This is a genomic window from Acidovorax sp. JG5, assembly GCF_017939685.1.
GTDB lineage: Bacteria > Pseudomonadota > Gammaproteobacteria > Burkholderiales > Burkholderiaceae_C > Acidovorax.
Genome location: NZ_JAGKSE010000006.1, coordinates 1 through 109847, shown reverse-complemented (window position 1 = coordinate 109847; position 109847 = coordinate 1). Strand labels below are relative to the sequence as shown.

The window sequence follows — 109847 nt, the reverse complement described above, 5'->3', positions numbered from 1 at the left end:
CCCTTGCCGTCCATGCCATGGCAGGCGGCGCATGAGACGAACTTGGACTTGCCCAGCGATGCCCGCAAAGAATCATGCGGGCTGCCCGACAGGCTCAGCACGTAATGCGACAGATTGCGCACATCTTCCGGCGAACCCACTGCGGCAGCCATGGGAGGCATGTTGCCGATACGCCCCTTTTCCAGGGTCTCGCGGATTTTCTCGGGCGTGCCGCCATGCAGCCAGTCGTTGTCGGCCAGGTTGGGGAAACCCTTGCTGCCGCGCGCATCCGAACCGTGGCACTGGGCGCAGTTGTTCATGAACAGGCGCTCGCCAATGGCATGGGCCTGGGGGTCCACCGCCACATCTTCCGGCTTCATCGAAGCAAAGCGTGCATACAGGGGCTCGATTTCCGTCTTGGCCTTGGCCATTTCAGCCTCGTATTCACCGAGTTGCGTCCAGTTCAGCTTGCCCGTGAAGGTGCCAAGGCCGGGGTAGGCAGCCAGATAACCCAGGCCGAAGACGATGGTGATGACAAACAGCCACACCCACCAGCGTGGCAGAGGGTTGTTCATTTCGACCAGATCCTCGTCCCAGACGTGGCCTGTGGTGTTGTCGGCCGTGGCCTTCACTTTCTTGCGGCCCGCCATCCAAAGCAGGATGCCGCAGGCGATGATGCCGACCAGGGTCAGCGTGGTCACAAAGACCGACCAGAAATTGCTGGTGAAGTCACTCATGGGGTGTTCTCGTTCTGGTGAAGGTCAATCTTGCTCGAAGGGCAGGCGGGCTGCCTCATCAAACCGGGACTTGTTGCGGCCCCTGTAGGCCCAGAGCCAGATGCCAATAAAGCAGGCCATCGATGCCAAGGTGGCGACGATGCGCATGGTCGTGATGTCCATGGCCAATCTCCTTTATTTGAGCGCGCGGCCCATGACTTGAAGGTACGCAACCAGGGCATCCATTTCGGTCTTGCCCTTGACGTCGGCGGCAGACGCTGCGATCTGCTCGTCGGTATAGGGCACGCCCACGGTCCGCAAGGCCTTCATGCGCGGAGCCACATCGGCCGGATCAATGGTGTTCTTCTCCAGCCATGGATACGCGGGCATGTTGGACTCGGGCACCACGTCACGCGGATTGTTCAGGTGGATGCGATGCCATTCATCGCTGTACTTGCCACCCACGCGATGCAGATCAGGGCCCGTGCGCTTGCTGCCCCACTGGAAGGGGTGGTCATAGACAAACTCGCCAGCCACCGAGTAGTGGCCATAGCGCAGGGTTTCGGCGCGGAACGGACGGATCATCTGCGAGTGGCAGTTGTAGCAACCCTCGCGGATATAGATGTCGCGGCCCACCAATTGCATGGAGCTATAGGGCTCCACGCCCTTGACCGCCTCGGTCGTAGATTTCTGGAAGAACAGGGGCACGATTTCCACCAGGCCGCCAATGGCGATCACCAGCAAAATCAGCACGATCATCAGAAAGTTGTTGGTTTCCACCTTCTCGTGGGTGAAGCCGCCAGAAGCATTTTGGTTGTTGTCAGACATGAATAGGCTCCTTGGGGCTCAGGCGTGGGCAGCGTTCACGGCGGGAATCGCCACCTTGACCGAACGCCCCGAAATAGCGGTGGCCCACACATTCCAGGCCATGACGATCATGCCGCCCAGATACAGCAGACCACCGGCCACACGGATCACATAGAACGGATAAGTGGCCTTGACGCTTTCCACGAAGGTATAGGTCAGGGTGCCGTCTGCGTTGATGGCGCGCCACATCAGGCCCTGCATCACGCCGGCGATCCACATGGCAGCGATGTACAGCACGATACCGATGGTGGCCATCCAGAAGTGCAGCTCAATTGCCTTGATGGAATGCATCTTTTCCCGGCCAAACAGGCGAGGAACCAGGTAGTAGAGCGAGCCCATGGTGATCAGACCCACCCAGCCCAAGGCACCAGAGTGCACATGGCCCACGGTCCAGTCGGTGTAGTGACTCAGTGCGTTGACGGTCTTGATGGACATCATCGGGCCTTCGAACGTGGACATGCCGTAAAACGACAGCGACACGATCAGGAAACGCAGGATGGGGTCGTCACGCAGTTTGTGCCATGCGCCCGACAGGGTCATGATCCCGTTGATCATGCCGCCCCAGCTGGGGGCCAGCAGGATGAGCGAGAACACCATACCCACCGATTGCGTCCAGTCGGGCAGCGCGGTGTAGTGCAGGTGGTGTGGGCCCGCCCACATGTAGGTGAAGATCAGTGCCCAGAAGTGGACGATGGAGAGGCGGTAGCTGTACACCGGACGGCCCGCCTGCTTGGGAATAAAGTAATACATCATGCCCAGGAAGCCCGTGGTGAGGAAAAAGCCCACGGCATTGTGGCCGTACCACCATTGCACCATGGCATCCTGAACCCCCGCGTAGGCCGAATAACTCTTCATCAAGCCTGCAGGAATGGACGCGCTGTTGACGATGTGCAGCAAGGCCACCGCCAGGATGAAGGCGCCGAAGAACCAGTTGGCCACATAGATGTGCTTGACCTTGCGGGTGCCCACGGTGCCAAAAAACACGATCGCATAGGAAACCCAGGTCACTGCAATCAGGATGTCAATCGGCCATTCCAGCTCGGCATATTCCTTACCCTGGGTGAAGCCCAGGGGCAGACTGACTGCCGCAGCCACGATGACCAGTTGCCAGGCCCAGAACGTGAACGCGGCCAGCGAGGGCGCGAACAGGCGTGTCTGGCAGGTGCGCTGAACCACGTAATAGCTGGTGGCAAACAGCCCGCAACCACCAAACGCAAAGATCACCGCGTTGGTGTGCAGCGGGCGCAAGCGCCCGTAGCTCAGCCAGGGAATGCCGAAATTGAGCTCTGGCCAAGCCAGCTGGGCGGCGATGATGACGCCCACCAGCATGCCAACCACCCCCCACACCACGGCCATGATAGAAAACTGTCGCACCACCGTATCGCTGTAGTGCACAGCCATTGTTTTTGGAGAATCCATCGGGCACCTCGTTTGATTACTGGAATAGTTTTGTCCAAGCAGGGTTATTCAACATTGATGCATGTCAATCGTCCCGAAAAATGCGTTCGCCTTCTTGCTCCACGCTCTCGAACTGGCCGTGGTAAACCGCCCACCACAGGCCCGCAAGAACCATCAGCACCAAAATGACCGACAAGGGGATCAGCAAATACAGGATGTCCATCAGACCGGGTCCAGGGAAGATTGGGAGGCAGAGGTCATGGGTGCGGGGCCTTTCATCGGCTGCTGCGGGTTCACCCCCACCACCTGCACACCGGGCAGGGATTGGGACAAACGGGCGGCATTCAGCACCACCAGCAGCGAACTGAGCGCCATGCCCAGCCCCGCCAGCCAGGCCGGCATCCAGCCGACCAATGCCAAGGGAACACACACCGCGTTGTAGCCCGCAGCCCACCATAGATTCTGCTTGACCACCCGCAAGGTGCGGCGCGCCAGCAGCACAGATTGCGCAACCAGCAACAGGCTGCCACCCAGCACCACAAAATCAGCGCGCGCCTGGGCCAGCGGCACCGAGCGGCCAAAGGCAAACGACACATTCGCCCCCGCCAGAACCGGGCCATCGTTGAGGCCATCGCCCACCATGGCCACATGGCGCCCCTGTGCCTGCAGCCGCTGCAGGGCGGCCAGCTTGTCCTGGGGCGTGCATTCGCCCTGGGCCTGGGCGATGCCCGCCTGCGCGGCCACCCGCTGCACCGCGCCCAGCCGGTCTCCCGACAGGATCTGCACCGCGACGCCCGACTGCTGCAAGGCACGCACCACGTCAGGGGCCTCGGGCCGCACGTCCTCGATCACATCGAAGCGTGCCAACTCGGTGAACTGGCCGTCGCTCCCCTGCCCCGAAAGCACCACCTGCAGCGCCTCTGCGCCGTCCTGCGCGGCCACGCCGGCATGGCGGGCCGAGCCCAGCCGCAGCAAGCGTGGGGGAAGCGCGCCCTGTGCGTCGTGGATTTCGGCAGTCAGCCCCAGGCCGGCATCCTCGCGCAGGTTCACGGCGCTCCAGCGCGCGCTGGCCACGGGCGCGGCCGCCACGATGGCGCGCGAGGCCGGGTGCATGGATTGCCGCGCCAGCGTGGCCGCCAGCGCCAGGGCATCATCGCGGCCCAGCCCCGGCGCGCAACGCACGGTCTGCACGGCCATGCCGTCCCGGGTGAGCGTGCCCGTCTTGTCGAACACCAGGGTATCCACACTGGCCAGGGCCTCCAGGCCCTGCAGGTTGCGCACCAGCACGCCGTGGCGGGCCAGTGTGCCGGCCGCTGTCAGCATGGCCACCGGCGTGGCCAGCGACAAGGCACAGGGGCAGGTCACGATGAGCACCGCCACACCCACCATCAGGGCGCGCCCCGGATCGGACGGCCACCACCAGGCCACGGCCAGCCCGGCCGCCAGCAGCACCGCCAGCAAAAATGGCCGCGCAATGCGGTCCGCCAGCTGGGCCAGACGGGGCTTTTGCAGCGAAGCGCTTTCCATCAGCGCCAGAATCTGCGCAAAACGGGTTTGACCACCAATGCCCAGCACCCGCACCTCGACCGGTGCCTGCAGGTTGTAGCTGCCCGCCGTCACCTGGCTGCCCAAGGGCCGCGCCACGGGCGTGGATTCGCCCGTGAGCAGGGCTTCGTCGGCCTGGGTGCTGCCCCGCGTGATGCAGCCATCGGCAGGAAAAGCCTCGCCCGGCAGCACGCGAATCACATCACCCACGGCCAACCGGCGCGTGGTCACGCGGGTAAAGACGCCGTCGGCCCCGCGCCGCTCCACGCTGTCGGGCAGGCGGTTCATGACGGCCTCCAGCGCGCCGGCCGTGCGGTCGCGCAGGCGCAGCTCCAGCCAGCGGCCGGTCAGCAGGAAAAAGACGAACATGGTCAGCGAGTCGTAATAGACCTCGCGGCCCAAAACCCCCGCGGGGTCAAACGTGCCTGCCGTGCTCACCACGAAAGTGATGCCCATGCCCAGGGCCACCGGCAGGTCCATGCTGACGCGGCGCAGGCGGATGTCACGCAGCGCACTGCCAAAGAACGGGCCACAGGCAAAGAACACCACCGGCAGCGTCAGCACCCACGAGGCCCAGCGCAGCAACTGCTCCATTTCACCGGTCAGATCGCCCGGCTTTGCCACATAGGCGGGCCATGCGTACATCATGACCTGCATCATGCAAAAGCCCGCCACCAGCCAGCGCCACAGCGCCAGCCGGCTCTCGCGCAGGCGCTGCTCGCGCGCATGGGCATCCATCGCCGGCAAGGCACGGTAACCCGCCTTTTGCACCGCGGCCATCCACTGCGACGGCAGCACCTGGCTGGGCCGCCACACCACGCGGGCGCGGTGCGTGGCGGCGCTCACGTCCACCTGCTCCACGCCCGCAACCGCGCGCAATGCGTCTTCAATGGTCAAGGCGCAGGCGGTGCAGTGCATGCCCTCCAGCACCACGTTCGACTCCCACACCGCATCGGGCGACGCGGAGGCAAGCGCCCCAGGAACATCCTGCGCAGCCCCCGCATCCCGGGCACCGCTGCCCGCCGGCCGGCGCAGGCGCCCGAACGCAGCCCATTCCTGCGGGTCATCCAGCAGCACATGCGCCGCCATATCTGGCAAAGTGGAGGAGTTCGTGGACATGGTTCGAGCCTACCGGCCAAGCATGACACGTACATTGACATGGATCAAGCCGCAAACCATGGTCCTCTCTAAGCTCTGACCACCCCAACTTTGAGGAGTCCGACATGTACAAACGCATTCTGGTGGCCACCGACGGTTCTGAACTTTCCAACAAGGCGGTTCAAACCGGCCTGTCCCTGGCCGCCCTGTCGGGCGCCACGGTGGTCGCACTGAAAGTGGTGCCGCGTTACCCGCGCAGCTATTTTGAAGGCGGCATGCCGGTGGACATGATTGACGTGAAGCGCATCGAGCAGCAATGGGGCGACGCGGCCCAGGCGCTGGTGAACAAAGTGAAGGCCCAGGGCAGCGCCGAGGGCGTGACGGTCAAGCCCGTGGTGGCCAAGTCCGACCTGGTGGCCGAGGCCGTGATCGCAGCCGCCAAGAAGCACAAGTGCGACCTGATCGTGATGGCCTCGCACGGCCGCAAGGGCATCAAGCGCCTGCTGCTGGGCAGCGAAACCCAGCATGTGCTCACGCACTCGCACATTCCGGTGCTGGTGCTGCGTTAAGCACAAAATATGCCGCTAGCGCTTATGCAATCAGCGCTACCAGCTATCAAGATAGAAGCAAAACGGGGCCCTTGAGGCCCCGTTGTCCGTGAACGGCAAATCGGCGCTCAGGCAAACAGCCCTTTGTGCTGCTCGCGCAGCAGGTTTTTTTGCACCTTGCCCATGGTGTTGCGCGGCAGCTCGGTCGCCACAAAACAACGCTTGGGAATCTTGAAGTTGGCCAGCTGCGACTTGAGCTGCGCCACGATGGCCTCGCCGTCGATCTGTGCGCCCGGCTTGGCGATGACCACCGCCACGCCCACCTCGCCAAAATCGGGGTGCGGCACACCCACCACCGCGCTCTCGGCCACGCCCGGCATGTCGTTGATGGCGCTTTCGATTTCTGCCGGATAGACGTTGTAGCCGCCGCTGATGATGAGGTCCTTGCTGCGGCCCACGATGCTGACATAGCCGCGCTCGTCCACCTTGCCCACGTCGCCGGTTTTGAACCAGCCATCCTGGGTGAACTCTTCGGCGGTCTTCTCGGGCATGCGCCAGTAGCCTTTGAACACATTGGGGCCCTGCACCTGGATGTTGCCGATCTCGCCCACCGGCAAGTCCTTGCCCGCATCATCGACCACGCGCAAGCCCACACCGGGCAGCGCAAAACCCACGGTGCTGCCGCGCCGCTCGCTCTGGCCGCCATGGCGCGCGTCGGCGCTGTAGGGGTTGGAGGTGAGCATGATGGTCTCGCTCATGCCGTAGCGCTCCAAAATGGTGTGGCCGGTGCGCTCACGCCAGGCGTTGAAGGTTTCAATCAGCAGCGGCGCCGAGCCGGCGATAAACAGGCGCATGTGCTTCGTGGCGTCCTGGTTCAGCCCCGCCTCGGCCAGCAGCCGCACATAGAGCGTGGGCACGCCCATGAACACGGTGGCGCGCGGCATGGCGGCCAGCACGGCCTTGGGGTCGAACTTGGCCATCCAGATCATCTTGCTGCCGTTGATGAGCGCACCGTGGATGGCCACAAACAGGCCGTGCACATGGAAGATGGGCAGTGCGTGGATGAGCACATCGCCACGGCCATCAGGCCCTCCGGTGGCCGTCCAGCCCCAGTAGTCCTTCAGCGTCACGGCATTGCTCAGCAGGTTGCCATGCGTCAGCATCGCCCCCTTGCTGCGCCCCGTGGTGCCACTGGTGTAGAGGATGGCGGCGAGGTCATCCGCCCCCTTGTCCACCGGCTGGTGATCGTCGCCATGGTGCGCGGCGCGATCGAGCAGGCTGCCCGTGCGGTCGTCGCCCAGCGTGAACACATGCTGCGTGCCGGCCGTGAAGGCAATCTTGCTCACCCAGCCGAAGTTGCCGGGCGTGCACACCACCACGGCGGGCTCGGCATTGCCCACGAAATATTCGATCTCGCCGCTCTGGTAGGCCGTGTTGAGCGGCAAGAACACATAGCCCGCGCGCAGCGTGGCCAGATACAACAGCATGGCCTCGACCGATTTTTCCACCTGCACCGCGATGCGGCTGCCCTCTGGCAGCTTCAGCGACGCCAGCAGATTGGCGATGCGCGCGCTGGCGTGGTCGAGGTCGCGCCAGGTGTAGCGCAGCGGCTCGCCCTGGGGCGAGGTGGCTTCGACGGCGATCTGGTCCAGATCGCTGGGAAAAGCAGCGCGCAGGGCGCAAAACAGATTGGCGTTGTGGTTCGGTTGTTTCATGGCGAATCAAAAAACAGGGGGACGTTTGGCCAGGAAAGCCGCGATGCCTTCGCGGTGCTCGGCACTGTCGGCATAGGCGTAGGGGTCGAGTGTGCCATTTACTATGTTTTCAATAGCTGCTTGCGGTTTACCACCGGGCGCTACAGGCACTTTTAATGCCCGAAATGTCTGCTTGTTCAGGCGTGCGGCTTGCGGCGCCAGGGCCGCCACGCGGCAGGCCGTGCCCAGCGCATCGGCGGCCAGCAGGCCGGGCTCGGTGACGCGGCTCAGAAACCCGCGCGCCAGCATGTCGGCCGCAGAAAAAGTGGCCGCCTCCAGCAGCATCTGGCGTGCGGTGACATCGCCCACCGCGCCCGCCACCAATTGCGCTTCACGCGGCGCCATGGGGAACCCCAGCCGGGCGATGGGGGCGCCAAAGCGTGCGCTGCTGCCGGCAATGCGGATGTCGCAGCAGCTGGCAATCTCCACGCCCGCGCCCATGCAGGCGCCGTCGATGCGCGCCACGATGGGCACGTCGCACTGGAGCATGGCCTGCAGACCGCCCCAGACATCGTTTTCGTGGAAGTCGCGCAGCGCGGCGGCATCGAAGCGGAACGCCGGGTATTCCGAAATGTCGCCGCCGGCACAGAAGGCACCGTCCGCCCCCTCTATCAGCACGCAGCGCGCATCCGGATTGCGCTGAATGCTCTCAAAAACAGAGCGCAGCTGGCGCCACATGGCGCGCGACATCGCGTTGAGCCGGCCGGTGTGGCGCAGCGTGACCTGCACCACGCCCGCTTCGCCGGCCGCTCCTGCGGCCCGCGCCGCGACAACTTCCCCTGGCATGTAATTCCTTTCTTCAATCCAGCCTGGCGCCGGCGGCCTTGACCACCTGCGCCCAGCGCCGAACCTCGGCACTGACGAATTTTGCAAACTGCGCCTGCGCCATGCCGCCGTAGTCCGCCCCGTTGCTGGCCCAGATGGCCTTGATTTCATCGGCGGTGCCGATGCGGCGGATGTCTTCGATGATGCGCGCCTGCACATCGGCCGGCGTGCCCTTGGGCGCCCACAGGCCGTACCAGGTGGTGACGGTGTAGTCGGGCAGGCCCACCTCGGCGGCGCAAGGCACGTCGGGAAAGGCCGGGTTGCGCTGGCTGCCCGACACCATCAGCGCCTTGATGCGGCCGCTCTTGATGTGGGTGGCCGACGAACCCAGGCCGTCGAACATCATGTCCACATTGCCCGCAATCAGGTCCTGCAGCGCCGGACCGGCACCGCGGTAGGGAATGTGCGTGATGAAGGTGCCCGTCTGCTGCTTGAACAGCTCGCCGGCCAGGTGGTGCGAGGTGCCCGCGCCCGCCGAGCCGTAGTTGAGCCTGGCCGGGTTGCGCTTGAGGTGTTCCAGAAACTGCTTGAAGTTGCTGGCCTGCACGGCCTTGGGATTGACCACCAGCACCTGCGGCACATTGGCCAGCAGCGCCAGGGGGATGAAGTCTTTCTCGATGTCGTAGTCAAGCCGGGGGTACATCGACGGCGCGATGGCATGGTGCACGGCGCCCATGAACAGGGTGTAGCCATCGGGCGCGCCCTTGGCCGCATAGCTGGCGCCCACGGTGCCGCCCGCCCCGCCCCGGTTGTCAATCACCAGCGTCTTGCCCGTCACCTTGGCAAACTGCGCGGCCAGTGGGCGCGCAAAGGCGTCGGTGCCGCCCCCTGCCGGAAACGGCACCACCAGGCTCACCGGCTTGATGGGCCAGGCGGCCTGCGCCCAGCTGCCGCCCGAAGCCATCGCCAGACCTGCGGATGCGGCACTGGCCAGCAGCGTGCGGCGCTGCATGCGGTGTTCTTTCATTTTGTCTCCTGTCGTCGTTGTAAAAATGGAAAGAGAAGCGAGGGAAGAATTCCGGCGCGTTGCCCGTCAACCACGGCACAGGCTGTCGATGTCCCCCGACACCGGCACCTTGCCCTGGGCCAGCATGCCGCGGTGCTTGTCGATGCGCTTGAGGTCGTACAGGTAGTTCACCATCAGTCCATACGATTGCTTCATGCCCTTGGCCGAGGGATCACCGGCCCAGTTGAGCCGTTCCACACGGGCGCCGTTGCCCAGGTGAAACCGCGCCACCGCATCCACGGGCTTGCCATCGTGCAGCTCGCGGCCCAGATAGTACGCGGCGCATTCCAGCAACATCTGGCGCACGGGCGAGCGCGCATCCAGCTCCAGCGCCTTGTCCGCGGCAGCAAGCAGATGGGTGGCCTGCGGCAGCTCGGCCCCCACCGCCCGGCCCAGTTCGGCGCGGCGCTTGTGGTCCAGGCGCTGCAGCATGGCCCCGGCGTTCTTGCCCAGCCAGGCCCGAAAGCCCGGAATCGGCGACAGCGTGGCAAAGGTGCGCAGGCGCGGAAAATCGGCCGTGAGCGTTTCCACCACATGCTTGATGAGCGAATCGCCAAAGCTCACGCCGCGCAGCCCCGGCTGCGTGTTGCTGATCGAATAGAAGATGGCGGTGGTGGCCTTTTTCAGGTCGGCCGGTGCCGCCGCTTCGTCCAGCAGCGGCGTGATGCTGCTGGAAATGTGGTCCACCAGCGCCACTTCGACAAAGATCAGCGGCTCGTTGGGCAGGCGCGGGTGAAAGAAGCCGTAGCAGCGGCGGTCGCTGTCGAGCCGGTTTTTCAGGTCGGCCCAGCTGCGGATGTCGTGCACGGCCTCGTATTTGATGAGCTTTTCGATCAACGAGGCCGGCGAATCCCACGACAGGCGCTTGAGCTCCAGAAAAGCCACGTCGAACCAGGTGGAGAACAGGTGCTCCAGATCTGCGTCCAGGGCCACCAGGCGCTTGTCGGACTTGAGCTGGGGCAGCAGCTCGGCGCGCAGGTCCACCAGAAAGCGCATGCCCTCGGGAAACACCGCAAAGCGCTGCAGCAGCCGCGTGCGCGGCGACACCAGCGAGCGGCGCAGGCTGATTTCGGCCTGCATTTCGTCCGCCGTGCCGGCGGCGGCTTCGTAGCGCTGGCGTGCCGACTGAAAACGCGTGGCATCGGGCGCGAACTGCTCGCACAGCAGCAGCCACATGTCGCGCCGCTCTTCGGGTGCGGCCTGGCCGTACCACGCGGCCACGGCCTGGGCGCGGCGGCCGCCTTCCAGTTCACTGACCTGCGGGGCCACCACTTCCTGCAGATCGGCCAGCAGGCGGCGCAGCGCGCGCGGCGACAGCGACTCATTGCCGCGCCGCAACGTGGCCTGCAGGCGCTCGTGGGTAGAGCGCGGCGCCGGGGCCTTGGCGGCGCCATCGGCGGCCTGCTTGTCCGTTGCCGCTTTGGGCGCCTTCACGGAACGCAGTCGCGAAACGCTGCGGGTGATCCATTCGGTGGTATTGGTCATGGGTTCAATCGGGATTGCTGGTTGCGGGCTACATCACGCAGCGCCTCGCGCTGGTGCAGCAGATGGGTGCGCATGGCCGATTCGGCGGCTTCGCTGTCGCGGCGTTTGAGGGCGTCAAACACCGCCAGGTGCTCGGCCAGGCTTTGCTGCAGGCGCCCCGGCGCATGCAATTGCTGCAAGCGGGCCAGGCGCAAAATCTTGCGCAAATCACCAATCACCTGGGCCAGCCAGCGGTTGTCGGCCAGCGTGATGAAGGCCTCATGGATAGCGTGATTGACCGCGTAGTAGTCGGTGATGCGCCCCTCGGCAGCGCACTGCTGCAGGCGCTGGTGCAGCACCTCCAGCGCGGCCACATCGGCATCGCCTGCGCGGCGGGTGGCTTCAAGCGCCGCGCGGCCCTCCAGCAGCGCGATCACGGGGAAGATTTCGTCCAGATCGCGCTCGGTGACCTCGGCCACAAAGCAGCCCCGGCGCGGCTCGTGGCGCAGCAGGCCTTCGGCCACCAGCACCTTGAGTGCCTCGCGCAGCGGGGTGCGCGATATGGCCAGCCGCTCGCACAAGGCGGCTTCATCCAGGAAACTGCCGGGCGGCAACGAACCCGCAAAAATCTGCTCGCGCAGCCGCGATGCGGCTTCGTCGTGCAGGGAATTGGCAACGGTGCGCATGGCGGGCAAAGGCTCCTGGGTGGGCCGGGGAACCTGCGGGTGGCGCACACCTCAGCAAGGGCCCAGTGTCTTATCGTCTCGCAACCCCATCAAACAGGGCCTCAACGCGGCATATTTGACGTAATTTCTGGTAATTATTGGAAATGACGCGCCAAAAATCCATCAGGGCTTACCAGCAGGCTCCACCAAGGACGCCAGCCGACGCGCCAAAAGAACACAGTTGCCAGCACCCCGAGGCGGGGCCCCTTGCCGTGTTGCCGCCTTGCCGTGTTGTCTGCCCGCCTGGCCGGCTCGCAGGTAGCCGCCGACAGCGCGGTGCACGGTGCACGGGCGCACGGTGCACCTACAATGCCGCCCCTGCCCTGCTCCCCCTATTGCGCGCCCATGAACATCGTCATCAACCAAGACCTTCAAGCCTATATCGATCCGCTGACCCCGGAGGAACACGAGTCGCTGGAGCGCAGCCTGCTGGCCGAGGGATGCCGCGACGCCCTGGTGCTGTGGGGCGATGTGCTGGTGGACGGACACAACCGCTATGGCATCTGCCAAAAGCATGGCCTGCCGTTCCAGACAGTGCAGAACACGCGCTTTCAGTCGATGGAAGACGTGCACCTGTGGATGATCGACCAGCACCTGGGCCGGCGCAGCGTTTCAGACTTTCAGCGCGGCGTGCTGGCGCTGCGCAAACGCGAGATCGTGGCCGAGCGGCGCGCCGCCTTGGCAGCCGCCGGCCCTGCGCCAACGCCCACCGTGCACGACACGGCAGGCAACGCCGAGCCCCCGGCCCCAGCCACCCCGGAGTTGGCGCCCGAACCCCTGAACAGCCGCGAAGCCATTGCCCGGGCCGCGCGCTTGAGCAGCAGCCAGGTGGTGATGATCGAAAAAATCCGCAAGCAGGCGGCGCCCGAAGTGGTGGCGGCCGTCAAATCCGGCACGATCTCGCTCAATGCCGCAGCCGCAGTGGCCAGCCTGCCTGCCGAAGAACAGGTGGCGGCAGCCATCGCCGGCAAGGACGAGCTCAAGCAGGCGGCCAAGCGCGTGCGTGATGCCAAGCGCAAGCCGCGCGAGGAAGCGGTTGCACCAGCAGGTGACGCCGAGCCCGACACGGTGGCCGCCCTGCAGCAACGGGTGGCCGAGCTGACGGCCGAGAACGCCGCCCTGCGCCAGCAGGTGGCCGAACTCAGCGCGCGGCAGTAACTATACTTTTAATAGCTGCCAGCGCTTGATGCAAAAGCGCTAGCGGCATATTTCATGGGGATTTTCGTGGCACATTTCGTGGCGTAACAGGCTGGCGCTGCGCCCACACCCACAGGCCCACGCCGGCCACGATCATCGGCAGGCACAGCCACTGGCCCATGCTCATGCCCAGTGACAAGAGCCCCAGAAACGCATCGGGTTCACGGAAATACTCGGCAATGAAGCGGAACACGCCGTAACCCACCAAAAACGCCGCTGCCACCTGGCCCTGGCGGCGCTCGCGGCGCGCATACAGCCACAACAGCACAAACAGCAGCAAGCCTTCCAGCAGAAACTGGTACACCTGCGACGGGTGGCGCGGCTGCATCGAGCCGCTGTGCGCAAAGACCATGCCCCAGGGCAGGTCGGGGCTGGCAAAACGGCCCCACAGCTCGCCATTGATGAAATTGCCCACGCGCCCGGCCGCCAGCCCCGTGGGCACGCAGGGCGCCACGAAATCGGCCACCTGCAGCCAGGGGCGCTTGCGCGAATGGGCAAACCACAGCATCGCCGCAATCACGCCCAGCAACCCACCATGAAAGCTCATCCCGCCCTGCCACACGGCAAAAATCTCCAGGGGATGGGTAAGGTAGTAACCCGGCTTGTAGAACAGGCAGTAGCCCAGCCGCCCTCCGGCCACCACGCCGACCACGCCGAGAAAAAGAATGTCCTCGACATCCCTGCGTGACCAGGCACCCGGCCCGGTGATGGACGCAAAGGGTTCATGGCGCAGGCGGCGCATGCCCAGCAGCATGAACAGGCCAAAGGCGGCGAGATAAGTCAGGCCATACCAGTGCACGGCCAAGGGGCCGATCTGCAGGGCAACGGGGTCGATGTGGGGGTAGGTCAGCATGGTGGGCGGTATTGTGCCCGGCGCGACGCGGCGGAGCGGAAACCTGGACGGTAATGCCTGGCAATTGCAAGGAAAATTGCCCCTCAGCGCATATGCACCAAGCGCTTCAAGCTATCAATAAAAGAGCACCAAAAAAGAAAACCCACCAGCGGGTGGGCCGGCGGGTTTTGGCAGGCGGCGCCTGGGCGCCGGGGCAGTGTCAGTCCAGCAGCGACAGGTCGCGCACGGCGCCCTTGTCGGCCGACATCACCAGTTTGGCATAGGCCTTGAGGGCGGCGGACACCTTGCGCGGCCGTGGCTGCGCGGGCTTCCAGCCCAGCTTGTCCTGCTCGGCTCGGCGCTTGGCCAGCTCTTCGTCCGACACCAGCACATTGATGGAGCGATTGGGAATGTCGATGCGGATGCGGTCGCCATTGCGTACCAGGCCAATCGCGCCACCGGCAGCGGCCTCGGGCGAGGCATGGCCGATAGACAGGCCCGAGGTGCCGCCGGAGAAGCGGCCATCGGTCAGCAACGCGCAGGCCTTGCCCAGGCCCTTGGACTTGATGTAGCTGGTGGGGTACAGCATCTCCTGCATGCCGGGACCGCCCTTGGGGCCTTCGTAGCGCACGATCACCACGTCACCGGCCTTCACCTTGTCGTTCAGAATATTGGCCACGGCCTCGTCCTGCGACTCGGTCACATGGGCTGTGCCTTCAAACACCAGCAGCGCGTCGTCCACGCCAGCGGTCTTGACCACGCAGCCGTCCAGCGCGATGTTGCCACGCAGCACGGCCAAGCCGCCCTCTTGCGAGAAGGCGTGGTCGCCCGAGCGGATGCAGCCCTTGGCGCGGTCCAGGTCGAGGCTGGGCCAGCGTGCGTTCTGGCTGAACGCCACCTGCGTGGGGATGCCGCCGGGGCCAGCCATGTAGAAGGTCTTGACCGCGTCCGATGGGTTGCGGGCAATGTCCCATTCGTCCAGCGCGTCCTTCATGGTTTTGGCGTGCACGGTAGGCGTGTCGGTGTGCAGCTTGCCGGCCCGGTCCAGCTCGCCCAGGATGGCCATGATGCCGCCCGCGCGGTGCACGTCTTCGATGTGGTACTTGTCGGTGTTGGGCGCCACCTTGCACAGCTGCGGCACCAGGCGCGAAAGGCGGTCGATGTCGGCCATCGTGAAGTCGATTTCGGCCTCTTGCGCGATCGCCAGGATGTGCAGGATGGTGTTGGTCGAGCCGCCCATGGCGATGTCCAGCGTCATGGCGTTTTCGAACGCCTTGAAGCCCATCGAGCGTGGCAACACGCTGTGGTCATCTTGTTCGTAGTGGCGCTTGCACAGTTCCACCACCAGACGGCCGGCGCGTTTGAAGAGCTGCTCACGGTCGGCGTGCGTCGCCACCACCGTGCCATTGCCAGGCAGCGAAAGGCCCAGCGCTTCGGTCAGGCAGTTCATCGAATTGGCGGTGAACATGCCCGAACACGAGCCGCAGGTCGGGCAGGCAGAGCGCTCGATTTCGGCCACGTCGGCGTCAGACACCTTGTCATCCGCCGCCATCACCATGGCGTCGATCAGGTCGAGCTTCTTGAAGGTGACGGCATGGGTGGTGGGGTCGGTCTTGTTGACCTTGCCAGCCTCCATGGGGCCGCCCGAAACAAACACCACGGGAATGTTCAGCCGCATGGCCGCCATCAGCATGCCGGGCGTGATTTTGTCGCAGTTGGAGATGCACACCATGGCATCGGCGCAGTGCGCGTTGACCATGTATTCGACCGAGTCCGCAATGATGTCGCGGCTGGGCAGCGAATACAGCATGCCGTCGTGGCCCATGGCGATGCCGTCATCCACGGCGATGGTGTTGAACTCCTTGGCCACACCGCCTGCCGCTTCGATCTCGCGGGCGACGAGCTGGCCCAGATCTTTCAGGTGCACATGGCCGGGCACGAACTGGGTGAACGAATTGACCACCGCAATGATGGGCTTTTGAAAATCGTCGTCCTTCATGCCGGTGGCACGCCAGAGCGAACGCGCACCTGCCATGTTGCGACCGGCAGTGGAGGTTTTTGAGCGGTAAACAGGCATCGTGATGTGTGGTAAAGGGTTACTCGGGAATCAGGGGCAATGTATGGGCAATTATCTCTGCGGGGGTTACCCCGCGATACCACAAGGCCTAACGCGGCTTGCGCGGCTGAATGCCCAGCGCTTCCTTGTGCTTGTTGATGCGGTCCTGCTTGCGCTGGTCCATCTTTTCCATGGCCTTGCGCTTGGTGTAACCCGTGGCGTCGGCCCATGCCCACCACAGGGCCGTGATGGCAAACGGCGACAGCACCCACCACCATGACCACGCGGCAACCGGTTCGATTTCAAGGTATTTCAGCAACGCCAGAACAAGACCGAGGCCCAACAGGTACATCTTCAACTCCAAAAAACGCATATTCGATGAATGAATTGACAAAAGACATGGAAACGTCAACCCAAATCACTACAATTTCGTTATAAGCACTGTAACCTAACCTCAGGAAACTCCACCATGAAACGCACCCTGATCGCTCTTGCCATGACACTGTCGGTCGCAGCCCCCGCAATGGCCGATCTGGCATTGGCCACGTCGAAGAATTGCATGGCATGCCATGCAGTGGACAAGAAAATGGTCGGCCCCTCGTACAAGGATGTGGCTGCCAAGTACGCCGGCCAAAAGGACGCGGTGGACAAGCTGGCCGCCAAGATTGTCAAGGGTGGTTCTGGCGTGTGGGGCCCCGTTCCCATGCCCGCGAATGCACAGGTCAATGAAGCAGACGCCAAGAAACTGGCTGCCTGGGTTCTGACGCAAAAGTAATTCGGCAATGTGCCGCTGCAGAGCGCACGCTCTGCATCCTCTGGCCGCGCTTTCCCTCTGGGAGCGCGGCCTTTGTTTTGGAAGCGCTCCTTCTCACACGATGCTGCTTCCCGGACGCGCCCGCAGCTGTTGCTCCAGTTGCCCCACATAGGCAGCCGTGGAGTTGTCCGATTCTTCAGCCCTTGCGGTCAGGCGGGACTCCAGGTTGTTCAGCCGCTCCAGCAACGCTGCCTGGGCCTGCACATGCTGGGCTTCGAGAAAGCTGCGCAGCTCGGTAAAACGCGACGCTTCGGCCTTGTCGGCCAGTTCGCGCTGCGCCTGCATTTCCTTGGTATGGCGGCGTGCATCCATCAGCACCGAGCCCTGCAAGGAAAGCACATAGGCCACACCGAACACACCCAACAGCGCGGTCAGCCCCAGCATCAGCAAGCCCAGGGGGGCCTCGAAGGTCATCAGCCCTACCGACACCATGGAAGACGCTGCCAGCAGTTCCCAGTTCAGCGCAGCCAGGGCGGTGATGGCCAGCACGATGATGAGCAAGATGGTCGATCGCATTTGCATAAAAGTACTCCAGTAAACAAACGACGTCCCAGTCGATATGGCCGGGATGCGGGTGTTGTGTTGTACCTCATGCCCACCTGACGCACGCAGGAAAATCCCGCAAGCGCTGCGCGCTGGCGCCTTTCGGCGCCTTCTGGATCAGTTGGTCTGCCGGCTTCGATGATGAGCGGTGAACGAGCGACGAGGATTTTGTGGCCACATCACATCGCTGCGCGATATGAGTGTCCACNGAGCGACGAGGATTTTGTGGCCACATCACATCGCTGCGCGATATGAGTGTCCACAAATCCCGCAAGCGCTGCGCGCTGGCGCCTTTCGGCGCCTTCTGGATCAGTTGGTCTGCGACAACTGATCCAGAATTGCGGGATTTTCCAGCGTGCTGGTGTCCTGCGTGATGGCTTCGCCCTTGGCGATGCTGCGCAGCAGGCGGCGCATGATCTTGCCGCTGCGGGTCTTGGGCAGGTTGTCGCCAAAGCGGATGTCCTTGGGCTTGGCAATGGGGCCGATTTCCTTGGCCACCCAGTTGCGCAACTCGTTGGCGATCTGCTTGGCTTCCTCGCCCGTGGGGCGCGAGCGCTTGAGCACCACGAAGGCGCAAATCGCCTCGCCGGTCAGATCGTCGGGGCGGCCCACCACGGCGGCCTCGGCCACCAGGTCGGTCTTGGAGACCAGCGCCGATTCGATTTCCATCGTGCCCATGCGGTGGCCCGAGACGTTGAGCACGTCGTCGATGCGGCCCGTGATGCGGAAATAACCGCGGTCGGCGCTGCGCACGGCGCCATCGCCCGCCAGGTAGTAGCCCTTGAGTTCTTCGGGGAAATAGCTCTTCTTGAAGCGCTCGGGGTCGTTCCAGATGGTGCGGATCATGCTGGGCCAGGGGCGTTTGATGACCAAAATACCGCCCGCGCCATTGGCCACGTCGTTGCCCGTTTCGTCCACGATGGCAGCGATGATGCCGGGCAGTGGCAGCGTGCAGCTGCCGGGCACCAGCGGCGTGGCGCCGGGCAGCGGCGTGATGACGTGGCCGCCGGTTTCGGTTTGCCAGAAGGTGTCCACGATGGGGCAACGCTCGCCACCCACATGTTTGTAGTACCACATCCAGGCTTCTGGGTTGATGGGCTCGCCCACGCTGCCCAGGATGCGCAGGCTCGACAGATCGGAGCGCGCGGGGTGCACCGCCGCATCGCCCTCGGCCGCCTTGATGAGCGAGCGGATGGCCGTGGGGGCGGTGTAGAAAATGGAGCACTTGTGGCGCTCGATCATCTGCCAGAAGCGCCCGGCGTTCGGGAACGTGGGAATGCCTTCAAAGATGATCTGCGTGGCGCCTGCGGCCAGCGGGCCATAGGTCACATACGTGTGGCCCGTGATCCAGCCGATGTCGGCCGTGCACCAGAAGATGTCGTCGGCGCGCAGGTCGAACGTCCAGTCCATGGTGAGCTTGGCCCACAGCAGGTAGCCGCCCGTGCTGTGCTGTACACCCTTGGGTTTGCCGGTGGAGCCCGAGGTGTAGAGGATGAACAGCGGGTGCTCGGCGCCCACGGCCACGGGCGGGCAGTCGGTGCTCTGTCCGGCCAGCGCCTGGGCGAAGGTCTTGTCGCGCCCCGGGACCATGTTGCACGCCGTGGGAGTGCGCTCGTACACAAACACGTTGCGCAGGGTGTCGCAGCCGCCCGTGGCCAGTGCTTCGTCGATGATGGCCTTGAGCGGCAACTCCTTGCCGCCGCGCATCTGGTAGTTGGCCGTGATGATGGCCACGGCACCCGCGTCGATGACGCGCTCGTGCACCGCCTTGGCGCTGAAGCCGCCAAACACCACGCTGTGCGTGGCGCCAATGCGCGCACAGGCCTGCATGGCGATGACGCCCTCGATCGTCATGGGCATGTAGATCAGCACGCGGTCGCCCTTTTCCACCCCGTGGGCCTTGAGGGCGTTGGCAAACTGGCTCACGCGGGCCAGCAGTTCCTTGTAGGTGATGCGGGTCACCGCGCCATCGTCGGCCTCGAAAATGATGGCCGTCTTGTTTTCGGTGGGGGTGCCGATGTGGCGGTCCAGGCAATTGGCCGATGCGTTGAGTTCACCGTCGGCAAACCACTGGAAGAACGGCGCATTCGATTCATCCAGCGTGCGGGTGAAGGGCTTGGTCCACTGCAGGTTCTCGCGCGCCAGGCGGGCCCAGAAGCCTTCGAAATCCTTGTCGGCCTCGGCACACAGCGCCTCGTAACCGGCCATGCCCGAGATGCGGGCGGCTTTGACCACGGCATCCGAGGGCGGGAATACGCGGTTTTCAACCAGCACGGACTCGATAGAGGAATGGGGCGAACTCATGGTGTTGTCTCCTGGGTCTGATGGAACTGGGCGGTACTGTCTGCCACCCCACTTACAAGCCACTGACGGGCGTTCAGCTGACAGCATGTTCATACGCGCACCCTAAAATCCGGCGTCTTTCCATTTCCTGCACAGTTCTTCATGTCCACCCCAACGCCCAAAGCCCCGTCTCCCCTGCGCCCCCTGCCCGCGCTGATCTTTGCCAGCCGCTGGCTGCAGTTGCCGCTTTACCTCGGGTTGATTGCGGCGCAGGCCGTGTATGTGTGGCATTTTCTGCTGGAGCTGTCGCACCTGGTCGAGGCCGTGTTTGGCAACCAGGCAGCGCTGCAGGCCCTGGTGACCAGCATCGGCTACAAGCCCGAGGTGCAGATCACCTCGCTGAACGAAACCGTGATCATGCTGGTCGTGCTGGCGCTGATCGACGTGGTGATGATTTCCAACCTGCTCATCATGGTGATCGTGGGCGGTTATGAAACCTTTGTGAGCCGGCTGGGCCTGGACGACCACCCCGACCAGCCCGAATGGCTGGGGCATGTGAATGCCTCGGTGCTGAAGGTGAAACTGGGCCTGTCGATCATCGGCATCAGCTCCATCCACCTGCTCAAGACCTTCATCAACGCCGCCAATTACGACGTGAAGGTGCTGATGTGGCAGACCATCATCCATGTGGTCTTTCTGGGCAGCGCACTGGCCATTGCCTACACCGACAAGTTGCTCAGCAGCGGCCACGACAAGCATTGAGCCTTGATTTTTAGCGAAATTGGCTGCTAGCGCTTATAGATAAAGCGCTAGCAGCTATTTTTTTGATAGCAACCGTATTTTGGGGCAAAAGCACCACCTGCCCTGCGGCGGCATCGGGTGGCGGCGCATCGATGCCACATGCCACGCCCGTACGCCCGCTCGCCGTACGCTCGCGCCTATACGCCATTTCGAATAACCAGTGTTTTGACTCAAAAACACTTAATTCATATACTTCGAGGCTGATTCACAACCTGCAACGCAGGTAATTCTGCCCACCCGGGATGAAATGTCTCACTGGCGTGGCCCTTGCGGTCGCTCCAGCCCGCCGAAGTTTCGGCCCTGATGCCCCGCCACCGCGCCTGCGCCCGATGGCAGCCGTGGTCCAAGCGCCCTCCCCCGAGGTCTGCTGGAACACACCCCAGGCCCTTGCGCACCACCTTGCGTGCCATCGGGCCAACCTGGCATTGCCAGCGTTCTTCTGTCTCGTGCCGACCTGTGCTGATCGCAGCCGGGGGCGGTCGCCGCATCAGGGTTTCGCTTGGGCTCGAACCTGTCCGCCAGTGGCGTACAGGGCTGTGTTCCACCCGTTCAACGAGGAGATCCACCAGCGTGGCCAAAAAAATCACCATCGACCATGTGTTCAAAGTCTTCGGCGATGCACCGCACAAGGCCCTGGAACTTGTCCGCCAGGGCTGCAGCAAGCAGGAAATTTTGGAGCGCACCGGCCACTCGATCGGCGTGTTCGACGCCACTTTCACCATCGAATCGGGTGAAATTTTCGTGGTCATGGGCCTGTCGGGATCGGGCAAATCCACGCTGGTGCGCCTGCTCAACCTGTTGATCGAGCCCACCGCCGGCCGCATTCTGGTGGACGGCACCGACATCAGCGGCCTGACAAGCCGGCAATTACGCGCACTGCGGCGCAAGGACATCAGCATGGTGTTCCAGTCCTTCGCACTGATGCCGCACATGAACGTGCTCGACAACACCGCCCTGGGGCTGGAGCTGGCGGGCGTGGGCCGGGCCGAGCGCCAGGCACAGGCCGCGCAGGCGCTGGAACAGGTAGGCCTGGCCAGCTGGGGCGCCAGCTATCCCGACGAGCTCTCGGGCGGCATGCAGCAGCGCGTGGGCCTGGCGCGCGCGCTGGCGTCCGATCCGTCCATCCTGCTCATGGACGAGGCGTTCTCGGCGCTCGACCCCATCATCCGCACCGAAATGCAAAGCGAGCTGCTGCGCCTGCAGCAGGTCAGGCGGCGCACCATCGTCTTCATCTCGCACGACCTGGACGAGGCCATGCGCATTGGCGACCGCATCGCCATCATGAAAGACGGCCAGGTGGTGCAGGTGGGCACGCCCGACGACATCCTGCGCAACCCGGCCAACGACTATGTGCGCAGCTTTGTGCGCGGCGTGGATGCAGCGGCCGTGTTCAAGGCCGGCGACATTGCGCGCGAGCGCTTCACGGTGGTGTCCGAGCACAGTGACCGCGGCTCGCGCGCCGCGCTCAAGCAGCTGGAAGACCAGGACCGCGACTTTGCCTATGTGGTCAGCCCGACGCAGCGCTACCTGGGCACCGTGTCGGCCGATTCGCTGCGCACCGCGCTCGACGGCCATGTGGGGCCGCTGGGCCTGCAACACGCCTTCTTGCCCGGCGTGGAGGCGATTGACGCCGACGTGCCCGTGGCCGGCCTGTTTGGCCAGGTCGCGCAGGCGCCCTGCGCCCTGCCGGTGGTGGGGTCGCAAGGCCAGTTTCAGGGCGCCATCAGCAAAACCACCTTGCTGAAATTTCTGGACCGCGACACACCGCCGGTTCCGCCCTCCCCACCGCCCGTGGAAACCACGGCCCATGAAAGGAGCTTCGCATGAACGATGCACTGCCCACCTACGAGCCCACCGTGCTGCCACCGCCAGCCGACACCGATCCATGGGCGACTGCCAGCGAATCCGGCCCGGCCGTGACACCCTGGGATTTGCCTGCGGCGGCGCCCGATGCAGCCAGCACCGCAGCCCCCGCCGATGTCGTGGACCCCTGGGGCGCCGCCACCGCTAGCAGTGGTGCCAGCGACAGCGCCGACAGCTGGCTGGATGCCCCGGCACAGGCCGCAGCCACCGACCTGGCCAGCACCGATGCCACGCCCACCGGCTGGCAAATCCAGCAGTTGTGGGATGGCTCTTTGCCCATCGAGTCATGGATCAACGAGGGCCTGGGCTGGCTGGTGCAGAACTTTCGCCCCTTCTTTCAGACCGTGCGCGCGCCGATTGACGGCACGCTGACCTGGGTGGAAAGCCTGCTCACCAGCATGCCCGCACTGGCCATGGTGGCGCTGCTGGGCCTGCTGGCGTGGCAGTTTGCGGGCCGCGCCGTCGCCGTGGGCGCCGTGGCCGCGCTGCTGGTGGTGGCCATGCTGGGCATCTGGTCCGAGGCCATGGTCACGCTTTCGCTGGTGCTGACGTCGCTGGCGTTCTGCATCGTGATCGGTCTGCCGCTGGGCATTGTGCTGGCGGCCAGCGACCGCGCCCAGCGCTGGACGCGCCCGTTTCTCGATGCCATGCAGACCACGCCGGCCTTCGTTTACCTCGTGCCGGTGGTGATGCTGTTCGGCATTGGCAACGTGCCGGGCGTCATCGTGACCATCGTGTTCGCGCTGCCGCCGCTGGTGCGGCTGACCAACCTGGGGCTGCGCCAGGTGCGCCCCGACCTGATCGAAGCCGCGCGGGCCTATGGCGCATCGCCCTGGCAATTGCTGGTCAAGGTGCAGCTGCCGCTGGCAATGCCTTCCATCATGGCGGGCGTCAACCAGGCGCTGATGCTGTCGCTGTCGATGGTGGTGATCGCCTCGATGATCGCCGTGGGCGGGCTGGGCCAGATGGTGCTGCGCGGCATTGGCCGCCTGGACATGGGCCTGGCCACCGTGGGCGGACTGGGCATTGTGCTGCTGGCCGTCACGCTGGACCGCATCACCCAGGCCATGGGCCGGCCGCGCCGGGGCGTGCGCCATTGGTGGCAAACCGGCCCGGTGGGCCTGGCCTGGCGCCTGCTGCGCCGCGGCACCACCGCGCCCGCAGCCTCGGCGGCAACCGAAGCCCCAGCCCCGTTGGCGCCAGCCCGCCGCTAATCGGCTGTCCGGCTGCCGGGCCTGGCCCGCAAAGCCCATTCATTGATTTTTCTGCCCCCGCACACAAGGAGACCACCACCATGCCACTCCACCCGCATTTCGCCCACGCCGCCAAGGCCACCCTCGCCACCAGCCTGCTGGCCGTCGGCCTGGCCGGCGCCGCCCATGCGCAAAACCTGCCCGGCAAGGGCGTGAGCGTGCAGCCCCTCAAGAGCTCGCTCGCCGAAGAAGCCTTCCAGACCCTGCTGGTTGCGCGCGCCCTGGAAAAACTGGGCTATGACGTCAAGCCCATGAAAGACCTGGAGCCCGCCACCGAGCACCTGGCCATTGCCAACGGCGACGCCACCTTCATGGCCACGCACTGGAACCTGCTGCACGCCGATTTCTACAAGAACAGCGGTGGCGACGCCAAGCTCTACCGCAAGGGCGTGTACTCCGGCAACGCCGCCCAGGGCTACCTGATCGACAAGAAGACCGCCGAGCGTTACCAGATCACCAACCTGGCCCAGCTCAAAGACCCCCAGCTGGCCAAGCTGTTTGACACCGACGGCGACGGCAAGGCCGACTTGACCGGCTGCAACCCCGGCTGGGGCTGCGAGCTGGCCATCGAACGCCACCTCAAGACCTATCAACTGGGCGGCTCCATCACCCACAGGCAAGGCAGCTACGCCGCACTGATTGCTGACACCATCGCCCGTTTCAAACAAGGGCAGCCCGTCCTTTACTACACCTGGACGCCCTATTGGGTCAGCGCCGCGCTGCGCCCTGGCACCGATGTGGTGTGGCTGGAAGTGCCCGACTCCCCCACCGCCGCAGGCCAGGACGACACCCGCCTGCCCAACGGCAAGAACTATGGCTTCCAGGTGAACCACCAGCACATCGTGGCCAACAAGGCCTTTGCCGACAAAAACCCGGCGGCCGCCCGATTGTTTGAGGTGATGCAGCTGCCGGTGGCCGACATCAACGCCCAGAACCTGCGCATGAGCCGGGGCGAAAACAAGGCCAGCGATGTGGCACGCCACACCGATGGCTGGATCAAGGCGCACCAGAAGATTTTTGACGGCTGGATTGCCCAGGCGCTTGCCGCAGCGAAGTAGCACGCCACTTCATAAGTAAAAACAGGCTCTAGCGCAATACCCACAAGCGCTAACAGCTATGTTTTATATAGCACTTCTACACCCTTGCATGGGTGCCGGCGTGCCATGCGATTGCGCACTGGCGGGTGTCGGCTAACGGCCCACCATGTCTTGCGGCACCACCCAGGCATCAAATTGTCCGGCCGTGACATGGCCCGAGGCAATGGCCGCGTCGCGCAGGCTGCTGCCTTCGGTATGCGCCTTCTTGGCAATCTGCGCGGCCTTGTCGTAGCCGATGTGCGGGTTCAGCGCCGTCACCAGCATGAGAGAACGCTCCACCAGCGCGGCCATGCGCGCGCGGTGGGGCTCGATGCCCTGGGCGCAATGGTGGTCAAAACTGGCCATGCCGTCGGCCAGCAGGCGCACGCTTTGCAAAAAGTTGTGGATCACCATGGGGCGAAACACATTCAGCTCGAAGTTGCCGCTAGCCCCGCCGATGTTGATGGCCACATCGTTGCCCATCACCTGCGCGCACAGCATGGTCAGCGCCTCGCACTGCGTGGGGTTGACCTTGCCGGGCATGATGGACGAGCCCGGCTCGTTCTCGGGAATCGTGATTTCGCCCAGCCCGCTGCGCGGCCCGCTGGCCAGCCAGCGCACATCGTTGGCAATCTTCATCAGGCTGGCCGCCAGCGTTTTCAGCGCCCCGTGGCCATGCACCAGCGCATCGCAGCTGGCCAGGGCCTCGAACTTGTTGGGCGCGGTAACCAGGGGCAGGCCCGTCAGGTCGGCCAGCTCGCGCGCCACCGCCGCGGCATAGCCGGCGGGCGCATTGAGCCCCGTTCCCACGGCGGTGCCGCCCAGGGCCAGCTCACACAAATGCGGCAGCGCGGCGCGCACATGCTGCTCGCCATGCTGCAGCTGCGCCACCCAGCCTGATATCTCTTGGCCCAGGGTAAGCGGCGTGGCGTCCTGCAGATGGGTGCGGCCAATCTTGACAATGCCGTCAAACGCCGCCGCCTTGGCCGCCAGCGTGGCGCGCAGCTGCTGCAAGGCGGGCAGCAGCCGGTGCGTCAGCGCATCCACCGCCGCCAGGTGCATGGCCGTGGGGAAAACATCGTTGCTCGACTGGCTCTTGTTCACATCGTCGTTGGGGTGCACCAGGCGCGCCTGCCCGCGCGGGCCACCCAGCAACTCGCTGGCGCGGTTGGCCAGCACCTCGTTCATGTTCATGTTGGTCTGCGTGCCCGAGCCGGTCTGCCACACCACCAGGGGGAACTCCTGCTGGTGGCCGCCCGCGATCACCTCATCGGCCGCCGCCACGATGGCCGTGGTCTTGGCGGTGTCGAGCAGTTCCTGCGCGTTGTTCACATAAGCGCTGGCGCGCTTGACCTGGGCCAGGGCGCGAATCAGCTCGGGCGCCATGCGCTCGCCCGAGATATCAAAATGCTGCAGCGACCGCTGGGTCTGCGCGCCCCACAGGCGCTGGGCGGGCACGTCGATGGGGCCGAAGCTGTCTTTTTCGGTGCGGACTGCGGTCGCGTCAGGTCGGGATGTCGTCACGGTTGTGCCTTGCCGCTCGGTGAGCGAATGGGATGAAGGGATCGGAACACCAGGGCGCAGCATACCCACGGAACGCCAAGCTGTGCCACCCGTCACGCGATGGCCCGCAGCCTTCCATCAACCCCAGACAGCGCCGCGCAAGCCCGCAGGGGGATAATTCGGGGTTCGCGATTTTCCCCACTGACCCCACCTGCCATGACCACGACCTCCATTCGCCAAGCCGACCTGATCGAGTCCATCGCCGCCGCGTTGCAGTACATCAGCTACTACCACCCCACCGACTACATCGCCCATCTGGCCCGCGCCTACGAGCGCGAGCAAAGCCCCGCGGCCAAGGATGCGATTGCGCAAATTTTGACCAACAGCAAGATGAGCGCCACCGGCCAGCGCCCCATCTGCCAGGACACCGGCATCGTCAACGTGTTCCTGAAAGTGGGCATGGACGTGCGCTGGGAAGGCTTCACCGGCAGCCTGGACGACGCCATCAACGAAGGCGTGCGCCGTGGCTACAACCACCCCGACAACACCCTGCGCGCCAGCGTGGTGGCCGACCCGCAATTCGACCGCAAGAACACCAAGGACAACACCCCCGCCGTGATCTTCACCGAGATCGTGCCCGGCAACACCGTGGACATCACCGTGGCGGCCAAGGGCGGCGGCTCCGAGAACAAATCCAAGATGTACATGCTCAACCCCAGCGACAACGTGGTGGACTGGGTGCTGAAAACCGTGCCCACCATGGGCGCTGGCTGGTGCCCGCCCGGCATGCTGGGCATTGGCATCGGTGGCACGGCAGAAAAGGCCGTGCTCATGGCCAAGGAAAGCCTGATGGACGACCTCGACATGTACGAGCTGCAGGCCAAGGCCGAAGCCGCCAAGACCGGTGGCCCCGCGCTCGACAAGGTCGAGGCGCTGCGCCTGGAGCTGTTCGAGAAGGTCAACGCCCTGGGCATCGGCGCCCAAGGCCTGGGCGGCCTGACCACGGTGCTGGATGTCAAGATCAAGATGTACCCCACGCACGCGGCCAGCAAGCCGATTGCCATGATCCCCAACTGCGCCGCCACGCGCCACGCGCACTTCGTGATGGACGGCTCGGGCCCCGTTTACCTCACGCCGCCCAGCCTGGACCTGTGGCCCAACGTCAACTGGACGCCCGACTACAACAAGAGCAAGAAGGTCAACCTCGACACCCTCACCAAGGAAGAAGTGGCCAGCTGGAAGCCCGGCGACACGCTGCTGCTCAACGGCAAGATGCTCACCGGCCGCGATGCCGCGCACAAGCGCATCCAGGACATGCTGGCCAAGGGCGAGAAGCTGCCCGTGGACTTCACCAACCGCGTGATCTATTACGTGGGCCCGGTTGATCCCGTGCGCGACGAGGCGGTAGGCCCCGCCGGCCCGACCACCGCCACGCGCATGGACAAGTTCACCGACATGATGCTCGAGCAGACCGGCCTCATTGCAATGATCGGCAAGGCCGAGCGCGGCCCCGTCGCCATCGAGTCCATCAAGAACCACAAGTCGGCTTACCTGATGGCCGTGGGCGGCGCCGCCTACCTGGTCAGCAAGGCCATCAAGACCGCCAAGATCGTGGGCTTTGAAGACCTGGGCATGGAAGCCATCTACGAATTCGACGTGGTGGACATGCCCGTCACCGTGGCCGTGGATGCAGGGGGCACCAGCGCCCACATCACCGGCCCGGCCGAGTGGCAAAAGCGTATCGCCACGGGCGAATTCAAGGGCATTGAAGTCGCGGCAGCCTGATGCCGCCGGGCATGGCGGGGCCCGCCCTTAGCGCTGGTGCACCATCTGCGTACAGCGGGTGGCCCACCGTCATGTCCCCTTTTTCTTATCCGCCCTGACACCATGAACCGTGCTGCGCAACCCATTGGCGTTTTCGACAGTGGCATCGGGGGCCTGAGCGTGCTGCAGGCGCTGCGGGCCGAATTGCCCCACGAGCGCTTTGTCTATCTGGCCGACAGCGGCAATGCGCCCTATGGCGACGCGCGGGGCGACGCTTTTGTCAGCGCCCGCACACACGCCATCACGCGCTACCTGCGCGAACAGCACCACATCAAGGCGCTGGTGGTGGCCTGCAACACGGCCACGGCCGCCGCCATCCATGAGGTGCGCAGCAGCCAGCCCGACCTGCCGCTGGTGGGGCTGGAGCCCGCCCTCAAACCGGCTGCAGCGTTGAGCAAAACCGGGCGCATCGGTGTCATCGGTACGCGCGGCACGCTGACCAGCGAGAAATTTTCCAGGCTGCTGGCGTTGCTGGCCGGACAGGCTGAATTCATTGTCCAGCCCTGCGATGGCCTGGCACACGCCATTGAGGACAGTACGGCGCGGCCATTGCCTAACGACCCTTTTGCTACCGAAACCAGAGCACTGTGTGAACGCTACATAAGCGCCATGGGCACATTTGGCACCGAAACGGGCCAAATCGACACGTTGGTGCTGGGCTGCACGCACTATGTGTTTGTAGCGGACGAGTTGCGCTCACTCGTTGGCCCGCAGGTGCGGCTGATTGAAACCGGCGAGCCGGTGGCACGGCAAACGCGGCGCCTGCTGCACAAGGATGCGCTGCTCACCCCCGAAGATTCAGCGGCTGAGGCGCCCGCCTCCATCCGCTTGCTCACCACCGGCGCACTCGCACCGTTGCAGGCGGCCGCAGAACGCTGGCTGCAGCTGCCACCCGACTGCTGCGCCACTATCTCCATCCCGTAAATACAGATAAAACCAGGCTGTAGCGCTTGCTGGCAAAGCGCGAGCAGCTATTGAATTGATAGCTAATCCAGCGCCCACAGACGCTCGCCAGCGTGCTCGAGGTGCGTAAGGTAAAGGCGCACGTCAAACTCGAACTGGTGGTATTGCGGCTCCATGTGCTCGCACAGCTTGTAGAAGGCCTTGTCGTGGTCTTTCTCGCGCAAATGGGCCAGTTCGTGCACCACGATCATGCGCAAAAACTCGTCCGGAACCTGTTTGAACATGGCTGCAACGCGAATCTCATGCTTGGCCGCCAGGCGGTTGCCCTGCACGCGCGACACCGAGGTATGCAACCCCAGCGCATGGCGCACGACATGGATCTTGCTGTCAAAAACGACCTTGTTCACCGTGCCTGCGTTGCGCAGATGACGGGCCTTGAGTTCTGCAGCGTAGTCATACAACGCCTTGTCGCTGCGCACCGCGTGCGGCTGGGGATATTTGCGCAACAGCGCAGCGCCCAGCTGCCCCTCGCCCAGCAGTTGCCGGGCTTGGTCTTGCAGCGTTTCGGGGTACGTGCGCAGGTAGGGCAGATCAGTTTTCATGCAATCACCGGCAAAGGCTGCGCCGGGCAGCACGCAGGATGAAACCCGTGGCGCTCCGCAGCCGCTGAAACTGCGTTCTCAGTGCAGGTGGCGCGGCCGGCGCCCGCCGCCGTGGCCACCACCCGAGCCGCCTGGCCCGCCCGATCCGCGGGGAGGCTTGCCAATTTCCAGCGAATTGACCAAGGCGTCGAAACGCTGCGTGAACAGTTTGTCGATCTCGGCCACCACGCCGCCCAGCTCGGCGCCGTCAAAGTGGCGCTCCATCATGTTCACGACATCCTGCACCAGCAAGTCGCGCTGCACCTGCATGATGGCCGCTGGCGTGGGGCCCACGAACAGCATCACGAAGTCGTCGCGCGACTCGGTGCCATCGTCTTCCTCATCCTCGTCGAAATCGGCGTCATAAAACGTCACCTCAATGGCGGCGCCCAGTTCGGCCAGTTCGTTGAGGCTCATGCACATCTCGTCGAGCGATTGGCGAAAATCTTCATCGCCCCGCACCGTCCAGCACATCTGCAGCAGATGCTCTTGCGCGTCGAACTTGATGCCGGGCTCTTCCTCGTAGGCGCTCACCGCACCATCGGCCAGCGAGCGGGCTCCGGCGTATTTCCAAAGGGGTTTGAGCGCCTCCTGGAGCTGGTCAAAACTGGCGTCGGCGCGCAACTGGACCTGTCCGTGGACGTGGATTTCAAAGGGAGCGTTGTAACTTGACATGATTGAATCGTAGTGGTGCCCCGAGCCGGGGTCGGATTGCCGCATGCCTATTGGCTTTGGGGCTGATTCCGGGGGGAAATTTGGGGGCCGTTTTCTTTTGAGCGCTTCTTTTCAGCGCTGCAATGACCCATTTTCGCACTTGAGCAAAAACAGCTCAAAAAACGCCGGGTGCATGGCCCGCTTGCCAGCCTCCCACTCCTGCCAGCCGCGCAGACCGCAGTAGATCAGCGCGGCTGCCTGGGTTTGTGTGAGCCCAGCAGCAGTGCGGGCAGCCTTGATGGCATCGGGTGCTGGTGATGCTGGCGCGGTCATGGGTTGCGCTCCAGCCACTCGCCCGCCTCGCGGGCAAGGCGAATCAGGCGTTGCGCCAGGTCGTGCACGGGCACGCCGCGCGCCAGCTCGTATGTCTGGTATTCGCCAAGCGTCTCGGGTGCGGCGTTGATGTCCGCGTACCCACTGCCGCGCGTCACTACGAACTCAGCGCCACTGATGTGGCGCAAGCGCCCATTGGGCAACCGGGACCATGCCCGGTGCCAGTTCTTGTGTTTGCCGGTCATTCGTCGATTTCGATCTGCTCAGCATCGATACCAGCAGCAGACACCGTGAACTCTTCTGTATGGCCGCTCAGGGTGTCCCAGCTTTTGATTTCGATGGTGGCCGAGTTGCCTTGTGAGAGCTGGAATTCGGCATCGGCAGCCCAAGAAAGAAGCATGTCGCGGTCGAAGTGATCGCCGCCCTTCTTGTGGTTGTTGGCCAGGAATTCCTTGATTTCGTTCAGCCCCTGCGCGTTGACGCTGTAGTTCGTGTATTGCATTTTGATCTCCTCAGAGAGCCCTCTACCGGAGGGCGCCGGGGGCCTGCTTTATTGCCTGCCCATGTGCTGAATTATACACGCATTGCGTGCAATGGCAATGGCTTTTCCAAACTAATTTGTAACAGCGCCGTCAGTCAATCCTCGGCGGCGGCCCATCATCGCGCCTCGGCTCTGCCTCCTGCTGCGCCCGCTCCTGCAATTCCCGTGCCTGCTCCCGCTGTTCCCGCAACTGCCTTTGCTGCTGCTGGCGCTCGGTCTTGTGGCTGCGGGGCTTCACCGGGGCCAGGCCTGCTGCAGCATCAGGGAGTCACTGGCGTGGGCATCAGCTTTGATTGCCAGGTCTGTAAGAGCGCCCGCACAGTGTCCGAATAGCTCTGCTGCGGTATCGGCTGCGACAGCGGCGGCGGGCTGGGCAAGGCTGGGGAGGCTGGCGCGGAAGGCGTAGAGGGTGTCGCGCAGCCCGTCAGCAGTGCGGCGGGCAGCAGCAGCGGCAGCAGCGTTTTGCGCAGCGCGTGTTTCGGCTTGTTGGATGGCGGCATCTTTCGTCCTTTGCATTTTGATCGTGGCGTCCATCGCCTTTTGCGCAGCATCGGCGCTGGCCTGGGCGTGGGCCTGCTGCATGTCGGCAATGCGGGCGTCGTAGCGCAGGGCTTGCACCTGCCAGGCACCCAGCCCGGCCAGGGCGGCACCCAGCGCCATGGCGGCGATGTGGCTGTAGAGGCCGGGGATCATTCCCACCACTTCCACCAGCGCGACAGCATGGCCCAAATCATGGGGTTCATCGGGTGTACCTTTCGTAGATGGACGACATGACGGCCCCGGCAAAGCACCCGAGCACCACCGCCATGGCGAGATAGAGGAGTGGCAGGGTTAGCAGGCGTTGGAGTAGGGTCATTGCATTGCCACGCACTGTGCGTGCCTCGTGAGCTGACGGGTCCACACACCTGCGCATACTTTGTTGCCAGGGGTCGAGCAGTCGTAGCCACCCGAAAACTTGTAGAGAAGCAGGGCATCGCAAGCCTGGCGGTACTCGCCAGCCAGGATGTGTGCGCGCATGCTGGACTTGGCCCACGCGCCCGTACCGTATTGATAGACCCAGTTCATGTAGATGTCGTACTCGCCGGGGTGTAGGCGGGCGCCAGCAAGAGACTGCTGGAATATCTTTTCCGTGCGTGCTACGTGGGACTGCGCCTTGACAAGTGCCCGCACCGGGGTGACGGTGTCGCCCATCTTCACCGGGCTACCGTCTTCGTGGAAGGTGGATCCAAACCCCACCGTTGGGCGGTCATTGCGGGTTGGCACCATGGCCTTCTCGGCATAACCCTCATCGACCACGATGCCGACGAACGCGGACGCAGACAGACTCAGCGCAGCGACAGCGATGCGGGTACGGCTCATTGGTACATCCCCATCTTGGCGCGGTGTTCTTCTTCCTCGCGCTTGGATTTTTGTTCGATGGCTTTGTATTCGGCCATGTATACCCGGCGCTTGTGCAGGGTCTGGTAGGCCTGCAGGCACAGGCCCAGCAGGCCGACGACCATGCCGAACACCATGGCGAACTCATTCAGCGTCAGGCCGCCGATGAAGGCGGTGCCACCCCCGCCGACGGACATGCTGGTGGCGATTTTGGCCAGGGCGGTGTCGCTGGCGGCTTGGGCGGCTTGTTGTGTCACGTCGCTCATGGGTTCCCTCATGGTTTTTTAGATTTCGATCACGACCACGGGCAGCGCCGGGGCCTGGGCTTCGATGACGCCGTCGCGCACAAAAACGCGCTGGCCCACGGTGGCTTCGCCGCGCACTTGCAGCAGGCCGCCGCCGGGCAGCTCTACGGTGCAGGCGCTGCCGGCCACGGCGGTGACGGTGCCCACCTGCAATGGCGCGGGCGGGAAGATGTCAACGAATTCTTTGAAGATGTTGCGCATGGCGTGGCCTCTTAATCAGTGCCGTGGGTTTCGAGCTGCAGGGTTTGGCGCAGCGTGGGGCGGCTCCAATCCACGCTGGTGCCGCGCACGATGCCGGTGCGGGTGGTGGGCCCGTCGGTGTAGCGCACGTATTTGCCGGGCAGGATGAGGCCGGTTTCGGCCAGCACGGGCAGCTTGAGGGTGACGCGGGCCTGGGCGCCGGTGTCGGCCAGCACGGCCAGGGCGCGCTGGCGGGCGGCGTCGGCGTGGGTGATGAGGGCGTCGGTCACCATGGGGGCCACGGTGTTGCCTGCGGTGCCAGCGCGGGTGGCCTCGGCCAGCACGCCTTGCGCCACGCCGCTGACGTGCACGCGGTTATAGGCGGGCTTGGTGGTCCACTCGATTCCCTCGACCGATACCACAGCAGCAGGCAGTTGCACATCGGGCAGCACGGCGGCCCAGTCCCACGGCTTGTGCTGGTAGCGCTGCAGGATGCGCAGGGTTTGCGCCGTGGCGTGCGGCTGCACGTAGCCACCGGCGGCGGCGGCGATGGCGGTGATGGCGCTGAGGTAGTTGCCCTGGTGGCTCCAGGCGCCTGCGGGCACGAGCCAGTCGGTCAGGCCCCAGTCAATTGCCCAGCCGATGCCCACGCCGTTGACGGTGAGCACATCGGCCATGAGCTGCTGAGCGGTGCGGTCTGCGCTGTTGCCAAAGTTTTGCGTGGGCGCGTAGGGCGAATCGAGCACGGCACCCAGGCCGCGCCCGCGCACGCTGATGCGGGCGCTTCCAAAGCTGCGGTTGCTGCTGACGGACTCGGCACACAGGCGGTAGGGCACGCCGTTGATGGTGGCCTGCACTGCCACCGGCACGCCAGCCACGGGCGTGAGGTATTGGCGCAGGTGCGGCTGCATGCTGGCAGACCATTGCCACGTCCAGCTGTCGGTGTCGATGCTCATGGCAAAGCCGTCGGCGGGCAGCGGCATGCCATCTGACACGCGGGTGAGGGTGATTTGGTTGACAGTCATGTAAACCCTTCGGACAGGAACAACAACGGTTTCGCCGGGCTCGGGCCCAGGCCCCGGCCCGTGCCGCTCGCACACAAAAACCAGATGGGTACTGCCCGTCCACAACTCGTCAAAAACCAGGTGCGCGGGCAGCGTGGGTAGGTAGCAGGGGTCTGGCCCTGGAATCGGCGGCGGCACGTAGATGCCGGGCGGCGGGCGCATGGCGTTTTGGTGGTCTGCACCAAAGCCCTTGTTGAGCCACTGCGCAGGGCCTTGGCCGCTGGTGTAGCTTTTGGGGGGCGTGGGCTGGGCGACTTGCCAGTGCGTTTGGCGCAGGGGGCGGCGGTCGCGCAAACCATCCTGGTGGCGCTGGGTGAGCGGCTGGGTTTGGGCGCGGTCGGCGTTGGCGAAGGCATCGCGCAGCAGGTTGCGCACGGCGCGCACGGCGTCTTGGTGCAGGGCCACGGCGCGGGTGGCCAGGGCTGCGCCTTGGGCAAAAGCTGCGCTGGCGGTTGTCGGCGTGCGCAGTGCGTTGGTGATGGGCGCTACGGCCTGCGCGGGCGTGGGGGCGGCGTGCTGCCAGCGCGGCGCCGTGCCTGCGGGGGTGGCGGCGGTGTCTTGGGCGTTGTCTTGCGTGCCTGTTTGCAGGGGGGCGCCTGGCGTCCACGGGGCGAATGCGCGCCCCACGGTGGGGCGGCTGGTGTTGGTGAGGTATTCAGCGGGCAAGTCGGCCAGCAGCACCGGCTGCGGCAGGGTGCCAGCCAGTTGCACGGCATACACCTGCCGCATGTCCAGCAGGGCATCAAGGCCTGGCTGTGGCAGCGTGGCGGCGATGGCGGCATCGACCACCGGGCCAATGGTGATCGTGCCCTGCAAACCCGGCTGCGGCAGGGTGCCCGACAGATAGGCATCGGTGGCAACGGTGGGCGTGTCTTCGTCCGCGCCAAAGACGATCTCGACCGGCTGCCCCGTAACGGGCAGTTGCGAAAACAGCAGGTCGATTTGTGCCACGCTTTACCCCAGCACGCCCGAGGCAAGGCGTACAGAGCCGCCCGCATAAAGCTGGGTGGTGGCGAGGCGAATGGTGGCGGTGCCCGCGGTGTCAGACACGTCGCAGTCAAAAAGCGTGGCGCCGTTGGCAGAGACCCGCGCCCACACGGCGATGCCGGTGGCGGTGATAAAGGCGTCGTCCACCGGGGCCAGGGTGAGCACGCCGGCGTCAATGGTGCCTGCGGGCTTGGGGAGGGTAAAGGTCGCCAGCGGGTCGCCCACCGGTGCATCGCCCACCACGGGGCGTGCGGTGGCGTAGATGGCGATGGTGGCGCCTGTGGTGCCGGAGTCCAGGGCGTTGAGGGTGGCTTGCAACGCGGCGGCGGCGCGCTGCGCGGCGTGGGTGGCGGACAAAACAATCATGGCATGGGGTCCGGCAAAAGGTTGTCACCGGCAAAGGCCCGGTAGTTGTGCGCGTGGTCGTAGGCCAGCACGGTGTAAGGCACGCCCTGCTTGATGCCCCGGAACTCATAGGCCCCCGTGGCGGCATCGCTCCAGGTCTCGCGGACCACCAGGCCGCTGCGCTCGTCCATTAGCCGCACCTTGCGGCGCAGGGGGGTGTTGGCAGGGGTGTTCTTTTCTTTGACCGTGCCGTAGATGATGCCGAGGCCCCCATGCTCAACGTCTCGGGCAAGTTGCAGGGGGGCAGCGCGCCGGGTGCTGAAGGGCGGCACTATTGCCGAAGCGGCGATCTTCGCTTCACTGCGAAGCGTAGCAAGGTCAGACCAGTTATACGTTGGCACCTCGTCAAAATGTGCGTTTCCACGGGCTTCGTAGTGCGCCGCGATCCGCGCCTCAGACAGCGGTGTGGTGTATATCGACAAATCATCCACAACGCCGTTGAAAGCCGCCGAGGTATAAACCACGCCCCCGCCTACACAAGCGGGAAAAGTCGAGGTGCGCAGACCCGTCGCTGTAAAATCCATCGAAGCCACCAAGTTCGCATTTGCATAGACCCGGATGCCTGTTCCTGGGATGTATTGCATGACGGTGTGTGCCGAGCCATCGGCGGGTACTGCCCCTGCGGCACTTGAGCAAACGAACCCCTTTCCAGATGCAACAATGCCCATTGCCAGCGATCCATCCGTGGTGCACTCGCACAAGACGCTCCAACCGGCGCCCCATGAGCCGTCTGCGCCAGGGTCTCGGCCACGCGAAAAGAACCGTCCATCTGAACCGCCTGCCGGTCTCATCACACTGGCTTCAACGCAGATCGGTGAATTGCTGTTTCCCACGAGTGGGTCATCCAGTTTTAAATATCCGGCACCCGTAAAGCTTGTAGCGTAGGCACTTCCAGGAAATAGCCCCGCGCTACGTGCAGTGACCCCTAGCACGTTTGGTCGTAGCACCATGCCGCTACCCGCGCGGCAGTTTTTCCAGGGTGTGTCCTCATCCAGCTTGAAGAAGCAGACCGGGTTGTCGGCAAGCACCGCAGCGATGTATGCGCTTGGCATGTTTATCGGCTCCAGGGGCCAGTCATGTCGATAAATACGGTGCCAGCACCCACCGATCCGGCGGGTGGCGCACATTTGATGGCAAGCAGTTTTCGGCCCGCGTAGTCGCCAGTACCGTCAACGATTGCGCCGCTGGAAAAGGATATTCCCACGTCTTGCACTGGGTGCAACAACCCCGGAAGGGTTCCGCGCACACCTGTCGCAAAAAGTTCCAGAGCACACACCATGAGACCGTTGTTCGGCGGGTTGGGGAAAGCCCCCAACGAATACCCGGACGTACCCGCATAGACATCAGCAGTGCTGCCATTGTGATGAGCGCCAATTCGCTGCGCGGCAATGGCTTGCCCGATGGCGGTGTGGCCGCGTACCAGATAAGCCCCATTGCGTGCGTTGCGATGGGACCAGCCACAGCAGCCTTCGGGTACGCTGCTGGTGTTGGTTTGGTCCGACTGGTTACCGGTAATCAGGTAGCCGTAAGCGTCGCCGCTTTTCAGGCTGGCGATGTCGCCGCCGTACAGCAATGTGTATCGGTCACCGCCAGCCGGGGCCACGGCCAGGTAAAAGCCGCGTTCATCGGCCACCAGATACCAGGTCTTGGCGGCGGTGTTGGCTGCGTTGCTCTTGGGCCAGTACAGGCCGCCTGTGATCTGACTATCGAGCGGAGTGGGGCCTACGCCGGTACTCACATCGGTCATGGCTTCGTAGGCGCGCACGCGGGCGTTGGTGGTGCCGGTGTCGTCAATGCGCAGCACGCAGCCGGTGGCCTCGACCACGGAGGGCTTGAGGCAGGTGATGTTGGTGGCGCTGAACACCTGCTGCCAGCCCGCCGACGCGAGTTTGCTGGTGATGCTGCCGGTGGCGGCGCCGTCCGCGATGCCTGTGGCATCAAACGTGACGGAGTTGGTTGCCACACTCAGGATGCGCTTTTGCCCATTCAATCCCGTGGGGGTAGCCCCTGCGAACTCGCCCACGCTGCCCGCGGCGAATGGGTGGCCCGCGCTGTATGTAGCGGTGGCAATGCCTGCTGCCACGGCAAGTGTGGCCACAGCGCCAGACCCCCGGCCATCGACCAGGTAGGTTTTTAGCAGCGTGCTCAGTGCCCCGGCCGTGCCAGACAAAACCAGTGCGCCAGGGTCGGTGCTGGCAAAAACTTTGACTGATGTGCTCATGGTGTGTTCCTAAAAATCAAGGCCGGTCCACGTCGCCGCGCACCAGCAGAGTGAATGAATCGTCTTGCACCGATTCGGCGCCCTGCTGCACCGTGCGAACCACCCACACCGGGAACATCGCGCCCACGGTGTTGAGGCGCAGCACGTTGCCGGCCGCCCATCCGGTGCCCCAGCCCAACGCGGCCAGCGTGAAATACGGCACGCCGGTGGCGGGGTTGATGGGCGCGGTGCTGGTGTTGATGCTGCCCGTGCCCACCACGCCCACGTGCTCTCCGATGATGTCGAATGTGGTGCTGTTGGTGAAGCGCAGCGCCCAGCGCTCGGTCACCGCGCCCGCGTTGGTCACCAGCACCGGTGCCAGCACATCGTTGTAGGTGGCCGTGGCCGAGTTGCCCACGGCGGTGTCAGACCAGGTGATGCCGTCCCAGGTGGCTTGGTCAAAAAAGATGCTGACGCGGCTTTTGAGGTCGCCCGCCATGAGGGCGCTGGAGACGTAGGAGCCGGGCACCGGGTAGGCGTGCGTGACGGGGCGCGTGAAGCTGATCTCGCCGCTGATCTGCACATCGCGCACCACGGCCATGTCTTCGATGCGGTGCTCGATGGTGACGGGCTGGCTGTAGCCGGTCACGTCGGTGAAGGTGACGGTGCCCGCCTCCAGGTTGGTGGTGTAGCCGGTGTGGATTACGGCTTTGTCCGCCCCCACCACGCGCACGCGGGACAGGCGCACGCGGCCGCAGTCGATGGTTTGCGCGTTGCTGACGGTGGCGGTGATCTTGCCGGTGTGCCCCACCACGGCAAAGCCGCCGGGGCGGAAGATGGGCACGCGGCCGTCAGAGGGCAGGCGCACGGGGTCGATGCCGAGCAGGTCGGCGTCGAGGGGGAGGTAGCTGTAGGCGACGGCGTTGTAGCGCAGGCTGTTGAGCAGGGCCAGATCGGCAGGGATGGTGGTGACGCCTGCAATGCCCAGGCTGGTCAGGTCGCTGTTCATCTCGACCGGGCCGTCAGGGTCCACAAACCAGATGCGCACGAGGCCGTGTTCGTAGTCCACGATGCCTTTCACACGGGTGCCGTTGATCTTGCCGTCCACCCCCGCGGTGACGTTGAAGGTGGTGCCGTCTTGCATGGTGCCCAGCACCGACAGGCTACCGGGGCGCAGCGGCGCGGTGGCGGTGCGGAATGCGGTTTGAAACGCGGTGTAGGGCGCCGCGACGCCTTGGGCAGGCGGAACGAGCAGGCCGCGCCAGTCTTGCACCGTGGGGGCGTTGTCTGCTGCCCAGGTGGTCAGGGTGACGCGGCCAATGGTGCTGGCCACCGAGCCCGCTGGCGTGCCGCCGCCCGTGGTGGGCGATGGGTTGGCCATGAGGGTGTCGCCTGCCATCTGGCTGTATCTGTCAGAGCCCAGGCGGAACTGTGCGCCGCGCAGCACGCGGTTGGGCAGGGTGGATACGCTGATGCGCAGCTCGTTGGCGATGCCGCCTACGGAGTCGGCGTTGGGGGCCGAATTCGCGTAATTGATGGTGACGGATTGATCGGGGACCAATGATGTCGTGCGCGATTTCGCACTACCAATACCGTCCCATGATGTGTACGTCGTGAAGTTCGCAACGCCGCCGATGCTCATATCAGTACCTCCCTTGAATCAACGGTGATTGGCCTACTTCGGGCAAATTGGAGGGGATTGCCAGCGTGAAAGCGCCCGTGGCGTAGTTGATCGTTCCGCACTCTATGGGGCTGAAATCCCAGTAACCAGGGCTCATATACAGCTTTTCATTGCGGTCGGAAAAGCGCCACTGCACGTAGCGATTGGTAGTCCCAGCCGCGTAGAAAGAGTACGCAGCCCAGGTGTACTGGCTGTCAATCGTCGCCCAAAAACTCACGCTGCCCGGAGTGATATTGGTGGCCCCGATGTTCCCTGCCGACCCCAGCGATACGCCGGGGGATTCAAGCCCCGTGTTGGCGGTGGTATCCAGCAGCAGCGGTGTGCCGGGTGGTGGCAACACGTTGGGGCTGACGCGCACCACGCCCGCCGAATAGTCGATGGTGCCGGTGGCGTCGCCCGTCAAATTGCCCAGGCCATCGTCGATGGCAACCTTGGTGCCGTTGTGGCTCCAGCCCACGGTGACGGAGCCGGGGGCAATGGCCTTGCTGCCACGTTCTTCGCTTATGAGGCCGCTGGTGTTGATGGGGATGTAGGCTTTGCCGCTGTTGAGCAGGGGCGCGGTGGCGGCAGGAAACTGCTGCACGGCCGAATACGCTTGCACCACCAGGGCGCTGCCCACATCGGGTAAGGCCCCCAGCGTGACGACGACAGAGCCGGTGGTGTGGTTGACGGTGCCCGCGCCGTGGGCCGAGTCGTTGCCCGCCAGCCGCCCGCTGCCGTCGTCCCGCAGGGTGTACCAGCGGCCTTGCGCAAGGTATGCCACATTGGTTGTGAGCGGCAGGGGTGGCGTGCCCAAGGTGAAGGCATAGCTCAGGCTGCGACCCTCGACCGTGATGGGCACGATGGATTGCTCGGAGATCATCTCGGGCAGCTCTGCGGGCGTGAAGGTGACCTGGTGCGTGCCGGTGCCGGTGCCGAACACATTGGCCGTAAGGACCAGAATGCCGTTGCCGTAATCCACCGTGCCCACCTGCGCGCCGGCGTTGACCAGCGTGCCGCCCAGGTCGGCGAGGGTGATGCCGTCGCGCACCACCGTGAGCGAGCCGGGGTAGATGGGACCGCCCACGTGCAGGTTTTGCGATGTTGTGAAGCCCAGCGACAGCGTGCGCGTGAGCGGCCCGCCCGTGGCCACCAGGGCTTGCGCGAGGCCGTTCATGCGAATGTCGCTCAGGGGCGTTTCGGTCTGAGCACTGGGCACCAGTTGCGTGTAGATCGTGGAGCTTTTGACGGTGAAGTCGCCCAGGGCAGCAGCCTGTGTGAGCGGCACTACGCCGGTGTAGCTGCCTGCGTCGGCCACCACGGTGTCGCGCACTTTGGTGCCGGTGGCAAGGCGGGTGAAGAAGCGTGTAGCGGGAGAACCCGGCATGTCTGCGCGCAGGGCATCGCTCAGGTCCATGGTGACGATGGCGGCTTTGTAGTCGCCCTGGCTGTCGGTGAAGGTGCGCTCGACAGAGGTGACTTTGGTCGCCCGCACGTACTGCTCTTTCTGGTCGCTCTTGCCCTCGTTCCAGGTCAGCACCAGCGTCTGGCCGACATTGGGCAGCACATCGGTAACCCGCTGGAAAAGCTGGATCACGCGCTGGCCTGCGATGTGGTTTTCGTACAGGTACCCGGCCCACTCGGGGCCTTTGTTCAGGTAGGCCTCCACCCGGCTTTGGGCGCTGGCGCGGCGGTCGAAGGTTTCTTTGGTCGAGAACAACGTCACCGAGACGTTCGGGTCATCGGGCGGGTCGGCCACGATGACGTTGCCACCCAGGTAGGTGTCGCGGTCGGCAGTTTGCACATGCACATGCAGCTTGCGCAGGTTGATGCGCCCGCCCGCGCGGTCCAACTCGCTGATGTCCGGGAAGATGGCGTTGCTGGCACCATCGACGATGGCCGTAGCCGTGGGGGCGCCGCCGCCCTCGGGCACGTCGTCCATGACTTGCGAGGCTACGAGCTTGATGTCGCCGGAGAGGATGGGCATTTTTTGTTAAACCTCGATCAGCCGCACGGTGGCGACGTAGGGGTGGGTGGCGGTGGGCAGCTCGGGGCGGGCCACGGGGCGGGCTTCGATGGGGGTGCCGGGGGCAAATTGCACGTTGAAGGTGCGGCCATCGGCCAGGGCCAGGGCGTGCACGGCGCCGGGGTCTGCGGCCAGGGCGTAAAGGGCTTGCAGCACGCTGCGGGCGATCCAGCCGGCGTCGTCTTGGGCCTGCAGGGTGATGGCGCGGCCCGCCTGGCGCGTGGCCACATCGACCAGCAGCGCGCCGGTGAGGCTGTATTCGGTGGATTTTTCGACGGCGTGCCAGTCGAATTCGTCCACCCACACCATGCCGCGCGGGATGATGGTGGTGCCGAGGGTGTGGTGGGTGGTGGGCATGGCGGGTTACTGGGCGGTGCTTTTGGCGGCTGCAAGGTCACGCATGAACGCCTGCAAAGTCGCAGCGCCAGAGGCATCGGTGTTCATCTGGCCGTAGTCCCTGCCGTTTTGCTGCAGGTTGATCGTGACGGTCTGGCCGCTGCGCATGGATTCGAGCGGGGTCTGGGTGGATGTGGTGGCGTTACCGTTGCCCTTCATGGTGTTGCGCAGGGCAATTGCATCCACCTCGGCTTGCCACTCGGCCAGCGTGGTTTGGCGCCCGAATCCGTCTGTTTTGGTGGTGAACGGGTTGTTCTTGGCGTACTGCTTTTCCCACTCGGCCAGCCAGGCGTCGGCCTGTTCTTTCGACTCGAAAGACGGCACCGCGTCCACCGGGTTCATATTGCCCCGGTTCATGAACTTGCTGGCTTCGAGGTCTTTGTTGTAGGCATCACGGCGGGCCTGTTCGGCAGCGGCCAGCATTTGCCCGGCGGCGGCCAGGTCTTTGACCTGCTGGCTGGCGGTGGCGGCGTCGATGCCCATTTGCTTGAGGGCTGCCGAGACATCAATGACTGCCTTTTCCACCCCTTTGACGGCGCCCTTTGCAGCATCCATGAATACCACGGTGGCTTTGCCTGCAGCGTCCACCTCGACTTTGTAGCCACGCGCTGCGGCCTCGTTATTGACCCATTCGGTAGCGACGCCGCTGTTGGCGGCAATGATGGCGTCAGCCGTCTTTTTGAAGCCATCTTGCAGCTCGCGTGCGCTGGCGGTACCGCTTTCTTTGAGCTTGTCGTAAGCGTCCTTTGCGGTAGCTGCTGTGCGCCTCAAAGATTCATCACTGGTGACCCCAAGCGCCTTCATCGCCTCTGCAACGCTGTTGATGCCTGGCTTGGCCTTGTCCAGCGCATCACCCAGTTCTTGTGCTTTTTGCTTGGCCTGGTCGAGCAGGCCGTCTGTCACTTTGTCACCGAGCTGCTTGCGCATGGACTCAATGCGCGCGATCACAGCATCAATGGCCTTTTGTCCGTCTGCGGTGTCGATGGCTTTGGTGATGCTTGCCGCCAGCACGCGGCCGGTGTCCACGCCCTGGGATTCGAGGCGATCAAGCCCGCCGATGATGGCCTCAAGATCGTTCAGGGCGCTGCGAGAGGCAGCGCCTATCTTCCCTTGCAAACCATCGAAGTCGAGCCCTGTACGCTTGACGGATTCACGCAAAATGCCATCCATCATCTGCGCTACACGCTCGCCTTCACGGGCAGAGCCTGAAAAGGCAGCGCGGGCCATCACTTCAAATTGCGCGAGGTCTTTGCCGCTCAGCGCTTGCGCCCAAGCCTTTTCAATCTCTGACGCCGACACCTTGCCGTCAGCCGTCAATTTGTCGAGCGTCGCAGAAAAGTCTTTGATCCCTTGAACATTGCTTAGATCAAAAGCTGCGGCGACTTTTTTTAGCGCCTCGGCCGAGCTGGCCCCTTCTTTTGTCAGCTTCTCAAACTCAGCAACGCCTGCACGCGCCGCTTTCGATAGCTCGAACTGTTTGTCAATCGCGGTCTGTATTGCAGCGGCAAGGCGCACACGATCAGAGGCGGCCTCCTTTGCAATATCGGCTGCCAGCTTGTCAGCGCGTGCCAGCTCTTCCGTCCGGTCCTTGTAGCCAACCAACTTGGCGGTTGTCTCACCAATCCATGTGCCGATGTCTTTGAAATTGACAGCAAGACCAATCAGCGTGAACGTGCGCAAGCCGCGCAAGATAGAAGCAAAACGCCCCGCACCCACAGCCGCAGCGTTTGCTGCTGCGCCGGTGGCTGCCATCTGAACGTTGTGGGCGGCCACTGCAACAGCAGCCTGCTGTGCAGCGGCACCAATGCCAAGAAAGTGCTTCGCCAACTGAAGGGCAGCAAAACCGGCTGCAGCCTGCCCCGCATCAATCAAAAGGCCCGCAATAGTGTTGAGGTTGCCCGCCAGCGCGTTGATGACAGAGGCTGCGGCTGTGCTGGCCCCTGTAGCCTTGTCTGTCTCTGCCACATACAACGTCCACTGTGTGGACAAGTCTTGCAGAGCCCGGCCAACCGTGGGCGGCAGCTTGCTGAATTCAGACGATACAGCGTCACTTTGCCCCTTGAGCGCCCCGATGACTGTTTCGCTGGTGAGTGCGCCAGCCTCTGCCATCTTGCGCAACTCGCCTGTTGTCACACCCAGGCCATCTGCCAGCGCACGCGCGAGACGCGGGCTCTGCTCCATGATCGAATTGAATTCGTCGCCGCGCAGCACGCCGCCCTGAAGGCCTTGCACAAGCTGTGTGATGGCTGCGCTGGATGCCCCAGCACTTGCGCCGCTGAGCTGAATGGCCTGGTTGATCGTTTCCGTCAAGGCCAAAGACTGCTCGGTGGCGGCGGCCGTTGACATGCCAGCATCTTTGCCAGCCTGCACCAAGCGCGTGAAGAGCACGCCGGTTTCTTCCAGCGCACTGTGCGTGCGCAAGGCCACATCAGTGACCCCCTGCCAGGCATTGGCAAAGTTATCGCCCTCACCAGTGACCAGTTGCACGCGCGCTTGCAAGTTTTTGTACTGGTCCGATATTTCGCCGACACTTTTGGCGAAATCGACCACCTTACCAACGGCGAACGCACCAGCCACAGCGCCTGCAATTTCTTTCAGCGCGCCCTGATAGATTTTTGTGCTGTTTGATGCGCGGTCGGTTGCCTGGGCTGTGTCAATTCCAGCTTTTTGGCCTGCACCACCCATTTCTTTCAGACGGGCGCTGGCGCTTGCCACCGATGCCTCTACCTCGCTGACACCTTTTCGCAACGCGGCCTGCTTTTGCGCCAAGCCAGTCGTTTCGATGTTGTTTTCTTTCAGCGCGCCACGCAAGCCCTGCAGCTTCAATTGAGCGGATTGGTACGCATCTTTGGTGCCGTTGACCGCATCGCGCGCACGGGCAAATTCTGCTGCCTGCGTTTTGGTGGGGTTACTTGTGGCGGCCAACTCCCGCCCAAGTTTCTGAGCATTTGCCTGCGCTGCAGCGAAGGCAGCGGCAGCCTCTTCCGTTTCTTTCTTGACCTTGACGAAATTGGCAATCAACTCCTGCTGCGAGCTGAGATCATCCAGCTGCTTGTTGAGCGCGTTGATCTCAGCATCACCCGTGGTTTTTGCTTCGATCAGGATTTCGATTGGCTTCGTTGCCATTGGCGGGCGGTCTCGGGTAGGTTTGGGCAGTGCGGCGGCTTCAACTGCCGCCGTTTTGCATGGGCGGCACTGGAAGGCGCACGGCGCGCGGGGCGCCGTGGTGGGTTGGGCTTAGACGACGACGGGGCGGCCGTCGCAGTAGATGGCTTCGCCGTTGGCGGGCTTGAGGGCTTCGAGGCCGAATTCCATGGCGACCACGTCGGTGCCCTCGGCAATCAGGGCCAGGTCGCCGCTGGGGGTGAGGGTGACTTTGGGCAGGTACCAGTCGCGGTTGCCGCCGGTGGCGTTGTCGGACACCACGCGCAGCGCGCCTTGCAGCTCAGATTTGCCGCCGGACTTGACCGACTCGAACGAGGCCGCCACGGGCGTGTAGCCAAACTGCACTTTGCCCGCAACGATGGCGCCGCCTTCGATGATCTGCACCCGGCCGGTTTCAAGGTCGAGGTTGTAGTCGGTGCCTGCGATGTAGGTAGCGGTGCCTGCCTCGTCCTTGACGGTGACCACACTGACGTTGCGCACGCCCAGGGGGTTGGCTGCGGTGGCGCCCAGCTGGTATTGGCGGCCTGGGATGACGTTGCGCAGCTCGCCGGTGACGGGCGTGGCGGCCTGGGTCTTTTTCTCGAGCGTGCCAGACAGCCACAGCGCGGCGTTGGACGGGCTGAAGTTGTCGCAGTTGACGGTGCCGGTGCGGTCGACCTGAATGACCCAAGAACCGTCTTTTTGGCGCAGGCCGGTCTCGCTGGAGAAGTGGTCGGATTTTTCGGTGCTGATGCTCAGGGTGATGCCGGGGCAGTTGCCCAGGGCGATTTCGCCGGTGAGCTGTTCGTTGGCGTCGAAGGGGTCGAAATACACGCGGCCGCGGGGGATGAGGTATTCGTTTTTGACGTGCTGGATGGGCATGGGGGCCTCCTGAAAATGGGTTTACTCTTGCCCGCGATAGAGGGCGGTGGTGGAAAAGACGAGCTCGTAGCCCACCAGCCCTTCGGTGGCCAGCATGGGTTCGCTGATGCGGGTGAGGGCCAATGGCTCCCAGCCCCTGCCCTGCTGCTGGCCGGGCATCCAGCCATGCAGGGCCCCGATGACGGCGGCCAGGGCGGTGTCGATTTGCTCGGCGGCGGTGTCGCTGCGGCGCACGATGAGCGTCACCGTCCACTCAGGCGAGACCAGCACGCCTGTGCCGCGCCGGTCTGCCACGTTTGCACCCAGGCAGCGCAGGTCTGCAGCAGGCACGGGGGCGCGTTCAACGTCTTCTGCGTTGGTGCGCACGGCCCAGCCGGTGAGGGCTGGCAGGGCCTGCAGGCGGGACTTGAGGGGGGTGGCGAGGGAGAGCATGGGTCAGCGCCTGGCTTATGCCTTGGGGTACACGGTCAGCACAACCCAGCCGCCCGCGTCGGGCTGCACGGGGCCGGTGACGATGTGGGCAACGCCGTCAATCACCAGCTCGCTGCCTTCTTTGATGCCCGGCGTGTTGGCAATGCAATACGCCACGGTGAGGGCGGCTGTATCGACTGCGGCGCCGAAGGAGTCGGCGCTGGTGCGGTCGAGCAGGACGCCGAAAGGCTCGCCACCCAGGTGCACTGCCGTGGCGTTGGCCAGCATGGATTGCACACCCGCGTTAAGGGATTGCTCCACCAGCGCAAAGGGGTTCAAGGGGCGAGCAGTCATGGCGATCAGCGCACCGTTGCGGCCATGGCGGCGTTGACGCGGTAGGGAACCGGCAGCGGCGCGGACTGCAGCAGCAGGTAGCGCACTGCGGGGTCTTTCTCAACCCACGATTTCGCAAAGTAAGGCACGGCCTGAAAGCCCGCTTCTTCGTCACGAATGGCGCCATAGGCGCGGGTTCCTTCCAGCTCTGGGCTGGTGATGATGACGGTGTGATCTGGCAGGTAGGGGGTGAGCACCTTGGTGTCAGGGTGCTCATACCAGCCAGCGTAAACCCAGATGTCGAAGTTGCCGATGTTGCCCATGTAGCGGCCGCCTTCTCCCGATACGGTGGGGTTGAGCTGGTCGTTTCCACGGAAGCGATCGAGCAGCTTGGTGACGCTAGCGGATGCACTGAACAGGCGCCAGGCTTTTGCATCCATGACAATGGTGTTGGCATTGGCGCCGGAGTGCTGGGTTACCAGCATGGACCAGTCTTCGATGTCTTTGAGCGGATCAACACCAGACTCGCCCCAGCGCGCCGTGGTGAGCAGCTTTTTGGTGAGGTCTGCATGGCGCCCGAAGTCGAGTTCAACCTTGGGGTACATGTCGCCCTCAACCACCACCTTGCCAGTGAGCAAGGCTTCGGTGGCCATGACTTCCTGGCGGCGGGTGAGCATGTCGATCTGGTCTTGCAGATCGGTGGCCAGCAGGGCTTGCAGGCGCTGGGCTGGGTTAAGTTCGCCGCCAATGCGCTCGCCAATGGAACGCTTGAAGGGACGGCTGCCATCAAACACGCGCTTGTCTTTGATGTAAGCGGGCTTGAAGGCCTGTGTGGTGTGGCCCTGGGATTGCACCACCTTGCCCGCCACGATGGGCGAGACAAAGGGGGCCAGGCGGCGCGAGCCGTTGGCTACGTCGAAATGGATTTCTTCGCTGGTTTCGGTCTGCAGCGCAGTGAAGAACGAATTGAAAATGAATGGCTGCGGCGCGGGCAGCTCGGCAACGACGCGGGCGAGGACGCCAGTGGTAAAAATGTCCATGGTGGTGCGGCTCCGTGGTGAGGTGGTGAGGCGAGTTAGGCAGAAACGGCGGGCAGCAGGGCGATGCCCTTGGCGCGCAGGCCTTCGGTGATGCTGGCGACGGTGTGGGCGGTGCCCAGCGTGAGCGCGTTGGCGTTGAAGTCGCCGCGTGAGTACGCCAGGGCAGGCTTATCTGCAGAGGTAGCGTCGCAGTCTTCCGCAAGGATGAGGTCTGGCACTTGGCTGCCATCAGCAGCGGCCGAGAGGCTGAGCTGGTATTTGCCGCCCGTGGTGATCTTGCCAATGACTGCGCCGCGCACCAGGTTCTGTCCGCTGACAATGGTGACGGTGCGCGCCACCAGCAGGTGGGCGTTGCCTGCAACGAGGCTGTCTGGCACGTAGGTGCCTTCGGTTTTGAAGCTGGCTTTGTGGTCCATGCTGTTTCTCCTGTTTTAGATGCGGGATCAGCGCGCGCGGTGGGCTGCGATGACTTGGGCGGCCAGGGCGGCCTCGTCGGTTGCACCTGTGGCCGCTGCCTCAACGCCCGACACAGCCGGGTTGCCCACGGCGCCCATGGCAGCAAAGAAGGTGTTTTGAGATGCCGAGGCGGCTGGAGCGGCGGCAGCAGGCTGAGCGCCCAGCAAGGCAGAGGCTTGCTCTGTGCTGAGGCCAAGCTGCACACATTGCACGGCCATGGCCATATTGGCTGCAGCCCCGGCGTGGCCGAGGATGGCGCTGGTGCGTTCGCGCTCAGCTGCAGCGCCTGCCTGATGGCCTGCGGCGCGCGCCTGGTCGATGTCTGCCTGCGCAAAAGTGGCAGCGACTTGCGCGGTGGCTGTGGTGGTAGTGGCGGTGGCGGCGTTGGGTGCTGCGCCCGCCGGTGCTTGGGTGGTGGTGCCTGACATGTGGTCTCCTGTCGTGGTGGCGGTGGATCGGGCCGTTGGCCCGGCGGGGTAAGACCGTGCGCGAAGCGCGGCCAGTTCGGAAATCATTTGGTCGGTCGTGCTGATGCGATCTGCCAGCCCTGCAGCAATGGCTGCCACGCCGCGATAGGTGGCGGCCTGTGTTTTGCGAACGGCGTCTGCAGCCATGCCGCGCTGTGTGGCGACGGCCTGGATGAACATGTCGTAAAGCTCGTTGATGTCGCCCTGCAACTCGGCCTGCACGGCGGCGGGCAGTGGCTCGAAGGGGTTGCCGTCAACCTTGTGGGCACCGGCAAAGATGTGTGTGACGGCGATGCCGTCGTTGGCCAAGGCGCGCGAGAAGTCCACATGGCGCATGACTACGCCGACACTGCCGGCATAACCGGTGGTGGTGACCGCTATTTCGTCTGCAGCGCTGGCGCCCAGGTAGGCGGCCGATGCGGCCATGCCGTCTGCAATGGCGCGCATTGGCTTGCTGCCGCGCAGGGCGTGCACACGCTGGGCATACTCAAATGCGCCCTGCACTTCGCCGCCTGGGCTGTCATACACCTGCAGCACGGCGTGCACGTCGGGGTGCGCCATGGCGTCTTCGAGGGTGGCGGCCAGGTCGTTATAACCCAGCAGCATGGTGCTGTCGGCTTCCAGGCGGGTGCGGTGCACCAGTGCGCCGCCGATGCCAAGCACGGCCACGCCATCCACGATGCGATAGCCGCGTTCGGTGCTTTCACCACGGCGAGTGCTGAACATTTCAGGACCTGCGGCCTGTGCCATGGGCTGGCCAGCAGCATCAACCAGGCGCAGCGGGCCGCCAGCCAGGCGCTCGCCCAGGCCGGCGATGATGGCATCGAGCTTTTGCGGGTGGATGAGAAGCGGCGTGTTGAAAATGCGCGCGGCCAGGTGGGGGTATTTCATCGGTCGCCTTGTTGTTGTGGCGCGCCCGCCGGGGCGGCGCTGTCTTCGTCGTCGCCCCCGGCAGTGGCTGCCGTGAGGGCGGCCGCACTGGCGGCGTCTTCGCTCAAAGGAAGGCCGCGCGCCAGCTTCATGTCGCGCTCCAACGCCCGTTGGTCGAGCACTTCTTCGTAGTCGTCGCCCTGCTCTGCGCATTCCTTTTCCAATGTGGAAAGTCCTGCATTCATGCGGATGACGGCGGCCTGGGCTTCTTTGACCGGGTCCACCCAGCCACGGCCACCGAAGATGAAGCGGGCGCGCAGGTAGGCGTATTTGTTCTGGTAGAAGCCAGGGGCCTCGATCTCGCCTGCGTTGACGGCCTCTTCGAACCACAGCTCATAGATGGGGCGCAGCCAGTAGTCGGTGAGCCAGCGGCGGCGGCCGTGGAAGTAGCGCCAAGCTTCGAGCAGAGAGGCGCGGGCGCTGGACCAGCTGGTTTTGCTGAAGTCTTTGAGCAGCAGCTCGTAGGGCAAATTCATGCCTGCGGCGATGTGGCGCAGGCTGGCGAGCATGAAGGCCTCGAATGCCTGGTTGGGGCGCCCCGGCGTGAAGCTGCTGACGCGTGCACCCACGGGCAGCGGGATGATGGCGGCGCCCTTCATCTTGCGGATGTGCTGCGCCTGCTGCACCGACTGGCCCCAGGCGGCGCGCGGGTCTTGCCCGAACAGAGCACCGGCGGATTCTGGGTCGAGGTCCGATTCGAGGAATGCTGCAACCAGCGAGTTGGCAAGGCTGGCTTCGAGCTCGTTGCTGGCGTATTTGCCGGCCATGTGAAATTCGCGCATCACCGCAGACACGATGGGGCGGCCGCGCGATTGGCCGGTGCGCTCTTTGTCGTGTAGGTGGATGACGCGCTGGCGGCCCCAGGCGGTGAAGGCGGGCACGCGGTCCCACTCCAACATGCGGGCACCATAGGCACCGAACAGGCCGTATGCATCGCCGGGGTGGCGTTTGAGGATGTGGTACGCGACAGGCGCACCATAGGTGTCGAACTCGATGCCGCCGCGAATGTCGGCGCGGTGCTCCATGCCCACGGGGGTGCTGAGGCGGTCAGCCTCCATGGTCATGATGCGGGTGTTCCAGCGCGTGCCCGCACGGGGCAGCCACAGCGGCAGGGCGAGGCTGTCGCCGTTGAGCATTGCGCCGCCCAGGGCCTGCAGGGTCATGCCCAGCAGGTTGAGCGAGCGCGAGGCATCGCATTCTGTGGTCTCGCCCCAGCTGCGGAATTTGGCCTCAACCAAGTTGCCCCACTCGCGGGCGTATTCGCGCTCCCAGCCCAGCAGCCGGTAGTCGGGCGTGCAGCTGAGGCGCAGCACCGAGCCGACGATGTTGTCGCGCATGGTCTGCATGGCGCCGCCCATGAGACCGTTGTTGCGGCTGAGGTCGCGCGAGCGGGCGGTGAGGGTTTGCAGGTCGGGCAGCAGGTCGGCATCTGCACTGGCCGCCACCGGGTTCCAGTCAAGTGTGGCCAGGTCTTGGCCAGCACTTTGGTAGGAGCCCGCCATGGATGCACCGGCCGATGGCATGGCGGCAGCGAGGCTTTGCGGGCGACGGGTGCGTTTGGCCATGCTGGTCAGCCCGCCATGTAGATGGGGCCACGTGGTGCGGTACCGCTGCGGCGGTCAAGCTCTGCGTCTATAGCGCGCAGCTCTTTGCGGATTTCTTCGGGCACTTGCGCAAACTGCGCAGAGCGTGAGGCGCTGCCTCCGTTGTAGCTAGCCGATGTGGGGGCGGTGAGCCGGTCAATCAACGATGCACTCAGGCGCGCACGGATGGCCTGGAGTTCTTCGGTGGTGTGGCGGCTGTAGGTTCCCATGCCCGGCACTTTGCCGGGGTGGGCGTCTCATTTACACCCAAAAATGAGACTATTTTTTAACAAGAATCCGGTAGGCCTGCGCCCGGCTGTACCCGTGGCGCGCAGCCACCTCGGACAGATTGGCTCCGTCGAACTCACGCAGCATGGCGGCATAGACCTCTTGCCTGCGCGATCTGCTGCGCTTGGCCACATAGATGCGGTCGCCATGCACCTGGTGGTGCAGGCGGTCAACCAGCGCGGCGGCAATTTCGTTCGCCGTTTTGACACCGAACGCGGCCGCCACGGCGCGCGCCTCGTTTTCGATCAGGCTGAACAGGTCGATTGCAGGCGCGGCGCAGGGTGATGGTTTGTGCATGTTGCTGGGAAGTTGTGCTACAGGGCGATGGGAGCAAACAGCGCCGCATCCGTGGTGAGTGCGGGCATGGGTGCTGGGCGTTCTTCGCTACTGTTTTCGTAGCTTGCTGCGCTGGCTGGCTGTGCGCTGGGTGCCGGAACCGTAAACAAATCCGCATTGACGGGCGCGAACTTCTGTTCACGCCGCTGCCAGCTGGGTTCGCGGTAGGTTTGAATGCCCAGGTGGCAGGCCATGGCGTAGGCGTAGATGAAGCAGTCGCCGCCTTCTTCGCGGTGGCCCTGCGGTGTCACCCAGCGCATACTGGCTTTGCCTTGCACCACCACGGGTATGAGACGGGCGGCGGTCATTTGCTCGAATTCGTCGGTGCCCACCAGTGCCCTGGGCACATGCACGTAGCCAGGGCCCACTTGCGTGAGGCGCATGCGGCCGTACAGCAGGTGCTTGGCGGTGTCGGTGCCGATGGGCCAGAGCTTGACGCCGTTGGCGATGGTGCGGCCGCGCCAGTTGATGTCGATGTTGCTGGGCTTGCTGATGATGGGTTTGCCGTATTGGCTGGCGCCCTTCAGGGCCAGCACCTGGGCATGGGCGTGGGCGCGGCAGTAGCTGTAAACGGCGTGGGTGTTGTGGCCGCCGGTGTCTACGCCGGTGGCTTCGATCAGCATTTGCGCGCCGCTGGTGCTGTGCACGATGGGGGTACGGCGGATTTCAGTGAGGCGCGTCCATGGGCTGCCTTCGGTGCCTTCGTCGAGGTTGGGGTCGCCGTAGATGATGTGGCGGGCCACGAGCCAGCTTTCTTCGCCGCGGCCCCAGGCCCACACGCGGGCTTCGAGGCGGTCGGGCTGGGTGTCTACGCCCATGGTGAGCATGAGGCCGCCGCGTGGCACGGTGCCAAAGTCGTAGTCTTCAGCGCGGGCGGCCAGGGCGCGGCTGTCGGCGCCGGTACCGGTTTCTTCCCAGGTTTCGGCCAGGGAGGAATTGAGGAACTTTTTGAGGGGGGCGCTGTTGCCCACCTGGCGGGCTTCTTGGGCGGCTTCCCATTCTTCGACCAGGCTTTCCCAGCTTTTCCAGCCGAGTGGGCTGTAGAGCTTGTTGAGCCAGAACCCGGCGCGCTTGCCCTGCCCTGCCCCGGCCGCCTGTGGCACCCAGATGCCTTGGGCGAGCATGCTGTCTTTGCGGTGTTCTTCAATTGCGCCGCCGCAGTGGCGGCAGATGTAGACGGCGGTTTCAGGGCGGGCCTTGCCTGCGGCGGTTTTGAGCCACTTGATGCCCCAGTCGGTTTTGGCGCCCCACAGCAGCACCTGGGCTTCGCCGCAGTGTGGGCAGGGCACATGGTATTGGCGCTGGTCGCTGGCGAGGTATTCGCGCTCGATGGTGCTTTGGCCTTTGATGTTGCAGGTGCTGGCGATGATGAGTTTGCGCCGGGCAAAGTTGCTCATGCGCTCTTCGAGCAGGCCCAGGGGCGGGCCCTCGTTGTCCACGTCGGCGGGCCACTTGTCGACCTCGTCGGCCACGGCGAAGCCGAGCGGCTTGGATGCCAGGGAGCTGGCGCTGTTGGCCCCGCCAAAGAACACCGTGAAGCCGCCCTGAATGCTGCGGCTGCGCCAGCTGGTGGACTCGTCTCGGCTTTTGCGCACGGCCACCTTGCCGTGCATGGCCGGGGTTTGCATGATGGTGGGCAGGAAGCGCTGGGCGCTGTGGTCTTGCGCGTCTTGCAGGGTGGGCTGCACCATCATCATGTCTTGCGGGTCGGTGTGGATCCGCTGCATGACGGCGTTGTAAAGCACTTCGGACTTGCCCAGCTGGGTGGCGAACCACAGCACCACGCGCTCATACGGTGTGTGGCTGCTGGCGCACTGCATGGGCTCGACCAGGTAGGGCGTGCGCTCGTTGCGCCAGGGGCCGCGCTCGGGGCCTTTGGCGATGTGGCGGTAGCGGGCGGCCCATTCGGCGGTGTCGATGCGGGGGGGTGGGGCGAGGAACTGGCCGCGCACGCGGCCCATCACATCTGCAAACAGCAGCTCAGCGTCGGGGATGTCGCGGGCGGTCAATCAAACGCCCCTTCGGCATGCTTGGCTTGGTCAGCCGTGCCGGCCAGATTGCAAAGCGCCTGGTGGATCTCGGCATCCAGCAGGGTGTGGATGGTGGCGGTATCGGTTTCGCTGGCCAGCAGTGGCGCCATGCGCGCCGGGATCTGCAGCAGCGCATCGCGGGTGGTGGCGTAGTCGGTGGCCAGCTGGCGCTCGACCACGGCCACGTTGATCATCTCGCGCCGCATCTTGGCCTCGTTCATCTCGGCCATGTTGGCTTCGGCAATGCGCAGGCGAGTGCGGGCGGCATCGTGGTCTTCCAGCAGATCGTCGGGCATGTCTGGCGGCGGGAAGGCGCTGGGCGGGAACACTGGCCCACGCGCAGGCGGCGCGGCCAGCGCAGGCATGGGCGCAGCAGCCGGCAGCGGCTTGCGCGCAGCCACGTTCTGCCGCGCCTCGCGCCACGCCTGGGCGGCCTCCACCGAATGCACCGGCATGCCCTGCCCCTTGAGCTTGGTGATGGCCGCCGGAGACAACCCGAGAGCCCTGCCGATAGCTGCCTGTGAAGGTTCATTCATAGCATTCACCATGCACCATTCACCATTTACCCCGCCCACACACTAGCGCGACATCGGGGTTCGAATTACCCGCACTGGGGGAAGCTGGGGAGGACCCGAAGGCGGGGGTGGGGGCGCGCCGTCGGTCGGCTGCAACCGGGCCGGCCATCACACGCCGCCGCCGCTTGATGCATCGCGCCGCGCGCTCATGGCCATGGCGCGCACGGTGGGCGATAGGCGGGCGCCTTGCTCTTCGCGCTGCAGCACAGACTCAGACCACCCACGCCCACGCACACCAACCGCACCAGGCGCACGCAGGCGGGCCAGCAGATCGCGCAGCGCTGCCTTGCCTTGATCGCTGGTCACTGGCGCGGGCAGTGGCGCCCATGCGGGCCGTGGCGCAGCAGCGCACAGCGTGCGGAACTCGGTGGCGGTGGGCACCAGCTCGGGCAAGTGGTCAAGGGCGTGCATCACAGCCATGGGGTTGTCTGCGAACTCGCGCAGCTGACGGCGCCAGTCTGCACGCACCAGCTCCATGTCAATGCCCGCCCACATGGCCAGCCATCGTCGGCCATACCGCACGGCCAGGGCCGAATGGATTTGCACCACAAAGTCGGGGTTATGCATAGGAAGCCTCCATGAGCTGCAGCGCCTGCACGCCTGCGGCCTGTTGCTGGAAAAACTGGTATCCATCGGCCATCACCACGGGCGCGGTGGCGGGGGCTGGCGCCTGCGATGCAGCCAGGGGCGCGGCCTGCTGCATGCGGGCCCGCGCTGCGGATTCGGCCCGCGATTCGGCAGGGGGTGCGATCATGCTGGCCAGCACCCGGTCAACGTAGGCGGGCAGGTAGGCGATGCCCTCGGTGGCCTCGCCATGCGCTCGCTGCACTGCGGCGCGCATCTGGCCCAGCGTGACGCCCGCATTGGCCCAAGCCGTGGCGATGGGCCAGAACTTTTTTCGGTCTCTGGCGTCGAGCGGGTCGACCTCTACCCCGAACTCCCGGCCAAACGCGATGGACCAATCGCCCGCCGACTTGGGCACCGTGTCGGCGGGCGGTTGAACGACCGTTGCATCGCCGCCGGTTTTTGGAGACGAAGTCTCTTTTATATGGTTCTGGTTCTGGTTCTGGTTGGTGGTTCGGTCGTTCAACGGGCGTTCAACGGGCGTTGAACCAGTGGCAGATTCGTTTTTTGCTGCCTCGCCACCTCCATCAGCGCTTCCCGCTGTTTTCTTCCTTTTGGCCGCAGACGCTTTGCCCGCGCTGCTTTGCTGCTCTTGTTTTTGACGATAAGCGGCCAATTCACGGTCGCAGCGCGCGTTGTGCCAGCCGTCGTCCTGCAGCTCAAAGAACTCTTCCAGCACCACAGCAAGGGCTGCGCGCTGCTCTTCGGTGTGCGCGAGCACGCGCCGTGCGAGCTTGTTTGCATCAGCGTTCAGCGGTCGTTCGGTGTCGTAATAGACATCCAGCAGTTCCCGGTACAACGCCCGTTCAACGAACGTTAAATGGCGGGTCGCACTGTTAAAGTCGCCAATGTGGTGCGGGTAGTGATTCATGGCCTTCTTATTTTTCGTTTTCTTGGCGCACAAAGCGCAACTTGCCCACCGCGTTTGATTCGACCAGGCCGAACCTGCGCAGGGCGCTGATGTGCCAGGCGGCGGCGCTGGCGCCAACCCAGCCAAAGTGGCGTGATATGACGGCGACGGGCGGCAGCTGGTCGTTGTCGGCAAAGAAAGCGCGCATGAAAGCCAGCACCTCCAGATTGCTTGCCGATGGGGTTTTTGTGGGGCCACGGCGGCGGCCCGGAACGCGCACAGATGCAGACTGGCTGCGCAGCGCGCGGGCAATGGCATTGGCCTCGGCCATGTAGTTGCTGGTCATATGCCGGCCGCCTGCCGGACGCGAAAGCGCACGCGCTTGTCCAGGTAGTTCTGCAGGTCCGCTTGCTTGGTGATGCTGTCCATGCTGATGCGCGGCTGGTAGCTGGGACGGCGCACAAACATCAGCACCGGCGCCACCTGTACGTCGTGCGTGCCCTTGGCGGCCCAGATGCCCGGCGCCAGGTGCTGGCCACGCATTCGGCCGTGGCTGACGAAATAGCGCACGCCCAGCGTGGTTTTGTTGACCTTCTTGGTGGCAATGCTGCCAATGCCCTGCTGGTTGCGCAGGCGGGCCTTGCGCTTGTCAGACATGTTGGCTTTAAAGCCCTGCTCGCTGTACGCCTGCAGATAGCTCAGCAGCTGCGTGACAAAGGCACCGCGCAGGTTGCCCCGGCCATCGTCGCTGCCCGGGTAAGGAGTGCGCGGAATGGACGTCTGAAACCCGCTGGGCAAGATGCCCGCACGGCGCAATGCCGACTCACTGCGCTTGTCCGCCCGCCGCCCGCCAAACTCTTGCGCCTGCAGCACCTTTTGCGGGTCCATACCCACCTTGCCGCCCTTGCTGGGGGCATTGCTGGTGCTGATGGTGGGCGCCACCGACACGCTGAGCTTGTCTGCCGTAGCGGCAAACACCTTGGGCGAGCGCTCCACCCACGGCGTCACGCGGTCAAAGCTGCTGCGCAGCGCTGCCTGCATCTCGCGCCGCACCTGAAAGCCCGCATCATTCAGCGCCTTGGCATAAGCCTCGCGCGCCTGCGGGCCGCTCAGCTTTGCCAGCACATCTTGCACGGCCTGCTGGTTGCGAATCTCTACGTTCAGCTTCATGACTCAGGCCTCCCAGCTCATGGGCTCGTGGAACACCTCCGACAGCACCAGCTGCTCGTCCATGCTCAGCGCGCATCCAGCGCCCGCAGGGCCTGCAAAACTTGCGCCCGCGTAGGGTTTTCTGGCCGCCGGGCGATGCATGCCAGCATCGCCTCTTGCGCGCCCCGCAGCGGCCGCGCAGACCTCACCAGACGGGCGCAGCAGTGAGCGCACGACATGCTCACCCCACCCCACAGCGGCCTGGTTGCAGCCAGCGTGCACTGCATGCATGTCACACCCCCACCGGCGCTGGCCGCGCATGGGCGCGCAGCGTGCCCAGCACATGGCCAATGGCTGCGTGCAGGTCTTGCGCGTAATAGTCGGCACGGCGCACCTCATTGCCGGTGACCGGCTTGCCGGGCTCAGCCTTGCAGCGGGCCAGCGGGTCGGCCACGGCCTTCAGCAGCTCGGCAAACGCTACCTGCAACCGCATCGTGGCCTCTACCGGGCAACCGCATGCCTGGTCAGGCAGCGCCAGCGTGCAGGTGTAGCCCAGCTGCGATGCCATGGCATGCAGCACCGCCGCATTGCCGCTCATGTGCTGCAGCGCCACCAGCTCGCGCGGGTGCAAGTGGTGCGTGGTGTTGTTCGGATTGGCCTTGTGGGTCAGGGTGTTGGGCGACACCCCCATGCGCGCAGCCAGGGCCGCAACGCCACCCGGGTGGCCGTGCACCGTGTGATAGATGGCGTCTTCCACCGTCAGGCCGGCGGGCATGTCGGGCAAAGCCTCGTTGTCGCCATAGGCGGCAGCGGGCGGAATTGAGAAGCTTACGGACATCACACCCCCCCACCGCAAACAGCCACCACCCCCACAGGAGCAACCCGCATGCACAACAGCACACCAGCCGCCGCCGCCACAGAACACCGCCTCGAAGCACTCGAACTCTTCATGCAGCACCTGGTGCTGGTGATCGAATGCCAGCCCACCTTCAGCGCCGAAGCCCTAGACCGCTGGGTGCACATGTGCTGCGACCGCATGGACGCCACCGGCAGCAGCGCACCCGCCACCGTGAACGCGCTGCGGCAATTGCTGCGCAAGGTGCTTTCATGACCCGCCCGACGCGCCGCGCCCATCACGCAGCACCCCCCGCCGCGCACAGGCCAGCGCCACCCACAGCAGCCGCATCAATGCGGGCAACGTGCTCGGCATGGCGCTTTTGCAGCTGCTCGTGCGTTGGCATGGCGCCCGCCTCGGGGTCCAGACCCAGCTCGGCCATCAGCACACACCCCTCGGGCGTGGCGCCCACCAGGTCATACACCTCAGCCGCAGCGGCCAACAAGGCGCGCTCTTCGGGGCGGCGCGACACAACAAAAGACGACGGCGACCAATGCGCGCGCCGCTTGAGCGACGTGCCAGCGGCCCCCGCCCAGCGCTCTGCCTTTTCCAGCAGCTGCAACAAAATAGCTTCAGGCATCAAAACCTCCTTGGGGAAAAAATGGCGGGCGCCCGCAAGCGAAAGACAATGCTCGTCTCACCTCACACAGCCACACGAAAGGAGCACCCATGAAACTGAATGCAGATGCGACCAAGGCCACGCTGGCCATAAACACCGAGCTAGATGCCGCCGGTGTGGAAGAGCTGATCCGTGCCCTGGCCATGCTGCGCGCACAAATGACACCCGGCGTGCCGGCGTACCCAGCCGACAACACGCCCAGCATCAGCCACGACAGCCCCGCACTACTCATGCACAACCCCGCCGCAGACGGCTCGGTCGTCCTGCGCCTCGGCAGCGCAGGCCTGGGCTGGACCAGCTGGCGTTTGCCCGCCGGGGATATAGAGAGCGTGCGGGCTTTGCTGGAAAGTTTCAACCGACAACCCGCCGCAATCCAGACCAGAGGAAACAAGCACTGAGTCAGGCGCGGGGGTCCATTGCTCGATGGTCAGCATGCGGCCACCCCCTGCGCTACGGTTTCAGTAGCTACTTGCGCTTGATGAGGAAGGGCTGCGGGCGTAATTGGCGGGCATCCGCAAACGAAAGACAATTCACTTCTCACAATCAACCACCTTTCGAGAGGGATGCCCATGACTGGAATGCTGAACAACACCACCGTCGAGATCGAGTGCCCGAGCTGTGGCCGCAAGATCAAGGAGAGCGCGGGACGGCTCAAAAACAACCACCTGCTGCGTTGCATCTGCGGCGCCAACCTCACGCTCAGTACGGCTCACAAAGGCGGCATCGCCCAGGGCATGAAGACCGTCGACAAAAGCCTGAAGAGCCTCGAAACGGCACTCAAGAAACTGGGCAAATAGCGCGTCAATCGCACCGGTATCTGCGTTTATGTGCACGGTGGTTGCAGGCATCACGCCACCCCCTGCGCTACGGTTTCGGTAGCTTGCTGCGCTTGACGGGCGCCCGCCCATCCATGGCATACGATGGAAGCTCCAACACCACCAATCGACACGCCAAGGAGGGCGAACATGAGCGATACCAAATATCTGAGCGGGTCAGAATTCAAACTGCACTTCAGGGATCTGCTGGCCAGCCTGAAGGACGACGACCAGATCACCTTCGGCGCCGGAGACCTGAGCTTTTTGGCACTGCGGGAGCGAGGCACGAAAGTGGGCCAACGCGTCGTGCAAATCGAGTTCAACGAGACGTACACAGTCACCTCGGGCTAGAAGTCAGCACGGCCTCATGCACATCGGCCTGGCGTCGCAGCTCAGCCACCGCCTGCTCGCGCAGCCAATGCGCCAGCTTTGCCACATGGCCCGCCAGCCGTTCTTGCGGAAACGCGGCATACACCGCGTCTTTGCGCCCCATGAAGGTGCTGCACATATCGATGCGGCCATCAGACCGCAGCTTGATTTCAATAGTCCCAATGTCAGGCATGAGTGGCCTCTTTTGCTTCGGAGTTGATAGCTACTTGCGCCTGATGGGTAAAGGCTGCAGGCTGTTTTTTCATATCTGCAAGCTCAGGCCAGATATCGAACCAGTCGTTGGGGCGCAGATCACGGCGGGTGACGGCACCATCGGTAGCGCGCTCGATGGGCACGCAGCGCTCTATGGCCACAGCAGTCAGGCCATTGGCCCACTGATGCACCGCGCCCTGGGTAACGCCCAGCACGCGGGCAAGCTCGACCTGCTTGTGGGTTTTGAGGTAGGTCTTGAGGTCCATACCCCAATAGTAGTCGGACTATTTGTTTTTGTAAACAGTCGGACTATTTGCAAGAAAATTAGCCCGGCTATTGAATAGCGCCATGCCAGCACAACCACTATCTCCCGAGCAAAAGGAAGACGCCTACAGGCTTCTGGCTGCATGGGAAGAATTTAAAAAATCAACCCCAGGGGCTTCACAAGAAAAATTTGCCGCAGAGTGCGGATGGAAGACCCAGGGTTCATTCAATCAGTACTTACACGGAAAGATTCCGCTAAATCTCCCTGCTCTGCTCAAGATGAGCCGCGTCCTGCAGATTGAGCCTTCATCCATCTCTCCACGCCTAGCCGCCCAACTGCCAGCCAAAACATCAGAAAGCAGCGAAGAGGACTTTGCAGATGTAGCGCACCTGGATGTGAAGGTGGCCGCTGGCCACGGCAGCGTTCCCCACTTTGAGGAAGAGCTGGGCACACTCAAGTTCCGCCGCGACTTTCTCAGGTCTGTTGGCGTGAGCGAGGCCAATGCCGTGGTGGTTACCGTGACCGGCGCCAGCATGGAGCCCACCATTCCAGACGGCTCGGTGCTGCTGGTCAACCGCGCCAACAAGGAGCCACGGGCCAATGCGGTCTATGTGTTTCACCTGCGGGGCAATGGCCTGGTGGTCAAGCGCGTCGTCAAATCGGGCGGGCTATGGATGGCCAGGTCTGACAACGACGACCGCGAGGCCTTCCCTGATTTCGCCTTTGACGATGGCGCCACCCTGATTGGCCGCGCCGTGTGGGTGGGTTCCAAGCTGTAAGCACGTGCGGCACCGCAAAAGCCGGAACTCTGCGCACGTGCTACAGTCCAAAATCTATGCAAATCATTGATCGCACCCACATTGCCAGCATGACGCCATTTGGCGCGCAGGCATTTGCTGCGCGCAACCTTGAGCTGCTGGCAGCCATTGAAAACACTCTCGACGGCCTGAGCGCAGACACCAATCTGCTGCGCGCCATCCACGACGGCTACCAAGAAATCCAGGCCCGGCTGGCTGGCACCAACGGCGCTATTGACGACAGCGGCAGAACACAGGCGACGCTTGACAAAGCCAGCGCAGCCTGCACGCGCATCTACCACGACGCCTGCCAGCGACACCAAAGCGCCCGCCGCGACCCACAACTGCGCCCCGACGATGGCGTGGCCGAGGCCTATGGCGAATTCATCGCAGCCCTGCGCGAACTGCATGACACCATCGAGGCGCTGCGCGAGTGGATTGCCACGCACGATGCAGTGCTGCAGCCCACAACGGGCGCCGTGTATTCCAGCGCAGACGACCTGTTTGCCGCCTTGCTGCCCCGGCAGTGACGCGGCACATCACCATCACCGGGTTTGCCCACTCTGAGCGCTTTGCCTCAGACCTGCGCAGCGCCCCACCAGAGGTGCAGCGTGCCACGCTGGAGGCCCTCAAACACCTGCAGGCCCACCCCAGCGCCAAGTCACTGCGCCTGCACACCCTGAGCGGCATGCCAAAGCCCACCATCTGGAAGATCGACGTGTACGCCAACCACGCCTGGCAAGTCACGTTCGAGCTCAATGGCACAGTGGCCGAACTCAAGCGCCTGGGCACGCACAAGACCATAGACCGCGATCCACGCTGAATCGGGCACCCAGCCAAACCGCCCGCCGAGGCGGTTTTTTTATGACGACAGATCTGCCTGCGCCTTTGCAGCCAAACGCACCGTGGCATCGCTCAGATCGGCCAGCATGAGCGAAAGCTCCTTGCCCACCTTGGCAAAAATGGCAATAAGCACTGCCACGCCAAGGCCTGAAAGGCCCGCCATGAACGAATTTTTGAAGGCAATCAGGCCACCAATACCGACCGCAACAGCCACCACATACCAAAAGATGGTGAACACAGTAACCAACTGGCGCCAGGTGGGGTAAAGGCTGTCGCTACGCAGCTCGGCGGCATAGGCGTGGTGGTCTGTGGGTATGCTGGCTGCCACGCGGCTCGGTGCCAACGATGGACGGGCCGCCCGCTCGGCGCGCTCTTGTGCTGCCTGCTGCAAGGCCTCTTCCACCTTGCGGTAGATGGCCCCGCATGCCGTGCAAGACTGCGGCTCCATGCCGCTGTAGGTCGTGGTGTGGCCGCACTTGCGGCAGATTTTCTCGCTCATCATCCCTCCGGGTTTTTTGCGTCTGCCGTGTGGCGCTTGAAAGTGTAGCTGTTTGTTTTTTCTACGCCAAAGACAACACCTAAAGCACGGCCTGTTGCCACGCACGGCTGGGGTTTGGCATGTCGTGCAGCACATGGTTGGCATAGGCCACCACGAACCCAGCGCGATCGGCCTTGTATTGCTTGAGCTGCGCAGTGTCTTGCGCAAGGCGGGCCTGCAGCGCCTGCACCTGCGCGCGCTGCTGGGCGCTTTCGGCGCGCTCAGCCGGCGTCTCATCAGCATCTTCCGTGTCACACAGAAATTCAAGGTGCTCACGCTCGTCTGCCAACGCGTGCGTGAACTCATCCACATCCGACTGGAGTGCCTCAAGGTGCTCGCGCATGGCCTCCCTGAAATCGCCCATGGTCTCAGTCAGCACGCTCTTGTGCACCTGCCCATAGCCCACTGACACCAGCAACTCGCGCAGCGCCTTGCTTGCGGCGGCCTGCGTGGTGATGGGCGCCACCCCAGCCAGATCAGCCACCGTGAACACCGGGCGCGCCTTTTTATGCACCACCCCGCCGCGCTTGCGCCGCTGCTTTTTGCTGCTGCCCAGATAGAAAAGCACAACAGCCACCAGGGCCACCCAGAAAAGCCACATACGCCATCCCCATGAAGTTGTCGGTCTTGCGACACAGCATATCCGCCCGAATTCATTAATAAAAATAGTCCGACTGTTGACTTAATTAAATAGTCAGACTACTATTTGCTCCAACACGCCACCTGGCGCCTTGGAGCAACGATGCAAACCACCCGCAAGCAGGACGAGACCTCAGTCCAACGTGAAGTAAGAGACAGCGCCGCACGGCCTGCAGGTCATGGCGGCCTGTTTGATGCCCAGGGCACCAAAGGTGGGGTCTGGCCTGCTGCCGGTTCGGGCCAGGTCGGCACTGCCGCAACCATCACAGCGCCAACCCTCGGGGTTGTCTTGCGCAAAGCGCCGCAGCTGATCGCCCTGGTGCTGCACATGCGCCTGTGCCTCTTGCGCCTGCGCACGCAAATCGGCGTTCTCGCGCTCCAGCGCCCCGATGCGCTCACGCAAAAGGGCCAGGTGCTGGCCCAGCACCGCCGCCGAGCCGCGCTCGTTGATCAGCGTCTCAATTTGTTTGAGCAACATCTCAAGCATTTCATCCTCCAAAAGCCAGTAGCAGGCCATGGTAGCGAAGGCGGTGCAGCATGAGCAGCACCACCACCGACACCCACCGCGCAGCCATCAGCGCCATGCGCAAGCGCCTTGCCCGCTGGGAGCTGGACCACCTTCGCCAACTGGCCGCCAGCCAGGAAGAGCAGCTCAGCGCCGCGCACGATCGCATCGAAATCCTCGAAACCGAAGCCGCCCGCGCCTGGGACATGGCCGACGCGATGCGCGACGACATCAGCCGCCTGATCGAAGAGCTGGCAGAGGCAGGCAAGCAAGTCGGCCTTACGGTGGGCGGCCAGCTGGTGGCCATGCCAACGCAGGGGGCCGCAGCATGAGCGCCCCAAAACAATCCCACGGCTGCTGCGCAGACAAGGCATGCAGCGACAAGACCTGCATGGAGCTGCCTGATGGCAAGACCTGCGGCCACTGCGTTCATGAGCGCCGTTGCTGCATGATTTTTGGACATACGCCGACCGACACCTATTGCGACTGGTTCCCTCGGCGCTTCGCAGAAAAACCCCAGCAAGGGGCAGCAGCATGACCGCCGAAAATACAACTTTCTTGCTGTTCGCAGGCGAGCCAGTCACCCAGGATTTGATTGACGCACTGAACCTCAACGGAACCATTGAGCTTGTGCGCATGGTGCGCAAACCCAACCCGGCCGGCGCAGGGTGGCACAACTCTGGCGCCATGCTGCGCGTAGACCGCTGCAGCCCGAGGGCGCTAGAAGCCTATGCGGGTCGCAAGGCCATCAGCGCCCTGCGCGAGCTCTTTTACCTGGGCCTGGGTGAGTCGGCAGGTGACGGGCATATCAGCGCCGATGCCGCCAATCCACAGGCGCAGGAACAACTCGCCGCCAGTCTCGAAAAGCTCCAGCTCGTGGTTCAAGCCCTGGGTGAAGTGGTCAGCCAGCAAGGTGCCGTGCTCAAGGAAATGAACCGCGCCCATAGCGCCTCCGCGTCGAGTGAAAGCGCCATCGTAGTGGCAGCAGAGCAAGGCGGTGCCGCATGAACGCCCGCACCATCGCCCCCACCCCCGGCGCCCTCCACCCCTACCACGTCACCTGCGCGGGCCTGCAATACATCGCCATGGCCACCAGCGCCAGCGCAGCCATCCTCAGCGCCATCGATCTGCACGGCGTGCACAGCGCCAGCGCCAGGAGGTTGCCATGAACGCCCGCCAAACCGACCACATGGCCGCCCGCGGCAACGCCGATGCCGCATGGCTGGTGGGCTGGTGGCAGGGCAAGGTGGTCGGCATCGTGCTGGGCATGGCGCTGGCCGTGCTGATGGGGTGGGCCAAAATGACCGCGCAAACCACCAACCGCACCTGCGACGCCATGGGCGTGTGCCAAGGCCATTCAACACCCTGCGCGGGCTGCGGCAACGCGCACCCAGCCTACCACCACCTGCACCGCGTGCAAAAAATCTGCCAGGCCGACAAATGCCGCCAGGGCCGCGCCGCCTGCCCCGTGCCGCAAGCCTGCGAAGTGGCCGACGCCACCGACGCCGGCCACCCAGGCAGCGAGCTGGGCTGCGCCACCAGCACCGCCCGCTTCATTTTGCTGGTGCTGGCCGCCATTGCAGCGGCTGCATTGTTGGCCGAATTGGCCCTGCGCGCTTGATGCGTAAGCGCTAGTAGCTATCAATTTAGTAGTTTCCTCAACCACTCCAACAGGAGATTTCAGCATGTCCCAAGCGATCCATTCCAGCACCAGCGCAGCCACTGATGTGGCCGAGTTCATGACCGACCTCGATGGCGGCCAGTTCGACCGCATGTTGTCCATTGCCCTCAGCCAGGTGGCCGCAGGCACCTGCGACAACGATGGCAAGGGCGAGGTGGCCATCAAGCTCGCCTTCGAGAAAGTGCCCGGCAGCAGCATGGTCACCTGCAAGCACACCCTGAAGTTCACGCGCCCCACGGCAGACGGCAAGGCGGGCGAAGAGGCCACGCGCAAAACCACCCTGCATGTGGGCAAGTTTGGCCGCCTGACGCTGGCGCCCGAAAACCAGCTGGCCATGTTTGACCGCACCGGCGCCACCCCGGCAGCGCCAGCTGCATAACGCGCCCGCCCTGCCAGCACCACCCATCACCCCACCCCAACCACAGGAACCGCATGAACACCACCAACACCACCCAGGCCACCGAAGGCGAACTGGCGCAGTTTGCAAGCTACAGCGCCCCCTGCACCAGCGTGCCAGACGCCTTTATCGAGGCGCTGGAAGAGGGCCAAGCCATCCACGCCGCCAATGAGGCGCTGGAAGAAGCGCTGATCAACGACACCGGCCTGATTGCCCTGCCAAGTGATGTGACTGTGCGCGACCTTGAATACGCGCTGCCAAACCGCCGCCGTGCACGCGGCACCATGGCCACCCCGTTTGTGACGCCGTTTGCGCAATACGCCACCGCCTACGCTGGCCCGGGTGCCTGTGTGTTTGTGAACCCCGAATCCATGCAGGCCCGCGCCGTGCTGGACCTGGGCACGCAAGAAACCCCAGGCCACGCCGACCACAGCGCACAGCTCGCCCCCGTTCGCACGGCCGCCTATGACGCGCTGCGCAACATCACCAGCGGCGCAAGCAGCCAGCAGACCATTGCCGAGTTTTTCGAAGACTGGGCCGGCCAGGTGCAGTTTTTTAACGCCGATGGCGAGATCACACCCAAGCAGGCCATTGCCGCCGTGCGCCGCATCACCATCGAGGCGCTGAGCAAGGTTGAAAGCGAAGAGCAGCAGCTCAGCGCCAACCGATCGGCCTTTGAAAGCGTGACGGCCAGCAGCAAAGAGCCCATCCCCACCACGGTGTATTTCATGTGCAAGCCCTATGCCGACTTGAACGACCGCGTGTTTGTGCTGCGCCTGGCCATCCTGACGGGCGAGAAAGCGCCCCGCATCACCCTGCGCATCCAGAAGCTGGAAGAGCACACCGAAGAAATGGCCACCGAGCTGTGCGACCTGGTGAGCAACGCCATTGCGGGCGCCATGCCCGTGCTGGTGGGCAGCTACAGCAAGGGCGCGTAAGGCACCACGCCCCGGCCACCACCATGAACAGCCAGCCCACCATGCTGCACCTGCGCGCCGCGCCCTATGCGCTGCTGCTGCGCGGCCAGCGCGTGCCCATGCTGCCGCTGATCGAGCGGGTGGGCAACGGCTGGGGCAAAAGCCGCACCGATGCGCTATGCCTGTGGACCGGCGCTGAAAAGTTTGCCGCCGGCCTGCGCGCTGGCGACACCCTGCTGGTAGAGCTGCACGACCTGCATGCCAACGATGGCCACATGCGCGGCAGCGTGCTGACCGAGCCGCAGGTGATGCCCCGCGCAGCGCCCGCCGGGCAGGGCAAGCCAGCAAGCCAAGACCAACCCGAGGCCACCAGCGCAACCGCATGAGCCAGCACCTCACCATTTTCAACAACCGTTTGGGTCACATGATCGTCAGCAAACAAATCATCGAGCGCCAGGCCACCGAGGCCGCACACGCGGGCCAGAGCATCAACGACGCCTGCCCTTACCCGTTTTGCAGCGATGCCGGGCTGCACTTCAAGGCCGTGTATTTGCTGGCGCGGCCGCGTGGTGTGCAGGGTGAAGGGGGTGCTGCATGAGCATCTCCAACTGGCTCCTCACCGCCGACGGCCAAGACCACCACATCAGCGGCACCGCCGTGCTGCTGCCTGGCAACACCCCGCGCATCGAGGTGATCGCCCACAGCCTGGCGCAAATCAACCGCTTCACCGGCCATGCCAGCCGCCCCTACAGCGTGGCAGAGCACAGCCTGCTGGTGTGCGACATCGTCAAAAGCATGGGCTTGGACTGCCACGCCCAGCGCGCTGCGCTGATGCATGACGCCCACGAGGCCTTCACCGGTGACGTGGCCACGCCCATCAAGGCCGCACTGGGCGTGGACTGGCTGGCCTTTGAGAACGTGCACGCCCGCATGGTGCGCCACAGCTTTGGCATGCAATGCGCCCATGTGGCCTACGGCAAACGCATCAAAGAAGCCGACCTGATCGCCCTGGCCACCGAGCGGCGCGACCTGATGCGCTTTGACGCGGCCCGCAACCTGCCATGGCCCGTGCTTGACACCCCCGGCGCCGTGGTGCAGCCACTCGAAGCCGTGGACCTGCACAACCCCGCCCGCGCCGCCATGAGCTGGCGCCACCACCGCGATGCCTTCATCGCCCGCTACACGCAGCTGGCCGCCAGCTGCAGCATTGACGCCAACACCGAGCCCACCGCACCATGAAAACCACCCTTGCCAGCCCCCACGTCAACCAGCCGCGCCCGCCCCGCCTGCGAAAAGCAGGCCTGCACGACATCGAGCGCGCCACGTTTGTCAGCTCGCCCAGCGGCAAGCTGGTCAGCAGCACCGCACCCGCCGTAAAACCGCGCACCAGCCCGCTTGATGACCACCCCAGCAAAGCCAAGCTGCGCGCCAGCCAGGACAAGCGCCTGCAGCTAGTGACCAGCAGCATGCCCATCAGCAACGCCAGCAGCCGGGGCACTTATGACGGCAAAGAGCTGCAGCGCAACCCCGGCATCAGCGATGCCCGCTTGACCGCCTTCGCGCTGCCCAGCCGTGTGGGCGGGCGGCTGCATTACCCGGGTGGGCGGGTGGAGGTGGTGGCGTGAGCGAGAACACCAAAATCGAGTGGTGCGACCACACGTTCAACCCCTGGGAAGGCTGCCAGAAGGTTGGCCCCGGCTGTGACCATTGCTACGCCGAAACGCGCAACGCGCGCTTCGCTGGCGGCACGGCCATCAACTGGGGGCCAGGCGCACCCCGTCGCCGCACCAGCGCCAGCAACTGGGAGCTGCCCAAGCGCTGGAATGCTCAGGCCGACGCCTTCATGGCAAAGCACGGACGCCGCCAGCGCGTGTTTTGCGCATCCCTGGCTGATGTGTTCGACAACGCTGTCGATCCTCAGTGGCGCATGGACCTGTTCGGGCTGATTGAGGCCACGCCCAATCTGGACTGGCTGCTGCTGACAAAGCGCATCGGGAACGTTGGGAACATGCTTCCGGTGCCATTCGACTTTGATCGCCTGTACCCGAACGTCTGGATCGGCGCCACCATAGTGAACCAGGCCGAGGCCGACCGCGACATCCCGAAGTTGCTGGCCGTGCCAGCGCGCGTGCGCTTCCTGAGCATGGAGCCGCTGCTGGGGCCGGTCACGCTCCGCGAGGTGCACAGCGACATATGTGAGATCGACGCGTTGACCGGCGACCATGGCGTACTGCGTCCGCTGCTCGGCCGGTCTAAGGCCAAGGTGCACTGGGTCATCTGCGGCGGCGAGAGCGGCCCCGGCGCCCGCCCCATGCACCCGGACTGGGCGCGCTCGCTGCGCGACCAGTGCCAGGCCGCTGGCGTTCCATTCATGTTCAAGCAGTGGGGTGAGTGGGTAGATGCGGACAACGGGCCATCGGACGAAGACGCCTATGAGAGCAAAGCAGATTGCTGGGTCCACATAGAAGGCGGCCACCATGAAGGCGCTATGGGCGTGGACTTCTTTCGCACGAATCCGATGTACCGCGTCGGCAAGAAAGCCGCCGGGCGCCTGCTGGATGGCCGCGAGTGGAATGGAGCACCCCAGCCATGACCCGCAAACGCCCCCCAAAGCTGCACTACAGCCTCATGCACGAGCTGCTGGCCAGCGACACCCAGCCCATGCCCGCGCACAACCGCCGCCACCAGCTCACGCGCATGGCCGACGCGCTGGCCGAAATGATGACCGCTCCAAAGCCCAGCAACACCGCCTGGCGCGTCATCAGCGATGCCGTCAACCTGCTCGAAACGCTGGTGCAGCACGGCGAGGCCCCGGTCAAAGACCCGGCCACCGGCAAGGTGGTGGCCAGCCACTGGCGCGGCTGCGACGGCTCGCCCATCGAGGTGGCCGACACCAGCGGCCTGCTGGCAGATGCCATTGCCGCCATGGCCAAAGCGGGCCAGCGCATGTTTGACGGCCACCCCATGCGCCTGGACGGCCCCGGCATCGCCGCAGTGCGCGCCGTGCTCGAAGACTACCAAACCGCCCTCGAAGCCCTGCCCGCCCGCACCATGGTGCGCTGCCACCGCATGACAGAAAAGCGCATCCGCGAGATTTTTGGCCGCATCGACCATCTGCCAGATGGGGTGCATGTGATGGCGATTTGAGGGGTACATGATGCACAAAGAGCACAACATCATCAGCGTGAGTGGCGGGAAGGACAGCACCGCCCTGCTACTGCTGGCCGTTGAGCGCGAGGCCGAGAACTTGCAGGCCGTGTTTGCAGACACAGGCAATGAGCACGATCTGACGTACGAGTACGTGCGATACCTTGAAGAAGCGACCCGCGTGCCGATTCGATGGGTGCGAGCCGACTTCGCAGGCCGCATTGCCGGGAAAAAAGAGTATGTGCTGGCCAAGTGGGCGGGCAAGGGCGTGCCGCAGGCCGACATAGACCGCGCAGCCGCCGCTCTGGTGCCAACGGGCAACCCGTTCTTGGATCTGTGCATTTGGAAGGGCCGATTCCCCAGCACCATGGCGGCATTCTGCAGCGCCGAACTCAAGCGCGACCCAATAGTTAAGCAGGTGCAGACGCCAATCCTTGCCGCAGGCGACGACGTGCGCAGTTGGCAGGGCGTGCGGCGCGATGAATCGCTCAAGCGCCGGTTTCTGCTGGAGCTCGAGCAAGTCATCGTGAAGCACCCAGGTGAACTGTGGAACTACCGCCCAATCCTGGACTGGACTGCAGAGGATGCCTTTGCCATGCACCGAAAGCACGGCATCAAGCACAACCCGCTGTATGAAATGGGCATGGGACGGGTCGGCTGCATGCCTTGCATTAACTGCCGCAAGGATGAGCTGCTGGAGATAAGCAGGCGGTTCCCAGAGGCCATCGACCGCATCCGCGAGTGGGAGGCGGCAGTGGCCAGCGCCAGCAAGCGCCAGGCGGCTACGTTCTTTGCAATGGCGAATAACGGCGACTCCGTTACGCCAGCACGGGCCATGGCAATTTCCAACATTGACGCAGTTGTTGAGTGGTCACTGACCAGTCGCGGCGGAAAGCAATTCGATCTTGTCAGAGCCATGGATGACGGACTGTTGTGTTCATCCATCTACGGCCTTTGCGAATAACAGGGCATTCAAAGCCATGGATAACGCTACTTACTTGATAGCTTAATGCGCTTGCTAGATAAGCGCTACAGGCTGATTTGATTGAAAAACATGAAAGCAATCGACCTTTTCGCAGGCGCAGGCGGTTTCAGCACTGGCGCCATGATGGCCGGGTGTGAAGTGGTGTGGGCCGCAAACCACTGGCCTGCAGCCGTGGCAGTGCACGCCGTGCTCGACGACTACCAAACCGCGCTCGAAGCCCTGCCCGCCCGCACCATGGTGCGCTGCCACCGCATGACAGAAAAGCGCATCCGCGAGATTTTTGGCCGCATCGACCATCTGCCCGATGGGGTGCATGTGATGGCGGTGTGATGGGGGTCATCATGAGCAGAAAACCACCCACTATCCACACCATCGAATCCCTGCGCGCCAAAACCATCGAGTGCGGCGACTGCTGGGAATGGCAGCTGTGCGGCAACAACGGCGGCAAAAACCCCGTGGTGCGGCATGACAGCAAGACCACCACCGTGCGCCGGCTCATGCTGCAGCTGTCGGGCGCGACCATCGTCAAGGGCTCGCACACGGTGTGCACCTGCGACAACCGCCTGTGCGTCAACCCGGCCCATCTCAAGCAGGTGTCGCAAAGCGTGAGCATGGCCCTGGCCGGCGCCAAAGGCCTGCTTAGCAGCCCGGCACGCAGCGCAAAGATTGCGGCCAAAAAGCGCGCACAAATGGCCCGCCTGACGCTGGAGCAGGTGCGCGAGATCCGCCAGTACACCACCACGCACGCCGTTGCGGCAGAAACCTACGGCGTGCACCCCAGCAAGATCGCAGCCATCCGGCGGCATGAGTGCTGGCGGGAATATCACACCAGCAACCCGTTTGCGGGACTGGGGGCGCGCAAATGATGTCACTCAAACAAACCCTGCGCCACCACGGCGAGCAGCACAAGGGCACCGACTTGGGCGGCGTCTTGCAATGGGCGCTGCTGCACATCGAGAGCCAGGACGAGGCACTTGCAGAGCTGCGCGAAGAACTCGAAAGCGAAGAACGCGCGCGGCTGGGTCTTGAAGTTGCGCAGCACCACGCCCGCCAAGCCATCGAGTCCGCGCTGCAGGCCGTGAACCAGCAGTTTTGCCCGCCGATTGAACTGGCACGCGACACGGCCCCGCACATCAATCTGATGGGCGGCCACTACAAAGACCCCGACTACCTGCGCGGCCAGCTTGCTGCGCCGCATGTGGATTTGCGCGAGAGCAAGCCGCGCAAGAAAAAGGAAACAGCGTGACCCGCGAAACCCTCTACCGCAAGCGCGGAAAGCGCTACGAGCCCGTCCACGAGGCGCTGGGCGACTGGGGCGGCTTCATGGTCACCTGCGCTGTCCGCTACTGCCTGGGGCGCTCCAGCTACGCGCCGGGCGTGGCCATGGACTGGTGCCGTGACAACTGGGATCGGCTGACAGAAAAAGACCAGCACAACATCGTGCGCGATGTCGTTGACTGGCTGGCTGATCGGCACATCTGGGACGTTGACGCCGCCCACATGGAAGACTACCGCGCTGAGTGGGCACGCTTTGCGCTGGATCGGATTGCAGCCAATGGCGACGACTTCGGACGCATCGCAGTCAGGGCAGCGCTGTACTGCGCAGAAAAGCGCGAGGCGCCAGAGGTGCAACCTTTTTTGAAATGGATTGAGACATGACAACAGAGCAACCCGAGGCGCTGCGCCTTGCAGATGAACTCTGCGAGGCAATTGCAGAGTACCCCGAACCCACTGCGCTAGAGGCACAAGCGGCAGCCGAACTCCGCCGCCAGCACGCCCGCATCACTGAGCTTGAAGCCCAGCTTGCACAGCGCTTTGACGCGGCAGACATGGCTACAGCAGCGGCGCAGGGGTTCCGGGAGGGGGCGGCGTCAGTGAGTGCGGGGAGTGAGCCGGTGGCCGTGGTCGGAAGCGATTTCACGCTGTGCTGGGCTGGCACCGGCCCTATTGCACCGATTGTCGAGAAGCACGGCATCAAGGCCGGTTCGCCCCTCTACGCCCACCCCTCTCCCACAGAGGGAATGGGGGCAGCAAAGGAACAGCAGGCGGAGTGGCAACCAATTGAGACAGCGCCCAAGGATAGTAGCTATGTGTTGCTGGCTGGCAAGCACCGGAAAGATATCGCCAGCGGGTACTGGCTGCAATCTGCCTATGCAGGTAATGGCGCTTGGATTTGGCCTTTTGTGCACAAGTACCCAACACACTGGATGCCCCTGCCCGCCTCCCCCGGCCCTGCTGATGGAGAGAGCAAATGAGCGTCACCACATTCCGCTGGGAGCAAGACGGCGCTGGCGGGGATCACGGCACCGCCACTTACTTCCCCGACATGCCTCACGAAATCAGCCTGCGCGTCGAAACATTTGCCGAGGCTCATGAGTTGGAGCGATGCATTGGCTACGCACTGAATCAACAACGCTGGGATGCCCGCGCAGGGCTACTGGCTGACATTGCAAGGATTAAACCATGACAACAGAGCAACCCGAGGCGCTGCGCCTAGCAGATGAACTCTGCGAGGCAATTGCAGAGTACCCCGAACCCACTGCGCTAGAGGCAAAAGCGGCAGCCGAACTCCGCCGCCAGCACGCCCGCATCACCGAGCTTGAGTCGCAGCTTGCACAGCGCTTTGACGCGGCAGACATGGCTACGGCAGCGGCGCAGGGGTTTAGGGATGGGGTGGCGTCCCTCACTGCACAGGCGGCAGAGAGCGTGCCAGATGGACCGAGGCGGAAGGACATGCTCTGGGCCACGGTAAAGATGCAGGAGCGTTACGACCAGAGGATTGAAAACATCGTATCTGGCCTAGAACGCATCAAGCAGGAGCACGCGGGCCAGCAACCTCAAAAAATTGATGAAGGCTACGGTGATTGCCCGACAGATTCGGAGATTGACGTGATGGTGGCGGCTTACTTGGGCGATTGCGGTCCACAAGCTACTCGGGTCTATAGCTTCGCCCGCGCAGTCTTGGAAAAGTGGGGCCAGCCTGCAGGGGCGACGAAAGAGGTGGAAAACTTACGCAAGGCGCTGGTCTATGCTGCATTCGCGTTGCATGGCACGCCTCAGTACATGCTTGCACAAGGGATAACCTTGATCGACGGCGACACAGTGCGCGTGTCGCGCGATGGGTGGACAGTTGAGGCCAGCGTCAATCCGCATCGCCAGCCAGCACCAGCCACCCAGCAGCCGGAGGGGGATGTGGTCGCATATCTGGATGTTGGCGCAAGCGGTTACCTGGACTTGGGGGCAGCACTCTCGGAAGATGCTCTGCAGCAATTGCCCAAAGGACGACATGCCCTGGTCATTGCTGGGACCTATGGCATTGACGGTTATGTAGCAGCACCCCAGCCCTCCTACACGGCACAGGCGGCAGAGAGCGTGCCAGCAATTCAAGGAGAAATGAATGTTCAACTGGATATTGATTCAAACCATTCCGCACCCGGACAACAACGGGACATGGCTTGCTCGTTGGCGCTGGGACAACCAGTGGGCAACGGGTCGGACCAAGTCGCAGGCCATCCTAGCGCTCAAGGAGACAAGCTACTGACCGTAGCCGAGCGGAACATCCGAAGTTTCCTTCGCAGCGCGACCTTCAAAAGCGAGTCAGACCGCGAGGCGGCGCTCAACTGCGTCGATGTTCTGTGGGAAGCAGCCCGTGCCTCGGAAGACAGCGTGCTGGAGGATGCGGCGCGGCTGGATTGGTTGCTACTGCGTATCTCAGGCGCAGAGTTCCGGCGTCTCGGTGTCCACTATTCCGGCAACGCCAGACGTGCTGACGTGGACGCAGCCCGCAAGCAAGGAGCAAACCATGACAACGCCTGAACTCCTGAGCCTTATGCGCCTTCTGTCTGCAATGGAGAGCGCAATGCTGGCAGCAAAAGTCACGTTCCCATGCTACCTGAGCGACGATGTGACGCGACACACGGAGATTATTGAGCGCGAGATTTTGGAAAGGACAAAACCATGAGCACACAACCGACAGATGAAGAAATCGACGCAGTGACGCTTGAAGTGCTGGGCTACGCGGCGCTCGACAAAAACACGAATGAAACTGCAAGGCTGATCGCCCGCGCAGTCTTGGCAAAGTGGGGCACACCTGCCCCTGTGGGGGAGGAGCCAGTGGCTTGGGCCGCGACAAGCGAAGATGGCGTTGTCGAAGCATTGGGCATGAATCAATCTCGTCGCTTCGACACGCCTCTCTACCTGGCACCCCAGTCCGTAGTGCGGGAGCCGCAATGGAGCCCAGCAAGCACACCACCCAAAGAATCAGATGGCGAAGTGCTTGTTCGCATGGCTGATGGCCGTTGCGAGATTGCGTGGGCTACATACTGGCATGGATCGAGCAACGCCTTTGCGCAGTGGACATTCCGCGACCCAGATGAAGAAGAAACGCCAGTGGAATGGATGTTGATTCCACACGGCATCAAAGGAGGCCAGCATGTCACTGAGTGATAAAGAGATTTCCGCCTTGTATTTCGAGGCACTGGGTTCGCAGCACTTGCGAGAGCAAGACCGAAAAATGGTGACGCGCTTTGCCCACGCCGTTGAGTACGAAGTCCGCAAGAGCGACGAGGCGCTGATTCGGCATCTGGTGGAGGCGTTGGTCGATCTTGTTGAGGCGGGAGAGGACGCATGGGGTGATGAAAGACCTTGTGTTCGCATCGGGAAAGAGGAAATCACAACAGCCCGCGCAAGACTGGAGGGCAATCCATGAAAAACCTCACATCCCCCACAGACCCACAAACAAACCCTCTGCCAGAAGAAGTGCAAGCCCTGGTCGCCGCCCTGCTCGAAGGCCGCGTTCACAGCCTGGCCATCGTGGCCGGTGTGGTGGACGAGCACGGCGAGCGCGACTGGATCGAGGGCTTTTCACTCGACATGGACGGCCACGAAACCGACGACTACGGCTTTGTCGGGGCGCTTGCGATGTTGCTCAAGAATGTGCAGGAAGAAATCGAAGCGCCCGAGTTTGTGCTGGCGGTTGACGACGATGACGATGATGACGATGACGGGGAGGAATCATGAGCGACGCCGCACTGCTCGATCGAATCGACAAAATGACCAGCGCCATGCAGCTCATGGCCGCCATGCTGGGCACCCGGCTGGATCGCGGGCAGCTTGCCGAGCGCTTGGGCATCCACCGCAACACACTCACCAAGCGCCTGGCGGAAGACAGTACATTCCCGCGCCAGGGCCGCGACGGCAAATGGCTGCTCAGCGAGGTGATCGAGTGGGAGCAGCGGCAGTGATGCGCTTGCCGATGTCCGTTGCCTTGGGGTTGTAATAGACGAGCGCCCGCGTTGTGTTGGTCCAACCGAACATCTTGCACAAGTCCAGCACATGCAGCCGCTGCGCCAGCCGCGTAGCCGCTGTGTGTCTGGCATCGTGGAAGGTAAACCCCGACAGCCCCGCCCGCTCCCGGTACTTGCGAAACATGGCATCCAGGCTCTGTGTCTTGAGCCCGAACACAAAATCATCGTCATACCCGCGCATGCGCTCGATGGTGCGCAGCGTGGCAGGAACGGCAGGCACATCACGCTTTCCGGTCTTGCCATCGACCACGAAAAACCCATCCCCCACATCACTCCACTGGATGCCGCATATCTCGCCAGCGCGGCACCCCGTCTGCAGCGCCAGCAGGAACGCATTTCCCACTGCATGGCCCACTGAGCGCACCGGGCCAGCACTCCACCCCAGCGCCCTCAGCATCTTGCGCACTTCCAGTCCGGTAATGATGCGCTCGCGGTGATCTGGCTCTGCCGGTTTGCGCACATCCTGCATCGGGTTAGACGGCAGCCAGCGCCACTCTCTGCGGGCTGTCTCCAGTACATGCGACAGCAGCACCATATCGCGCAGCACGGTACCGCGTGACGTCACCTTGAGGCGCGAATCCCGCCATTCCACCAGGTGTAAAGGCGTCAAGTCAGCCAGCCGCACCCGCGCAGGAAACCCGGCTTGCCCGAGAAACGCACGGAGCCGGACCTGCTCTTTCAACTCCCCTTTTTTCGTGGGCGACACCTTCTCGGCGTACTCTTTGAGCGCATCAGCCACCGTCTTGACAGTGCCCGCCTGCCCCGTGGCCATGGCCCGCATCTCAGTCGTGCGGACAGCAGCCCACTCGACAGCTTCGCGCTTGGTGGGGAAGGTGCCGCTGTCACGCTGGCCGCGCACCTCGATCTGGATGCGCCAGGTGCCTTGTGCGGTTTTGAGTGGGGTCGCCATTGGGGGGGTTGCTGGGGGGAATCCGGGGGCGCAGCGTGTGCGCAGTAGTGCATGGGCTGCACTTTATCATTTTCCCCAAGCCGCTAAACCGTTGTTTTGTCTAGGTTTGTGCAATTGCTGCACAGGCTTGCATTGTCGTGTGGTGCCCCGAGCCGGGGTCGAACCGGCACGCCCCTTCTCAGGAAAGCGGCGGATTTTAAGTCCGCAGTGTCTACCAATTTCACCATCGGGGCGCCGGCTGCGCAACGCACACCTGCGCCGCAGCGTAACCCGGGCCGCGCGGACACGCAATGCCCCTGTCGAATCCGATGAAGGCAACGCCAGCCGACATGTCACCATCACCAAGAAAAAAGGGAAGCCGAAGCTTCCCTTGCATATCTGGAGCGGGAAAAGAGTCTCGAACTCTCGACCTCAACCTTGGCAAGGTTGCGCTCTACCAACTGAGCTATTCCCGCATTTACTATTGCACTCTGTCGTCGCCTTCAGTGCACATCAGCAAGTCTCAAATTATAGCGTTATTTTTTGCCTGTCCGGCAATATTGAAGAAATTTTGAAAAAATCTTCGCTACCGTCCGTTGAGCCAATCCAACAAAAAAGGCCCCGAAGGACCTTGTTGCACCGGATTCAACCGATGGTGTTTTGGAGGCGCGGTCCGGAGTCGAACCGGACTAACCGGATTTGCAATCCGGGGCATAACCGCTTTGCTACCGCGCCAGAAAAATCACTTTCCTCTGACAAAAAAGGGAAGCACTAGCTTCCCTTTTTGGAAATTGGAGCGGGAAAAGAGTCTCGAACTCTCGACCTCAACCTTGGCAAGGTTGCGCTCTACCAACTGAGCTATTCCCGCAATTTACCTAAGCCTCACATTGTACAACGTTTGCTGCGACGGAATGAATTGTAGCGCAATTTTGAGGGTGCGCCAGCAATTTTTGCATCAATGTTTCAACGGATCCGTGTTGGCTGCACCCACGGCTGATTTTTCGGCAGTCGACGCAACCACCACGGCAACCTCTTCATCCGTCAAGGGAACCGGTTTGCGCTCCAGTGCAACTTCAAGCACCTTGTCGATCCACTTGACCGGCACGATCTCCAGCCCGCTTTTCACGTTGTCAGGGATCTCCTGCAGGTCTTTCATGTTCTCTTCAGGAATCAGCACCGTCTTGATGCCGCCGCGCAAAGCCGCCAGCAGTTTTTCCTTGAGCCCGCCAATCGCAGTGACCTCACCACGCAGGGTAATTTCCCCCGTCATGGCCACGTCGCCGCGCACCGGAATCCCCGTGAGAGCCGACACAAACGCAGTGGTCATCGCTGCACCCGCGCTGGGGCCATCCTTGGGCGTGGCGCCATCGGGCACGTGGATATGGATATCACGCTTTTCAAAGGTTTCATCCTTGATGCCCAGCATGCGCGCCCGACTGCGCACCACGGTGCGGGCGGCCTCGACGGACTCTTTCATCACGTCGCCCAGCGAGCCGGTGCGGGTGATGACACCCTTGCCGGGCATGGTGGCAGCCTCGATGGTGAGCAAATCGCCACCGACCTCTGTCCATGCAAGACCGACCACCTGGCCGACCTGGTTCTGTTGCTCGGCGCGGCCATAGGTGTATTTTCGCACGCCCAGAAAGTCGGGCAGATTGTCTTCATTCACCACGACCTGCGGTTGCAGCTTCTTGAGCTGCAACCCCTTCACCACCTTTCGGCAGATCTTGGAGAGTTCCCGCTCCAGGGAGCGCACCCCCGCCTCGCGGGTGTAGTAGCGCACCATGTCGCGCACAGCACCCTCGGTGATGAGGAGTTCCTCGTTCTTCACGCCATTGTTCTTGAGCTGCTTGGGCAGCAGGTATTTCATGGCAATGCTGGTTTTCTCGTCTTCGGTGTAGCCCGACAGACGAATCACCTCCATGCGATCGAGCAAGGCGGGTGGAATATTCATGGAGTTGGATGTCGCCACGAACATGACATCACTCAGATCGAAATCGACCTCCACATAGTGGTCACCGAACGTGTGGTTCTGTTCGGGATCCAGCACTTCCAGCAGCGCACTTGATGGATCGCCCCGAAAATCGGTGCCTAATTTGTCGATTTCGTCCAGCAGGAACAGCGGGTTGCGCACGCCCACCTTGCCCAGGCTCTGCAGCACCTTGCCTGGCATGGCCCCAATGTAAGTACGGCGATGCCCACGGATTTCCGCTTCGTCACGCATGCCACCGAGCGCCATGCGTACATACTTGCGGCCGGTTGCCTTGGCAATCGACTGCCCCAGCGAGGTCTTGCCAACGCCGGGTGGCCCCACCAGGCAAAGGATGGGAGCCTTCACCTTGTCCACGCGCTGCTGCACCGCAAGGTATTCAAGGATGCGGTCCTTGACCTTGTCGAGACCGAAATGGTCTTCGTTCAGCACCGTTTCGGCATTGCCCAGATCGTGCTTGATCTTGCTCTTCTTGCTCCACGGCAAGCCGGTGAGCACGTCGATATAGCTGCGCACCACCGTGGCTTCGGCCGACATGGGCGACATGAGCTTGAGTTTCTTGAACTCGGCCTCCGCCTTCTTGCGGGCCTCTGCCGGCATCTTGGCCAGCTTGATCTTTTTCTCGATCTCGTCAATGTCGGCGCCCTCTTCCCCCTCGCCCAGCTCTTTCTGGATGGCCTTGACCTGCTCGTTGAGGTAGAAGTCGCGCTGGTTCTTTTCCATCTGGCGCTTCACGCGGCCACGGATCTTCTTGTCGACATTCAGGATGTCGACTTCGCGGTCCAGCTGCTCGAACAGGTTTTCCAGCCGTGCCTTGACGTCGGAGAGATCCAGAACCACCTGCTTGTTTTCCAGCTTCAGCGGCAAATGCGCGGCGATGGTATCAACCAGACGCCCAGGATCATCAATGCTGGAGATGGAGGTCAGGATCTCGGGCGGTATTTTCTTGTTGAGCTTGACGTACTGGTCAAACTGCTGCATCACGGCACGGCGAAGCGCCTCGATTTCGCTGGATTTGTGCTTTTCCTGCTCGGGCTCGACGGGCGTCACGGTGGCCGTGAAGTGGGACTCTCCATCTGCAATGGACGTCACCAGCGCACGCTGCTGTCCTTCCACAAGCACCTTGACGGTGCCATCGGGCAGCTTGAGCATCTGCAGGATGGTGGAGACGCAGCCCACATCGAACATATCTTCGACCGACGGCTCATCCTTGGCGGCGGCCTTCTGGGCCACGAGCATGATGCGGCGGTCGGCTTCCATCGCCAACTCCAGCGCCTTGATGCTTTTGGGTCGTCCCACAAAAAGCGGGATGACCATGTGGGGGAACACCACCACGTCGCGCAGGGGCAACAGCGGCAGGTCAATCGGGGTGGCTGGCAGGGGGGTATGTCCGGACATGGAAATCCTCAAAGTACTCTGTGGAATATGGTCCACATGCGGGGATTTTCAACCCTTGCGCGCAGCCGCGCTGCCGCAGGGGTTGATGGTTCAGGGGGCAGCGACAAGGCGCCCGCTCCGGGCGCTTCAGGCCTTCTTGGCCGCCTCGCGGTAAACGAGCAGCGGCGGCTTGTTTTCTTCGATGGTGGACTCGTCCACCACCACCTTTTCGACATTGCTGGCATTGGGCAGGTCGAACATGGTGCCGATCAGCGATTGCTCCAGGATGGAGCGCAGGCCGCGGGCCCCCGTCTTGCGCGCCAGCGCCTTGCGGGCGATGGCCTTCAGGGCTGCGGGGCGGATCTCCAGATCCACGCCTTCCATGGCCAGCAGCTTGCTGTATTGCTTGACCAGCGCATTCTTGGGCTCGGTCAGGATCTGCACCAGCGCATCTTCGCTCAACTCGGCCAGTGCCGTCACCACGGGCATGCGGCCCACCAGTTCAGGGATCAGGCCAAACTTGATCAGATCTTCCGGTTCGATTTCGGTGAACACTTCTGACAGCGAACGCTGTTTCTTGCTCTTGACCGATGCACCAAACCCGATGCCCGAGGCCTCGGTGCGGTTTTCGATGACTTTTTCCAGCCCCGCGAAAGCGCCACCGCAGATGAACAGGATGTTGGTGGTGTCGATCTGCAGAAAATCCTGGTTCGGATGCTTGCGCCCACCTTGGGGTGGCACGCTCGCCATGGTGCCCTCGATGAGCTTGAGCAACGCCTGCTGCACGCCCTCGCCCGACACATCGCGCGTGATGCTGGGGTTGTCCGACTTGCGCGAGATCTTGTCGATTTCATCGATGTAGACGATGCCGCGCTGGGCGCGCTCCACGTCGTAGTTGCAGCTTTGCAGCAGCTTCTGGACGATGTTCTCGACGTCCTCACCCACATAGCCCGCCTCGGTCAGCGTGGTCGCATCGGCCATGACGAAGGGCACATCCAGCATGCGCGCCAAGGTTTGCGCCAGCAGCGTCTTGCCCGAGCCCGTGGGGCCGATCAGCAGGATATTGCTCTTGGCCAGCTCCACGTCGTCCTTGTGGGCCTTGTCCTTGTGGCGCAGGCGCTTGTAGTGGTTGTACACAGCCACCGCCAGCGTGCGCTTGGCCTGCTCCTGGCCAATGACATAGTTGTCCAGGTTGGTCTTGATGTCCACCGGCGTGGGCAGGTCACTGCGCCCTTCGCGCGCCAGGTCACCAGCCGGAAGCTCATCGCGAATGATCTCGTTGCACAGGTCAATGCATTCGTCGCAGATAAAGACCGACGGACCGGCGATCAGCTTCTTCACTTCATGCTGGCTTTTGCCGCAAAAAGAGCAGTAAAGGGTTTTTTCGCTGGAGGAGCCTTTTTTCTCGGCCATGGGGGCAATGCCTTGTTTCGGAAAGTTGTCGGGATGATACCCAAATAAAAAACGGCGTCTTCCCTGTGGGAAAACGCCGCGCGGCCGCCAGGGGCCTCTTCAGGAACGCTTGTGAATCACCTGGTCGATGATGCCGTAATCCTTGGCTTCGTCGGCCGTGAGGAAGTAGTCGCGCTCGGTGTCGGCCTTGACTTTTTCCAGCGGCTGCCCCGTGCGCTCGGCCAGGATGCGGTTCATCTGGTCCTTGGTGCGCAGAATGTCGCGCGCATGGATTTCAATGTCGGTGGCCTGACCGCGCGCGCCGCCCAGCACCTGGTGAATCATGACCTTGGAATTGGGCAGCGAAAAGCGCTTGCCCTTGGCACCTGCAGCCAACAAAAACGCGCCCATGCTGGCGGCAAAACCCACGCACAACGTGGAGACATCCGGCTTGATGAACTGCATGGTGTCGTAGATCGACATGCCCGCCGTGACGCTGCCGCCAGGGGAGTTGATGTAGAACGAAATGTCCTTGTCCGGATTTTCGCTTTCCAGGAACAGCAGCTGGGCCACCACCAGGTTGGCCGTCTGGTCATTGACCTCGCCCACCAGGAAAATGACGCGCTCCTTTAGCAGGCGCGAATAGATGTCATAGGACCGCTCGCCACGGCCCGACTGCTCGATGACCATAGGGACCATGCCCAGGCCTTGTGTTTCCAATGCGCTCATTATTTCTCCAGTCAAGCAGATACTGTACCCAGAAATGAATTGGGGCTTGTGCACGAAAGCACAAGCCCCTGACGGATGGTTACCGCGAGATCATCCGCAACGGACGCGCTCGACGGCCCGGCCTCAGCCCTGGGCCATCAGTTCGTCAAACGACACGGCCTTGTCAATCACCTTGGCCTGGCCCAAAACGAAATCGGTCACGTTGTTTTCGATGACGACCGCCTCGACTTCGGCCAGACGCTGGCGATCGCCGAAGTACCAGCGCACCACGTCTTCGGGCTTCTCGTAGCTGGCTGCCAGCTCGTCGATGTGGGCCTTGAGCTGCTCGGGCTTGGCGTGCAGTTCATTGGCGCGCACCAGCTCGGCCACCACCAGGCCCAGGCGCACACGGCGCTCTGCCTGGGGACGGAACACGTCTTCGGGGATTTCCGCCTTGTCGGCGTCTTTGATGCCGCGCTGCTTGAGTTCGGCGCGAGCGCCTTCAAGCAGGCGGGCGATTTCAGCCTGGACGCTGGCGTTGGGCAAGTCGAGTTCGGCCTTGGCGACCAGGGCATCCATGACGGCGGCCTTGTTGCGGGCCAGCAGGCGGAACTTGACTTCGCGCTCCAGGTTCTTCTTGATGTCGGCGCGCAGGCCTTCCACCGAGCCGTCGGCAATACCCAGCGATTTGGCCAAGGCATCATTCACTTCGGGCAGGTGAGCGGCTTCGATCTTCTTGATGGTGACCAGGAAGTCGGCCGTCTTGCCGGCAACGTCCTTGCCGTGGTAATCGGCGGGGAATGCCAGGGGGAAAGTCTTGCTTTCGCCCAATTTCATGCCGCGCACGGCGTCTTCGAATTCCTTGAGCATCTGGCCTTCGCCGACCAGGAACTGGAAGTCTTCGGCCTTGCCGCCCTCAAAAGGCTCGCCGTCGATCTTGCCTTCAAAGTCCACCGTCACGCGATCGCCATCCTGTGCCGCGGCGTCCAGCGCGCGCTGGGCGAAGCTGCGGCGCTGCTTGCGCAGGATGTCGATGGTTTTGTCGATGGCGGCATCGGTCACGTCGGCCGAGAGCTTTTCCACCTCTGCGCCAGCCAGATCGCCGATCTTGACTTCAGGAAAGACCTCGAAGATGGCATCAAAAGTAACCTGGCCTTCGGGAGCGCCTTCCTTTTCGGTGATGCGAGGCTGGCCGGCCACGCGCAGCTTGGCTTCGTTGGCCGCCACGGCAAAAGCCTCGCCCACCTTGTCATTGAGCACTTCGTATTGCACCGAGTAGCCGTAGCGCTGGGTGACAACGGTCATGGGCACCTTGCCGGGACGGAAACCATCCATCTTCACGGTGCGGGCCAGGCGCTTCAGACGCGAATCGACTTCGGTCTGGATGGTGGTCAGGGGCAGGCTCAGCGTGATCTTGCGCTCGAGCTTTTCAAGGGTTTCAACAGTAACGGACATCGCTCTTCCTCGTATGAATGTGGATCGTGCTGGCTGCAGCGCAGCGGCGCCGTGTTCCGCAAAGTCTCACATGGGTGGTGCGCGGGGGGGGACTCGAACCCCCACACCATTGCTGGCGTCAGGACCTAAACCTGGTGCGTCTACCAATTTCGCCACCCGCGCGGTTCTACAAACAAACAGGCGGCCAACTTAAGCCAGCCGCCTGTGTGAAATCGGTTAGCCTTCTATTTTACCCTGATGTGGCAGGCCCTTTGAATCCGGGCGGTCATGCCACACCGGGCGCGGGCCGCCGCACACGGAACCAGGCGGCATACATGGCCGGCAGCGCCAGCAGCGTCAGCACCGTGGCCACCACCAGCCCGCCCATGATGGCCACGGCCATCGGCCCCCAGAACACGCTGCGCGACAGCGGGATCATGGCCAGCACCGCCGCCGCCGCCGTGAGCACGATGGGGCGCAGGCGGCGCACGGCGGATTCCACGATGGCATCCCACGCAGGCACGCCCCGCGCACGGTCCTGCTCGATCTGGTCAATCAGGATCACCGAGTTGCGCTGGATCATGCCCATGAGCGCAATCACCCCGAGCAGCGCCACAAAGCCAAACGGCCGGTTCAGCAGCAGCAGGGCCGCCGCCACGCCCGCCAGGCCCAACGGCCCGGTCAGAAACACCAGCATCGCGCGGCTGAAGCTGTGCAACTGCAGCATGAGCAGCGTGAAGGTGATGAACAGCATGATGGGGATGCCCGCCGCGATCGACGCAGAGCCCTTGGAGCTCTCCTCCACGGCCCCCGCCACCTCAATGCGATAACCCCCCTGCCCCGCAGTGCGCCACTGGGCCTCGATCTGCTGGAGGGCCGGAAGCAGCGCCGCAGTCACCGTGGCGCCTTGCAGCCCCTCGGTCACGTCGCCCTGCACCGTGATGGCGTAGTCGCGGTTCTCGCGCCACATCACACCCGGCTCCCAGGTGAACACGGGCTTGGCGATCTGCGTGAGCGGAATCGACTTGCCCGAAGCCGTGGGCAGATAGGCATTGGCGATATCGGTGATGGCATTGCGCTCATCGATCGGCTGGCGCAGCACGATGTCGATCAGCTTGTCGCCCTCGCGGAACTGCCCCACCTGCGTGCCCGACAAAATGGTCTTGGACGCCTGCGCAATCGACTGGCTCGTGACGCCCAGCGCCCGCGCCTTGGCCTGGTCCACCTCCAGGCGCAGCACCTTCACCGATTCGTTCCAGTTGTCGTTCACGCCACGCATGTCGGGGTTCTGGCGCAGCTGGGCCTTGACCTCATCGGCGCGCTCGCGCAGCACCAGCGGATCGGGGCCCACCACGCGAAACTGCACCGGATAGGGCACGGGCGGCCCGTTGGGCAGCAGCTTGATGCGGCCGCGCACTTCCGGGAACTCCTGCGCCAGCAGCGCCGGCAATTTTTTGCGCAGCGATTCGCGGATCTTCAGGTCTTGCGGCACCACGATGAACTGCGACACATTGGTTTGCGGAAACACCTGGTCCAGCGGCAGATAAAAACGCGGCACGCCCGAGCCCACCCAGGTGCTGACGGTGCTCACGCCGGGCTCGGCAAGCAGGCGCTGCTCCACGCGCTGGGTGACGGCCTCGTTGCCCGCAAACGATGTGCCCTCGGGGAACCAGATGTCCACCATGATTTCGGGACGGCTCGAATCCGGGAAGAACTGCTGCTGCACCTTGCCCATGCCCACGATGCCCAGCGCAAAAGTGAGCACCGTGGCGCCGATGGTCAGCCAGCGGTGCTCCACGCACCAGTGCACCAGCCGGCGAAACGCCGTGTAGAACGGGCTGTCGAACACCTCATGCGGGTCGTCGGTGATGCCTTGGCTGGCCTGGGCGGCCAGCACATGCGGCTGTCGGCTGCCAGCCCCCACGCTCGCCACTGCGTGTGCTTCGCTGCCCCCCGAGGGGGCGTCAGCCACCTTGGGGCGGCCCGGCGGAGGCTTCAGCAGCAACGTGCCCAGATACGGCACGAAATACACCGACACGATCCAGCTCAGCACCAGCGCAATCACCGTCACGGCAAAGATGGCAAAGGTGTATTCGCCAGTCACCGACTTGGCGATGCCGATGGGCAGAAAACCGGCGGCGGTGATGAGCGTGCCCGTCAGCATGGGCATGGCCGTGAGCTCGTAGGCAAAGGTGGCGGCGCGCACCTTGTCGTAGCCCTCTTCGAGCTTGAGCACCATCATCTCGACCGCGATGATGGCGTCATCCACCAGCAGGCCCAGCGCAATGATGAGCGAGCCCAGCGAGATCTTGTGCAGGCCGATATTCCAGTACCACATGGCCAAAAACGTCACGGCCAGCACCATGGGGATGGTGATGCCCACCACCAGCCCCGGGCGCGGGTCGATATACCAGCGCTTCCACAGCGGCTGATTGCCGGGGCGCTGGTGCAGCCCCAGGCTGATGAAGCTCACCGCCAGCACGATGACCACCGCCTCGATCAGCACCATGACGAACTCGTTCACCGAGCTGGCCACCGACTTGGGCTGGTCTTGCACATTCACCAGTTGCACGCCCGCCGGCAGCGCGCCGTTGATGCGCCCGGTCACGCCATGCAAGGCCTTGCCCAGGGCAATGATGTCGCCGCCCTTGGCCATCGAGACGCCCAGCGCAATCACCTCGCGCCCCTGGTGGCGCACCTTCACTGTGGGCGGATCGACATAGCCGCGCTGCACCTCGGCAATGTCCGACAGGCGCAGTTGCGCACCCGACGGCCCGCGAATGGGCATGGCGCGCAGGTCTTCGATGGCGTTGAACTGCCCAGCCACCCGCACCTGCACCTGGTCCAGCGGCGTCTGGAAGGCGCCCGCGCCTTCCACCGCGTTTTGCTGCCCTAGCTGCGCCAGCACCTGGTTCATGTCCAGGCCCAGCTGCGCCAGGCGCTTTTGCGAGATCTCGATGAACAGCTTTTCGTCCTGCACGCCAAACAGCTCGACCTTGGCCACATCGGGCACGCGCAGCAACTGCTGGCGCGCGTCGTCGGCAAAAGTCTTGAGTTCGGCGTAGCTGAAGCCCTCGGATTCCAGCGCGTAGATCACGCCATACACGTCGCCAAAATCGTCGTTGAAGAACGGACCCTGGATGCCCCCCGGCAGCGTGGTGCGCATGTCGCCCACCTTCTTGCGCACGGTGTACCAGACATTGGCCACCTCGCTCGCCTTGGACGAATCCTTGATCTGGAAAATGATCTGCGACTCGCCGGGCTTGGAATAGCTGCGGATCTTGTCGGCGTAGGGCACCTCCTGCAGGGTGCGCTCGATCTTGTCGGTGACCTGCTCGGCCACCTGCTGCGCCGTGGCGCCCGGCCAGTAGGTGCGCACCACCATGGCCCGAAAGGTAAACGGCGGATCTTCGTCCTGCCCCAGCTGAAAATAGGCCGCAAAGCCCAGCAGCATCAACACCACCATGAGATAGCGGGTGAGCGCCGGATGGTCGAGTGCCCACTTGGAGAGGTTGAACCCCTCTTGGGGTTGTCCTTGGGTCATGGCCAGCCTTACTTTGCGGAAGAAGCCGCAGGCGCTGCCGAGGCGGCAGGCGTTGCCTGAAAAGCTACTGAATTTGTAGCTGTCTGCGCTTTAGGTACGGGCGCTACAGCCGTTTTTGGCTGATAAACCATGACCTTCTGCCCCGGCGAAAGCACATGCACGCCGGTGGCCACCACCTGCATGCCGGGCGCCAGGCCCGACGCCACCACGGCATCGTTGCCATCGGCCGTGGCAATCTGCACCACCTGCGACTTCACCGTGCTGGTGGCCGGGTCATACACCCACACCGCCGTGGCCTGCCCTTCCTGGCGCAGCGCGCTGGTCGGCAGCTTGATGGCCGCAACGCCCGCATGGCTCAATGCCTTGGGCGTGACATACACCGTGGCACCCAGGGCCGGCACCTCGCTGCCTTCCAGCGCCACCTTGACCTGGTAGGTGCGCGTGGCGGCATCGGCGCTGGCCGCCACCTCGCGCACCCGGCCTGCCAGCTGCGCGCCACCCGACCAGACCCGCGCCACCACCTCCTGGCCGGGCTGGATCTGCGCCACCTTGTCTTCGGGCACGACAAACACCACATCGCGCGCGCCGTCTTGCGCAATGCGCACCACGGGCGTGCCCGCCGCCACCACCTGGCCCGGCTCGGCCTCGATGCCCGTCACCACGCCCGCCACATCGGCCACCAGCGTGGTGTAAGCCGTCTGGTTGCCCTGCGACGACAACTGCGCCCGCGCCTGGTCCAGCGCGGCCTGCGCGGCCTTGAGCGTGGCATCGCGCCGCTCCAGCTCGGCGCCGCTGATGAAATTCTGGTCCTTAAGTGTCTGGTAGCGCTTGAAATCGGCCGCCGCCAGATCGCGCTGCGTGGTGGCCGCTGCCAGCTGCGCACGCGCGGCATCGGTGGCCAGCTGGTAGTCGCGCGGGTCGAGTTGCGCCAGCACCTGCCCGGCGCGCACCCGCTGGCCCAGCTCTGCCTGGCGCTGCACGATCTTGCCCGCCACCCGAAAGCCCAGGCGTGACTCGACGCGCGCCCGCACCTCGCCCGCATATTCCAGGCTGGTCTGCAACGCCCCCACGCCCACCGTGAGCAGCTTGACCGAGCGCACGGGCTCTTCGGGCGGCGCCGGCCGGGAACACGCCGCCAGCAACGCAGCAGAGGCCACAAGAAACAGATACCGCAGCGAAGGATGTGCGCATGAGAAATCCGGGAGTAGGAACGGGGGCTGCCCTGCACAACATGTGCCGGCCTCAAGCGCCGCCCCACAGCGCGTCCCCACTTTTGTCGGGGCAAGGCAACCCAACCGCAAACTTTTTACTGACTGGCCGGTTAGTAATCTAGGGGGTCGCCCTGACAATGTCAAGCGACAATCCCGGCCGTGAACCCACGCCCCCCCTCCCCACCCCCGCCCAGCGCCACGCCCCACGGCGGCGCAACGGCACCGCCGCCTGCACCGGTGGTGGCCGCGCCCGTCACGCATTACGAAAACTTTCCCGTCGCCTCGCTGTTGTGCCCGCCGCACCTGCGCCAGCCCATCGCCGCCATCTACGCTTTTGCCCGCACGGCCGACGACATCGCCGACGAGGGCGACGCCACGCCCGCGCAGCGCCTGGCTGACCTGGCCGCCTACCGTGCCGAACTGGCCCGCGTGGCCGCCGGCCAGCCCCCCGCAGCGCGCTGGGCCGCCGTGTTCGGCCCGTTGCAGGCCACGCTGCGCCAGCACGCGCTGCCGGTGCCGCTGCTCGACGACCTGCTCAGCGCCTTCATCCAGGACGTGCAAAAAACCCGCGACGCCCAGGGCTACGCCGACCGCGCCGAGCTGCTGGCCTATTGCCGCCGCTCCGCCAACCCGGTGGGCCGCCTGCTGCTGCACCTGTATGGCGTGACCGGTGCCCAGGCCCTGAACGAAAGCGACGCCATCTGCACCGCCCTGCAGCTCATCAACTTCTGGCAAGACCTGAGCGTGGACATTCCCCGTGGCCGCCACTACCTGCCGCACGCCGACTGCGCCCGCCACGGCGCTGCCCCGGCAGACCTGCTGGCGCTGCACAGCACCCCCGACAACGTGCTGCTGATTGCCGACTGCGCCCGCTGGGCCCGCACCCTCATGCAAAAGGGCGCGCCCCTGGTGCACCGCCTGCCCGGCCGCGCGGGCTGGGAGCTGCGCCTGGTGGTGCAAGGCGGCCTGCGCATTCTCGACAAGGTCGATGCCCTGCGCGGCGCCAGCCTGCACACCCGCCCGCGCCTGCATGCGTGGGACTGGTTGGTCATGCTGGGCCGGGCGCTGGTAATGTAAGAAAGATTCATGGGCGGCAAGGCGATCTGACATGTGCGCTGCGCCCAGCCACCATGTTTCAAGCAAAAATAGCCTCTAGCGCTTATCCAGAAAGCGCCAGCAGCTATAAAAACTGAAGCAATCAACCTGCCAGCCGCCATGGTTGCACCCCAGGCTACGCCCCACAAAAAAGGATTGCGCGCATGCTGCAGCCCTGCAGCCCTGCAGCCCTGCCGCCCGGTTAGCCTCTCCACCATGTCCACGCCCACCACACCCACCACCTCCGTCAGCGTTTTCGATCTGTTCAAAATCGGCATCGGCCCGTCCAGCTCGCACACCGTGGGGCCGATGATTGCCGCGCGGCAGTTTGCCTGCCACTTGCAGGCCAGCGTGGGGCTGGCGGCGGTGCACGGCGTCACGGTGGAACTGTTTGGCTCGCTTTCGGCCACCGGCGTGGGCCACGGCACCGACCGCGCCGTGCTGCTGGGCCTGGCCGGGCACGAGCCCGACCACATCGACCCCGAACAGATCGCGCCCACCATCGCGCACATCCGCAGCAGCGGGGCGCTGGCCCTGCTGGGCGAACACCGCGTGCCCTTCATCGAAAAAGACCACCTGCTGTTTCGCCGCAAAAGCCTGCCGCTGCACCCCAACGGCCTGTGCTTTCACTCCTTCGACGCGCAGGGCCATGAGATCGCCACCCGCGCGTACTACTCGGTCGGCGGCGGTTTTGTGATCGACGCCGCAGGCCAGCGCGTGCTCAACACCGCCGCCACCGCGCAGCCCGACGCCGCAGGCCACGGCCAGGGCCTGCCCCATCCATTTCGCACCGGGGCCGAACTGCTGGCCCAATGCCACGCCACCGGCCTCGCCCCGGCCCAGCTCATGGCCGCCAACGAAGCGCACTGGCGCAGCGCCGCCGAAGTGCGCCGCCAGCTCATGGCCATCTGGCAGACCATGGCCGGCGCCGTGCAGCGCGGCTGCGCCGCCACCGGCCAGCTCCCCGGCCCCCTGCAGGTGCGCCGCCGCGCCGCCGAACTGCACAAAAACCTCAGCAGCCACCCCGAGGCCGCGCTGCGCGACCCGCTCGCCATGCTCGACTGGGTCAACCTGTATGCCATGGCCGTCAACGAAGAAAACGCCGCCGGCGGCCGCGTGGTGACCGCGCCCACCAACGGCGCGGCGGGCGTCATCCCCGCCGTGCTGCATTACTACGTCAACTTTCTGCAGGGCGCCAAAGAGGCCAAGGAGGACGGCATCGCCACCTTTTTGCTCACGGCTGGCGCCATCGGCATCATCTACAAAGAAAACGCATCCCTGTCCGGCGCCGAGGTGGGCTGCCAGGGCGAGGTGGGCGTGGCCTGCTCCATGGCCGCCGGCGCCCTGGCGGCCGTGATGGGCGGCACGCCCGAGCAAATCGAGAACGCCGCCGAGATCGGCATGGAGCACAACCTGGGCATGACCTGCGACCCCGTGGGCGGCCTGGTGCAAATCCCCTGCATCGAGCGCAACGCCATGGGCGCCATCAAGGCCATCAACGCCGCCCGCATGGCCCTGCGCGGCGACGGCCAGCATGTGGTCTCGCTCGACAAGGTCATCAAAACCATGATGCAGACCGGCGCCGACATGAAGGCCAAATACAAAGAAACCTCGCGCGGCGGGCTGGCGGTGAATGTGGTGGAGTGCTGAACCGTCAGCACTACCAATTCAATAGCTGCTAGCGCTTACCCCATAAGCGCTAGCAGCCAAAAACACCTCAAACCCCGTTACCCCGGTCGGCACTGTGCGCCGTGTGACAATCTCGCCCCATGACACCGCAGCAGTACGTACAGCAAAAGGCCGTGGCCTCGGGCAGCAGCTTTTATTACGCCTTTCTCTTTTTGCCCGCGCCGCGCCGCGCGGCCATCACGGCGTTTTATGCGTTTTGCCGCGAAGTGGACGATGTGGTCGATGAAGTGACCGACCCCGGCGTGGCCCGCACCAAGCTGGCCTGGTGGCAGGCCGAGGTGGCCAAGGCTTTTGCCGGCCAGCCCACGCACCCGGTTATGCAGGCGCTGATGCCGCACACGTTTGACTACGGCATCGAGCAGCGCCACCTGCAGGCCGTAATTGACGGCTGCCAGATGGACCTGGAGCAAACGCGCTACCTCGACTTTGCGGGTCTGAAGGGCTATTGCCACCTGGTGGCGGGCGTTGTGGGCGAGGTGGCGGCGCGCATCTTTGGCCAGACCGACGCGCGCACCACCGAATACGCGCACCGGCTGGGCCTGGCGTTTCAGCTCACCAACATCATCCGCGACGTGGGCGAAGACGCGATGCTGGGCCGCATCTACCTGCCTGTGAGCGAGCTGCAGCAGTTTGACGTGAAGGCGCACGAGATTTTGAAGCGCCAGTATTCCGACCGCTTCACCGCGCTGATGCGCTTTCAGGCCGAGCGCGCGCACCGCCTGTATGACGAGGCTTTTGCCCTGCTGCCAGACGCCGACCGCCGCGCGCAAAAGCCCGGCCTGATGATGGCCAGCATCTACCGCACGCTGCTGCGCGAGATCGAGCACGAGAACTTTCAGGTGCTGCACCAGCGCATCCGCCTCACGCCGCTGCGCAAGTTCTGGCTGGCGTGGAAGGTGCAGGCGCTGGGCCGGATGTGATGGCTGCCGTGCATCGGTGGATCCGTTGCCCTGCAGTTTTCAAGGCCGCTCAGGCTGAGCTTGTCGAAGCCCTTCGACAGGGCGAACAGCTCCAACTTTGCCTGGCTGTATCCACATGAAGGTCGCTGTCATTGGCGCGGGCTGGGCCGGCATGGCGGCCGCCATTGCGCACGCGCAGGCGGCCCGGCAGGTCACGGTGTTCGAGGCGGCGCGCACCGTGGGCGGGCGTGCGCGGGCTGTGTCCGCCACGTTGCCGGACGGCACGCCGGTCACCCTCGACAACGGCCAGCACATCCTGATTGGCGCCTATGCCGAGAGCCTGCGCCTGATGCGGCTGGTGGGAGTCGATACGGATTTGGCCCTCCTGCGCCTGCCGCTCACGCTGCGGTTTCCCGATGGCCAGGGGCTGCAACTGCCCGACCTGCCCCCGCCGCTCGATGCCTTGCTGGGCATTGCCCGCGCCCAAGGCTGGCACTGGCGCGACAAGCTGGCGCTGCTGCGCACGGCCACGGCCTGGCGACTGCGCGGCTTTCGCTGCGCGCCGCAGACTTCGGTAGCCCAGCTGTGCGCCGCGCTCACCCCACGCCTGATGGCCGAGTTCATCGACCCGCTGTGTGTGTCGGCCCTGAACACCCCGGCGCGCGCGGCCAGCGGCCAGGTGTTTTTGCGCGTGCTGCAAGACAGCCTGTTCAGTGGCCGGGGCGGCTCCAACCTGCTGCTGCCGCGCATCGATCTGGGAGCGCTGTTCCCCCAGGCGGCGGCCCATTGGCTGCAGCGCCACGGCGGCCAGGTCGTCACCGGGCAACGCGTGCAACGCCTGCAGCCGCTGCCGGGCGGACGCTGGCAGGCGGTGTGCACCGGCGGCAGTGCCGACGACGCCGCAACGCCCGCGGTGTTTGACCACATCACCCTGGCCTGCCCCTCATGGGAAGCCAGCCGTCTGGTGCAGGGCCTGGCAGACCTGCCCGGGCTGGGCGGGCTGTGCGGACCGGACGCGCCGACACAGGCCCGCCGCTGGAGCGCCGCTGCCAGCGCACTGCGCTTTGAAGCCATCACCACAACGTATGCCCACGCCAGCGGCGCGCGCCTGCCCCGGCCCATGCTGGCGCTGCGCAACACGGCACAGCACCCCGCGCAGTTTGTATTTGACCGGGGCCAGCTCGATGGCCAGCACGGGCTGCTGGCCTTTGTGGTGAGCGCCAGCGATGGCGACCGCGCCCGCGTCGAACAACAAGTGCTGCAGCAGGCCGCCGCGCAACTCGCGCTGCCCACGCTGCAGCCCGTGCAGACCGTGGTGGAAAAGCGCGCCACCTTTGCCTGCACCCCCGGCCTGGAGCGGCCCGGCCCGCAGGTGCTGCCGGGTCTGAGCGCCTGCGGCGACTATGTGCAAGGCCCCTACCCCGCCACGCTCGAAGGCGCCGTGCTCAGCGGCACCGCCGTGGCGGCCTGTGTGTGAGCAATCTGGCGCCTGTCTGATCAGTATTTAAAACCGCAAGGTTCCGGATCAATCATCCAGCATTTATTTCGGGCCGGACCCATGGCAATCGACCCCGGGTCGCAACCCCGGCGGGCGGCGCCGCTATTTCTCCAGCCACCACTGGATGACGACCTTGGCCAGAAAGCCCAGAAACCCCACGCCCAGCCCCAGAAACAGCACAAAGGTGCCAAACCGCCCGGCTTTCGATGACCAGGCCAGCTGCCCGATGATGAAAACCATGTACAGGATGAAGGCCCCCACCCCGTAGGTGAGGAAGAAGCTCGCAATCTGCGCTTCGGTGAAACCAAAAATCACGGGCGCCTCCCTTGGGCTGGCGCGCCCTGGCCGGATTCGCGCGGCGGCAGGCTGGAGGCGTCCACCAGGTCGCGGTAGGCGTGCCAGCTGGCGTGGCCCAGCATGGGCATGACGGCGATCATGCCCAGCAGCAACGAGCCCAGCCCCAGCAGGGTGAAGCCCAGAATGAGCGCGGCCCACAGCGCCATCGGCACCGGGTTGGCCAGCACCGCCTGCCAGCTGGTGAGGATGGCCTGGCGCAGGCTGGCGCGCCGGTCCAGCAGCAGGGGCATGGCCACCACGCTGGACAGGAAGATGGGCGCGGCCATCAGGCTGCCCAGTGCCAGCCATAGCTCGAACAGCCAGCCGCCCCTGGCCAGCACCACATGCTGCAAAAAGTCGCGCGGCGTCTCGATGGGCACCGGCGCCAGCAGGGTGATCAGGGCTGCCGAGGTCACCACCCAGCCGGTGGCGGCCAGCGCCAGCAGGGCGCCGAACTGCACCATGCACCAGTAGTCGTTGCCCCATTTGTTGACATGGCTGTTTTGCCAGTTGAGCCAGGTTTTCAGCACCACGGCGGTGTTGGCGCTCTCGCCCCGCTCCAGCGCCCGGCTCAGTGCATACAGGCTGGTGGCCAGCACCGGCGCCACCACCAGAAAGCCCGACAGCGCGCCCGCCAGCAGCCAAAAACGGTTGTGGGCCACGGCCATGATGGCCGCGCCCAGCAGCGCCATGGCCAGCCCGTGCGCAAAGCTGATCCAGCCGGCACGCGCCATGTCGCGCCAGCCCAGGGCCAGCCAGGCCAGCGGTTGCATCAGCCCGATGGTGCGGACGACGGGCAAGGGGGGCGGGTTAAAGCGCATGGGGTTTCCGGGCAAAGCGGGTTGAGGCGGGCTGAAGCGGGTTGAAGCGGATTAGCGCTTGTCAGAGAGCGCCGCCGGGCCATCCAGCAGGCGGCACAACTCGGTCAGGCTGGTCACGGTGGCATGGGGCGGTGTGTCGTGGGGCCAGGCCTTTTGCGCGGTGTTCAGCCACACGGCCTGCATGCCGGCGGTGATGGCTGCCAGCGCATCGAGCGTGGCGTCGTCCCCCACATGCAGCACCTCGTGGGGCGCAACGCCCAGGGTGCTGGCGGCGGCATGAAAGATGCGCGGATCAGGCTTGGGCACACCAAAATCTTGCGCGCTGATGCTGGCCCTGAAATAGTGGCCGATGCCCACGCGGTGCACATCGGCATTGCCGTTGGACACCGCCACCACCGGGTAGCGCTGCGACAGGAAGGCCAGCGTGGCGTGGGCGTCGTCAAACAGATCCACCCGCTGGCGTTCGGCAAAGAACACCTCGAACGCGGGCTCGGCCAGCGCCGCGTCGTCCCCGGCCTGGGTAAGGGCCAGGCGGATGGACTCGCGGCGCAGCGCGCTCAGGTTGTGCTGCAGGTCGGGGCGCAGGCTCACCATCTGGTTGCGGATGGCGCGCAGCGCAGTGGTGTCGGAAAACAAGGCCGCAGTGGCGGGGGCATGGTCTGTCAGCCACTGCAGCAACACCGCCTCGGCCCGGGTGATGGTGGGCCAGATGGGCCACAGCGTGTCGTCCAGATCGAGGCTGACGGCGCGGATGCGGGAAATATCGATGGCGGCAGCGGACACAGTGGATTCCGGGAGAGCAGATGGCGGGCCTTGCCCGAAAAAAGTCCAGCCAGAGAATACCCCACGCGGTCAACGCGCGTGGGCCAACGGGGGCGCAAAACCGCTTTTTCCCTGGCGCTCTGCCCATAATGGCAGCAGGCGCCGTTGCCAGCCCTGAACGCGTCGATCAACCCCTCCCGGAGAAAAACATGAACGCAACACTGACCGCTGCCCAACGCGAAGAGCTCAAGGCCCTGCTGCTGGCGGCGCGCAAAAACGTGCAGGCCCAGATGCAGCAAAACCGCGAGAACCTCGCGCCGCCCGCTGCCGACCAGGACGGCATCGAGCAGGGCAATGTGGTGCGCGAAGTGGACCAGGCGCTCACCAACATCGACGCTGCGGACGTCAAGCGCATCGACCACGCGCTGGAGGCCCTGGAAGACGGCAGCTATGGCCTGTGCGCCGAATGCGGCTGCGCCATTGCGTTCGAGCGCCTGAAGATCGAACCGCAGACGCAGCATTGCGTGGCCTGCAAGTCGCGCTGGGAACAGGGCAAGGGCCACGCCAGGGCGCAGTCCTGAACGTTCCGGTCTGAGCACCGCGGGCCACGAGCACTGCACAAAGGCCCATGCCGGCGCGCGGGCCCTGCCTTGCGTGAGAATGCGCCATGCCTTTTCAAACCGAACCGCCCTACACCCACGGCCAGGCCGAGCGCACCGCCGTGCTGCTGTGCAACCTGGGAACACCCGACGAGCCCACGGCCCCTGCCGTGCGGCGTTATCTTGCAGACTTTCTGGGCGACCACCGGGTGGTCGAGATTCCACGGCTGGTGTGGTGGCCCATCCTGCACGGCATCATTTTGCGCACCCGGCCTGCCAAATCCGCCGCGAAATACGCCAGCGTGTGGACCCCCGAGGGCTCGCCCCTGGCGGTATGGACCGCCAAACAGGCCACCCTGCTGCGCGGCTGGCTGGGCCAGGCCGGGCACAACGTGCTGGTGCGCCACGCCATGCGCTATGGCAACCCCTCCATCGCCAGCCAGCTTGACGCCCTGAAAGCCGAGGGCGCCACGCGCATCCTGATCTTGCCGCTGTACCCGCAATACTCGGGCACCACCACGGCCAGCGTGCTGGACGCCGTGTACAGCTGGGCCGCCCGCACACGCAACGTGCCCGAGCTGCGCTTTGTCAACCGCTACCACGACCATCCCGGCTACATCGACGCCCTGGCCCGCACCATCGAAACCCACTGGAAGCACCACGGCCAGCCCGACCAGCTGGTGATGAGCTTTCATGGCGTCCCCGAGCGCACGCTGCAACTGGGCGATCCTTACCACTGCGAAAGCCTCAAGACGGGCCGCCTGCTGGCCGAGCGCCTGGGCTTGCGCAAGGACCACTACCAGATCACCTTCCAGTCGCGCTTTGGCAAGGCCAAGTGGCTGGAGCCCTACACCCAGCCCACCATCGAGGCCCTGGGCAAGGCGGGCACCCGGCGTGTGGACGTGATGTGCCCCGGCTTCACCAGCGACTGCCTGGAGACGCTGGAAGAAATCAACATGGAAGTGCGCGAGGCTTTCCTGCACAACGGCGGCAAGGAGTTTCACTACATCCCCTGCCTGAACGACAACCCCGCCTGGATCACCGCGCTGAGCCAGGTGGCCCAGCAGCACCTGGCCGGCTGGCCCACCACGGCGCCCGATGCGGCCGCGCTGGCCGATGCACGCGCCCAGGCGCTGGCGGGTGGCGCGCCTGCGGGGGCCTGCCCCGTAGCGCATTAACTATTATTTTTATAGCTGCTTGCGCTTATCCAACAAGCGCTAGATGCCATTTTTATCCATATTTTGAATGCAGCAACCTGCCAGCCGCCTTGCGCCGCGTGCAGGCCCATGCCGCTTGCAGCAACGCCATCGTCCATGCCCGCCATCGCCCTTGAACCCCATCAGCTGCGGCTGACCGTCGCCCCCGAATCCCTGGGATTTGCCAGCACCGCCGAACTGCAGGACCTGCCACTGCCCTGGATCGGCCAGGAGCGTGCCCAGGCCGCCACCCAGTTTGGCCTGGCCATGGACCAGCCCGACTACCACCTGTTCGTGCTGGGCGAAGTGGGCAGCGGGCGCACCTCGCTGCTGCGCCAGGCCACGCAGGCGGCGGCCGCGCAGCGCGCCGTGCCGCCTGACCTGTGCTACCTGCACAACTTTGACGCCCCCGAGCGCCCCCGCGCGCTGCGCCTGCCCGCCGGCCAGGGGCGCCAGCTGCGCGTGGCCATGCTGGAGATGGCCAAGATGCTGCAGACCGACATCCCCAAGCGCCTGGCCAGCCCCGACTGCAAGGCCGAAGCCGAGACCATCCAGAAAGCCTGGCAAAAAGAGGAGGCCATTGCTTTTGCCACACTGGATACCTTCGCCGAGGCCCGCCACTTTCGCCTTTCGCGCGAAGGCGGGCAGATGGTGTTCACCCTCACGGGCGACAAGGGCCACCCGCTCACCGAAAACGAGGCCCTGGCCCTGCCGCGCGAACGCCGCGCCGAAATCGATGCCGCCGAACAGGCCCTGCGCGCCGAGATTGCACGCTTTCTGGACACCATGCGCCCGCTGGAGCAGGCACGCGACGAGGCCCTGGTCAAGCTGCGCCGCCAGACCATCCAGCCGCTGATCGAACATGCGGTACAGGACATCCGCCAGGGTCTCAAAAAACAGATCAAGGATGGCGCCAAACTGGGCCAGTGGCTCGACCAGGTGGAACGCGAAGTGCTCGCGCACCTGTCGCTGTTCGAAGCAGGCACCGACGACGACGAAGATGCCGAGGGCGAGCGCAAGCACCACCTGGCCGACCTGCTGGCCCGCTGCCAGGTGAACCTGGCGGTGGACAACAGCGAACGCAACGGCGCGCCCGTGATCGTGGAAGACAACCCCCAGATGCGCAGCCTGTTCGGCGCCATCGACCTGCAGACCGACACCGACCCGCCGCACGCCGATTTCTCCTGCATCCGCGCGGGCAGCCTGCTCAAGGCCCATGGCGGCTTCATCGTGCTGCACCTGCGCGATCTGGTGGAAGACGAGGGCCTGTGGCCCCGGCTGCGCCGGTTTCTGCGCAGCAGCCGCCTGCAGATCGACGACGGCAGCGCTGCGGCGCACGGCGCCACGGCGCCCATCGCGCTGCAGCCCGAGGCGGTGGATGTGGATGTGAAGATCGTGCTGATCGGCTCGGTCGATGAGTACTACGCCCTGCAAGAGGCCGACCCCGACACCGCACGCCGCTTTCGCGTGAAGGTGGACTTTGCCGAGCGCTTTGCCGCCAGCCCCGCCACGCGCCACGCCACGGCCATCTTTGTCGCCCACAGCTGCAAGAAGCGCGGCCTGCCCCACTTTGCCCCCAGCGCCGTGGCGCGCCTGCTGGAGCAGACCCACCGCGAGGCCGACGACCAGAGCCGCCAAAGCGCATTGTTTGGCAACACCGAGGCCCTGGTGATCGAAAGCGCCGCCCTGTGCCGCGCCCGCGGCGGCACGCTGGTCGAAGCCCCCGATGTCGATGCCGCGCTGCAGGCCCACACCCTGCGCCACAACTACCCCGAAGAGCAGCTGCACAAGTCCATCACCGAGGGCGAGCGCCTCATCACGCTGCACGGCACGGTGGCCGGCCAGATCAACGCGATGACGCAGGTTGATCTGGGCGACTACCGCTTTGGCTTCCCGGTGCGCATCACGGCGCGCACCTTTGCCGGGCACGAAGGGCTGCTCAACATCGAGCGCGAGGTCGATATGTCGGGCCCCATCCACGACAAAGGCGTGCTGATATTGCACAGCTACCTGACCGCGCTGTTCAGCCATGTGGCGCCCCTGGCGCTCAACGCCTCCATCGTGTTCGAGCAGGAATACAGCGGCGTGGAGGGCGACTCGGCCTCGTGCGCCGAGCTGTATGCGCTGCTGTCCAGCCTGTCGGGCCTGCCGCTGCGCCAGGGCATTGCCGTGACCGGCGCGCTCAACCAGCACGGCGAGGTGCTGCCCGTGGGCGGCATCAACGAAAAGATCGAGGGCTGGTTCCACGCCTGCGCCGCAGCCGGGCTGGATGGCACGCAGGGCGTGCTGATCCCCGCCCGCAACCTGCGCCACCTGATGCTCAGCCGCGCCATGGTGGACGCGGTGGAACGCGGACTGTTCCATGTGTACACCGTGGGCCATGTGAGCGAAGGCATTGCGCTGCTGACGGGCGAAGCCTCGGGCATGGGGCCGGGCGCGCTGCCCGACCTGGCCGCCGATGTAGAGGGCACCGTGCTCAGCCGGGCCGAGCAGACGCTGCGCGCCTTCCGGCGTGCCTGCCAGAGTGCGGGGCACACACGCCGAGGCACGGGCAGACGCAACGGGGCGGCCCGGCAGGCCGGCTGAGCCCCTCCAAGCAGGCTTACGACGCCTCCGCGCTGATGCGGTGCTTGTCCATCAGCCGATACAGCGTCATGCGCGAAACACCCAGCTCGCGGGCGGCGCGCGTGACGTTGTTGCCCACCAGCGTCAGCGCCCGCGCGATTGCTTCGCGCTCGGCCAGCGTGCGCGCTGCATCCAGATCGGTGCTGGCCACCGCATCGGCGGGCGCCAGGCCAAGGTCGCGGGCACTGATATAGCGCTGGTCGGTCATGACCACCGCACGCTGCACGCAGTTGTAAAGCTCGCGCACGTTGCCCGGCCATGAATAGGCGGCCATGGCCGCCAGGGCCTGCCGGTCGAAGCCTTCCACGCGCCGGGGCCGGTCGGCGGCGCAGACCTTGAGAAAATGCTTGGCCAGCAGCGGCACATCGTCCATGCGCTGGCGCAGCGGCGGGACCTCGATGGTCAGCACATTGAGCCGGTAGAACAAATCCTCCCGAAAGCGCCCCCGTGCCACCGCTTCGGCCAGGTTGACATGCGAGGCCGCAACCACCCGCACATCGACTGCGGTGCTGCGCACGGCACCCACGCGCTGGATGGTTTTTTCTTGCAGGAAGCGCAACAGATTCGCCTGCAGTTCCAGCGGCAGGTCACCGATCTCGTCCAGAAAGATGGTGCCGCCATCTGCGGCTTCGATCAGCCCGCGCCGGTCGGCAGACGCTCCCGTGAACGCGCCCTTCACATAACCAAAAAGCTCGGACTGGATCAGGGACGGCGCAATGGCGCCGCAGTTGACCTCCACCCAGGGCCCGCTTTTGCGCGGCGAGCATGCGTGGATGGCATGCGCGGCCAGTTCCTTGCCGCTGCCGCTTTCACCGTGGATCAGCACTGGCGCAAAGGCCCCGGCCACCTTGCGGATGTCCTTGCGCAACTGCACCATCGACGCGGCCTGCCCCACCATGCCCAAGGTGTCGGCGTCGGGCGATGTGTCGGCTGCACCGCGGCGCAGCATGGCGCGCTGTGCGGCATGTTCGAGCATCCGGTCCAGATCGGGCCATTCCAGCGGCAGCACCTGGTAGTCAAAAAAACAGTTCAGGATCAGCGCACGGAACGCATGCGACTCCAGCACCGCCTGCTCACACAAGGCCACCCATTCCGTTTGCAGCGAGGCATGCACACAGGCCTCCATGGCAGCCACGCCGGCCTCGTCCAGCCGCTGCGCGGCATCGGCCACTACCAACGCCACGGCAAATTTGCGTTGTGCCAGCAGGCTGCGGGCCGAAGACACATCGCTGCAACATGCAACGTCCCACCCCGCGCGCCGCAGGTGGTCTTCCACTATCTTGCCCTCTGCTCCCAGACTCAGGCATAGGATCTTGCGCACAGGCATGGCATGTTGTTCTCGTAGGTTCACGTTGCACGGTCAAAAGGACATCGGAAGGCGCACGCTCAGCGTGAGGTCGGGCGTGTCGCGCGTAAGGCCGGCACCCACAGTGACGTTCAGGGTGGTCCGGCTGCTGTAGCGGTACGAATACCCGAGCAGCAGTGACGACAGCTGCGTGCGCACCGAACTGGGCACGGGCACGCCGTTTTGCTTGGTGCGGCCCACAGAGTTGAGGTCAATGCCCACGCTGAAGGACGAGCGGTCATTGAGCGCCAGGCCCATGCCGAAGTTGATGCCCCAGACATCGCCAGGCTTGACGCTGCCGATAAATTCCTGTTCGCCCGAGAGCACCCGGCGGCTCACATTGCTGCGGCCGAAGTTGCGGGTGTAGCTGATGCCGCCAAAAAACACCGCGGGGTCCGAGGGCAGCAGCCAGGTCAGCGAAGGCTGCAGCGAATAAAAGCCCGACCCCGTGGGCAGGTCCAGCGGCAGCCCCGTGCCGGTGGTGTTGCCCAGGCAGCGCGTCACGCAATCGGTAACCACCTCGAACGGGTCCTTGCCGGTGCGGGTCTTGAAGCGCAGTGACCCAATCAGATAGGGGTCGTTGCCCTTGGGCTCATTGAGCTGGTAGCGCGCCGCAAACTCGATATCACCAATGGAACGGCCGCTGGTATTGAACGCCTGCTCTGACGCCGATCCGGTAAATATCTCGCGGCTGATGGTGTCGTCCGAGCGGTACACATAAGGCACCTTCATCTCCACTTCAAGGCGGCGGGTCAGCCCCCAGCGGCCGGTAAGCGCTGCAGTCAGGGTGTTGCGCTTGACCTCCCGCACGTCGATCAACCCGATCAACAGCGCCGGAATGATGGTGTAACCGACAAGTGCCACGCGGTTGCTGGACGAGTAGCCGTATTGCAGGGACGGTTCCAGCACATAGTGGCCCGGCTGCGTGAGGATGCCAGGCTGGTCGAACAAGGGCGCCACCGCCGGGGGCTGGTTGTCCACCACCGGTGCCACCCCCACCTGCACGGGGCGGGCCCCGGTGTCGGCAGGCGCCTTGCCCGCAGGCGCCGCCTCGGCCGTGACGGGCTGCGGCGCGCTGACTCGGCCACCGAGCGCTCCAGGTCCTGGTAGCGGGCCTCCTGTTCAAGCACCTGCTGGCGCATCGCCTCGATCTCGCGACTTTGCGCGCCGACCTGCTGCTCCAGCGCTTCAATGCGTTGGGTTATTCCCTTGCGTACGGGCACGCTCTGCGCCTGCACCATGACGCTGGACAGGGCTATGACCGAACCGGTAACCAAAACCCAAGGTCTGGGTGAACTGTGCGTTTTCATGCGACTACTCCCCATGGCGCTGCAACGGCGTTTTTGTTGTGCCAACAGTGGCGGTGAACGCCGGGCAAGAATAGGGGCGAGCTCTCTCCATGGGCAAGCACCACTCTGCAAGCAGAGGTAAGTTTGGACGCAAGATTCCACACTGGTATCCATCAAAAGTCGCAGAGCTCAGGCGTCGCCTGCAACGGCCGCGCACACGTTTTCGAATGCCCGGTTGGGTGGATGCGTTGGTTCGTCCAACCCCATCGCAACCCGCCCCACGCGACCGGTGCGTCACAGGCCTGAGACACCTGGCCTGTGGCAAACACAGGGTGGTTTTTCATATGAATCAACTGCGACTGCGCGAGCCGTCACACCGAAAACGCGGCAGCCTGGGCAGTTGCGTCAACCTCCTGTGACACTTTGCGCGGAACCATTGCGCCCGCTTCACTTTTGCCTGGCTCTGTTGAGCCCCTTGAGGTGCCATGTCTCCTGTAGCGCTGCGCCGCCACACCCCACACTGGCATGTGACTGGCATTGAAGTTGCTGAACGTCATCCGAATTGCGTCCGCGCAACTCAACCCTTGACCTTGTTTCATTCCACCGTAGGAGGCTTTATGAAGAAGACACTTGTGGCTTCGGCCATGGCAGTTGCGTTCGGTATCAGCGGCGTGGCATTTGCCAGTAGCACGGACCAAACCACAACCCAGGCAACCGAAGAGGGGAGCAACACCAACAACGTCACCAGCGCCAGCACCAGCACAGACAACAACAGCGTCACCAAGACGAACAACAGTGTGCGCAATTACACAAAGAACGACAACGACACGATCAGCAAAACCAGCAACGCCAACAAGACCGACAACAGCGTCAACAAGGACTCTGGTGATGCCACCGCCAGCGGAGCACGCTCGGCTGCGGTGAGCAACGGCTCCTCGGGCACGTTCACCAATGCGTTCAATGTGTCTAAAGCCACCGCCACGAGCAACCTGAACGGCATGGTCACGGGCAACAAGGTGCGCGACATTGGCAACAACGCCTCCAACTATGGCAATGCCAATGGTGGCAAGGCCTATGGCGCCGACGGCGGCAACGGCTATGGCGGCGATGCCAAGGGTGTGGGTTTTGGTGGCTCGGGCGGCAAAGGCGACGGCGGCAAGGGCGGCCTGGGTGGCTCCGCATCCAATGGCAATGTCCGCAACGGCGACGCCGTCAACGGCAATGCCACTGCCGGCAACGGCGGCAAGGGCTATGGCGGTAGCGCCAGTGGCGGCGACCAAAGCAGCACTGCCTCTGCCTATGGCAAGGGTAGTGGCGATGGCGGCGGCAGTGGCTCGGCCAACGGCGGCAACAACGACCAAGGCCTGGGCAGCGGCGGCAACGGTGGCAATACCGGTGCCGGTGGCGCCTCTGCTGCCAGCGGCTCAGGCGGCACCGCCACCAGTAACGCCGGCGGCGGCACCCGCACTGCAGGCGCGGGCACCGGCGGCGCCGGCGGCGCCAGCACCAATGGCAGCGCCACCAACGGCAGTGCCTCCAACGGCTCCAACACCGCTGGCAATGGCGGCGCTGGCGGCAATGGCACCGGTGGCAACGGTGGCAACGGTGACGGTGGTGTGAACACTGCGGGCGCAGGCACGGGCGGCGCAGGCCAAGGCGGCACCAGCGGCGCGGGCGGAATGAACTCCGTGAGCGCCGGCACCTTCAACATGTCCAACACCATGACCAGCGTCGGCCAGTCGGCTGCGGGCATCATGGTCGCCAGCCAGAACAGCGGCATCGCCTCGCTGGTCCAGCAAAGCGTAAACGTGCAGGCCAATCTGGCTGTTGGCAAGTAAGCACAGCCCAAGACCCGCGCAGCGCGTGCCTCTTTCACGCACGGCTGCGCGGTGCCCTTTGCCATCCACCTTGCTCATAGAGGGCTTCCCATGACCTCGACCCGCTCCCTTCATGCAGTTTTGGGCCTGTTCACAGCGTCCCTCATGACAGCGCATGCCGCCGCACAAGTGTCCGAAGTGCCAATGGCGAGGAACAGCGCACGCACACCCGACTCCATCGCACCCGCACCGTCCGCCTTTGTGGCCACGGCCGTGGACTCCACCACCCTGGACACCTACCGTGGCGGCAGCACCCAGGTGCGCAACGACATGACACTGACCGGCACCACCGCCGACAACACGGCCCAGCATGTCAACACCGGTAACAACGCCATCAGCGCGGGCGCTTTCGCCAACATGAACGGCATGCCCGTCGTGATTCAGAACTCGGGCGCGAACGTGCTGATCCAGAACGCCGTCATCGTGCATGTGCAGATGAACTGACCTGGGTGGCCACCATGCAACTGCCCCTGCTTTCGATCGCGCTGCTGCTTGGCGCGGCCACTGCGGCATCCGCGCAGTCGGCCTATTTCCCCTCCACGGGTGCCGGCGACGTGACCCTGCCCGTGACCAGCATCAAGCAGGCGCGCCTGGCTGGCACGTTGCTACAGAAGTTCGATTTCAGCTGCGGCTCGGCGGCCATCGCCACGCTGCTGACCCACCACTACGGCACACCGATCGACGAACAGACGGTGTTCACCCAGATGTACGCCCATGGCGACCAGGCCAAGATCCAGCGCGAAGGCTTTTCCTTGCTCGACATGAAGCGCTTTCTGGCCAGTCTCGGCTTCGAAGCCGACGGGTTCCAGCAGCCCATCGACAAGCTGCTGGAGGCACGCATTCCCGCCATCGTGCTGGTCAACGAAAACGGCTACCAGCATTTCGTCGTGGTCAAGGGCCTGCAAGGCGACCGCGTGCTGGTGGGCGATCCAGCGCAGGGCACACGCGCGCTCTCGCGCGAGGATTTCGAATCCCTGTGGCAAAGCAAACTGCTGTTTGTCATCCACAACCGGATGGATTCCGCACGCTTTAACCTTGCCACCGACTGGCGCGTGGCACCGCGCGCGCCCATTGGCAGCGACGTGGCGCGGGCCGGCTTTAATGGCTTTGCCCTGCAAAAGCAGGGGCCAGGAGACTTCTGATGCCTAACCTGCATCTCCGTGTGAAAACGGCCTCAGCCACCATGCGGGCAATTGCGCAACTGAGCCTGCTGGGAACGCTTACGGTCAGTGCCCATGCAGCCCCCCCGGCACAAGACAAGTTCTGGATGGCCGTGGGCGACCAGACGCTGGACTCACTGCGTGGCGGCTTCAACATGGGCCATGGACTAATGGTGTCGTTCGGCATCTCCCGAGCGGTATACATCAACGGTGCCCTGATCACAGAAACCACGCTCAACGTCGGCCGAATGGCAGACCTCACGCCAGCGCAGGCGACCCAGCTAGGCCAGAAGCTGACGTCCCTCAGCCTGGTGCAAAACGGACCGGACAACACTTTTGCGTCCGGCCCCTCGACAACCACCACCGGTGCCAAGGGCCCCACGGTTACCACCATCGCTGGCAGCACCGCAGGCACGCTGATACAGAACTCCCTGAACAACCAGCAGATCCGCTACCAGACCATCATCAACACCAGCAGCAACGGGCTGGGCATGGTGCGGGCCATGAACCTGAACAGCACGCTGACCGAGGCAATCCAACAAAGCATTGGTCAGCGTTGACCATGAATCTCAACGCAATCAAGCTGAACCGATGGATGGAAAAGCGCATACAGCTATATTTTCAATAGCACCATGTACGTCTCATCACCAGCCTCTCAATCCACCGTTTCACGTTGGCCATGCCTCTCCGGCTCCTTTGAATCGCGCCGTCCCTTGCAAGGACCGCCCCGCTGCAATCGGCACTCATGTGACAGGCACTGAAGTTGCTGAAAGCCCCTGAATTGCGTCCGCGCAACTCAACCCTTGACCTTGTTTCTATCCACTCAGGAGGCGTTATGAAGAAGACACTTGTGGCTTCGGCCATGGCAGTTGCATTTGGCATCAGTGGCGTGGCTTTTGCCAGCTCCACGAACCAGACCACCGACCAGACCACCGTAACTGGGGACAACAGCAACACCAGCGAAAGCACCAGCATCAGCAATGACAACAACAGTCGCGCCTACACCGACAACAGCTCCAAAACCAGCACGCGAAACAGCAACGACAACATTGCCGTCACGCGTAACACAGACCGCACTGACAACAGCGTCAACAAGCGCTCGGGCGCTGCCACAGCCGAAGGTGCCCGTTCTGCGGTGATAAGCAATGGCTCCACAGGCAGCTTCACCGACGCGTTCAACATATCCAAAGCCACCGCCATCAGCAGCCTCAGTGGCGTGGTCACGGGCAACAGGGTGCATAACATTGGCAACACCGCCTACAACAACGGCAATGCCAACGGCGGCAAGGCCTATGGCGCCGACGGTGGCAAGGGCTCGGGCGGCGATGCCAAGGGTGTGGGCCGTGGCGGATCCGGCGGCGAAGGCGACGGCGGCAAGGGGGGATCAGGTGGCTACGCTTCCAATGGCAAGGTCAGCAACGGCGATGCCCGCAATGGCGACTCCAACGCCGGCGACGGTGGCAAGGGTTACGGCGGACGCGCCAGTGGCGGCAACAGCAGCGGCCCTGCTTATGCTAGTGGCAAAGGCTATGGCAATGGCGGCGGCAGCGGCTCGGCCAACGGCGGAAACAACCAAGGCCTGCCTACTGATGGCGAAACCCCTGCCATCGCCGCGAGTGCCGTGGGCGGCTCAGGCGGAAACGGAGGAACCACCGGCAATGGCGGCGCCTCCAACAGCACCGGCAACGGTGGCACTGCCTCCAGTAATGCTGGCGCCAGCAACCGCACGGCAGGTGCGGGCACCGGTGGCGCTGGCGGCACAAGCACCAATGGCAGCGCCACCAACGGCGACGCCACCAACGGCTCCAACACCGCTGGCAATGGTGGCGCTGGCGGCAATGGCACCGGCGGCAACGGTGGCGCCGGCAACGGAGGTGTCAACACCGCAGGTGCAGGCACGGGCGGCGCCGGCCAGGGCGGCATAGGCGGCGCGGGCGGAACCAACACCGTGAGCGCTGGCACGTTCAACATGTCCAACACCATGACCAGCGTCGGTCAGTCGGCTGCGGGCATCATGGTCGCCAGCCAGAACAGCGGCATTGCTTCGCTGGTGCAGCAAAGCGTAAACGTGCAGGCCAACCTGGCGGTGGGTGCAAGCACCTCCACCGCAGCCACGGCCCGGTAAAGGAGTCAAGGGAAACGCGACCTGCGACCGCGCAGCGCGCCCGTGTCCACGCACGGCTGCGCGGTACCTGTTGCCCCTACCCTTGTTCGAAGATAGTTTCACGCCCCTGATGGCATGGGCACGGGTAAATATGCGAAATAGGCATCGCTGATCCATCTCCAACCGCTCGGACTGTCGAAGCCGTGGCGTGCGGGAGGCTTTCGACAGGCTCATGCGAAACAGGTTGAGGGTCGCGTGTTTAGGAGCGGCCCTTCGACGGGCTCGGGGCGAGCGGGGATGGAGAGCAGCGAACATGGCGGAAGGCAGCGCTGCGTCCAGGGATGGCATGCAAGGCCTGGTGTGGGTCCTCCCACGCACAGCCGCAGAACCGGCCTCAGACCTTCCGGATCAGGCAGCGCCGGGGCTCAAACGCCTGCCAGAAAGCCATCCACTAGCGCATAGTGCTCGGGCACATTGAGCGCAGGCGCATGGCCGCACTCCGGCACCTCGATGACCTGCGCCAGGCCGCGCGCGCCAGGGCCGCGGGTGAGCATTTCGGCGGTGGTTTCGGGCAACACCAGATCGGAATGCGCACCACGCAGGCACAGCACCGGAATATCGAGTGCGTCGTAGTGGTCCCAGATCAGGTAGTCGTTGGCATGGTGCGTGAACTGCTGCACCATGGCCGGGTCGTAATGCGGCGTCACGCGGCCATCGGGCAGGCGACGGGTGGAAGTTTCGGTGAGGTGGCGCCACTGGGCATCGCTGAGCCAGCCATAGTGCTGGTACACCTGCCGAAAAAATGCTTCCAGCTCTGTCACCGTGTCAAACGCGGGCGGTTGGCCCGCGTAGGCCTTGATGCGTTCCAGTGCCGCATCGGCCAGGCGCGGTGCGTTGTCGTTGAGCAGCAGGCTGGCGATGCGGCCCTTGAGTCGCGGCTCGAACAGGCCCGAAGCGCACACGGTGCCAATCGCCCCCCCCATGGACGTGCCGATCCAGTGCGCCTTGGCAATGCCCAGCTGGTCGAACAGATCCGCTGCGATTCGTGCATAGAACGACAGGCGGTATTCGTCCTGCGGCGCGTGCGCCCACTGGCTCAAGCCTCGGCCGATGGTGTCGGGGCAGATCACGCGGTAGCGCGGTGCCAGGTGCCGCGCCAGCTCGTCCATGTCACGCCCGGTCCGCGCCAGGCCATGCCACGCAATCACCACGGGCGCCTCGGGTGCACCCCATTCGGTGGCATGGATCTCGTAATCAGCACAACGGATGTAAAGCGAAGACGGCAGCATGGTGATGATCAAGGCGGACGTGGATGAAAGACTCTCAGCCTCTCGGCCTAGAAACAGCAGTTGGATGCGCCTGCCGGTGCCGTGTGCGGCTTTGCCAAGAATGCAAAGCGGTCAACTGCCGTTTCTAGGCTCAGTAGTGCACTCAGTTGGGAACGCTCAGCGACGTACCGGCAAAGCCGATCTGGTTCCCGACAACAGGCGCTGCCACAAACGGCGGCACGTTGCTGGCCGTGATGGCCGGCGCGGCACCGGGCACACCGCCACGCGGCGTGGTGCGCACAACCTGGCTGGCGGGCAAGGCGGCGCCCGATTTCAGGTGCGCATACATCGCGTCCATGGCCTGGTTGAAGTACGGGTGCAGCGGCACGAAGCGCGTATCAAATCCGCCGAACGGCAGGAAGGCGTCGAAATGCTGGCCGTTCGTCACCTCGATGTAGCGCAACTTGCTGGCTGCACCCTCCACCACCTTGTTGTAGGCGGCATAGGCGCGCGAGTTGTTGTTCACCGGGATCAGGGCGTCGCTGCGGCCGCTGACGATGATGGTGGGTTTGCCACGCAGGTTGCCGTTGAGCACCACCTCGGCGATGCCCGCACGCACCGCGTCACTCTGTGCCTTGGTCGGCGTGGTGGTGGCCGTGAGGGCCGCGCCGCTGACCGTATCAGTGCCCGTGACCAGCGCACGCTGGCACAGCGCGTTATCGAGGCCAAAGTCGGCCACACCGGTCGATGGCGATTTGGCGAACTGCCACGCCTTGGCGCCGCCCATCGAGTCGTTGTAAACCACGGTGGCCGGTGTGCCGTTGGCGGTGCCATTGGCCGTGGCAAAGCTCTGTGCCAGCGCCGCAGGCGCCACGGCGACCGGGTCGCCGGTGGCATTGACGGCCGCAAAGCTGGTGTTGCAGACATTGGCCTCAACCGCAAAGCGCCCATAGCTCACCGGATACATGGCCGACAGGATGGGCCCGTTGCCCAGCGCATAGTGGGCGTTGTGCATCTGGTCGTTGTCGGTAAGCGCACGGCAAACCCATGTTGACCGCAGATGGCTAC

At 64.2% G+C, this 109847-nt stretch carries 124 protein-coding genes and 5 tRNA genes (1 of these 129 running past the window's edge); 53 read left to right on the top strand and 76 right to left on the bottom strand.

The window, feature by feature from the left end; translation table 11 throughout:
- The 6 genes from ccoP to J8G26_RS09220 form a co-directional block, all read right to left on the bottom strand.
- Positions 1–716 carry the 5' portion of a cytochrome-c oxidase, cbb3-type subunit III gene (gene ccoP, locus J8G26_RS09245; protein WP_087746494.1) on the bottom strand. The gene continues 199 nt to the left of window position 1, outside the view, so the window shows 716 of its 915 coding nt (coding positions 1–716); the start codon lies at positions 714–716; its stop codon lies off the left edge, out of view.
- Positions 717–740: 24 nt separating this feature from the next.
- Entirely contained in the window at positions 741–878 is a 138-nt protein-coding gene (locus J8G26_RS09240) for a cbb3-type cytochrome c oxidase subunit 3 (RefSeq protein WP_087748304.1), read from the bottom strand.
- A 12-nt stretch (positions 879–890) separates the two neighbouring features.
- Positions 891–1523, bottom strand: coding sequence for a cytochrome-c oxidase, cbb3-type subunit II (gene ccoO, locus J8G26_RS09235; RefSeq protein ID WP_210568721.1), 633 nt, complete (start codon positions 1521–1523; stop codon positions 891–893).
- 18 nt (positions 1524–1541) lie between these two features.
- A complete protein-coding gene (ccoN, locus tag J8G26_RS09230; protein WP_210568720.1) occupies positions 1542–2981 on the bottom strand; it encodes a cytochrome-c oxidase, cbb3-type subunit I in 1440 nt (479 codons plus the stop codon).
- 64 nt (positions 2982–3045) lie between these two features.
- Positions 3046–3183, bottom strand: coding sequence for a cbb3-type cytochrome oxidase assembly protein CcoS (gene ccoS / locus J8G26_RS09225; RefSeq protein ID WP_087746500.1), 138 nt, complete (start codon positions 3181–3183; stop codon positions 3046–3048).
- Positions 3183–5624 carry a cation-translocating P-type ATPase gene (locus J8G26_RS09220; RefSeq protein ID WP_210568719.1) on the bottom strand — a complete coding sequence of 814 codons (2442 nt, stop codon included), beginning with the start codon at positions 5622–5624 and terminating at the stop codon, positions 3183–3185. The genes ccoS and J8G26_RS09220 overlap by 1 nt, the downstream gene beginning before the upstream one ends.
- Positions 5625–5728: 104 nt before the next feature.
- On the opposite strand from J8G26_RS09220, the gene J8G26_RS09215 reads away from it, so the two are divergent.
- A complete protein-coding gene (locus J8G26_RS09215; protein WP_210568718.1) occupies positions 5729–6172 on the top strand; it encodes a universal stress protein in 444 nt (147 codons plus the stop codon).
- Between the two features lie 107 nt (positions 6173–6279).
- Here J8G26_RS09215 and J8G26_RS09210 read toward each other — a convergent pair whose 3' ends face one another.
- The 5 genes from J8G26_RS09210 to J8G26_RS09190 all read right to left on the bottom strand — a co-directional run bounded on the left by J8G26_RS09210 (position 6280) and on the right by J8G26_RS09190 (position 11886).
- The gene (locus J8G26_RS09210) at positions 6280–7866 is read right to left on the bottom strand and encodes a malonyl-CoA synthase (protein ID WP_210568717.1); all 1587 of its coding nucleotides are present in this window, start codon (positions 7864–7866) and stop codon (positions 6280–6282) included.
- A 6-nt stretch (positions 7867–7872) separates the two neighbouring features.
- Positions 7873–8691 (bottom strand): enoyl-CoA hydratase/isomerase family protein, encoded by an 819-nt coding sequence (locus J8G26_RS09205; protein WP_210568716.1) that lies wholly within the window; start codon positions 8689–8691, stop codon positions 7873–7875.
- Between the two features lie 13 nt (positions 8692–8704).
- A complete protein-coding gene (locus J8G26_RS09200) occupies positions 8705–9697 on the bottom strand; it encodes a tripartite tricarboxylate transporter substrate binding protein (protein ID WP_210568715.1) in 993 nt (330 codons plus the stop codon).
- A gap of 66 nt (positions 9698–9763) precedes the next feature.
- Entirely contained in the window at positions 9764–11221 is a 1458-nt protein-coding gene (locus J8G26_RS09195) for a malonyl-CoA decarboxylase (protein ID WP_210568714.1), read from the bottom strand.
- Positions 11218–11886, bottom strand: a complete 669-nt coding sequence (locus J8G26_RS09190; RefSeq protein WP_210568713.1) for a GntR family transcriptional regulator — start codon at positions 11884–11886, stop codon at positions 11218–11220. Before J8G26_RS09190 ends, J8G26_RS09195 begins: the two co-directional genes overlap by 4 nt.
- A 384-nt stretch (positions 11887–12270) precedes the next feature.
- Between J8G26_RS09190 and J8G26_RS09185 the strand changes: the two genes are divergently transcribed.
- Entirely contained in the window at positions 12271–13083 is an 813-nt protein-coding gene (locus tag J8G26_RS09185) for a plasmid replication/partition related protein (RefSeq protein ID WP_210568712.1), read from the top strand.
- A gap of 52 nt (positions 13084–13135) precedes the next feature.
- On the opposite strand, the gene lgt is transcribed toward J8G26_RS09185, so the two are convergent.
- The 3 genes from lgt to J8G26_RS09170 form a co-directional block, all read right to left on the bottom strand.
- Positions 13136–13975 (bottom strand): prolipoprotein diacylglyceryl transferase, encoded by an 840-nt coding sequence (gene lgt, locus J8G26_RS09180; protein WP_210568711.1) that lies wholly within the window; start codon positions 13973–13975, stop codon positions 13136–13138.
- Positions 13976–14174: 199 nt separating this feature from the next.
- Positions 14175–16031: a dihydroxy-acid dehydratase gene (ilvD, locus tag J8G26_RS09175; RefSeq protein ID WP_087746518.1), complete on the bottom strand. Its 1857-nt coding sequence runs from the start codon at positions 16029–16031 to the stop codon at positions 14175–14177.
- 88 nt (positions 16032–16119) lie between these two features.
- A complete protein-coding gene (locus J8G26_RS09170) occupies positions 16120–16362 on the bottom strand; it encodes a TIGR04438 family Trp-rich protein (protein WP_086914023.1) in 243 nt (80 codons plus the stop codon).
- 117 nt (positions 16363–16479) lie between these two features.
- Here J8G26_RS09170 and J8G26_RS09165 point away from each other — a divergent pair, with 117 nt between their 5' ends.
- Positions 16480–16785 carry a c-type cytochrome gene (locus J8G26_RS09165; RefSeq protein ID WP_086912012.1) on the top strand — a complete coding sequence of 102 codons (306 nt, stop codon included), beginning with the start codon at positions 16480–16482 and terminating at the stop codon, positions 16783–16785.
- Positions 16786–16878: 93 nt separating this feature from the next.
- On the opposite strand, the gene J8G26_RS09160 is transcribed toward J8G26_RS09165, so the two are convergent.
- Complete coding sequence (locus J8G26_RS09160; protein ID WP_087746520.1) at positions 16879–17346, bottom strand: Signal transduction histidine kinase; 468 nt, start codon at positions 17344–17346, stop codon at positions 16879–16881.
- A gap of 330 nt (positions 17347–17676) precedes the next feature.
- Positions 17677–19671, bottom strand: coding sequence for an acetate--CoA ligase (gene acs / locus J8G26_RS09155; protein ID WP_210568710.1), 1995 nt, complete (start codon positions 19669–19671; stop codon positions 17677–17679).
- Positions 19672–19812: 141 nt separating this feature from the next.
- Between acs and J8G26_RS09150 the strand changes: the two genes are divergently transcribed.
- The 4 genes from J8G26_RS09150 to proX all read left to right on the top strand — a co-directional run bounded on the left by J8G26_RS09150 (position 19813) and on the right by proX (position 24625).
- Positions 19813–20412, top strand: a complete 600-nt coding sequence (locus tag J8G26_RS09150; RefSeq protein ID WP_087746524.1) for a TIGR00645 family protein — start codon at positions 19813–19815, stop codon at positions 20410–20412.
- A gap of 609 nt (positions 20413–21021) precedes the next feature.
- On the top strand, positions 21022–22278 hold the full coding sequence (gene proV, locus J8G26_RS09145) for a glycine betaine/L-proline ABC transporter ATP-binding protein ProV (RefSeq protein ID WP_210568709.1): 1257 nt from the start codon (positions 21022–21024) through the stop codon (positions 22276–22278).
- Positions 22275–23528, top strand: a complete 1254-nt coding sequence (proW, locus tag J8G26_RS09140) for a glycine betaine/L-proline ABC transporter permease ProW (RefSeq protein ID WP_210568708.1) — start codon at positions 22275–22277, stop codon at positions 23526–23528. Before proV ends, proW begins: the two co-directional genes overlap by 4 nt.
- An 80-nt stretch (positions 23529–23608) precedes the next feature.
- The gene (proX, locus tag J8G26_RS09135; RefSeq protein WP_210568707.1) at positions 23609–24625 is read left to right on the top strand and encodes a glycine betaine/L-proline ABC transporter substrate-binding protein ProX; all 1017 of its coding nucleotides are present in this window, start codon (positions 23609–23611) and stop codon (positions 24623–24625) included.
- A gap of 132 nt (positions 24626–24757) precedes the next feature.
- Here proX and fumC read toward each other — a convergent pair whose 3' ends face one another.
- Complete coding sequence (gene fumC / locus J8G26_RS09130) at positions 24758–26167, bottom strand: class II fumarate hydratase (protein ID WP_210568706.1); 1410 nt, start codon at positions 26165–26167, stop codon at positions 24758–24760.
- Between the two features lie 195 nt (positions 26168–26362).
- On the opposite strand from fumC, the gene J8G26_RS09125 reads away from it, so the two are divergent.
- A complete protein-coding gene (locus J8G26_RS09125) occupies positions 26363–27931 on the top strand; it encodes a fumarate hydratase (protein ID WP_210568705.1) in 1569 nt (522 codons plus the stop codon).
- A gap of 102 nt (positions 27932–28033) precedes the next feature.
- Positions 28034–28894 carry a glutamate racemase gene (gene murI, locus J8G26_RS09120; RefSeq protein WP_210568704.1) on the top strand — a complete coding sequence of 287 codons (861 nt, stop codon included), beginning with the start codon at positions 28034–28036 and terminating at the stop codon, positions 28892–28894.
- Positions 28895–28956: 62 nt separating this feature from the next.
- Here murI and J8G26_RS09115 read toward each other — a convergent pair whose 3' ends face one another.
- The 34 genes from J8G26_RS09115 to J8G26_RS08950 form a co-directional block, all read right to left on the bottom strand.
- Entirely contained in the window at positions 28957–29475 is a 519-nt protein-coding gene (locus tag J8G26_RS09115; protein ID WP_210568703.1) for a YgjP-like metallopeptidase domain-containing protein, read from the bottom strand.
- Positions 29476–29553: 78 nt separating this feature from the next.
- Positions 29554–30189, bottom strand: a complete 636-nt coding sequence (locus J8G26_RS09110) for a DUF6806 family protein (protein ID WP_087746536.1) — start codon at positions 30187–30189, stop codon at positions 29554–29556.
- A gap of 111 nt (positions 30190–30300) precedes the next feature.
- Positions 30301–30501 (bottom strand): helix-turn-helix domain-containing protein, encoded by a 201-nt coding sequence (locus tag J8G26_RS09105; RefSeq protein WP_210568702.1) that lies wholly within the window; start codon positions 30499–30501, stop codon positions 30301–30303.
- On the bottom strand, positions 30498–30746 hold the full coding sequence (locus tag J8G26_RS09100) for a hypothetical protein (protein WP_210568701.1): 249 nt from the start codon (positions 30744–30746) through the stop codon (positions 30498–30500). The genes J8G26_RS09105 and J8G26_RS09100 overlap by 4 nt, the downstream gene beginning before the upstream one ends.
- Positions 30743–31003, bottom strand: coding sequence for a hypothetical protein (locus tag J8G26_RS09095; RefSeq protein WP_210568700.1), 261 nt, complete (start codon positions 31001–31003; stop codon positions 30743–30745). Before J8G26_RS09095 ends, J8G26_RS09100 begins: the two co-directional genes overlap by 4 nt.
- A gap of 273 nt (positions 31004–31276) precedes the next feature.
- The gene (locus J8G26_RS09090) at positions 31277–31771 is read right to left on the bottom strand and encodes a hypothetical protein (RefSeq protein ID WP_210568699.1); all 495 of its coding nucleotides are present in this window, start codon (positions 31769–31771) and stop codon (positions 31277–31279) included.
- Positions 31772–31894: 123 nt separating this feature from the next.
- Complete coding sequence (locus J8G26_RS09085; RefSeq protein ID WP_210568698.1) at positions 31895–32401, bottom strand: lysozyme; 507 nt, start codon at positions 32399–32401, stop codon at positions 31895–31897.
- Positions 32398–32685 (bottom strand): hypothetical protein, encoded by a 288-nt coding sequence (locus J8G26_RS09080; protein ID WP_210568697.1) that lies wholly within the window; start codon positions 32683–32685, stop codon positions 32398–32400. The genes J8G26_RS09085 and J8G26_RS09080 overlap by 4 nt, the downstream gene beginning before the upstream one ends.
- Positions 32686–32703: 18 nt before the next feature.
- The gene (locus J8G26_RS09075; protein WP_210568696.1) at positions 32704–32925 is read right to left on the bottom strand and encodes a hypothetical protein; all 222 of its coding nucleotides are present in this window, start codon (positions 32923–32925) and stop codon (positions 32704–32706) included.
- A gap of 11 nt (positions 32926–32936) precedes the next feature.
- Complete coding sequence (locus tag J8G26_RS09070) at positions 32937–34919, bottom strand: hypothetical protein (RefSeq protein ID WP_210568695.1); 1983 nt, start codon at positions 34917–34919, stop codon at positions 32937–32939.
- Between the two features lie 3 nt (positions 34920–34922).
- A complete protein-coding gene (locus J8G26_RS09065) occupies positions 34923–35321 on the bottom strand; it encodes a hypothetical protein (protein ID WP_210568694.1) in 399 nt (132 codons plus the stop codon).
- Positions 35318–36310 (bottom strand): LamG domain-containing protein, encoded by a 993-nt coding sequence (locus J8G26_RS09060; protein WP_246881325.1) that lies wholly within the window; start codon positions 36308–36310, stop codon positions 35318–35320. Before J8G26_RS09060 ends, J8G26_RS09065 begins: the two co-directional genes overlap by 4 nt.
- 104 nt (positions 36311–36414) lie before the next feature.
- On the bottom strand, positions 36415–37581 hold the full coding sequence (locus tag J8G26_RS09055; protein ID WP_210568692.1) for a hypothetical protein: 1167 nt from the start codon (positions 37579–37581) through the stop codon (positions 36415–36417).
- A 16-nt stretch (positions 37582–37597) separates the two neighbouring features.
- The gene (locus J8G26_RS09050; protein WP_210568691.1) at positions 37598–39121 is read right to left on the bottom strand and encodes a hypothetical protein; all 1524 of its coding nucleotides are present in this window, start codon (positions 39119–39121) and stop codon (positions 37598–37600) included.
- A gap of 82 nt (positions 39122–39203) precedes the next feature.
- Positions 39204–41207 carry a hypothetical protein gene (locus tag J8G26_RS09045; protein ID WP_210568690.1) on the bottom strand — a complete coding sequence of 668 codons (2004 nt, stop codon included), beginning with the start codon at positions 41205–41207 and terminating at the stop codon, positions 39204–39206.
- Between the two features lie 6 nt (positions 41208–41213).
- Complete coding sequence (locus tag J8G26_RS09040) at positions 41214–41603, bottom strand: hypothetical protein (RefSeq protein ID WP_246881315.1); 390 nt, start codon at positions 41601–41603, stop codon at positions 41214–41216.
- A 6-nt stretch (positions 41604–41609) separates the two neighbouring features.
- Positions 41610–44663 carry a tape measure protein gene (locus J8G26_RS09035; protein WP_246881314.1) on the bottom strand — a complete coding sequence of 1018 codons (3054 nt, stop codon included), beginning with the start codon at positions 44661–44663 and terminating at the stop codon, positions 41610–41612.
- 216 nt (positions 44664–44879) lie between these two features.
- Positions 44880–45668, bottom strand: a complete 789-nt coding sequence (locus J8G26_RS09030; RefSeq protein ID WP_210568688.1) for a hypothetical protein — start codon at positions 45666–45668, stop codon at positions 44880–44882.
- Between the two features lie 21 nt (positions 45669–45689).
- Entirely contained in the window at positions 45690–46100 is a 411-nt protein-coding gene (locus J8G26_RS09025; RefSeq protein WP_210568687.1) for a hypothetical protein, read from the bottom strand.
- A gap of 15 nt (positions 46101–46115) precedes the next feature.
- On the bottom strand, positions 46116–46433 hold the full coding sequence (locus J8G26_RS09020) for a hypothetical protein (RefSeq protein WP_210568686.1): 318 nt from the start codon (positions 46431–46433) through the stop codon (positions 46116–46118).
- Positions 46434–46438: 5 nt separating this feature from the next.
- The gene (locus J8G26_RS09015) at positions 46439–47452 is read right to left on the bottom strand and encodes a major capsid protein (RefSeq protein WP_210568685.1); all 1014 of its coding nucleotides are present in this window, start codon (positions 47450–47452) and stop codon (positions 46439–46441) included.
- 35 nt (positions 47453–47487) lie between these two features.
- Positions 47488–47868, bottom strand: coding sequence for a head decoration protein (locus J8G26_RS09010; RefSeq protein WP_210568684.1), 381 nt, complete (start codon positions 47866–47868; stop codon positions 47488–47490).
- A gap of 27 nt (positions 47869–47895) precedes the next feature.
- The gene (locus J8G26_RS09005; protein ID WP_210568683.1) at positions 47896–49266 is read right to left on the bottom strand and encodes a S49 family peptidase; all 1371 of its coding nucleotides are present in this window, start codon (positions 49264–49266) and stop codon (positions 47896–47898) included.
- On the bottom strand, positions 49263–50870 hold the full coding sequence (locus J8G26_RS09000) for a phage portal protein (protein ID WP_210568682.1): 1608 nt from the start codon (positions 50868–50870) through the stop codon (positions 49263–49265). Before J8G26_RS09000 ends, J8G26_RS09005 begins: the two co-directional genes overlap by 4 nt.
- Before the next feature lie 5 nt (positions 50871–50875).
- Positions 50876–51118: a hypothetical protein gene (locus tag J8G26_RS08995; protein ID WP_210568681.1), complete on the bottom strand. Its 243-nt coding sequence runs from the start codon at positions 51116–51118 to the stop codon at positions 50876–50878.
- Positions 51119–51167: 49 nt separating this feature from the next.
- Positions 51168–51473 carry a Mor transcription activator family protein gene (locus tag J8G26_RS08990; RefSeq protein ID WP_210568680.1) on the bottom strand — a complete coding sequence of 102 codons (306 nt, stop codon included), beginning with the start codon at positions 51471–51473 and terminating at the stop codon, positions 51168–51170.
- A gap of 17 nt (positions 51474–51490) precedes the next feature.
- Entirely contained in the window at positions 51491–53521 is a 2031-nt protein-coding gene (locus J8G26_RS08985) for a phage terminase large subunit family protein (protein ID WP_210568679.1), read from the bottom strand.
- Positions 53518–54078, bottom strand: a complete 561-nt coding sequence (locus tag J8G26_RS08980; RefSeq protein ID WP_210568678.1) for a hypothetical protein — start codon at positions 54076–54078, stop codon at positions 53518–53520. The genes J8G26_RS08985 and J8G26_RS08980 overlap by 4 nt, the downstream gene beginning before the upstream one ends.
- A gap of 147 nt (positions 54079–54225) precedes the next feature.
- Positions 54226–54684 (bottom strand): hypothetical protein, encoded by a 459-nt coding sequence (locus J8G26_RS08975; RefSeq protein WP_210568677.1) that lies wholly within the window; start codon positions 54682–54684, stop codon positions 54226–54228.
- On the bottom strand, positions 54677–55612 hold the full coding sequence (locus J8G26_RS08970; RefSeq protein WP_210568676.1) for a YdaU family protein: 936 nt from the start codon (positions 55610–55612) through the stop codon (positions 54677–54679). Before J8G26_RS08970 ends, J8G26_RS08975 begins: the two co-directional genes overlap by 8 nt.
- A 7-nt stretch (positions 55613–55619) precedes the next feature.
- On the bottom strand, positions 55620–55937 hold the full coding sequence (locus tag J8G26_RS08965; protein WP_210568675.1) for a hypothetical protein: 318 nt from the start codon (positions 55935–55937) through the stop codon (positions 55620–55622).
- On the bottom strand, positions 55934–56761 hold the full coding sequence (locus J8G26_RS08960; RefSeq protein WP_210568674.1) for a hypothetical protein: 828 nt from the start codon (positions 56759–56761) through the stop codon (positions 55934–55936). The genes J8G26_RS08965 and J8G26_RS08960 overlap by 4 nt, the downstream gene beginning before the upstream one ends.
- A gap of 3 nt (positions 56762–56764) precedes the next feature.
- Positions 56765–56902: a hypothetical protein gene (locus J8G26_RS08955; protein WP_210568673.1), complete on the bottom strand. Its 138-nt coding sequence runs from the start codon at positions 56900–56902 to the stop codon at positions 56765–56767.
- Between the two features lie 130 nt (positions 56903–57032).
- On the bottom strand, positions 57033–57578 hold the full coding sequence (locus tag J8G26_RS08950) for a phage regulatory CII family protein (protein WP_210568672.1): 546 nt from the start codon (positions 57576–57578) through the stop codon (positions 57033–57035).
- Between the two features lie 48 nt (positions 57579–57626).
- Here J8G26_RS08950 and J8G26_RS08945 point away from each other — a divergent pair, with 48 nt between their 5' ends.
- Positions 57627–57851 (top strand): hypothetical protein, encoded by a 225-nt coding sequence (locus J8G26_RS08945; protein WP_210568671.1) that lies wholly within the window; start codon positions 57627–57629, stop codon positions 57849–57851.
- Between the two features lie 22 nt (positions 57852–57873).
- On the opposite strand, the gene J8G26_RS08940 is transcribed toward J8G26_RS08945, so the two are convergent.
- On the bottom strand, positions 57874–58215 hold the full coding sequence (locus J8G26_RS08940) for a hypothetical protein (protein ID WP_210568670.1): 342 nt from the start codon (positions 58213–58215) through the stop codon (positions 57874–57876).
- 89 nt (positions 58216–58304) lie between these two features.
- On the opposite strand from J8G26_RS08940, the gene J8G26_RS08935 reads away from it, so the two are divergent.
- The 3 genes from J8G26_RS08935 to J8G26_RS08925 all read left to right on the top strand — a co-directional run bounded on the left by J8G26_RS08935 (position 58305) and on the right by J8G26_RS08925 (position 59420).
- The gene (locus J8G26_RS08935) at positions 58305–58652 is read left to right on the top strand and encodes a hypothetical protein (protein WP_210568669.1); all 348 of its coding nucleotides are present in this window, start codon (positions 58305–58307) and stop codon (positions 58650–58652) included.
- A 171-nt stretch (positions 58653–58823) separates the two neighbouring features.
- A complete protein-coding gene (locus J8G26_RS08930; RefSeq protein ID WP_210568668.1) occupies positions 58824–59051 on the top strand; it encodes a hypothetical protein in 228 nt (75 codons plus the stop codon).
- 168 nt (positions 59052–59219) lie between these two features.
- Positions 59220–59420, top strand: a complete 201-nt coding sequence (locus tag J8G26_RS08925) for a hypothetical protein (protein WP_210568667.1) — start codon at positions 59220–59222, stop codon at positions 59418–59420.
- On the opposite strand, the gene J8G26_RS08920 is transcribed toward J8G26_RS08925, so the two are convergent.
- Positions 59407–59631, bottom strand: a complete 225-nt coding sequence (locus tag J8G26_RS08920) for a hypothetical protein (protein ID WP_210568666.1) — start codon at positions 59629–59631, stop codon at positions 59407–59409. The genes J8G26_RS08925 and J8G26_RS08920 overlap by 14 nt on opposite strands.
- A complete protein-coding gene (locus J8G26_RS08915; RefSeq protein ID WP_210568665.1) occupies positions 59624–59917 on the bottom strand; it encodes a Cro/CI family transcriptional regulator in 294 nt (97 codons plus the stop codon). Before J8G26_RS08915 ends, J8G26_RS08920 begins: the two co-directional genes overlap by 8 nt.
- Before the next feature lie 277 nt (positions 59918–60194).
- Here J8G26_RS08915 and J8G26_RS08910 point away from each other — a divergent pair, with 277 nt between their 5' ends.
- Genes J8G26_RS08910 through J8G26_RS08900 form a run of 3 tightly spaced genes read left to right on the top strand, consistent with a single transcriptional unit; the run spans position 60195 to position 61536 of the window.
- Entirely contained in the window at positions 60195–60695 is a 501-nt protein-coding gene (locus J8G26_RS08910) for a helix-turn-helix transcriptional regulator (RefSeq protein ID WP_210568664.1), read from the top strand.
- Between the two features lie 56 nt (positions 60696–60751).
- Positions 60752–61243, top strand: a complete 492-nt coding sequence (locus J8G26_RS08905) for a hypothetical protein (RefSeq protein WP_210568663.1) — start codon at positions 60752–60754, stop codon at positions 61241–61243.
- The gene (locus tag J8G26_RS08900) at positions 61240–61536 is read left to right on the top strand and encodes a hypothetical protein (RefSeq protein ID WP_210568662.1); all 297 of its coding nucleotides are present in this window, start codon (positions 61240–61242) and stop codon (positions 61534–61536) included. The genes J8G26_RS08905 and J8G26_RS08900 overlap by 4 nt, the downstream gene beginning before the upstream one ends.
- A gap of 39 nt (positions 61537–61575) precedes the next feature.
- Here J8G26_RS08900 and J8G26_RS08895 read toward each other — a convergent pair whose 3' ends face one another.
- From J8G26_RS08895 to J8G26_RS08885, 3 genes are all read right to left on the bottom strand, one after another.
- Positions 61576–62055 carry a hypothetical protein gene (locus J8G26_RS08895; protein WP_210568661.1) on the bottom strand — a complete coding sequence of 160 codons (480 nt, stop codon included), beginning with the start codon at positions 62053–62055 and terminating at the stop codon, positions 61576–61578.
- 79 nt (positions 62056–62134) lie between these two features.
- Positions 62135–62695, bottom strand: coding sequence for a hypothetical protein (locus J8G26_RS08890; protein WP_210568660.1), 561 nt, complete (start codon positions 62693–62695; stop codon positions 62135–62137).
- A gap of 171 nt (positions 62696–62866) precedes the next feature.
- Positions 62867–63211, bottom strand: a complete 345-nt coding sequence (locus J8G26_RS08885; protein ID WP_210568659.1) for a hypothetical protein — start codon at positions 63209–63211, stop codon at positions 62867–62869.
- A 59-nt stretch (positions 63212–63270) separates the two neighbouring features.
- Here J8G26_RS08885 and J8G26_RS08880 point away from each other — a divergent pair, with 59 nt between their 5' ends.
- From J8G26_RS08880 to J8G26_RS08760, 25 genes are all read left to right on the top strand, one after another.
- Positions 63271–63570, top strand: coding sequence for a hypothetical protein (locus tag J8G26_RS08880; protein WP_210568658.1), 300 nt, complete (start codon positions 63271–63273; stop codon positions 63568–63570).
- Positions 63571–63772: 202 nt separating this feature from the next.
- The gene (locus J8G26_RS08875; RefSeq protein ID WP_210568657.1) at positions 63773–64246 is read left to right on the top strand and encodes a hypothetical protein; all 474 of its coding nucleotides are present in this window, start codon (positions 63773–63775) and stop codon (positions 64244–64246) included.
- The gene (locus J8G26_RS08870) at positions 64243–64407 is read left to right on the top strand and encodes a hypothetical protein (protein ID WP_210568656.1); all 165 of its coding nucleotides are present in this window, start codon (positions 64243–64245) and stop codon (positions 64405–64407) included. Before J8G26_RS08875 ends, J8G26_RS08870 begins: the two co-directional genes overlap by 4 nt.
- Complete coding sequence (locus J8G26_RS08865; RefSeq protein ID WP_210568655.1) at positions 64404–64859, top strand: hypothetical protein; 456 nt, start codon at positions 64404–64406, stop codon at positions 64857–64859. Before J8G26_RS08870 ends, J8G26_RS08865 begins: the two co-directional genes overlap by 4 nt.
- A 64-nt stretch (positions 64860–64923) precedes the next feature.
- Positions 64924–65298, top strand: a complete 375-nt coding sequence (locus J8G26_RS08860) for a hypothetical protein (RefSeq protein ID WP_210568654.1) — start codon at positions 64924–64926, stop codon at positions 65296–65298.
- Positions 65299–65351: 53 nt separating this feature from the next.
- Positions 65352–66254 carry a DUF2303 family protein gene (locus J8G26_RS08855; RefSeq protein WP_210568653.1) on the top strand — a complete coding sequence of 301 codons (903 nt, stop codon included), beginning with the start codon at positions 65352–65354 and terminating at the stop codon, positions 66252–66254.
- A gap of 23 nt (positions 66255–66277) precedes the next feature.
- Positions 66278–66619, top strand: coding sequence for a hypothetical protein (locus tag J8G26_RS08850; protein WP_210568652.1), 342 nt, complete (start codon positions 66278–66280; stop codon positions 66617–66619).
- Positions 66616–66831: a hypothetical protein gene (locus tag J8G26_RS08845; RefSeq protein WP_210568784.1), complete on the top strand. Its 216-nt coding sequence runs from the start codon at positions 66616–66618 to the stop codon at positions 66829–66831. Before J8G26_RS08850 ends, J8G26_RS08845 begins: the two co-directional genes overlap by 4 nt.
- Positions 66828–67472, top strand: coding sequence for a YfbR-like 5'-deoxynucleotidase (locus J8G26_RS08840; RefSeq protein ID WP_210568651.1), 645 nt, complete (start codon positions 66828–66830; stop codon positions 67470–67472). The genes J8G26_RS08845 and J8G26_RS08840 overlap by 4 nt, the downstream gene beginning before the upstream one ends.
- Entirely contained in the window at positions 67469–67858 is a 390-nt protein-coding gene (locus J8G26_RS08835) for a hypothetical protein (protein ID WP_210568783.1), read from the top strand. The genes J8G26_RS08840 and J8G26_RS08835 overlap by 4 nt, the downstream gene beginning before the upstream one ends.
- Positions 67855–68826 carry a phage Gp37/Gp68 family protein gene (locus tag J8G26_RS08830; protein WP_210568650.1) on the top strand — a complete coding sequence of 324 codons (972 nt, stop codon included), beginning with the start codon at positions 67855–67857 and terminating at the stop codon, positions 68824–68826. The genes J8G26_RS08835 and J8G26_RS08830 overlap by 4 nt, the downstream gene beginning before the upstream one ends.
- Complete coding sequence (locus J8G26_RS08825; RefSeq protein ID WP_210568649.1) at positions 68823–69380, top strand: hypothetical protein; 558 nt, start codon at positions 68823–68825, stop codon at positions 69378–69380. Before J8G26_RS08830 ends, J8G26_RS08825 begins: the two co-directional genes overlap by 4 nt.
- A gap of 7 nt (positions 69381–69387) precedes the next feature.
- Positions 69388–70344, top strand: coding sequence for a phosphoadenosine phosphosulfate reductase family protein (locus J8G26_RS08820; RefSeq protein WP_246881313.1), 957 nt, complete (start codon positions 69388–69390; stop codon positions 70342–70344).
- 90 nt (positions 70345–70434) lie between these two features.
- Entirely contained in the window at positions 70435–70695 is a 261-nt protein-coding gene (locus tag J8G26_RS08815) for a DNA cytosine methyltransferase (protein WP_210568648.1), read from the top strand.
- Between the two features lie 11 nt (positions 70696–70706).
- Positions 70707–71231 (top strand): hypothetical protein, encoded by a 525-nt coding sequence (locus J8G26_RS08810; RefSeq protein WP_210568647.1) that lies wholly within the window; start codon positions 70707–70709, stop codon positions 71229–71231.
- On the top strand, positions 71228–71611 hold the full coding sequence (locus J8G26_RS08805) for a hypothetical protein (RefSeq protein WP_210568646.1): 384 nt from the start codon (positions 71228–71230) through the stop codon (positions 71609–71611). The genes J8G26_RS08810 and J8G26_RS08805 overlap by 4 nt, the downstream gene beginning before the upstream one ends.
- Positions 71608–72024 carry a hypothetical protein gene (locus J8G26_RS08800; RefSeq protein WP_210568645.1) on the top strand — a complete coding sequence of 139 codons (417 nt, stop codon included), beginning with the start codon at positions 71608–71610 and terminating at the stop codon, positions 72022–72024. The genes J8G26_RS08805 and J8G26_RS08800 overlap by 4 nt, the downstream gene beginning before the upstream one ends.
- Positions 72021–72620 carry a DUF551 domain-containing protein gene (locus J8G26_RS08795; RefSeq protein ID WP_210568644.1) on the top strand — a complete coding sequence of 200 codons (600 nt, stop codon included), beginning with the start codon at positions 72021–72023 and terminating at the stop codon, positions 72618–72620. Before J8G26_RS08800 ends, J8G26_RS08795 begins: the two co-directional genes overlap by 4 nt.
- Entirely contained in the window at positions 72617–72832 is a 216-nt protein-coding gene (locus tag J8G26_RS08790) for a hypothetical protein (protein WP_210568643.1), read from the top strand. Before J8G26_RS08795 ends, J8G26_RS08790 begins: the two co-directional genes overlap by 4 nt.
- The gene (locus J8G26_RS08785) at positions 72829–74181 is read left to right on the top strand and encodes a hypothetical protein (RefSeq protein WP_210568642.1); all 1353 of its coding nucleotides are present in this window, start codon (positions 72829–72831) and stop codon (positions 74179–74181) included. The genes J8G26_RS08790 and J8G26_RS08785 overlap by 4 nt, the downstream gene beginning before the upstream one ends.
- Positions 74168–74326 carry a hypothetical protein gene (locus tag J8G26_RS08780; RefSeq protein ID WP_210568641.1) on the top strand — a complete coding sequence of 53 codons (159 nt, stop codon included), beginning with the start codon at positions 74168–74170 and terminating at the stop codon, positions 74324–74326. Before J8G26_RS08785 ends, J8G26_RS08780 begins: the two co-directional genes overlap by 14 nt.
- On the top strand, positions 74323–74811 hold the full coding sequence (locus J8G26_RS08775) for a hypothetical protein (protein WP_210568640.1): 489 nt from the start codon (positions 74323–74325) through the stop codon (positions 74809–74811). The genes J8G26_RS08780 and J8G26_RS08775 overlap by 4 nt, the downstream gene beginning before the upstream one ends.
- The gene (locus J8G26_RS08770; protein ID WP_210568639.1) at positions 74798–75073 is read left to right on the top strand and encodes a hypothetical protein; all 276 of its coding nucleotides are present in this window, start codon (positions 74798–74800) and stop codon (positions 75071–75073) included. Before J8G26_RS08775 ends, J8G26_RS08770 begins: the two co-directional genes overlap by 14 nt.
- Positions 75070–75384, top strand: a complete 315-nt coding sequence (locus J8G26_RS08765) for a hypothetical protein (protein WP_210568638.1) — start codon at positions 75070–75072, stop codon at positions 75382–75384. Before J8G26_RS08770 ends, J8G26_RS08765 begins: the two co-directional genes overlap by 4 nt.
- Positions 75381–75608 (top strand): helix-turn-helix domain-containing protein, encoded by a 228-nt coding sequence (locus J8G26_RS08760; protein ID WP_210568637.1) that lies wholly within the window; start codon positions 75381–75383, stop codon positions 75606–75608. The genes J8G26_RS08765 and J8G26_RS08760 overlap by 4 nt, the downstream gene beginning before the upstream one ends.
- Here the strand turns inward: J8G26_RS08760 and J8G26_RS08755 are convergent.
- From J8G26_RS08755 to J8G26_RS08700, 12 genes are all read right to left on the bottom strand, one after another.
- Positions 75574–76581 carry a tyrosine-type recombinase/integrase gene (locus tag J8G26_RS08755; protein WP_210568636.1) on the bottom strand — a complete coding sequence of 336 codons (1008 nt, stop codon included), beginning with the start codon at positions 76579–76581 and terminating at the stop codon, positions 75574–75576. The two genes, J8G26_RS08760 and J8G26_RS08755, sit on opposite strands and share 35 nt — an antisense overlap.
- A 140-nt stretch (positions 76582–76721) precedes the next feature.
- Positions 76722–76814, bottom strand: a tRNA-Leu gene (locus J8G26_RS08750).
- 146 nt (positions 76815–76960) lie between these two features.
- Positions 76961–77036, bottom strand: a tRNA-Gly gene (locus tag J8G26_RS08745).
- Positions 77037–77221: 185 nt separating this feature from the next.
- Positions 77222–77295: transfer RNA gene (locus J8G26_RS08740), tRNA-Cys, on the bottom strand.
- A 57-nt stretch (positions 77296–77352) separates the two neighbouring features.
- Positions 77353–77428, bottom strand: a tRNA-Gly gene (locus J8G26_RS08735).
- 87 nt (positions 77429–77515) lie between these two features.
- The gene (gene lon, locus J8G26_RS08730) at positions 77516–79948 is read right to left on the bottom strand and encodes an endopeptidase La (protein ID WP_210568635.1); all 2433 of its coding nucleotides are present in this window, start codon (positions 79946–79948) and stop codon (positions 77516–77518) included.
- Between the two features lie 126 nt (positions 79949–80074).
- A complete protein-coding gene (gene clpX, locus J8G26_RS08725) occupies positions 80075–81340 on the bottom strand; it encodes an ATP-dependent Clp protease ATP-binding subunit ClpX (protein ID WP_087746554.1) in 1266 nt (421 codons plus the stop codon).
- Positions 81341–81439: 99 nt separating this feature from the next.
- A complete protein-coding gene (gene clpP / locus J8G26_RS08720) occupies positions 81440–82048 on the bottom strand; it encodes an ATP-dependent Clp endopeptidase proteolytic subunit ClpP (RefSeq protein WP_086911962.1) in 609 nt (202 codons plus the stop codon).
- A gap of 123 nt (positions 82049–82171) precedes the next feature.
- The gene (gene tig / locus J8G26_RS08715; RefSeq protein ID WP_087746556.1) at positions 82172–83482 is read right to left on the bottom strand and encodes a trigger factor; all 1311 of its coding nucleotides are present in this window, start codon (positions 83480–83482) and stop codon (positions 82172–82174) included.
- Positions 83483–83557: 75 nt separating this feature from the next.
- Positions 83558–83644, bottom strand: a tRNA-Leu gene (locus J8G26_RS08710).
- Between the two features lie 103 nt (positions 83645–83747).
- Positions 83748–87005 carry an efflux RND transporter permease subunit gene (locus J8G26_RS08705; protein WP_210568634.1) on the bottom strand — a complete coding sequence of 1086 codons (3258 nt, stop codon included), beginning with the start codon at positions 87003–87005 and terminating at the stop codon, positions 83748–83750.
- A gap of 8 nt (positions 87006–87013) precedes the next feature.
- Positions 87014–88171, bottom strand: a complete 1158-nt coding sequence (locus J8G26_RS08700; protein ID WP_210568776.1) for an efflux RND transporter periplasmic adaptor subunit — start codon at positions 88169–88171, stop codon at positions 87014–87016.
- A gap of 285 nt (positions 88172–88456) precedes the next feature.
- Here J8G26_RS08700 and hpnC point away from each other — a divergent pair, with 285 nt between their 5' ends.
- From hpnC to hpnE, 4 genes are all read left to right on the top strand, one after another.
- Positions 88457–89293 (top strand): squalene synthase HpnC, encoded by an 837-nt coding sequence (hpnC, locus tag J8G26_RS08695; protein ID WP_349238314.1) that lies wholly within the window; start codon positions 88457–88459, stop codon positions 89291–89293.
- A gap of 234 nt (positions 89294–89527) precedes the next feature.
- Positions 89528–90961, top strand: a complete 1434-nt coding sequence (locus J8G26_RS08690) for an L-serine ammonia-lyase (RefSeq protein WP_210568632.1) — start codon at positions 89528–89530, stop codon at positions 90959–90961.
- A 119-nt stretch (positions 90962–91080) separates the two neighbouring features.
- Positions 91081–91920, top strand: a complete 840-nt coding sequence (gene hpnD, locus J8G26_RS08685; RefSeq protein WP_210568631.1) for a presqualene diphosphate synthase HpnD — start codon at positions 91081–91083, stop codon at positions 91918–91920.
- Between the two features lie 115 nt (positions 91921–92035).
- Positions 92036–93376, top strand: coding sequence for a hydroxysqualene dehydroxylase HpnE (gene hpnE / locus J8G26_RS08680; RefSeq protein ID WP_210568630.1), 1341 nt, complete (start codon positions 92036–92038; stop codon positions 93374–93376).
- A gap of 123 nt (positions 93377–93499) precedes the next feature.
- Here hpnE and J8G26_RS08675 read toward each other — a convergent pair whose 3' ends face one another.
- From J8G26_RS08675 to J8G26_RS08665, 3 genes are read right to left on the bottom strand one after another with little or no spacing between them, the layout of a single operon-like run.
- On the bottom strand, positions 93500–93712 hold the full coding sequence (locus J8G26_RS08675) for a DUF2788 domain-containing protein (RefSeq protein WP_087746565.1): 213 nt from the start codon (positions 93710–93712) through the stop codon (positions 93500–93502).
- Positions 93709–94554, bottom strand: coding sequence for a DUF2189 domain-containing protein (locus J8G26_RS08670; RefSeq protein ID WP_087746586.1), 846 nt, complete (start codon positions 94552–94554; stop codon positions 93709–93711). The genes J8G26_RS08675 and J8G26_RS08670 overlap by 4 nt, the downstream gene beginning before the upstream one ends.
- A gap of 51 nt (positions 94555–94605) precedes the next feature.
- Positions 94606–95337, bottom strand: a complete 732-nt coding sequence (locus tag J8G26_RS08665; protein WP_210568629.1) for an HAD-IA family hydrolase — start codon at positions 95335–95337, stop codon at positions 94606–94608.
- Positions 95338–95525: 188 nt separating this feature from the next.
- On the opposite strand from J8G26_RS08665, the gene J8G26_RS08660 reads away from it, so the two are divergent.
- The 3 genes from J8G26_RS08660 (at position 95526) to J8G26_RS08650 (ending at position 99697) form a co-directional block, all read left to right on the top strand.
- A complete protein-coding gene (locus tag J8G26_RS08660; RefSeq protein WP_210568628.1) occupies positions 95526–95897 on the top strand; it encodes a TraR/DksA C4-type zinc finger protein in 372 nt (123 codons plus the stop codon).
- An 86-nt stretch (positions 95898–95983) separates the two neighbouring features.
- Complete coding sequence (gene hemH, locus J8G26_RS08655) at positions 95984–97093, top strand: ferrochelatase (protein WP_210568627.1); 1110 nt, start codon at positions 95984–95986, stop codon at positions 97091–97093.
- Between the two features lie 135 nt (positions 97094–97228).
- Positions 97229–99697, top strand: a complete 2469-nt coding sequence (locus J8G26_RS08650; RefSeq protein ID WP_210568626.1) for an ATP-binding protein — start codon at positions 97229–97231, stop codon at positions 99695–99697.
- A 16-nt stretch (positions 99698–99713) separates the two neighbouring features.
- Here the strand turns inward: J8G26_RS08650 and J8G26_RS08645 are convergent, their stop codons facing one another.
- Together J8G26_RS08645 and J8G26_RS08640 are read right to left on the bottom strand one after the other, a co-directional pair.
- Positions 99714–101063 carry a sigma-54 dependent transcriptional regulator gene (locus tag J8G26_RS08645; RefSeq protein ID WP_210568625.1) on the bottom strand — a complete coding sequence of 450 codons (1350 nt, stop codon included), beginning with the start codon at positions 101061–101063 and terminating at the stop codon, positions 99714–99716.
- Positions 101064–101096: 33 nt separating this feature from the next.
- Positions 101097–102086: an acetate kinase gene (locus J8G26_RS08640; RefSeq protein ID WP_210568624.1), complete on the bottom strand. Its 990-nt coding sequence runs from the start codon at positions 102084–102086 to the stop codon at positions 101097–101099.
- Between the two features lie 901 nt (positions 102087–102987).
- Between J8G26_RS08640 and J8G26_RS08635 the strand changes: the two genes are divergently transcribed.
- From J8G26_RS08635 to J8G26_RS08615, 5 genes are all read left to right on the top strand, one after another.
- Positions 102988–104208, top strand: coding sequence for a hypothetical protein (locus J8G26_RS08635; protein WP_087746600.1), 1221 nt, complete (start codon positions 102988–102990; stop codon positions 104206–104208).
- A gap of 90 nt (positions 104209–104298) precedes the next feature.
- Positions 104299–104691: a hypothetical protein gene (locus J8G26_RS08630; protein ID WP_143218368.1), complete on the top strand. Its 393-nt coding sequence runs from the start codon at positions 104299–104301 to the stop codon at positions 104689–104691.
- 14 nt (positions 104692–104705) lie between these two features.
- Positions 104706–105389 carry a C39 family peptidase gene (locus tag J8G26_RS08625; RefSeq protein ID WP_210568623.1) on the top strand — a complete coding sequence of 228 codons (684 nt, stop codon included), beginning with the start codon at positions 104706–104708 and terminating at the stop codon, positions 105387–105389.
- Positions 105389–105967 (top strand): hypothetical protein, encoded by a 579-nt coding sequence (locus J8G26_RS08620; protein ID WP_210568622.1) that lies wholly within the window; start codon positions 105389–105391, stop codon positions 105965–105967. Before J8G26_RS08625 ends, J8G26_RS08620 begins: the two co-directional genes overlap by 1 nt.
- 275 nt (positions 105968–106242) lie before the next feature.
- The gene (locus J8G26_RS08615; protein WP_210568621.1) at positions 106243–107532 is read left to right on the top strand and encodes a hypothetical protein; all 1290 of its coding nucleotides are present in this window, start codon (positions 106243–106245) and stop codon (positions 107530–107532) included.
- Between the two features lie 404 nt (positions 107533–107936).
- Here the strand turns inward: J8G26_RS08615 and J8G26_RS08610 are convergent, their stop codons facing one another.
- Together J8G26_RS08610 and J8G26_RS08605 are read right to left on the bottom strand one after the other, a co-directional pair.
- Complete coding sequence (locus J8G26_RS08610) at positions 107937–108800, bottom strand: alpha/beta hydrolase (RefSeq protein ID WP_210568620.1); 864 nt, start codon at positions 108798–108800, stop codon at positions 107937–107939.
- Between the two features lie 142 nt (positions 108801–108942).
- Positions 108943–109847, bottom strand: a 905-nt coding sequence (locus tag J8G26_RS08605) for a D-(-)-3-hydroxybutyrate oligomer hydrolase (RefSeq protein ID WP_246881312.1), incomplete at its 5' end; no start/stop codon positions are given.

Bases quoted from the DNA above. Each gene is read 5' to 3' on its own strand.
- J8G26_RS09240 (WP_087748304.1), bottom strand. From the start codon at position 878: ATGGACATCACGACCATGCGCATCGTCGCCACCTTGGCATCGATGGCC.
- ccoO (WP_210568721.1), bottom strand. From the start codon at position 1,523: ATGTCTGACAACAACCAAAATGCTTCTGGCGGCTTCACCCACGAGAAG.
- ccoN (WP_210568720.1), bottom strand. From the start codon at position 2,981: ATGGATTCTCCAAAAACAATGGCTGTGCACTACAGCGATACGGTGGTG.
- ccoS (WP_087746500.1), bottom strand. From the start codon at position 3,183: ATGGACATCCTGTATTTGCTGATCCCCTTGTCGGTCATTTTGGTGCTG.
- J8G26_RS09220 (WP_210568719.1), bottom strand. From the start codon at position 5,624: ATGTCCACGAACTCCTCCACTTTGCCAGATATGGCGGCGCATGTGCTG.
- J8G26_RS09215 (WP_210568718.1), top strand. From the start codon at position 5,729: ATGTACAAACGCATTCTGGTGGCCACCGACGGTTCTGAACTTTCCAAC.
- J8G26_RS09210 (WP_210568717.1), bottom strand. From the start codon at position 7,866: ATGAAACAACCGAACCACAACGCCAATCTGTTTTGCGCCCTGCGCGCT.
- J8G26_RS09205 (WP_210568716.1), bottom strand. From the start codon at position 8,691: ATGCCAGGGGAAGTTGTCGCGGCGCGGGCCGCAGGAGCGGCCGGCGAA.
- J8G26_RS09200 (WP_210568715.1), bottom strand. From the start codon at position 9,697: ATGAAAGAACACCGCATGCAGCGCCGCACGCTGCTGGCCAGTGCCGCA.
- J8G26_RS09195 (WP_210568714.1), bottom strand. From the start codon at position 11,221: ATGACCAATACCACCGAATGGATCACCCGCAGCGTTTCGCGACTGCGT.
- J8G26_RS09190 (WP_210568713.1), bottom strand. From the start codon at position 11,886: ATGCGCACCGTTGCCAATTCCCTGCACGACGAAGCCGCATCGCGGCTG.
- J8G26_RS09185 (WP_210568712.1), top strand. From the start codon at position 12,271: ATGAACATCGTCATCAACCAAGACCTTCAAGCCTATATCGATCCGCTG.
- lgt (WP_210568711.1), bottom strand. From the start codon at position 13,975: ATGCTGACCTACCCCCACATCGACCCCGTTGCCCTGCAGATCGGCCCC.
- ilvD (WP_087746518.1), bottom strand. From the start codon at position 16,031: ATGCCTGTTTACCGCTCAAAAACCTCCACTGCCGGTCGCAACATGGCA.
- J8G26_RS09170 (WP_086914023.1), bottom strand. From the start codon at position 16,362: ATGTACCTGTTGGGCCTCGGTCTTGTTCTGGCGTTGCTGAAATACCTT.
- J8G26_RS09165 (WP_086912012.1), top strand. From the start codon at position 16,480: ATGAAACGCACCCTGATCGCTCTTGCCATGACACTGTCGGTCGCAGCC.
- J8G26_RS09160 (WP_087746520.1), bottom strand. From the start codon at position 17,346: ATGCAAATGCGATCGACCATCTTGCTCATCATCGTGCTGGCCATCACC.
- acs (WP_210568710.1), bottom strand. From the start codon at position 19,671: ATGAGTTCGCCCCATTCCTCTATCGAGTCCGTGCTGGTTGAAAACCGC.
- J8G26_RS09150 (WP_087746524.1), top strand. From the start codon at position 19,813: ATGTCCACCCCAACGCCCAAAGCCCCGTCTCCCCTGCGCCCCCTGCCC.
- proW (WP_210568708.1), top strand. From the start codon at position 22,275: ATGAACGATGCACTGCCCACCTACGAGCCCACCGTGCTGCCACCGCCA.
- proX (WP_210568707.1), top strand. From the start codon at position 23,609: ATGCCACTCCACCCGCATTTCGCCCACGCCGCCAAGGCCACCCTCGCC.
- J8G26_RS09125 (WP_210568705.1), top strand. From the start codon at position 26,363: ATGACCACGACCTCCATTCGCCAAGCCGACCTGATCGAGTCCATCGCC.
- murI (WP_210568704.1), top strand. From the start codon at position 28,034: ATGAACCGTGCTGCGCAACCCATTGGCGTTTTCGACAGTGGCATCGGG.
- J8G26_RS09115 (WP_210568703.1), bottom strand. From the start codon at position 29,475: ATGAAAACTGATCTGCCCTACCTGCGCACGTACCCCGAAACGCTGCAA.
- J8G26_RS09110 (WP_087746536.1), bottom strand. From the start codon at position 30,189: ATGTCAAGTTACAACGCTCCCTTTGAAATCCACGTCCACGGACAGGTC.
- J8G26_RS09105 (WP_210568702.1), bottom strand. From the start codon at position 30,501: ATGACCGCGCCAGCATCACCAGCACCCGATGCCATCAAGGCTGCCCGC.
- J8G26_RS09100 (WP_210568701.1), bottom strand. From the start codon at position 30,746: ATGACCGGCAAACACAAGAACTGGCACCGGGCATGGTCCCGGTTGCCC.
- J8G26_RS09095 (WP_210568700.1), bottom strand. From the start codon at position 31,003: ATGCAATACACGAACTACAGCGTCAACGCGCAGGGGCTGAACGAAATC.
- J8G26_RS09085 (WP_210568698.1), bottom strand. From the start codon at position 32,401: ATGAGCCGTACCCGCATCGCTGTCGCTGCGCTGAGTCTGTCTGCGTCC.
- J8G26_RS09080 (WP_210568697.1), bottom strand. From the start codon at position 32,685: ATGAGCGACGTGACACAACAAGCCGCCCAAGCCGCCAGCGACACCGCC.
- J8G26_RS09075 (WP_210568696.1), bottom strand. From the start codon at position 32,925: ATGCGCAACATCTTCAAAGAATTCGTTGACATCTTCCCGCCCGCGCCA.
- J8G26_RS09065 (WP_210568694.1), bottom strand. From the start codon at position 35,321: ATGATTGTTTTGTCCGCCACCCACGCCGCGCAGCGCGCCGCCGCCGCG.
- J8G26_RS09060 (WP_246881325.1), bottom strand. From the start codon at position 36,310: ATGGTGCTACGACCAAACGTGCTAGGGGTCACTGCACGTAGCGCGGGG.
- J8G26_RS09055 (WP_210568692.1), bottom strand. From the start codon at position 37,581: ATGAGCACATCAGTCAAAGTTTTTGCCAGCACCGACCCTGGCGCACTG.
- J8G26_RS09045 (WP_210568690.1), bottom strand. From the start codon at position 41,207: ATGCCCATCCTCTCCGGCGACATCAAGCTCGTAGCCTCGCAAGTCATG.
- J8G26_RS09040 (WP_246881315.1), bottom strand. From the start codon at position 41,603: ATGCCCACCACCCACCACACCCTCGGCACCACCATCATCCCGCGCGGC.
- J8G26_RS09030 (WP_210568688.1), bottom strand. From the start codon at position 45,668: ATGCCCATCCAGCACGTCAAAAACGAATACCTCATCCCCCGCGGCCGC.
- J8G26_RS09025 (WP_210568687.1), bottom strand. From the start codon at position 46,100: ATGCTCTCCCTCGCCACCCCCCTCAAGTCCCGCCTGCAGGCCCTGCCA.
- J8G26_RS09020 (WP_210568686.1), bottom strand. From the start codon at position 46,433: ATGACTGCTCGCCCCTTGAACCCCTTTGCGCTGGTGGAGCAATCCCTT.
- J8G26_RS09015 (WP_210568685.1), bottom strand. From the start codon at position 47,452: ATGGACATTTTTACCACTGGCGTCCTCGCCCGCGTCGTTGCCGAGCTG.
- J8G26_RS09010 (WP_210568684.1), bottom strand. From the start codon at position 47,868: ATGGACCACAAAGCCAGCTTCAAAACCGAAGGCACCTACGTGCCAGAC.
- J8G26_RS09005 (WP_210568683.1), bottom strand. From the start codon at position 49,266: ATGAAATACCCCCACCTGGCCGCGCGCATTTTCAACACGCCGCTTCTC.
- J8G26_RS09000 (WP_210568682.1), bottom strand. From the start codon at position 50,870: ATGGCCAAACGCACCCGTCGCCCGCAAAGCCTCGCTGCCGCCATGCCA.
- J8G26_RS08995 (WP_210568681.1), bottom strand. From the start codon at position 51,118: ATGGGAACCTACAGCCGCCACACCACCGAAGAACTCCAGGCCATCCGT.
- J8G26_RS08990 (WP_210568680.1), bottom strand. From the start codon at position 51,473: ATGCACAAACCATCACCCTGCGCCGCGCCTGCAATCGACCTGTTCAGC.
- J8G26_RS08980 (WP_210568678.1), bottom strand. From the start codon at position 54,078: ATGAATGAACCTTCACAGGCAGCTATCGGCAGGGCTCTCGGGTTGTCT.
- J8G26_RS08975 (WP_210568677.1), bottom strand. From the start codon at position 54,684: ATGCATAACCCCGACTTTGTGGTGCAAATCCATTCGGCCCTGGCCGTG.
- J8G26_RS08970 (WP_210568676.1), bottom strand. From the start codon at position 55,612: ATGAATCACTACCCGCACCACATTGGCGACTTTAACAGTGCGACCCGC.
- J8G26_RS08965 (WP_210568675.1), bottom strand. From the start codon at position 55,937: ATGACCAGCAACTACATGGCCGAGGCCAATGCCATTGCCCGCGCGCTG.
- J8G26_RS08960 (WP_210568674.1), bottom strand. From the start codon at position 56,761: ATGAAGCTGAACGTAGAGATTCGCAACCAGCAGGCCGTGCAAGATGTG.
- J8G26_RS08955 (WP_210568673.1), bottom strand. From the start codon at position 56,902: ATGCATCGCCCGGCGGCCAGAAAACCCTACGCGGGCGCAAGTTTTGCA.
- J8G26_RS08950 (WP_210568672.1), bottom strand. From the start codon at position 57,578: ATGTCCGTAAGCTTCTCAATTCCGCCCGCTGCCGCCTATGGCGACAAC.
- J8G26_RS08945 (WP_210568671.1), top strand. From the start codon at position 57,627: ATGCACAACAGCACACCAGCCGCCGCCGCCACAGAACACCGCCTCGAA.
- J8G26_RS08940 (WP_210568670.1), bottom strand. From the start codon at position 58,215: ATGCCTGAAGCTATTTTGTTGCAGCTGCTGGAAAAGGCAGAGCGCTGG.
- J8G26_RS08935 (WP_210568669.1), top strand. From the start codon at position 58,305: ATGAAACTGAATGCAGATGCGACCAAGGCCACGCTGGCCATAAACACC.
- J8G26_RS08930 (WP_210568668.1), top strand. From the start codon at position 58,824: ATGACTGGAATGCTGAACAACACCACCGTCGAGATCGAGTGCCCGAGC.
- J8G26_RS08925 (WP_210568667.1), top strand. From the start codon at position 59,220: ATGAGCGATACCAAATATCTGAGCGGGTCAGAATTCAAACTGCACTTC.
- J8G26_RS08920 (WP_210568666.1), bottom strand. From the start codon at position 59,631: ATGCCTGACATTGGGACTATTGAAATCAAGCTGCGGTCTGATGGCCGC.
- J8G26_RS08915 (WP_210568665.1), bottom strand. From the start codon at position 59,917: ATGGACCTCAAGACCTACCTCAAAACCCACAAGCAGGTCGAGCTTGCC.
- J8G26_RS08910 (WP_210568664.1), top strand. From the start codon at position 60,195: ATGAGCCGCGTCCTGCAGATTGAGCCTTCATCCATCTCTCCACGCCTA.
- J8G26_RS08905 (WP_210568663.1), top strand. From the start codon at position 60,752: ATGCAAATCATTGATCGCACCCACATTGCCAGCATGACGCCATTTGGC.
- J8G26_RS08895 (WP_210568661.1), bottom strand. From the start codon at position 62,055: ATGAGCGAGAAAATCTGCCGCAAGTGCGGCCACACCACGACCTACAGC.
- J8G26_RS08890 (WP_210568660.1), bottom strand. From the start codon at position 62,695: ATGTGGCTTTTCTGGGTGGCCCTGGTGGCTGTTGTGCTTTTCTATCTG.
- J8G26_RS08885 (WP_210568659.1), bottom strand. From the start codon at position 63,211: ATGTTGCTCAAACAAATTGAGACGCTGATCAACGAGCGCGGCTCGGCG.
- J8G26_RS08880 (WP_210568658.1), top strand. From the start codon at position 63,271: ATGAGCAGCACCACCACCGACACCCACCGCGCAGCCATCAGCGCCATG.
- J8G26_RS08875 (WP_210568657.1), top strand. From the start codon at position 63,773: ATGACCGCCGAAAATACAACTTTCTTGCTGTTCGCAGGCGAGCCAGTC.
- J8G26_RS08870 (WP_210568656.1), top strand. From the start codon at position 64,243: ATGAACGCCCGCACCATCGCCCCCACCCCCGGCGCCCTCCACCCCTAC.
- J8G26_RS08865 (WP_210568655.1), top strand. From the start codon at position 64,404: ATGAACGCCCGCCAAACCGACCACATGGCCGCCCGCGGCAACGCCGAT.
- J8G26_RS08860 (WP_210568654.1), top strand. From the start codon at position 64,924: ATGTCCCAAGCGATCCATTCCAGCACCAGCGCAGCCACTGATGTGGCC.
- J8G26_RS08855 (WP_210568653.1), top strand. From the start codon at position 65,352: ATGAACACCACCAACACCACCCAGGCCACCGAAGGCGAACTGGCGCAG.
- J8G26_RS08850 (WP_210568652.1), top strand. From the start codon at position 66,278: ATGAACAGCCAGCCCACCATGCTGCACCTGCGCGCCGCGCCCTATGCG.
- J8G26_RS08845 (WP_210568784.1), top strand. From the start codon at position 66,616: ATGAGCCAGCACCTCACCATTTTCAACAACCGTTTGGGTCACATGATC.
- J8G26_RS08840 (WP_210568651.1), top strand. From the start codon at position 66,828: ATGAGCATCTCCAACTGGCTCCTCACCGCCGACGGCCAAGACCACCAC.
- J8G26_RS08835 (WP_210568783.1), top strand. From the start codon at position 67,469: ATGAAAACCACCCTTGCCAGCCCCCACGTCAACCAGCCGCGCCCGCCC.
- J8G26_RS08825 (WP_210568649.1), top strand. From the start codon at position 68,823: ATGACCCGCAAACGCCCCCCAAAGCTGCACTACAGCCTCATGCACGAG.
- J8G26_RS08820 (WP_246881313.1), top strand. From the start codon at position 69,388: ATGATGCACAAAGAGCACAACATCATCAGCGTGAGTGGCGGGAAGGAC.
- J8G26_RS08815 (WP_210568648.1), top strand. From the start codon at position 70,435: ATGAAAGCAATCGACCTTTTCGCAGGCGCAGGCGGTTTCAGCACTGGC.
- J8G26_RS08810 (WP_210568647.1), top strand. From the start codon at position 70,707: ATGAGCAGAAAACCACCCACTATCCACACCATCGAATCCCTGCGCGCC.
- J8G26_RS08805 (WP_210568646.1), top strand. From the start codon at position 71,228: ATGATGTCACTCAAACAAACCCTGCGCCACCACGGCGAGCAGCACAAG.
- J8G26_RS08795 (WP_210568644.1), top strand. From the start codon at position 72,021: ATGACAACAGAGCAACCCGAGGCGCTGCGCCTTGCAGATGAACTCTGC.
- J8G26_RS08790 (WP_210568643.1), top strand. From the start codon at position 72,617: ATGAGCGTCACCACATTCCGCTGGGAGCAAGACGGCGCTGGCGGGGAT.
- J8G26_RS08785 (WP_210568642.1), top strand. From the start codon at position 72,829: ATGACAACAGAGCAACCCGAGGCGCTGCGCCTAGCAGATGAACTCTGC.
- J8G26_RS08780 (WP_210568641.1), top strand. From the start codon at position 74,168: ATGACAACGCCTGAACTCCTGAGCCTTATGCGCCTTCTGTCTGCAATG.
- J8G26_RS08775 (WP_210568640.1), top strand. From the start codon at position 74,323: ATGAGCACACAACCGACAGATGAAGAAATCGACGCAGTGACGCTTGAA.
- J8G26_RS08770 (WP_210568639.1), top strand. From the start codon at position 74,798: ATGTCACTGAGTGATAAAGAGATTTCCGCCTTGTATTTCGAGGCACTG.
- J8G26_RS08765 (WP_210568638.1), top strand. From the start codon at position 75,070: ATGAAAAACCTCACATCCCCCACAGACCCACAAACAAACCCTCTGCCA.
- J8G26_RS08760 (WP_210568637.1), top strand. From the start codon at position 75,381: ATGAGCGACGCCGCACTGCTCGATCGAATCGACAAAATGACCAGCGCC.
- J8G26_RS08755 (WP_210568636.1), bottom strand. From the start codon at position 76,581: ATGGCGACCCCACTCAAAACCGCACAAGGCACCTGGCGCATCCAGATC.
- lon (WP_210568635.1), bottom strand. From the start codon at position 79,948: ATGTCCGGACATACCCCCCTGCCAGCCACCCCGATTGACCTGCCGCTG.
- clpX (WP_087746554.1), bottom strand. From the start codon at position 81,340: ATGGCCGAGAAAAAAGGCTCCTCCAGCGAAAAAACCCTTTACTGCTCT.
- clpP (WP_086911962.1), bottom strand. From the start codon at position 82,048: ATGAGCGCATTGGAAACACAAGGCCTGGGCATGGTCCCTATGGTCATC.
- tig (WP_087746556.1), bottom strand. From the start codon at position 83,482: ATGTCCGTTACTGTTGAAACCCTTGAAAAGCTCGAGCGCAAGATCACG.
- J8G26_RS08705 (WP_210568634.1), bottom strand. From the start codon at position 87,005: ATGACCCAAGGACAACCCCAAGAGGGGTTCAACCTCTCCAAGTGGGCA.
- J8G26_RS08690 (WP_210568632.1), top strand. From the start codon at position 89,528: ATGTCCACGCCCACCACACCCACCACCTCCGTCAGCGTTTTCGATCTG.
- hpnD (WP_210568631.1), top strand. From the start codon at position 91,081: ATGACACCGCAGCAGTACGTACAGCAAAAGGCCGTGGCCTCGGGCAGC.
- hpnE (WP_210568630.1), top strand. From the start codon at position 92,036: ATGAAGGTCGCTGTCATTGGCGCGGGCTGGGCCGGCATGGCGGCCGCC.
- J8G26_RS08670 (WP_087746586.1), bottom strand. From the start codon at position 94,554: ATGCGCTTTAACCCGCCCCCCTTGCCCGTCGTCCGCACCATCGGGCTG.
- J8G26_RS08660 (WP_210568628.1), top strand. From the start codon at position 95,526: ATGAACGCAACACTGACCGCTGCCCAACGCGAAGAGCTCAAGGCCCTG.
- hemH (WP_210568627.1), top strand. From the start codon at position 95,984: ATGCCTTTTCAAACCGAACCGCCCTACACCCACGGCCAGGCCGAGCGC.
- J8G26_RS08650 (WP_210568626.1), top strand. From the start codon at position 97,229: ATGCCCGCCATCGCCCTTGAACCCCATCAGCTGCGGCTGACCGTCGCC.
- J8G26_RS08645 (WP_210568625.1), bottom strand. From the start codon at position 101,063: ATGCCTGTGCGCAAGATCCTATGCCTGAGTCTGGGAGCAGAGGGCAAG.
- J8G26_RS08635 (WP_087746600.1), top strand. From the start codon at position 102,988: ATGAAGAAGACACTTGTGGCTTCGGCCATGGCAGTTGCGTTCGGTATC.
- J8G26_RS08630 (WP_143218368.1), top strand. From the start codon at position 104,299: ATGACCTCGACCCGCTCCCTTCATGCAGTTTTGGGCCTGTTCACAGCG.
- J8G26_RS08625 (WP_210568623.1), top strand. From the start codon at position 104,706: ATGCAACTGCCCCTGCTTTCGATCGCGCTGCTGCTTGGCGCGGCCACT.
- J8G26_RS08620 (WP_210568622.1), top strand. From the start codon at position 105,389: ATGCCTAACCTGCATCTCCGTGTGAAAACGGCCTCAGCCACCATGCGG.
- J8G26_RS08615 (WP_210568621.1), top strand. From the start codon at position 106,243: ATGAAGAAGACACTTGTGGCTTCGGCCATGGCAGTTGCATTTGGCATC.
- J8G26_RS08610 (WP_210568620.1), bottom strand. From the start codon at position 108,800: ATGCTGCCGTCTTCGCTTTACATCCGTTGTGCTGATTACGAGATCCAT.